The 113,997-nt window shown below is 71.7% G+C and carries 102 protein-coding genes and 2 pseudogenes (2 of these 104 cut by a window edge); 26 read left to right on the top strand and 78 right to left on the bottom strand.

The window, feature by feature from the left end:
- A protein-coding gene (locus JSY14_RS10765; RefSeq protein ID WP_259559029.1) for a GNAT family N-acetyltransferase crosses the window boundary here: on the top strand, positions 1–286 show its end. The gene continues 413 nt to the left of window position 1, outside the view; the window shows 286 of its 699 coding nt (coding positions 414–699); the start codon falls outside the window, past its left edge; it ends in the stop codon at positions 284–286.
- On the opposite strand, the gene JSY14_RS12590 is transcribed toward JSY14_RS10765, so the two are convergent.
- On the bottom strand, positions 265–855 hold the full coding sequence (locus tag JSY14_RS12590) for a hypothetical protein (protein WP_432803635.1): 591 nt from the start codon (positions 853–855) through the stop codon (positions 265–267). The genes JSY14_RS10765 and JSY14_RS12590 overlap by 22 nt on opposite strands.
- Before the next feature lie 9 nt (positions 856–864).
- Here JSY14_RS12590 and JSY14_RS10760 point away from each other — a divergent pair.
- From JSY14_RS10760 to JSY14_RS10750, 3 genes are all read left to right on the top strand, one after another.
- Positions 865–1,750, top strand: a protein-coding gene (locus JSY14_RS10760) for an IS5 family transposase (protein ID WP_259558416.1) whose coding sequence is annotated in 2 segments (ribosomal slippage) — positions 865–1,212 and positions 1,214–1,750 — 885 coding nt in all. Because the reading frame shifts where the segments join, the coding sequence is not laid out codon by codon here.
- 95 nt (positions 1,751–1,845) lie between these two features.
- On the top strand, positions 1,846–3,327 hold the full coding sequence (locus JSY14_RS10755) for a zinc-dependent metalloprotease (RefSeq protein WP_259559028.1): 1,482 nt from the start codon (positions 1,846–1,848) through the stop codon (positions 3,325–3,327).
- The gene (locus JSY14_RS10750) at positions 3,324–3,911 is read left to right on the top strand and encodes an NUDIX hydrolase (RefSeq protein ID WP_259559027.1); all 588 of its coding nucleotides are present in this window, start codon (positions 3,324–3,326) and stop codon (positions 3,909–3,911) included. Before JSY14_RS10755 ends, JSY14_RS10750 begins: the two co-directional genes overlap by 4 nt.
- A gap of 12 nt (positions 3,912–3,923) precedes the next feature.
- On the opposite strand, the gene JSY14_RS10745 is transcribed toward JSY14_RS10750, so the two are convergent.
- Positions 3,924–4,589 carry a M48 metallopeptidase family protein gene (locus JSY14_RS10745; RefSeq protein ID WP_259559026.1) on the bottom strand — a complete coding sequence of 222 codons (666 nt, stop codon included), beginning with the start codon at positions 4,587–4,589 and terminating at the stop codon, positions 3,924–3,926.
- 428 nt (positions 4,590–5,017) lie between these two features.
- On the opposite strand from JSY14_RS10745, the gene JSY14_RS10740 reads away from it, so the two are divergent.
- Entirely contained in the window at positions 5,018–5,176 is a 159-nt protein-coding gene (locus JSY14_RS10740) for a DUF5679 domain-containing protein (protein ID WP_259559025.1), read from the top strand.
- Positions 5,177–5,284: 108 nt separating this feature from the next.
- Here JSY14_RS10740 and JSY14_RS10735 read toward each other — a convergent pair whose 3' ends face one another.
- From JSY14_RS10735 to nudC, 3 genes are all read right to left on the bottom strand, one after another.
- Positions 5,285–5,677 carry a WhiB family transcriptional regulator gene (locus tag JSY14_RS10735; protein WP_349773610.1) on the bottom strand — a complete coding sequence of 131 codons (393 nt, stop codon included), beginning with the start codon at positions 5,675–5,677 and terminating at the stop codon, positions 5,285–5,287.
- 368 nt (positions 5,678–6,045) lie between these two features.
- A complete protein-coding gene (locus tag JSY14_RS10730) occupies positions 6,046–8,109 on the bottom strand; it encodes an ATP-dependent DNA helicase UvrD2 (protein ID WP_259559023.1) in 2,064 nt (687 codons plus the stop codon).
- A 97-nt stretch (positions 8,110–8,206) separates the two neighbouring features.
- On the bottom strand, positions 8,207–9,229 hold the full coding sequence (nudC, locus tag JSY14_RS10725) for an NAD(+) diphosphatase (protein ID WP_259559021.1): 1,023 nt from the start codon (positions 9,227–9,229) through the stop codon (positions 8,207–8,209).
- A gap of 44 nt (positions 9,230–9,273) precedes the next feature.
- Here nudC and JSY14_RS10720 point away from each other — a divergent pair, with 44 nt between their 5' ends.
- Positions 9,274–10,311: a phosphotransferase gene (locus tag JSY14_RS10720; protein ID WP_259559019.1), complete on the top strand. Its 1,038-nt coding sequence runs from the start codon at positions 9,274–9,276 to the stop codon at positions 10,309–10,311.
- Here the strand turns inward: JSY14_RS10720 and JSY14_RS10715 are convergent.
- Both JSY14_RS10715 and JSY14_RS10710 read right to left on the bottom strand, forming a co-directional pair.
- On the bottom strand, positions 10,256–13,507 hold the full coding sequence (locus tag JSY14_RS10715; protein WP_259559018.1) for an ATP-dependent helicase: 3,252 nt from the start codon (positions 13,505–13,507) through the stop codon (positions 10,256–10,258). The genes JSY14_RS10720 and JSY14_RS10715 overlap by 56 nt on opposite strands.
- On the bottom strand, positions 13,504–16,680 hold the full coding sequence (locus JSY14_RS10710; RefSeq protein ID WP_259559017.1) for a UrvD/REP family ATP-dependent DNA helicase: 3,177 nt from the start codon (positions 16,678–16,680) through the stop codon (positions 13,504–13,506). Before JSY14_RS10710 ends, JSY14_RS10715 begins: the two co-directional genes overlap by 4 nt.
- 112 nt (positions 16,681–16,792) lie before the next feature.
- Between JSY14_RS10710 and JSY14_RS10705 the strand changes: the two genes are divergently transcribed.
- From JSY14_RS10705 to JSY14_RS10690, 4 genes are all read left to right on the top strand, one after another.
- Positions 16,793–17,464, top strand: a complete 672-nt coding sequence (locus tag JSY14_RS10705; protein WP_259559016.1) for a TetR/AcrR family transcriptional regulator — start codon at positions 16,793–16,795, stop codon at positions 17,462–17,464.
- A gap of 71 nt (positions 17,465–17,535) precedes the next feature.
- On the top strand, positions 17,536–17,757 hold the full coding sequence (locus tag JSY14_RS10700; RefSeq protein ID WP_259559015.1) for a DUF3107 domain-containing protein: 222 nt from the start codon (positions 17,536–17,538) through the stop codon (positions 17,755–17,757).
- A 27-nt stretch (positions 17,758–17,784) separates the two neighbouring features.
- On the top strand, positions 17,785–19,383 hold the full coding sequence (locus JSY14_RS10695) for a metallophosphoesterase (RefSeq protein ID WP_259559012.1): 1,599 nt from the start codon (positions 17,785–17,787) through the stop codon (positions 19,381–19,383).
- A gap of 33 nt (positions 19,384–19,416) precedes the next feature.
- A complete protein-coding gene (locus tag JSY14_RS10690) occupies positions 19,417–21,150 on the top strand; it encodes a DEAD/DEAH box helicase (RefSeq protein WP_259559011.1) in 1,734 nt (577 codons plus the stop codon).
- Positions 21,151–21,255: 105 nt separating this feature from the next.
- Here the strand turns inward: JSY14_RS10690 and JSY14_RS10685 are convergent, their stop codons facing one another.
- Positions 21,256–21,885 carry a MarC family protein gene (locus tag JSY14_RS10685; RefSeq protein ID WP_259559010.1) on the bottom strand — a complete coding sequence of 210 codons (630 nt, stop codon included), beginning with the start codon at positions 21,883–21,885 and terminating at the stop codon, positions 21,256–21,258.
- A complete protein-coding gene (locus JSY14_RS10680) occupies positions 21,882–22,733 on the bottom strand; it encodes a PHP domain-containing protein (protein WP_259559009.1) in 852 nt (283 codons plus the stop codon). The genes JSY14_RS10685 and JSY14_RS10680 overlap by 4 nt, the downstream gene beginning before the upstream one ends.
- Before the next feature lie 32 nt (positions 22,734–22,765).
- Here JSY14_RS10680 and JSY14_RS10675 point away from each other — a divergent pair, with 32 nt between their 5' ends.
- The 4 genes and pseudogenes from JSY14_RS10675 to JSY14_RS10660 all read left to right on the top strand — a co-directional run bounded on the left by JSY14_RS10675 (position 22,766) and on the right by JSY14_RS10660 (position 27,405).
- Positions 22,766–24,340 carry an aminopeptidase P family protein gene (locus JSY14_RS10675; protein WP_259559008.1) on the top strand — a complete coding sequence of 525 codons (1,575 nt, stop codon included), beginning with the start codon at positions 22,766–22,768 and terminating at the stop codon, positions 24,338–24,340.
- Positions 24,337–25,652: pseudogene (locus JSY14_RS10670) on the top strand (magnesium transporter MgtE N-terminal domain-containing protein). Before JSY14_RS10675 ends, JSY14_RS10670 begins: the two are co-directional and overlap by 4 nt.
- Entirely contained in the window at positions 25,652–26,284 is a 633-nt protein-coding gene (locus JSY14_RS10665) for a DUF1003 domain-containing protein (protein WP_259559007.1), read from the top strand. Before JSY14_RS10670 ends, JSY14_RS10665 begins: the two are co-directional and overlap by 1 nt.
- The gene (locus JSY14_RS10660) at positions 26,281–27,405 is read left to right on the top strand and encodes an Mrp/NBP35 family ATP-binding protein (RefSeq protein WP_259559006.1); all 1,125 of its coding nucleotides are present in this window, start codon (positions 26,281–26,283) and stop codon (positions 27,403–27,405) included. Before JSY14_RS10665 ends, JSY14_RS10660 begins: the two co-directional genes overlap by 4 nt.
- Before the next feature lie 56 nt (positions 27,406–27,461).
- Here JSY14_RS10660 and JSY14_RS10655 read toward each other — a convergent pair whose 3' ends face one another.
- On the bottom strand, positions 27,462–27,884 hold the full coding sequence (locus JSY14_RS10655; protein WP_259559005.1) for a twin-arginine translocase TatA/TatE family subunit: 423 nt from the start codon (positions 27,882–27,884) through the stop codon (positions 27,462–27,464).
- A 109-nt stretch (positions 27,885–27,993) separates the two neighbouring features.
- Between JSY14_RS10655 and JSY14_RS10650 the strand changes: the two genes are divergently transcribed.
- The gene (locus tag JSY14_RS10650) at positions 27,994–28,647 is read left to right on the top strand and encodes an O-methyltransferase (protein WP_259559003.1); all 654 of its coding nucleotides are present in this window, start codon (positions 27,994–27,996) and stop codon (positions 28,645–28,647) included.
- A 107-nt stretch (positions 28,648–28,754) separates the two neighbouring features.
- Here the strand turns inward: JSY14_RS10650 and JSY14_RS10645 are convergent, their stop codons facing one another.
- The 4 genes from JSY14_RS10645 to dapE form a co-directional block, all read right to left on the bottom strand.
- Positions 28,755–28,925 carry a DUF3117 domain-containing protein gene (locus tag JSY14_RS10645; protein ID WP_259559002.1) on the bottom strand — a complete coding sequence of 57 codons (171 nt, stop codon included), beginning with the start codon at positions 28,923–28,925 and terminating at the stop codon, positions 28,755–28,757.
- Between the two features lie 59 nt (positions 28,926–28,984).
- Entirely contained in the window at positions 28,985–29,212 is a 228-nt protein-coding gene (locus tag JSY14_RS10640; protein WP_259559001.1) for a hypothetical protein, read from the bottom strand.
- Positions 29,209–29,946: an LOG family protein gene (locus JSY14_RS10635; protein ID WP_259559000.1), complete on the bottom strand. Its 738-nt coding sequence runs from the start codon at positions 29,944–29,946 to the stop codon at positions 29,209–29,211. Before JSY14_RS10635 ends, JSY14_RS10640 begins: the two co-directional genes overlap by 4 nt.
- 88 nt (positions 29,947–30,034) lie before the next feature.
- Entirely contained in the window at positions 30,035–31,123 is a 1,089-nt protein-coding gene (gene dapE, locus JSY14_RS10630; RefSeq protein WP_259558999.1) for a succinyl-diaminopimelate desuccinylase, read from the bottom strand.
- 61 nt (positions 31,124–31,184) lie between these two features.
- Between dapE and JSY14_RS10625 the strand changes: the two genes are divergently transcribed.
- Positions 31,185–31,673 (top strand): DUF3817 domain-containing protein, encoded by a 489-nt coding sequence (locus JSY14_RS10625; protein WP_259558998.1) that lies wholly within the window; start codon positions 31,185–31,187, stop codon positions 31,671–31,673.
- Here the strand turns inward: JSY14_RS10625 and JSY14_RS10620 are convergent.
- Positions 31,627–33,432 carry an FAD/NAD(P)-binding protein gene (locus JSY14_RS10620; RefSeq protein ID WP_259558997.1) on the bottom strand — a complete coding sequence of 602 codons (1,806 nt, stop codon included), beginning with the start codon at positions 33,430–33,432 and terminating at the stop codon, positions 31,627–31,629. The genes JSY14_RS10625 and JSY14_RS10620 overlap by 47 nt on opposite strands.
- 112 nt (positions 33,433–33,544) lie before the next feature.
- Between JSY14_RS10620 and dapD the strand changes: the two genes are divergently transcribed.
- Positions 33,545–34,504 carry a 2,3,4,5-tetrahydropyridine-2,6-dicarboxylate N-succinyltransferase gene (gene dapD, locus JSY14_RS10615; RefSeq protein WP_259558995.1) on the top strand — a complete coding sequence of 320 codons (960 nt, stop codon included), beginning with the start codon at positions 33,545–33,547 and terminating at the stop codon, positions 34,502–34,504.
- Positions 34,504–35,385, top strand: a complete 882-nt coding sequence (locus JSY14_RS10610; RefSeq protein WP_259558993.1) for a hypothetical protein — start codon at positions 34,504–34,506, stop codon at positions 35,383–35,385. The genes dapD and JSY14_RS10610 overlap by 1 nt, the downstream gene beginning before the upstream one ends.
- A 20-nt stretch (positions 35,386–35,405) precedes the next feature.
- On the opposite strand, the gene pflA is transcribed toward JSY14_RS10610, so the two are convergent.
- The 6 genes and pseudogenes from pflA to fdxA form a co-directional block, all read right to left on the bottom strand.
- Entirely contained in the window at positions 35,406–36,257 is an 852-nt protein-coding gene (gene pflA, locus JSY14_RS10605) for a pyruvate formate-lyase-activating protein (protein ID WP_259558991.1), read from the bottom strand.
- A gap of 2 nt (positions 36,258–36,259) precedes the next feature.
- Positions 36,260–36,445, bottom strand: a pseudogene (locus tag JSY14_RS10600) (glycine radical domain-containing protein); the annotation flags it as partial.
- A 112-nt stretch (positions 36,446–36,557) separates the two neighbouring features.
- Complete coding sequence (locus tag JSY14_RS10595; RefSeq protein ID WP_259558988.1) at positions 36,558–38,675, bottom strand: pyruvate formate lyase family protein; 2,118 nt, start codon at positions 38,673–38,675, stop codon at positions 36,558–36,560.
- A gap of 168 nt (positions 38,676–38,843) precedes the next feature.
- Positions 38,844–40,205, bottom strand: a complete 1,362-nt coding sequence (locus JSY14_RS10590; protein ID WP_259558986.1) for a citrate synthase — start codon at positions 40,203–40,205, stop codon at positions 38,844–38,846.
- A gap of 82 nt (positions 40,206–40,287) precedes the next feature.
- Positions 40,288–41,427, bottom strand: a complete 1,140-nt coding sequence (gene dapC / locus JSY14_RS10585) for a succinyldiaminopimelate transaminase (protein ID WP_259558984.1) — start codon at positions 41,425–41,427, stop codon at positions 40,288–40,290.
- 6 nt (positions 41,428–41,433) lie between these two features.
- The gene (gene fdxA, locus JSY14_RS10580; protein ID WP_259558982.1) at positions 41,434–41,763 is read right to left on the bottom strand and encodes a ferredoxin; all 330 of its coding nucleotides are present in this window, start codon (positions 41,761–41,763) and stop codon (positions 41,434–41,436) included.
- Between the two features lie 60 nt (positions 41,764–41,823).
- Here fdxA and JSY14_RS10575 point away from each other — a divergent pair, with 60 nt between their 5' ends.
- Positions 41,824–42,075, top strand: coding sequence for a putative acetyltransferase (locus JSY14_RS10575; protein ID WP_259558980.1), 252 nt, complete (start codon positions 41,824–41,826; stop codon positions 42,073–42,075).
- A 44-nt stretch (positions 42,076–42,119) separates the two neighbouring features.
- Here JSY14_RS10575 and JSY14_RS10570 read toward each other — a convergent pair whose 3' ends face one another.
- From JSY14_RS10570 to JSY14_RS10540, 7 genes are all read right to left on the bottom strand, one after another.
- A complete protein-coding gene (locus JSY14_RS10570; protein WP_259558977.1) occupies positions 42,120–42,725 on the bottom strand; it encodes a CDP-alcohol phosphatidyltransferase family protein in 606 nt (201 codons plus the stop codon).
- The gene (locus JSY14_RS10565; protein ID WP_259558975.1) at positions 42,722–43,135 is read right to left on the bottom strand and encodes a hypothetical protein; all 414 of its coding nucleotides are present in this window, start codon (positions 43,133–43,135) and stop codon (positions 42,722–42,724) included. The genes JSY14_RS10570 and JSY14_RS10565 overlap by 4 nt, the downstream gene beginning before the upstream one ends.
- A complete protein-coding gene (gene typA, locus JSY14_RS10560; RefSeq protein ID WP_259558974.1) occupies positions 43,132–45,054 on the bottom strand; it encodes a translational GTPase TypA in 1,923 nt (640 codons plus the stop codon). The genes JSY14_RS10565 and typA overlap by 4 nt, the downstream gene beginning before the upstream one ends.
- A gap of 132 nt (positions 45,055–45,186) precedes the next feature.
- The gene (locus tag JSY14_RS10555; RefSeq protein ID WP_259558972.1) at positions 45,187–46,989 is read right to left on the bottom strand and encodes an ABC transporter ATP-binding protein; all 1,803 of its coding nucleotides are present in this window, start codon (positions 46,987–46,989) and stop codon (positions 45,187–45,189) included.
- On the bottom strand, positions 46,986–47,951 hold the full coding sequence (locus tag JSY14_RS10550; protein ID WP_259558970.1) for an ABC transporter permease: 966 nt from the start codon (positions 47,949–47,951) through the stop codon (positions 46,986–46,988). The genes JSY14_RS10555 and JSY14_RS10550 overlap by 4 nt, the downstream gene beginning before the upstream one ends.
- Positions 47,941–48,870, bottom strand: coding sequence for an ABC transporter permease (locus JSY14_RS10545; protein ID WP_259558968.1), 930 nt, complete (start codon positions 48,868–48,870; stop codon positions 47,941–47,943). The genes JSY14_RS10550 and JSY14_RS10545 overlap by 11 nt, the downstream gene beginning before the upstream one ends.
- Positions 48,871–48,956: 86 nt before the next feature.
- A complete protein-coding gene (locus JSY14_RS10540; RefSeq protein ID WP_259558966.1) occupies positions 48,957–50,615 on the bottom strand; it encodes a peptide ABC transporter substrate-binding protein in 1,659 nt (552 codons plus the stop codon).
- Positions 50,616–50,791: 176 nt separating this feature from the next.
- Here JSY14_RS10540 and pgi point away from each other — a divergent pair, with 176 nt between their 5' ends.
- Positions 50,792–52,471: a glucose-6-phosphate isomerase gene (gene pgi, locus JSY14_RS10535; protein WP_259558964.1), complete on the top strand. Its 1,680-nt coding sequence runs from the start codon at positions 50,792–50,794 to the stop codon at positions 52,469–52,471.
- A gap of 119 nt (positions 52,472–52,590) precedes the next feature.
- Here pgi and JSY14_RS10530 read toward each other — a convergent pair whose 3' ends face one another.
- Positions 52,591–54,114 carry an amino acid permease gene (locus JSY14_RS10530; RefSeq protein ID WP_259558962.1) on the bottom strand — a complete coding sequence of 508 codons (1,524 nt, stop codon included), beginning with the start codon at positions 54,112–54,114 and terminating at the stop codon, positions 52,591–52,593.
- A gap of 283 nt (positions 54,115–54,397) precedes the next feature.
- On the opposite strand from JSY14_RS10530, the gene JSY14_RS10525 reads away from it, so the two are divergent.
- Positions 54,398–55,426: a 6-phosphofructokinase gene (locus JSY14_RS10525; protein ID WP_259558961.1), complete on the top strand. Its 1,029-nt coding sequence runs from the start codon at positions 54,398–54,400 to the stop codon at positions 55,424–55,426.
- Positions 55,427–55,476: 50 nt separating this feature from the next.
- Here the strand turns inward: JSY14_RS10525 and dnaE are convergent, their stop codons facing one another.
- The 25 genes from dnaE to JSY14_RS10400 all read right to left on the bottom strand — a co-directional run bounded on the left by dnaE (position 55,477) and on the right by JSY14_RS10400 (position 83,448).
- A complete protein-coding gene (gene dnaE, locus JSY14_RS10520; RefSeq protein WP_259558959.1) occupies positions 55,477–59,037 on the bottom strand; it encodes a DNA polymerase III subunit alpha in 3,561 nt (1,186 codons plus the stop codon).
- Between the two features lie 76 nt (positions 59,038–59,113).
- The gene (locus JSY14_RS10515; protein ID WP_259558957.1) at positions 59,114–59,404 is read right to left on the bottom strand and encodes a hypothetical protein; all 291 of its coding nucleotides are present in this window, start codon (positions 59,402–59,404) and stop codon (positions 59,114–59,116) included.
- Positions 59,405–59,556: 152 nt separating this feature from the next.
- A complete protein-coding gene (locus tag JSY14_RS10510) occupies positions 59,557–60,288 on the bottom strand; it encodes a hypothetical protein (protein WP_259558955.1) in 732 nt (243 codons plus the stop codon).
- Positions 60,289–60,335: 47 nt separating this feature from the next.
- Positions 60,336–61,268, bottom strand: a complete 933-nt coding sequence (locus JSY14_RS10505) for an RluA family pseudouridine synthase (RefSeq protein ID WP_259558953.1) — start codon at positions 61,266–61,268, stop codon at positions 60,336–60,338.
- Complete coding sequence (lspA, locus tag JSY14_RS10500; RefSeq protein WP_259558951.1) at positions 61,265–61,858, bottom strand: signal peptidase II; 594 nt, start codon at positions 61,856–61,858, stop codon at positions 61,265–61,267. The genes JSY14_RS10505 and lspA overlap by 4 nt, the downstream gene beginning before the upstream one ends.
- The gene (locus tag JSY14_RS10495; RefSeq protein ID WP_259558949.1) at positions 61,855–62,547 is read right to left on the bottom strand and encodes a DivIVA domain-containing protein; all 693 of its coding nucleotides are present in this window, start codon (positions 62,545–62,547) and stop codon (positions 61,855–61,857) included. Before JSY14_RS10495 ends, lspA begins: the two co-directional genes overlap by 4 nt.
- 108 nt (positions 62,548–62,655) lie before the next feature.
- Positions 62,656–62,943: a YggT family protein gene (locus JSY14_RS10490; protein WP_259558948.1), complete on the bottom strand. Its 288-nt coding sequence runs from the start codon at positions 62,941–62,943 to the stop codon at positions 62,656–62,658.
- A 6-nt stretch (positions 62,944–62,949) separates the two neighbouring features.
- Positions 62,950–63,441 (bottom strand): cell division protein SepF, encoded by a 492-nt coding sequence (locus JSY14_RS10485; protein ID WP_259558945.1) that lies wholly within the window; start codon positions 63,439–63,441, stop codon positions 62,950–62,952.
- A 172-nt stretch (positions 63,442–63,613) separates the two neighbouring features.
- On the bottom strand, positions 63,614–64,414 hold the full coding sequence (pgeF, locus tag JSY14_RS10480; protein WP_259558944.1) for a peptidoglycan editing factor PgeF: 801 nt from the start codon (positions 64,412–64,414) through the stop codon (positions 63,614–63,616).
- A 47-nt stretch (positions 64,415–64,461) separates the two neighbouring features.
- Complete coding sequence (gene ftsZ / locus JSY14_RS10475; protein WP_259558941.1) at positions 64,462–65,784, bottom strand: cell division protein FtsZ; 1,323 nt, start codon at positions 65,782–65,784, stop codon at positions 64,462–64,464.
- 202 nt (positions 65,785–65,986) lie between these two features.
- Positions 65,987–67,108, bottom strand: a complete 1,122-nt coding sequence (locus JSY14_RS10470) for a cell division protein FtsQ/DivIB (RefSeq protein ID WP_259558939.1) — start codon at positions 67,106–67,108, stop codon at positions 65,987–65,989.
- Positions 67,105–68,565, bottom strand: a complete 1,461-nt coding sequence (gene murC, locus JSY14_RS10465) for a UDP-N-acetylmuramate--L-alanine ligase (RefSeq protein WP_259558937.1) — start codon at positions 68,563–68,565, stop codon at positions 67,105–67,107. The genes JSY14_RS10470 and murC overlap by 4 nt, the downstream gene beginning before the upstream one ends.
- A complete protein-coding gene (gene murG, locus JSY14_RS10460; RefSeq protein WP_259558935.1) occupies positions 68,562–69,704 on the bottom strand; it encodes an undecaprenyldiphospho-muramoylpentapeptide beta-N-acetylglucosaminyltransferase in 1,143 nt (380 codons plus the stop codon). The genes murC and murG overlap by 4 nt, the downstream gene beginning before the upstream one ends.
- Positions 69,701–71,128 (bottom strand): putative lipid II flippase FtsW, encoded by a 1,428-nt coding sequence (gene ftsW, locus JSY14_RS10455; RefSeq protein WP_259558934.1) that lies wholly within the window; start codon positions 71,126–71,128, stop codon positions 69,701–69,703. Before ftsW ends, murG begins: the two co-directional genes overlap by 4 nt.
- Entirely contained in the window at positions 71,125–72,585 is a 1,461-nt protein-coding gene (gene murD / locus JSY14_RS10450) for a UDP-N-acetylmuramoyl-L-alanine--D-glutamate ligase (protein ID WP_259559666.1), read from the bottom strand. The genes ftsW and murD overlap by 4 nt, the downstream gene beginning before the upstream one ends.
- 38 nt (positions 72,586–72,623) lie before the next feature.
- A complete protein-coding gene (gene mraY, locus JSY14_RS10445; protein ID WP_259558931.1) occupies positions 72,624–73,715 on the bottom strand; it encodes a phospho-N-acetylmuramoyl-pentapeptide-transferase in 1,092 nt (363 codons plus the stop codon).
- On the bottom strand, positions 73,712–75,190 hold the full coding sequence (locus JSY14_RS10440) for a UDP-N-acetylmuramoyl-tripeptide--D-alanyl-D-alanine ligase (RefSeq protein WP_259558929.1): 1,479 nt from the start codon (positions 75,188–75,190) through the stop codon (positions 73,712–73,714). Before JSY14_RS10440 ends, mraY begins: the two co-directional genes overlap by 4 nt.
- On the bottom strand, positions 75,184–76,803 hold the full coding sequence (locus JSY14_RS10435; protein ID WP_259558927.1) for a UDP-N-acetylmuramoyl-L-alanyl-D-glutamate--2,6-diaminopimelate ligase: 1,620 nt from the start codon (positions 76,801–76,803) through the stop codon (positions 75,184–75,186). Before JSY14_RS10435 ends, JSY14_RS10440 begins: the two co-directional genes overlap by 7 nt.
- Positions 76,800–78,560 (bottom strand): peptidoglycan D,D-transpeptidase FtsI family protein, encoded by a 1,761-nt coding sequence (locus JSY14_RS10430; protein ID WP_259558925.1) that lies wholly within the window; start codon positions 78,558–78,560, stop codon positions 76,800–76,802. The genes JSY14_RS10435 and JSY14_RS10430 overlap by 4 nt, the downstream gene beginning before the upstream one ends.
- A gap of 6 nt (positions 78,561–78,566) precedes the next feature.
- Positions 78,567–79,061 carry a cell division protein FtsL gene (ftsL, locus tag JSY14_RS10425; protein WP_259558923.1) on the bottom strand — a complete coding sequence of 165 codons (495 nt, stop codon included), beginning with the start codon at positions 79,059–79,061 and terminating at the stop codon, positions 78,567–78,569.
- 10 nt (positions 79,062–79,071) lie between these two features.
- Positions 79,072–80,049, bottom strand: coding sequence for a 16S rRNA (cytosine(1402)-N(4))-methyltransferase RsmH (rsmH, locus tag JSY14_RS10420; protein WP_259558921.1), 978 nt, complete (start codon positions 80,047–80,049; stop codon positions 79,072–79,074).
- Positions 80,050–80,209: 160 nt separating this feature from the next.
- The gene (mraZ, locus tag JSY14_RS10415) at positions 80,210–80,641 is read right to left on the bottom strand and encodes a division/cell wall cluster transcriptional repressor MraZ (protein ID WP_259558920.1); all 432 of its coding nucleotides are present in this window, start codon (positions 80,639–80,641) and stop codon (positions 80,210–80,212) included.
- Between the two features lie 473 nt (positions 80,642–81,114).
- Positions 81,115–81,525 (bottom strand): SCO2097 family morphological protein, encoded by a 411-nt coding sequence (locus JSY14_RS10410; protein ID WP_259558918.1) that lies wholly within the window; start codon positions 81,523–81,525, stop codon positions 81,115–81,117.
- Positions 81,526–81,572: 47 nt separating this feature from the next.
- Positions 81,573–82,871, bottom strand: a complete 1,299-nt coding sequence (dinB, locus tag JSY14_RS10405) for a DNA polymerase IV (RefSeq protein WP_259558917.1) — start codon at positions 82,869–82,871, stop codon at positions 81,573–81,575.
- 151 nt (positions 82,872–83,022) lie between these two features.
- Positions 83,023–83,448 (bottom strand): SAV_6107 family HEPN domain-containing protein, encoded by a 426-nt coding sequence (locus JSY14_RS10400; protein WP_259558912.1) that lies wholly within the window; start codon positions 83,446–83,448, stop codon positions 83,023–83,025.
- A gap of 179 nt (positions 83,449–83,627) precedes the next feature.
- Here JSY14_RS10400 and JSY14_RS10395 point away from each other — a divergent pair, with 179 nt between their 5' ends.
- Positions 83,628–84,473: a spermidine synthase gene (locus JSY14_RS10395; RefSeq protein ID WP_259558910.1), complete on the top strand. Its 846-nt coding sequence runs from the start codon at positions 83,628–83,630 to the stop codon at positions 84,471–84,473.
- A gap of 106 nt (positions 84,474–84,579) precedes the next feature.
- Here the strand turns inward: JSY14_RS10395 and JSY14_RS10390 are convergent, their stop codons facing one another.
- Positions 84,580–84,786 carry a cold-shock protein gene (locus tag JSY14_RS10390; RefSeq protein WP_259558908.1) on the bottom strand — a complete coding sequence of 69 codons (207 nt, stop codon included), beginning with the start codon at positions 84,784–84,786 and terminating at the stop codon, positions 84,580–84,582.
- A gap of 277 nt (positions 84,787–85,063) precedes the next feature.
- Positions 85,064–86,017, bottom strand: coding sequence for a proteasome assembly chaperone family protein (locus JSY14_RS10385; protein ID WP_259558906.1), 954 nt, complete (start codon positions 86,015–86,017; stop codon positions 85,064–85,066).
- A 154-nt stretch (positions 86,018–86,171) separates the two neighbouring features.
- Here JSY14_RS10385 and JSY14_RS10380 point away from each other — a divergent pair, with 154 nt between their 5' ends.
- Positions 86,172–88,415: a HelD family protein gene (locus JSY14_RS10380; RefSeq protein WP_259558904.1), complete on the top strand. Its 2,244-nt coding sequence runs from the start codon at positions 86,172–86,174 to the stop codon at positions 88,413–88,415.
- Positions 88,416–88,624: 209 nt separating this feature from the next.
- Here the strand turns inward: JSY14_RS10380 and nrdR are convergent, their stop codons facing one another.
- Together nrdR and JSY14_RS10370 are read right to left on the bottom strand one after the other, a co-directional pair.
- Positions 88,625–89,092, bottom strand: a complete 468-nt coding sequence (nrdR, locus tag JSY14_RS10375) for a transcriptional regulator NrdR (RefSeq protein ID WP_259558902.1) — start codon at positions 89,090–89,092, stop codon at positions 88,625–88,627.
- A 56-nt stretch (positions 89,093–89,148) separates the two neighbouring features.
- The gene (locus JSY14_RS10370; protein ID WP_259558901.1) at positions 89,149–89,532 is read right to left on the bottom strand and encodes a LysM peptidoglycan-binding domain-containing protein; all 384 of its coding nucleotides are present in this window, start codon (positions 89,530–89,532) and stop codon (positions 89,149–89,151) included.
- A 186-nt stretch (positions 89,533–89,718) separates the two neighbouring features.
- Between JSY14_RS10370 and lexA the strand changes: the two genes are divergently transcribed.
- Positions 89,719–90,390: a transcriptional repressor LexA gene (gene lexA, locus JSY14_RS10365; protein WP_259558898.1), complete on the top strand. Its 672-nt coding sequence runs from the start codon at positions 89,719–89,721 to the stop codon at positions 90,388–90,390.
- Positions 90,391–90,450: 60 nt separating this feature from the next.
- On the opposite strand, the gene JSY14_RS10360 is transcribed toward lexA, so the two are convergent.
- From JSY14_RS10360 to hflX, 3 genes are all read right to left on the bottom strand, one after another.
- Positions 90,451–91,716, bottom strand: a complete 1,266-nt coding sequence (locus JSY14_RS10360) for an anhydro-N-acetylmuramic acid kinase (protein WP_259558897.1) — start codon at positions 91,714–91,716, stop codon at positions 90,451–90,453.
- A gap of 96 nt (positions 91,717–91,812) precedes the next feature.
- Positions 91,813–93,798, bottom strand: coding sequence for an ATP-dependent DNA helicase (locus JSY14_RS10355; protein WP_259559664.1), 1,986 nt, complete (start codon positions 93,796–93,798; stop codon positions 91,813–91,815).
- A 68-nt stretch (positions 93,799–93,866) separates the two neighbouring features.
- Complete coding sequence (gene hflX / locus JSY14_RS10350; RefSeq protein WP_259558889.1) at positions 93,867–95,393, bottom strand: GTPase HflX; 1,527 nt, start codon at positions 95,391–95,393, stop codon at positions 93,867–93,869.
- Positions 95,394–95,537: 144 nt separating this feature from the next.
- Here hflX and JSY14_RS10345 point away from each other — a divergent pair, with 144 nt between their 5' ends.
- Positions 95,538–96,179: a class I SAM-dependent methyltransferase gene (locus JSY14_RS10345; RefSeq protein WP_259558888.1), complete on the top strand. Its 642-nt coding sequence runs from the start codon at positions 95,538–95,540 to the stop codon at positions 96,177–96,179.
- Here JSY14_RS10345 and dapF read toward each other — a convergent pair.
- Genes dapF through miaA form a run of 5 tightly spaced genes read right to left on the bottom strand, consistent with a single transcriptional unit; the run spans position 96,172 to position 100,632 of the window.
- Entirely contained in the window at positions 96,172–97,119 is a 948-nt protein-coding gene (dapF, locus tag JSY14_RS10340; protein ID WP_259558887.1) for a diaminopimelate epimerase, read from the bottom strand. The two genes, JSY14_RS10345 and dapF, sit on opposite strands and share 8 nt — an antisense overlap.
- Positions 97,120–97,145: 26 nt before the next feature.
- Positions 97,146–97,415 (bottom strand): FeoC-like transcriptional regulator, encoded by a 270-nt coding sequence (locus tag JSY14_RS10335; RefSeq protein ID WP_259558886.1) that lies wholly within the window; start codon positions 97,413–97,415, stop codon positions 97,146–97,148.
- Positions 97,415–99,436 (bottom strand): ferrous iron transport protein B, encoded by a 2,022-nt coding sequence (feoB, locus tag JSY14_RS10330; RefSeq protein ID WP_259558885.1) that lies wholly within the window; start codon positions 99,434–99,436, stop codon positions 97,415–97,417. Before feoB ends, JSY14_RS10335 begins: the two co-directional genes overlap by 1 nt.
- Positions 99,406–99,642: a FeoA family protein gene (locus tag JSY14_RS10325; RefSeq protein ID WP_259558884.1), complete on the bottom strand. Its 237-nt coding sequence runs from the start codon at positions 99,640–99,642 to the stop codon at positions 99,406–99,408. Before JSY14_RS10325 ends, feoB begins: the two co-directional genes overlap by 31 nt.
- A gap of 21 nt (positions 99,643–99,663) precedes the next feature.
- Positions 99,664–100,632 carry a tRNA (adenosine(37)-N6)-dimethylallyltransferase MiaA gene (miaA, locus tag JSY14_RS10320; protein WP_259558883.1) on the bottom strand — a complete coding sequence of 323 codons (969 nt, stop codon included), beginning with the start codon at positions 100,630–100,632 and terminating at the stop codon, positions 99,664–99,666.
- Between the two features lie 164 nt (positions 100,633–100,796).
- Here miaA and JSY14_RS10315 point away from each other — a divergent pair, with 164 nt between their 5' ends.
- Entirely contained in the window at positions 100,797–101,291 is a 495-nt protein-coding gene (locus JSY14_RS10315) for a YbjN domain-containing protein (protein WP_259558882.1), read from the top strand.
- Positions 101,292–101,388: 97 nt separating this feature from the next.
- Here JSY14_RS10315 and miaB read toward each other — a convergent pair whose 3' ends face one another.
- The 12 genes from miaB to JSY14_RS10255 form a co-directional block, all read right to left on the bottom strand.
- Positions 101,389–102,945: a tRNA (N6-isopentenyl adenosine(37)-C2)-methylthiotransferase MiaB gene (gene miaB / locus JSY14_RS10310; protein ID WP_259558879.1), complete on the bottom strand. Its 1,557-nt coding sequence runs from the start codon at positions 102,943–102,945 to the stop codon at positions 101,389–101,391.
- 40 nt (positions 102,946–102,985) lie between these two features.
- Positions 102,986–103,624 carry a regulatory protein RecX gene (locus JSY14_RS10305; protein ID WP_259558875.1) on the bottom strand — a complete coding sequence of 213 codons (639 nt, stop codon included), beginning with the start codon at positions 103,622–103,624 and terminating at the stop codon, positions 102,986–102,988.
- A 2-nt stretch (positions 103,625–103,626) separates the two neighbouring features.
- Positions 103,627–104,736: a recombinase RecA gene (gene recA, locus JSY14_RS10300; RefSeq protein ID WP_259558873.1), complete on the bottom strand. Its 1,110-nt coding sequence runs from the start codon at positions 104,734–104,736 to the stop codon at positions 103,627–103,629.
- 294 nt (positions 104,737–105,030) lie between these two features.
- Positions 105,031–105,261 (bottom strand): DUF3046 domain-containing protein, encoded by a 231-nt coding sequence (locus JSY14_RS10295; RefSeq protein ID WP_259558871.1) that lies wholly within the window; start codon positions 105,259–105,261, stop codon positions 105,031–105,033.
- Positions 105,262–105,326: 65 nt separating this feature from the next.
- Positions 105,327–105,626, bottom strand: a complete 300-nt coding sequence (locus JSY14_RS10290) for a helix-turn-helix domain-containing protein (protein ID WP_259559662.1) — start codon at positions 105,624–105,626, stop codon at positions 105,327–105,329.
- Positions 105,627–105,932: 306 nt separating this feature from the next.
- Complete coding sequence (locus JSY14_RS10285) at positions 105,933–106,514, bottom strand: CinA family protein (protein ID WP_259558869.1); 582 nt, start codon at positions 106,512–106,514, stop codon at positions 105,933–105,935.
- The gene (gene pgsA, locus JSY14_RS10280) at positions 106,498–107,151 is read right to left on the bottom strand and encodes a CDP-diacylglycerol--glycerol-3-phosphate 3-phosphatidyltransferase (RefSeq protein WP_259558865.1); all 654 of its coding nucleotides are present in this window, start codon (positions 107,149–107,151) and stop codon (positions 106,498–106,500) included. Before pgsA ends, JSY14_RS10285 begins: the two co-directional genes overlap by 17 nt.
- Positions 107,152–107,216: 65 nt before the next feature.
- Positions 107,217–110,216 (bottom strand): FtsK/SpoIIIE family DNA translocase, encoded by a 3,000-nt coding sequence (locus tag JSY14_RS10275; protein ID WP_259558864.1) that lies wholly within the window; start codon positions 110,214–110,216, stop codon positions 107,217–107,219.
- Between the two features lie 59 nt (positions 110,217–110,275).
- Complete coding sequence (locus JSY14_RS10270) at positions 110,276–111,970, bottom strand: ribonuclease J (protein ID WP_259558863.1); 1,695 nt, start codon at positions 111,968–111,970, stop codon at positions 110,276–110,278.
- On the bottom strand, positions 111,967–112,896 hold the full coding sequence (gene dapA, locus JSY14_RS10265; RefSeq protein WP_259558862.1) for a 4-hydroxy-tetrahydrodipicolinate synthase: 930 nt from the start codon (positions 112,894–112,896) through the stop codon (positions 111,967–111,969). Before dapA ends, JSY14_RS10270 begins: the two co-directional genes overlap by 4 nt.
- 43 nt (positions 112,897–112,939) lie before the next feature.
- Positions 112,940–113,659 (bottom strand): FAD-dependent thymidylate synthase, encoded by a 720-nt coding sequence (gene thyX, locus JSY14_RS10260; protein WP_259558861.1) that lies wholly within the window; start codon positions 113,657–113,659, stop codon positions 112,940–112,942.
- A gap of 73 nt (positions 113,660–113,732) precedes the next feature.
- Positions 113,733–113,997: the end of an HAD-IA family hydrolase gene (locus JSY14_RS10255; protein ID WP_259558860.1), read on the bottom strand. It continues 428 nt past the right edge of the window; only the last 265 of its 693 coding nucleotides appear in the window; its start codon lies off the right edge, out of view — the gene reads right to left on this strand; its stop codon occupies positions 113,733–113,735.

Here is a 113,997-nt window from a genome sequence, read left to right as displayed (position 1 = left end):
GCCTGCCATGCCGATGTTCCTCGCCCCTCTGTCGGCCGCCAGTGACCGCCCGCGTAGCTCCCACGTTGAGGGCGAATGCACCCCGGACGGTCACTCATGGAAGGTGTCCGAGCTGCACTTGTCTCTCAAGGGCAATACCATGTTGGTCCAGCAGTGCCGGCTGTGTGGCGTTGAGGCCCTTTGGAGTCCCCCGGGCGTACGAAGGGATACGAAGAGCGAGAATAGACGCGTGGCGACCGGAAACTACCTTTCGGCAACCTCGGTTTACAGTGTTCTCGCATGCTGATCCGAGCCGCCGGAACGCACCCCAGCACTCTCCGCCGCAGCCCTCGTCCTTTGCCGGGATTTGAGGACCAAGTGTGCCACTGACAAACCCGCCACCCACAGCGGCCCAGCAATCACCGCAGTCCGATACCCGTCCGTCACTGCCATCAAGATCACCACCACACCCAGGACACCGAGGGCACCATACGTGGCCGCAGCGCCACCCGGCATCGGGTACCGAAGTGTTCGCACTTCTTGTGCAGAGAGCCGAGAGCGGAACCGGCGCTGAGTGATCAGGATGATTGTCCAGTTGATGAGCCCTGCTGCGAGAGCTACGGACATCAGGATCGGAAATGCCATGTCTGGCCACAGCAGAACCACAATGACCGCGATGCCGATGGCAGCGGCAGAGACGAGCACGGCACGCGCTGGAACACCCTGTCGAGACTTGGCAGCCAACCAGCGAGGCGCGTTTCCCTGCTCTGCGAGCGAGGAAAGAAGTCGACCATTGGCGTACAAGCCAGAGTTGAAGACAGAGAGCACCGCCGTTAGGGTGTGTTGTGAAAGGGTGTCCCGCCATCGGCGGGGCACCCTTTCGGTATGAGCGATCGAGATGTGATCACGGACGAGGTGTGGGCGCTGATCGGGCCGTGCTTCCCCGCGCCGAAGGCGACGGGTCGGCCGCCGATGGATCGGCGGCTGGTCGCGGAAGCGGTCGCGTGGAAGTTCCGGACCGGGTCGCCGTGGCGGGACGTGCCGGAACGGTTCGGGAACTGGAACACGATCTACCGCCACTTCGACCGGTGGGCCAAGACCGGCGTGTGGGCGTGCGCGCTCGAGCGCGCCCAGCAGGCCGCCGACGCGCAGGGCGAGCTGGACTGGGTGTGCTCGATCGACTCGACGATCGTGCGCGCCCACCAGCACGCCGCGACCCTTCCCCGCCACACAGGGGGGCCCATCGAACTACAAGAATCTCGGGCCTGAGCCGGGCGACCACGCGATCGGCCGCTCCCGAGGCGGCCTGACCTGCAAGATCCACGCCGTCTCGGACGGGAAGGGCCGCCTGCTCGCCTTCGTCCTCACCGGCGGCCAGGCCGCCGACACGAGCCTGCTCCCCGAGGTCCTGGACCAGATCCGGGTCCCCAGGCCAGGCCCTGGCCGGCCCCGCACCCGCCCGGACAGGGTCCTCGCGGACAAGGGGTATCCCTCCCGCGCGAACCGGGCCTGGCTCGCCGAGCGCGGCATCAAGGCCACCATCCCCGACCGGCAAGACCAGGCCGCGCACCGGCGCCGACGCGGCTCAGCCGGCGGACGCCCACCCGCTTTCGACCCCGAGGTCTACCGTGGACGCAACGTGATCGAGCGGTGCTTCGCCAAGCTCAAGCAATGGCGCGGCATCGCGATGCGCACCTGCAAGACCGCCCGCAGCTACGCCGCGGCCATCTCGCTCGCCGCGACCCTCCACTGGCTGACCAGCAAAGTTTGACAACACGCCCTAGGGGACCCGGCGGCCGCGTGCCCAGGCGGCGGTGAGACCGGCTCACTAGGGTGGACGACACCGACGAGCGAGGAGGAACGCCCGTGAGCCAGAACCCGCATGATCCGCAGGAGGAGAACCTGCGACGGTTCCTCGAGGAGGTCATGGGTGGGCAGCTGCCGCCCGGTGCCCTCGACGGCATGGATCTGTCGGAGCTGGCGCGGCAAGCGAATCTGCCCTCCGACCCGAATCAGCTGCGCGCGGCCGCCGCCCAGATGCAGCACCTGTTCTCCGGCGCCGGTGGTGAGGGGCCGGTGAACTGGACCCTCGGGGAGGATCTGGCGCGCCGCACCGCCGTCGGCGCGATGACACTGCCGGGAGCGGAGGCCCCCACCGGCACCCCGGGAGATCCGGGGCCCACCGATCAGGACGTCACCCGGATGCGGGAGGCCGCCCACGTCGCTGCGCTGTGGCTGGATCCGGTGCTCGCGATCGACGTGCCCTCCGCCCCGATCGAGGTGTGGGGCCGCGGCACCTGGGTGCAGCGGACCCTGCCGCGGTGGCGCAGCATCGTCGAACCCGTCGCGGCGCATATGGCGGGGGCCATCGGGGACGCGATCGCCGCGCGGCTCGGCCAGGAGGGGTCCCTGCCCCCGGGCATGCCCGGTGACCCCACCGCCATGATGGAGCGGATGGGCGGCACCCTGTTCGGGGTGCAGTTCGGCCACGCCATCGGCTCGCTGGCCCGCGAATGCACCGGCACCGTCGACCTCGGTCTGCCGCTCGCCCCCGACGGGGTCGCGGCCCTGGTGCCCGCGAACGTGGAGGACCTCCTGCGCGAGCACTCGCTGGACCCGGCGGCCGGGCGGATCTTCCTGGCGGCCCGGGAGCTCGCCCATGCGGCCCTGTTCACGGCCGCGCCGTGGCTGCCTCGGCAGCTGCTGGGCGCGGTGGAGGACTACGCGCGCGGCATCACCCTGGACCTCGACGCGCTGGATGACATGGTGCAGGGGCTGGATCTGTCCGACCCGGAGGCGATGGGCCGGGCCAGCACCACCGAGCCGATGTTCGTCTTCACCCGCCGCCCCTCCCAGGAGCGTGCCCTGGAGGAGCTCGCCACCACGTTGGCGCTGGTCGAGGGTTGGGTGGACCATGTCGTGACGCAGGCGCTGGAAGGGAAGCTCCCGGCGCTGGACGCCATGCGCGAGGTGATCCGTCGCCGCCGCGTGTCGGGCTCCCCCGCCGAGCAGATGCTCGCGCAGGTGGTCGGTATCGAGCTGCGGGCGCGTCGTGCACGTGAGGCCCTCGCCTGGTGGGAGTCGGTCACGGCCACCGAGGGCACCGCGGGGCGCGAGAAGCACTGGGAGCACCCGGATCTGTTGCCGGGCACGGACGTGCTTTCCGGGGAGCCGCAGGCCCCCGCCGCCGCAGGCGAGGACGCTGAGGAGGTCGCCGAGGAGCTCCCGGCCGATTTCGACGAGGAGCTTCGCCGCCTGCTCGACGGGGAGGACCCCCGTGGGGGTGAGGACCACGGTGATGACCCCCGCGAGGGTGGCCCCACCGACGGCGATTCACCGCGCGCGTGAGCCGTCCGACGCTCCCGCCGGATGAGGCGACCGCCGAGCTGCGCGCACGAGCCCGCGAGGAGCTCGCGCAGGCGGATTCCCCGGCCGTCGACCCGGTGCTGCGCACCCGGTACCGGGATCTCGTGGACAGTGGCCCGGCGGCGGTGGATCGACGCCTCGGGGGCGTGCATCTGACGGCCAGCGCCCACGTCGTCGACGCGGCCGGGTGCCATGTGGCGCTGGTGTGGCATCGCAAGGGCGGGTTCTGGGTGCAGCCCGGAGGCCACCTGGATCCGGTGGATGCCAGTCTCGAGGATGCGGCGCGGCGGGAGGTGGCCGAGGAGCTCGGCCTGCGGGACCTCCAGCGGGTCGGGGCGGGACCGGCGATGTTGCATGTCCACGGCCTGGGTGCCGCCTTCGGTTCCTGTGCTGAGCACTGGGACGTGCAGTTCCTGCTGCGCGCTCCCGGGGAGCAGCCGCCGCTGCACCCCAGCGCGGAGACCCCCGAGGTGCGGTGGGTGCCGTGTGACGCCCTCCCCGAGGGGACGGTGCCCGATCTGCGGCCGACGCTCGCGGCGCTCGCGCCCCTGCTGCTGCCGGGCTGACGGGCGTCCCGGTCAGTCGACGTCCGGGGCCGCGTCCTCGGGCGCGGTGATCTCCTGCTCGTCGCCCTCCGGGCCGTCCAGGGGCGGGTCCTCATCGGGGTCGTCGGCCTCGCTGAGCCGTCCCTGTGCCCAGGCGACGCCGTGGAGGAAGGCCTCTGCCCGGACCGTGCGAGGGTAGCGCTCCACGAGGCGGTGGAAGGCGGGGCCGTGGTTCGCCTCCAGCAGGTGTGCGAGTTCGTGGATGAGCACCGAGTCGATCACCCAGGTGGGCATGCCCTGCAGCTGCGTGGAGAGGCGGATGTCGCCCGTGGACGGGGTGCAGGACCCCCAGCGGGTGCGCTGCCGCGTGCTCCAGCGGACGCTGCGCGGGCGCGCCGCCCCGTCGAAGTAGGTGCGCGACAGCTGCTGTGCCCGGGCCTCGAGATCGTCGTCCCCGGTGGGGCGGCGGTGTGCTCGGCGAGCCAGGCGCTGCTGCATCCGCCTCACCCACTGCTGCTCCTCGCGAGCGCTCAGCCCCGCGGGCACCATCACCACCAGCACTCCGTCCCGCACCTGCGCGGAGATCGTCCGCCGGCGGCGTGCGGACCGGCGGATCTCCACGGGCAGGTCCTCGACGGCGGGGTGGGCGGCGTCGACCGCTCCCGCTGCCGCGCCCGGACTGCGGCGTGCTGCGCTCATCCGTTCTCCTCCCCCAGCCCCTCCGGGACCGGCCTGCCCGGCGCGCCGGACGATCTGTGTGACATGAATTCTGTGTCCCCAGCTGTGCACAGTTCACCTGCACGTCAGGGGCCTGCACCGACCGCGCGTTCGGCGTGTCGTCAACAGGTCGTGCACCCCCATCCTCACCCTGTCCACACCCCGGGGCGGGTTGTCCACAGCGTGTCCCCGATCTCGCGTTGACCCTGGACAACGGCGTGGATATGTTGCTGCGGACGCGGGGCCCCGGGATAACAGGCAGCGCGCGCACGGGGAAGGTGCGCGGGATGCTGAGCGTCCCCGGGGCCCCGCCCTCACATCCGGGTGTGTCTACGATGGACTGTCCGTCGTCCCGTGGGGCGGCCCTCGACCGGAGGGTGGCTCCGCCGGACCCGTCGAAGGAGTGAAGCATGGCTGACGAGAAGTACAGCGGCGAGTTCTACTGCGTGAAGTGCCGCGAGAAGCGGACCACCGAGGGCGACGTCGTCGTCTCGAACGATCGTCGGATGGCCAAGGCCGTCTGCCCTGTCTGCGGCACCAAGCTGAACCGCATCCTCGGCAAGGCCTGATCCCAGGCCTGCGTCGAGCCCTCAACGCACAGGGGCGGGGCACCGATCACGGTGCCCCGCCCCTGCTGTGTCCGGAGTGCTGCGACCGTCATACGGGGTCGCGTCCCCTCAGGCAGCCCGGCGGCTCGGCGAGCCGGCCCGCCGTGCGTCGGGGGGCGCGACACCATCGCCGGCCGACGGTGCGGGGCACGGTGTCTGTACCGGCGGCTCCGTCGACGGTGCGGCCGCGGCGGTGCCGGTCTTGCGGGGCCGTCCGCGGCCGCGTTTCACGGCGACGATCTGCCCGTCGACGAGGATCGCGCCGCCCCACACGCCCCACGGTTCGGCGCGGTGCAGGGCGCCCTCGAGGCATTCGACCCGCAGCGGGCAGGGGCCGCACAGAGCCTTGGCGGCCTCGAGATCGGCGGGGCGTTCGGAGAAGAACAGCTCGGTGGCGGCGTGATCCTGGCAGGGCAGGTCGACCTGGCGGGTCGGCGCCGGGGTGCAGTACAAGTCAGTCATCGTCACGGTCCTGGTGATCCACGGGAGTCGGCGAGCGGCCCCCGGATCGACGATCAGGGCCGCGTGGTGGTGGTGGCGGCGCGAGCACGCAGACGGGTGGCGCCGCCGTGGTTCCCGCCTCCACTGAGGTGGTTGATTCCGATCACTGCGACACCTCCTTCCCGGACTCGCACGGCCGGTCTCCCGTTCCGTGACATCTGACGATGGACACCCTGAGCGTATCCCAGGGTGACGAGTGCCCGAAACTTATTTTTGACCTGCGGCGATGCCGGGTCTGCGACGAAGTTCCGACCATCGTGGTCGCCACCGGGCCGCCACGGGCACGGCGACGCGTCGTCGCGCGATGGTGCCCAGGTGCGTGGTGGAGGTCAGGAGCGGTGGCGGGCAAGGATCGCAAGGATGTCCTCGCCATAGCGGTCCCGTTTCGCGGTGCCGACGCCGGGCACCGCCAGCAGCTGCTCGTCGGTGGACGGGTCGCGCTCGGCGATCGCCTCCAGCGTCGCGTCGGTCAGCACGGTGTAGGCCGGGGCGGCGTTCTCCCGGGACCGCTCCCGCCGCCATGCTCGCAGGCCTTCCAGCAGCGCCGGGTCAGCCGGGGACGGGCACCCGGCGTGACGGCCGCGGCGCTGGTCACGCGGTTCGGCGAGCATCTCGCCGCACACCCGGCAGGTGTCGAGCAGTGTGGCACCACGACGTCCGGAACGGCGAGGCTGCGGGGACCGCGGCTCGGGCCGCTCGATCACACCGTCGAGGAACCGGGAGGGTTTGCGGGAGGACCGTGCCCCGGGGGTGCGCGCGGCAGCCCAGCTGACCGTGAGCACGTCCTTCGCACGGGTCAGGGCCACATAGAACAGGCGCCGCTCCTCCTCGACCTCCGCGGGGGTCTGCGCCATGGAGATCGGCATCAGGCCCTCGCTGGCGCCGATCACGAACACGACCGGCCACTCCAGGCCCTTCGCGGCATGCACGGAGGCGAGGGTCACGCCGTCGACGGTCGGCGCGGACTGCGCCTCGGCCCGTTCCTCGAGCTCTCGCACCAGGTCGGTGAGGGTCGCGCCGGGCCGGGCGAGCACCGTGTCGGACAGGTTCACCAGGGCGTTCAGGGAATCCCAGCGTTCCCGCTGGGCGCCGGTTCCGGCGGGCGGTTCGGCCGACCATCCCAGCTGCCCAAGGGTGTCGCGGACGGTGTGGGACGGATCCTCCGACTCCACCGCCGTGGCGGCCCGCAGCGTCAGCAGGGCCCGTCGGACCTCCTGCCGTTCGAAGAACCGGTCCCCGCCGCGCACCAGATACCCGATGCCGCGGCCGGTGAGGGCCTCCTCGACGGCCTCCGACTGGGCATTGGTGCGGAACAGCACCGCCACGTCCGCTGCGGATCGACCCTCCTGCAGGAGCTCATGGATGCGCTCGGCCACCCCCTGCGCCTCGGCGAGGTCATCCGGGTACGACTCGATGAGGGGGGCGGGGCCGTCGTCCCGCTGTGAGACGAGGGTCAACCGCGTCTCGCGGGTGCGTCCGCGGGCCCCATCGAGCACGGTGTTCGCCAGCCGCACGATCTGCGGTGTGGACCGGTAGTTGCGTTCCAGCCGGATCACGGTGGCGCCGCGCATCTCCCGCGGGAAGTCCAGCAGGTAGGAGGCGCGGGCCCCCGCGAAGGTGTAGATGGTCTGGGCAGCGTCCCCCACGACACACAGGTCGCGCCGCTCCCCCACCCACAGCCGCAGCAGGTCATGCTGCAGCGGGGAGACGTCCTGGTACTCGTCGACGACGAAGTGGCGGTACTGCTCGCGGACCTCCCGGGCGACGTCGGGCCTCTCGGCGAGGAACCCGACCATGTGCAGCAGCACATCCTCGAAATCCAGCAGCGACCGTTCCCGTTTGACCTCTTCGTAGCTGGTCATGATCCGGGCGATGGAGCGGGATTCGAATCCGGCCACCCCGGGGCGGCGGGTGCGGGCGGCCGCCTCCGGGTACGACTCCGGAGTCAGCATCGAGACGCGGGCCCATTCGATCTCCGAGAGGATGTCGCGCAGGGCGGCCCGGTCGACCGACAGGTGCAGGCGGGAGCAGGCCTCCGCCACCGCCGGGTACTTCTGCGGCAGCAGCTGCGGCAGCGGCCCGCCGACGACGCGCGGCCAGAAATGCCGCAGCTGCCGCAGCGCCGCCGCGTGGAAGGTGCGCGCCTGCACCGCGGGGACACCGAGGTCCCGCAGGCGGGAGCGCATCTCCGCCGCGGCCTTCGCGGTGAAGGTCACGGCCAGCACATGCCGGGGGTTGAGGCGGCCGGTGGCCACCCCGTAGGCGATGCGGTGGGTGATCGCGCGGGTCTTCCCGGTGCCGGCTCCGGCCAGCACACAGACGGGGCCGTCCAGGGAGAGGGCGACCTCCCGCTGCTCGGGGTCCAGGGCCTCCAGGATGTTCTCTGCGCTCACCCGTCCAGTCTGCCAGCGGGCCCCGACAGGCGACGGAGCACTGTGAGCGAGGGGATTCCGACCCCGGGGGCAGGCCCCGGGAGTGCGGAGAACGAGGTCACTCCAGTGGTGCGCCGAGCCAGTCGGCGATCAGGGCGTGCCCGAGGGAGGAGCGGCCCGGCAGCTGCACCTCCCCGGCGGCCAGGGCCCGCCGCAGCTCCTCCCGCTCCCACCAGCGGGCCGTCGCGAGCTCCCCGTCCAGCAGTCGCGGCCGGAGGCGCGAGGCGGAGGTCCACGCCCGATACCCGACCATGAGGGAACGCGGGAACGGCCACGTCTGGGAGCCGATGTATTCGACCTCCTCCACGACCACCCCGGTCTCCTCCCACGCCTCCCGCACGACGGCCGCCTCCAGGGTCTCCCCCGGTTCGACGAAGCCGGCGAGCACGGAGGTGAGGCGACCGCGGCGGTTCTGCGCCAACAGCAGGTGGTCGTCACGGTCCCTGACGGCCATGATCACGGCGGGGTCGACCCGCGGGAACTGCAGGGAGCCGTCGGCGGGACAGCGTCGCACCCAGCCGCTGGAGGTGACGTCCAGGGCGGAGCCGCACCCGGGGCAGAACCGGGTCGCCGTGGCCCAGGCGATGAGGGCGACCGCTGTGAGGACCAGTCCGGCGTCCTCCGTGCCGAGGCCGAGGGCGAGACGCCGAGCATCGGTCAGGTCGAGACCCTCTGCGGCCGGATCCTCCTCGCAGACCGGCCGGGCGGCCAGTCGTGCACCGTCGCGGATCCCCAACATCACCGCGTCCTCGGGCAGCTGCGCCACCGGGTCGCTCCAGGCGAGCGCACCGTCACGGGTGGCGATGCGGGAACCGTCCACGCCCAGCAGACGCACCGGGGCATCAGCACCGGCGGGGTGGATCAGAGCATGGTCCTCGACGTGGGGACCGCCGTGGGTCTCGGGCGCGGTCTGCCGTGCGAGCACCGCGCGGTCATGGTGAGCCTGTTCCAGCGGGGTTCCCAGGTGGGCGCCGCGCACCCGCGGCGGCTGCGGAGACTGCGGCTGCGGGCACTGCGGGCGCGCACTCGGCGGTCCCGCGGGCTCCAGCGGACACGGTGGGGTGGTCTGTGCCGACGTCATGCCTCCCAGAGTACGGAGGGGATGCGCCCGGGTACCGTGGTGGGGTGCATCGCAACCCCTACGCCCTCGCTGCCCTCGCCACGGCGGCCGTGCCCGGACTGCGTCCGACGCGCACGGCTGCTCTGCCGTCCCCGATGGAGGACGTGTCCGTCGCCGGGGTGGTCGGGCAGGACGGCACCCGGGTGATGGTCACCGCACCGGAGACGGCCGCGGCGGGCGCACTCCTGGAGCGCGACGTGCGACTGGTCGATGCCCTGCAGGGCACGCATCTGGCACCGCTGGTGCCGGCGGTGCTCGGCACCGCGCGGCTGCCGGAGGGTGGGCGCGCGGTCATCACCGAGACCCCCTCCGGGCGGCCGCTGACCTGGGACGACCTCGCGGACGATGTGCCGCTGGCGCGGTCCCTGGGGGCGGCGCTGGCGCGGATCCACGCGGTGCCGGTGTATGCGGTGGAGGCCGGCGGGGTGGAGACGTACTCCGCCCAGGCGCTGCGGGCGCGGCATCACGACCATGTGCGGCGCGCCCACGAGGCCGGGGAGATCCCCGCGGCGGTGCATCAGCGCTGGGAGGCCCTGCTGGAGGACGACGGTCTGTGGGATTTCGTCCCGGCGTTCGTGCACGGCGCCCTGGCGGAGGAGTCGGTGCTGGTGGAACAGGGCCGCGTCAGCGGGATCCTCGCGTGGTGGGATGCGACCGTCGGTGACCCGGCGCAGGATCTCGCCTGGCTGGTGCCGTCGCTGACCCCGGAGCGTTTCGACGATCTGGTGAGCGCCTACCGTGACGCCCTGCCGACGCCGCCGCATCCGCGTCTGCTGGAACGGGCGCAGGCCGTCGGGGAACTCGCGGTGGTGGACTGGCTGCTGCACGGCCTGGACCAGGACGACCCGGAGGTGATCGAGGACGCCCGCGGCATGCTCGCGGACCTCGACGCCGATATCGCCGCCCTGGCCCGCGAGGATGCCGAGGCGGAGTTCGCCTCCCTCGATCAGGAGGTGGACTCCCAGCGGGACCAGGACGGCGAGCCGATCAGTCGCCCTCGCCCAGGAGCCGCTCCAGCTCCTGACGCGACGGATGCTCTGTGACCTCATCGGTGATGTTCTCCGCGACGTGGTGGAACACGGTGCGGATGTGGGACAGCGGGATGCCGGTGCGCTCGTGCCAGGCGAGACGGTAGACCGTCAGCTGCAACGCCCGGGCGCGACGCCTCTCCCCGGTGGAGGGGCGGCCGGTCTTCCAGTCGACGATCACCACCCGCGGGTGGCCGCCTGAGGTGTCCGCGTCGCGGGCCGGTGCCTCGGGGTCGGGGTAGACCGCGTCGATGACACCGCGGACGCTGTGCTCCCCCAGGCGCATGAGCACCGGCTGTTCCACGGCGATCGGGGTGAGACCCGCCCACGGTGAGGCCGCGAAGGATTCCTGGAGGGCGTCGAGATCCGCGGCCGCGAGGTCATCCTCGTCGGCGAGGTCCTCGATCTCGTCGAGATCCAGCAGCGCCTGCCCGCTGAGACTCTGCTCCAGCCAGGCGTGGAAGCGGGTGCCGCGACGGGCACTGGCCGAGGGCCGCCGCGGCAGCGGCCGCAGCAGGTCCAGGGCGGCGCGCTGCGGATCCTGGGCCCGCGCCACCAGCTGTGAGGCCGACAACCGCACCGGGGCGGAGACCACGGCCGCAGCCCGCCGCTCCTCGAGATCCGCGAGCACCCGGCGGGCGGCCTGCGACAGCTGCTCCGGCCCGGCCGCTTCCGCAGCGGCCCGCGCCACCTGGTCCTCCGCTCTGCGCCGTGCCTCCTCGGCGGGTCCCGGGGCGGGTGGCCACACGGCCCGGCGCGGCGCCGTCACCAGCGGGTTCTCCTCGGGGACGGGCTGAATCAGGTGTCGTTCCCCGGGGACGTCGGGGGCGGCCTCCCGCAGGTACCGGGAGCGTTCACGCGGGTGCGCGGCGTCGCCCCGCCACGCGGCGGAGCTCAGCAGCAGCTCGCGACGGGCGCGGGTCATCGCCACGTACACCAGGCGCCGGTCCTCCCGGAGGGACTCCTCCCCTGCCGCGGCGCGGTAGTCCTCGAGCACGTCCAACGCCTCGACCTGTGTGTCGGCCTGTGCCCATGCGAGCTGCGGGAGGATGTCGGCGTCGCCCCGCAGGGAGCTCGGCACGGTCGCCTCGGCGAGTTTCCCCAACCAGCCGGCGGCCCGCACCTGGACCCGGCCGTCGTCGAGAGTCACGGCGGAGCGCAGGTCGTAGGACGGCACCGACCCCTCGGTGAGACCCACCACCGCCACCAGGTCCCATTCCAGGCCCTTCGCCGCGTGCATCGTCAGGACGGTGACGGCGTGGGGGTCGGCGGCATGCGGCGGCGGGGGTGCGGGCAGCGCCCGTTCGGTCTCCTCGGCGATGTCGAGCAGCGCCAGGTAGGCCCCCAGGTCCGGGTGCTCGGCGCTGCGTTCGAAGTCGTCGGCGTGGCGACGCAGTGCCTCCAGGGCGCTCAGGTCCCGACCGGCGGCCAGCAGTTCGGTGTCCAGGGCGAGGGCGCGCACCACGTCGGTGATGAGGTCCGGCAGCGGCAGGGCGAGGCTGCGCCGCAGGGAGCGCAGCAGGTCGCGCAGCTCCTCGAGGCGGCGGCGACCCTCCGTGCCGAGATCCCGCCCCTCCGGGTCCGTCCATCCGCGCGGCGGCAGATCATCCAGGGCATCGACCAGGGACACCTCCGCGGCGGTATCGGGGACCACGGGGGCGGACCCACCGGCGGGGCGTGCGCGCCGGTCACGCCAGCGCCCCAGCACGGCCAGGTCCCGTGCGCCGAGCCGCACCCCCGGCCCGGTGAGGAGCCGCATGAGGGCATCCCCGCGGGTCGGGTCGTGCAGCAGGTCGAGCACCGCCCGCACGTCGCCCACCTCGGGGCGGTGCAGCAGACCGCCGAGACCCACCACCTCCACGGGCAGACCGGCGCCCTCCAGGCCCTCCACGACGGCGGGGATCTGGCGGCGTGAGCGCACCAGCACCGCGGCCGTCGCGTCGGGGTCCTCGGCGCGACGGCCGAGGATCCACCGGGCCACCTCCTCGGCCTCCCGCTGTTCATCGGCGGCTTCGATCATCCACAGCGCACCGGGCCCGGCACCGGGACGCGCCCGCAACTGCGGGATGGTCACGCCACCGCCGTCGGCCCGCAGCGGTGCGGCCACCCGGTTGGCGGCCCGCAGCGGTGCCTCGTCGTTGCGCCAGGAGATGGATAGGGTCCGCTGCAGCACCTCCCCTCCCGGGGGAGCGAACTCCCGGGCGAACCCGGCGAGACTCGCGGCGGAGGCCCCCCGCCACCCATAGATCGCCTGCTGCGGGTCGCCGACGGCGATCACCGGGTGCCCGGCGCCGAACAGTGCCGCGAGCATCTGCAGCTGCGCCACGGAGGTGTCTTGGAACTCGTCGAGCAGCACCACCCGGTGCATGCTGCGCGCGAGGTCACGGGCCCCGGGGACCGTCCGGGCGACCTGCGCGGCGAGCGTCACCTGGTCGGAGAAGTCCAGCCGTGCTCGTTCGCGGCGTTCCCGGGCGAACCGCTCCAGGAGCGGTACCAGGGCGATGCGGGCGTCGAGGGCGGCGACCGCGTCGCGGACCTTCTGCGGGGTGGCGCGGCGGCGCCCCTCATGCTGCAGGGGGATGCCCTCGAGGTGGTCGCGGATGGCCCGCAGTTCGGTCTCCAGCTCGGCGGGTGTCAGCAGATGGTCGGCGAGGGCCCCGGTGAGGGACACCAGGGCCGCGGTGAGGGTGGCCGGGGAGGCGTCGATCCCGAGTTCGTCGCCGGAGCTCTCGACGATCTCGTAGGCGTGCTGCCACGAGGCGGAGGGCGACATCATCGTCACGCGCGGGTCGACGCCGACGGCGAGGGCGTTCTCCAGCACCAGGTCGAGTGCGAATCCGTTGTAGGTGCGCACCGCGGGCCGCTGGCCGACGAGGTCGTCGGTGCCGGCGGCGAGGCCCGGTGGCAGCGGCAGTCCCTCCGCCTGCAGGGCCGTGGCGAGGGTGCCCAGTCGCGTGGCGATACGTTCGGACAGCTCGTGGGCGGCCTTGCGGGTGAAGGTCAGGCCCAGCACCTCGCGGGGCTCGACGATGCCGTTGGCGATGAGCCACACCACCCGCGCAGCCATCGTCTCGGTCTTCCCGCTGCCGGCCCCGGCGACGACGAGCATCGGCACGGTCGGTGCCTCGATCACGGCGCGCTGTTCGTCCGTGGGGGCGGGCTGACCCAGCAGTTGGGCCAGGCGGACGGCATCCAACAGGGTGGTGGTCACAGCTGTCTCCCTTCGGGCTGAAGCGCGCAGCTGCGGCGGGCGGGGCAGGTGCTGCAGCGCGCGGAGGGGCGGGCTTCAACGGTGTCGCCGGACAGGTCCGCGGCGACATCGCGGACGATCCGGGGGAACCAGTCCTCGCCGGAATCCGGGGCGGCCTGGCTGCGCAGTGTCGCTGTGCGGGTGCCGGTGCCGACGTACACGAGGTCGGCACCGACCAGGCGGCTGGCGGTGTCCTCCCCCAGCAGTCCCTCCCGCACGGCCCGCTGATAGGCGGCCAGTTGCAGGTCCTTCTCCGCCTGGGCGGCGGTGAGGGCGGAGCGTCCGGTCTTGAGGTCGATGACGCGGACCCCGCCGTCGCCGTCGGGGTCGCCCTCGACCCGGTCGATCGCGCCGCGCAGTTCGACGGCCCCGACCTCGAGACGGAACGGCACCTCGACGGCGAGCGCCGGGGGCGCCTGAGCGAGATACTCCCGGGTGCGTTCGAGCATCTCCTCGGCGCGGTGCAACTGCCGGCGGCCCGACCAGCTGCCGTCCAGGTGGAGGGGCGCCAGGTCGTGGTGCAGACGGGTGAGGAGGTCCGGGTCGGTGCCGGCCGGGTCCTCCTGGGCGAGACGGTGGAGGGCGGTGCCGATACGCTGTGCGGCCCCGGGGGCGGGCTGTCCTCCGGCACGGCTGAGCAGCCATGCCTGGGGGCAGTCGGCGGCGAGGCCGAGGGCGCTCGGGCCCATCCTCAGCGGGGCGTCCGGGCCCGGCAGAGGCTCGCTGCTGCTGGGGTCGAGGTGATACCAGGAGTGGGGGCTGGCGGCGCGCAGACCGGCGGCGGCGAGCGCGGCAAGATCCCGTGCCGCCTGGTCACTGTCGGCCGGGGAGTCCTGCTGCTGCAGGTGCCGGCGCAGGGCGCCGATGAGCCGGTGGGCGTCCGGTGCCGGTCCGGGATCGGCGAGCCACGGAAGCTGCGCGGTCCCGGACGGTCCCTCCTCTGCGCCAGTGTCCTCCCCCGCGCTCTCGCCCCTGCCCCTGCGGGCGGTGCCGATAGCCCGGGCGATGGTTCGATGCAGGGCGGAGGGTGTCGAGTCGTCATCCTCGACAGCGGTCACGAGCAGGCGGTGGCGGGCCCGGCCGAGAGCACTGACGGCCAGCCGCAGTTCGTCCTCCAGCACGTTCTGCCGTTGGAGAGCGCGCAACCTGGCGGGTTGGTCCTCGACGGCGCCGTCGGCGAGGACGTCGAGGTCGGCGGCGCCGAGCAGGGTCGAGCGCAGCCGCAGATCCGGCCACACGCCCTCCTGGACGCGGGCGAGGACGACGGTATCGACCTCGGTTCCGGCGAGCTCGGCGGGGGTGGCGACGCGCACGCGGCCACGGAGTTGTGCCGCCGGCGCGAGGGTGTCCTCGGGGACGGCCTGCGTCATGACCTGGGCGGCGAAGTCCTCCACGGAGGCGTCGGGGCGCCTGTCGACGAACCGCTCCGCGGCGGCGAACAGCGCGGTGACCGCGTCGAGGCGCCGCCCGGCGAGGCGGCCGCGGGCACCGGCGGGGTCGGTGTCATCAGGCGTGACGGCCGCCTCCTGCCAGCGGTCGGCGACACGGGCGGCGTCCCAGGCCTCCCACAGCACCAGGTCGGCGGTGGCGTCCTGCGGCTGGGCCCGGACGGCGCGGACCATCCGCCGCAGGCGGTGGACGCCCGCGGCGGCGCGACCGGGGGCATCGGGCCCGGGCAGACCGGGAAGGTCCTCCCCCAACACCGCCCGGGCGAGCAGCTGCGCGGAGTCGGCAACCGGATCCCCGCAGGCCTCGAGCAGGCCGCGCCGCAGTCGACGCAGACGCAGCGGGTCACTGCCGCCATAGGGTCCGCGCAACAGATCGAGCACGTCCTGCGGCGGGGTGTCGGACCCGGCCCGGGCGATCTGCACCAGGGTGAGGAGGTCCGCCACGGCCCGTTCCTCCCGCAGGGGTCGGGGCCGGGTCGCGGTGGTGACGGGAAGGCCCTCCCGCTGCAGTCGGTCGGCGAGGTCCTCCGCCACGGCGCGGGAGCGCACCACCACGGCGAGATCGTCGTAGGGCACCTGCTGCTCGTGGTGCACGGCCCGCAGCGCCCCCGCGATCACCCGGGCCTCCTCCAGCACATCCGCCAGCACGACGGCGTCGGCCCGCCCGTCGACCGGCGGGCCGACGAGGGGGCGCCGCAGATCGGTGGGGGCTCCCTCGAGGGGCAGGCGCGGCGCGAGGGCGTCGTGGACGATGCCCAGCTCCCGCGGGGTGCGGTGGCTGACCGGCAGCAGGTGCTGCTCGACACCCCGGGACACGCCGTCGAGGATCCGGCGGGCTGCGTCGGGGTGGGCACCGCGGAAGGTCTCCACGGCCTGGTCGGCGGCGCTCAGCAGGACCAGGCGGGATCCGGCCTCGGCGTGGGCCCGCACCAGGGCGATGCCCGCACCGGTGAGGTCCTGCACGTCATCCACCACCAGCAGCGGGGCCGCGGCGACCTCACCACGTTCCACACAGTCGGCGGCGCGGCGCACCATCGCGGCGCTGTCCAGGCGCAGGGTGGCATCGAGCGAGTCGGTGGATTCGAGGTCGAGGACGTCGAGGTAGGTGCGCAGCACGAGGGCGCCGTCGGCCCAACCGGGCCGGGCGTGGCGGGCGGCGAGCTGCGTGAGGCGCTCGGGGCCGATGCCCCGTTCGATGCAGCGGGAGATCAGGTCCCGCAGCTCGTGGCGGAACCCGGGCAGCAACCGGGAAGCGGGATCCAGCGGCAGCTGCCAGTCGACCTCGGGGATCGCCTCGATGATCTGGGCGAGCAGCGTATCCTGATCAGCGCCGGTGACGAGGGTGGGGCGGCGGCCCGTGGCCCGCGCCACCAGGTCGAGACCCGCGGCCGCGGGCGTGGCGACCTGTACATGCTCGGCGCCACCGGCGTGGGCCACCGCGTCGCGGAGGATCCCGGCGGAGGTGCGGCGCGGCGCCAGCACCAGCACCGGCTCGTCGGCCTGGAGAGCGCAGCTGAGGGCGAGTCGGGTGCGGCCGGCCCCGGGCGGACCGTCGACGCGCAGGTGCTTCTCGTGCCGGGTCAGGGCGCGCAACACTCCGGCCTGGGCGGCCGTGGCGTGCTGCCCCAGTGGAGCGGGCAGCGCGGCGGTGCGGGGCGGTTCCAGACGGACGGTGGCGACGGGCATGTCGGCATTCGATCACAGGGGCCCGACAGATGAACCCGCCGCACGGGTGGTCGGGGTCCGGGGGGCTGCCCGTACGATGTCGGGGACCCACCCGCAGGCCAGAGGAGACCCGATGGCGCCCACCCCGCGCATGCCCAAGGCCCAGCGCCGCGCCCAGCTCCTCGCCACCGCACTGGAGCAGTTCACCCACAGCGGCTATCAGACCGTCTCCATGGACGACATCGCCCTGGCCGCCGGCGTCACGAAGCCCGTGCTGTATCAGCACTTCGAGTCGAAGGAGGCGCTGTACCGCGCGGTGGTGCAGGAGATCGGTGAGCGCATGGTCGCCACCGTTAGCGACCTCGGTGCCCGGGCCGGCACCACCGAGGAGCGCGTCCGGGCCGGGGTGCAGCACTTCCATGACCTCACCGGCGCCTCCGACGCCCTGCGTCTGTTCGCCGGTGCGGACCAGCCTTCCGATGAAGCGAGGGATCTGATTCGGGAGGTCCTCGACCGCACCGCCCTGGCGCTGGCCGATGTCCTGGGTCGCTCGCGGGAGATGACCGACCAGGAGGCCCTGGTGATCGGTCACGCCGCTCTAGCGAACGCGCAGACCGCCGCCCTGTTGATGCGACGCACCGAGTCTGCCGAGCAGCAGGAGCAGATCCTCAGCACCGTGACCCGTCTGATCGTCGGGGGCCTGCAGAGCTTCGCCCCGCGTGACGAGCCGCTGGTGGGTGGAGAGGTCACCGCCGCCGACGGCACCGCTCGCCGGGGCACCCTGCGGCAGGATGGGATGGCCTGACCACCCCCGTGGGGGATCGAGCCGACCCGGCTAGACTCGGGGCGCCCGCCCACCGACCTGAGGAGTTGACCGTGGAGATCCGCATCGGCATCCAGCACGCCGCCCGGGAGATCGTCATCGAGCCCTCCGAGAGCGCCGAGACCGTGCTCGCCCAGCTGGCCGACGCCGTCAGCTCCGATTCGGCGGTCACGCTCAGCGACGCGAAGGGCCGCACCGTGCTGATCCCAGGTGCCAAGCTCGCCTACGCCGAGGTGTCGACCGAGGAGCCGCGCCGCGTCGGCTTCCTCGGCTAAGGGTCCCGACCCTCCCCTCCCACACCCGTGCGTCGTCCCTCGCTGCACCCCCGGAACCTGAGCGCCGCCGTGCGCTCACGATGGGTCACCGGCCCCCTGCTGGCACTGGCCGGGGGTGCGGTCGGTCTCGCCCTCGCACCTGCCACGCCGGTGGACGTCGGCCCGTTGCAGGCGACGGTGCGGATGCGGCCCGCCGTGCAGGCGGAGACCGCGATCCTGCTGCCACCGGCAGGTCAGGTCTCCTTCGACACCCACCGCACACCGGTGCGGATCGAAGCGCGGGTCACCGGAGTGGACATCGGCAAGGCAGAGGCGCTGATCTACGACGACGGGGCGCTGGCCGATCTGGAACGGACGGCCTCCGAGAGCATCACCGACGCCGCCATCCGCAACGCCCTCACCACCGCCCTGTGCACCGCCGTGGGGGCCACCGTCGCGACCGGGCTGGGGCACCGCAGAGTGCGTGATGCCCTGGTGGCGGGCGGTTCCGCAGCCGCCTTGGCCGTGACCGGAGCCGGGCTGACCGGCGTGACGTTCCAGGCGGAGGCCCTGGCACAGCCCCGCTTCGAGGGCCTGTTGTCACAGGCCGCCTACGTCGCGGACCTCGGCTCCGGCACCCTCGCCGACTACGCCTCGTATCGCGGCCTCCTGGCGGAGTTCGTCGGGCAGGTCTCCGCGCTGTATGTCGCGGCGGATTCCCTGCCGACGGCGTCCGGGGTCGACACCATGACGGTGCTGCATGTCTCCGACATCCACGACAACCCGCAGGCCTTCGACGTGATCCGACAGCTGAACCAGCAGTTCGGCCTGGACCTCGTGATCGACACCGGCGACATCGTCTCCTGGGGAACCCCGATGGAGCACCAGCTGCTGTCGGAGATCGGCACCCTGGGCGTGCCCTACGTCTTCGTCACGGGCAACCATGACGGCGCCGCGACCGCCGCCGCCGTCGCCGCGAACTCCAACGCCACGGTGCTGGAGAACCAGGTGGTGACCGTCGGCGGGCTGGAGATCGCGGGCATCGGTGACCCGCGGTTCGCCGCCGACGACGACTCCGACGCAGGCGGGAAGGCCGCCGCCGGGGTGGCGGTGGAGAACGCCGGGTTCCAGCTGGGCGACACCGTCGAGGAGTACGACGCCGCGCACCCGGACGACCCCGTCGACATCGTCCTGTTCCACGATCCCACCCATCCGGCGGGCCTGCTCGGGCGTGCCCCGCTGGTGCTGTCGGGTCACATGCACACCCCGAAGGTCGAGCTGGATCGCGAGGGTTCCGGCACCGACTGGCTGACGAACGGTTCCACCGGTGGGGCGCTCGCCTCCGGCGGGGTGCGCCCGGTGCTCGATGGCGGGGACCCGTTGAATCTGTCGGCGCGGTTGCTGCACATCGACCCCGAGACGGGGCGGCTGCTGGCGTACGACGACATCACCATGGGTGGGCTGGGCCTGGTGTCGGTGTCCATCTCCCGCCACCAGATGCCCGCGGAGGCTCCGCCCCTGGAGGTGCCCGAGGGTGCCGAGTCGCCGGACGCTCCGATCCCCGAGCAGCAGCGGGTGCGACCCGGTGAGGGACTGCCCGACGCGGACCGCGTCACAGCCCCGGGCGGGTCGAGTGACGGCGGCTAGGATGGGTCGGTCACCCCAGCAGAGAGCAGAACTGTGCCCGAGACCAGCTCACAGACCTTCGCCGACTTCGGCATCCGCCCTGACATCGTCGACGCCCTCGCGGCGAAGGGCATCGTCCATCCGTTCCCGATCCAGGCGATGACCCTGCCCCTGGCCCTGAAGGGCCGGGACATCATCGGGCAGGCGAAGACGGGCACCGGCAAGACCCTCGGCTTCGGCATCCCGATGCTGGAGAGCGTCATCGCGCCGGGTGAGCCGAACCCGCAGGACCGGCGGATCGGCCCCCCGCAGGGCCTGGTGGTGCTGCCGACGCGTGAGCTCGCGATCCAGGTGGCGCAGGACCTCACCAACGCGTCCGTGAACCGACCGGTGCGGATCCTCACCGTGTACGGCGGCCGCGCCTACGAGCCGCAGATCGAGGCCCTCGCCCAGGGGGTCGAGATCGTGGTCGGCACCCCCGGGCGTCTGATCGATCTGATGCGCCAGGGTCACCTGGATCTGTCACAGGTCCGGGTGGCGGTGCTGGATGAGGCCGACGAGATGCTCGACCTCGGCTTCCTCGAGGACATCGAGAGGATCCTCAAGGCGGTCCCGGCGAAGCGCCAGACCATGCTGTTCTCCGCGACGATGCCGGGGCCGATCCTGGCCCTGGCCCGCCGGTTCATGGCGCAGCCCACCCACATCCGCGCCCACGACCCGGGCGATGAGTCCCGCACCAAGGCCGACATCACGCAGGTGGTGTACCGCGCGCATTCCCTCGACAAGATCGAAGTGCTGGCGCGGATCCTGCAGGCGGAGGGCCGCGGCCTCACGATCGTGTTCGCCCGCACCAAGCGCGCCGCCGATCGCATCGCCAGTGATCTGCAGGAACGCGGATTCGCAGCGGCGCCGCTGCACGGCGACCTGTCGCAGGGCGCCCGCGAGCAGGCGCTGCGGGCCTTCCGCCACGGCAAGGTGGACGTGCTCATCGCCACCGACGTCGCCGCCCGCGGCATCGACGTCGAGGACGTCACCCACGTCATCAACTGGCACATGCCCGATGACGACAAGACCTACCTCCACCGCACCGGCCGCACCGGCCGCGCGGGCAAGAAGGGCACCGCGGTGACCTTCGTGGACTGGGAGGATCTCGCCCGCTGGGCCCTGATCGCCCGGCAGCTGGGACTGGAGTCCACCGAGGCGGTGGAGACGTACTCCACGTCCCCGCACCTGTACACCGACCTGAACATCCCGCAGGGCACCACCGGTGTGCTCCCGCGGGAGAAGCGCACCCGGGAGGGCCTCGACGCGGAGGAGATCGAGGACCTCGGCGGTCCCGACAGTGGCCGCCGCGGAGGTTCGAGGGACCGGCGTCGGACGGAGGAGCGGGGGCGCTCCGGCGGTCGCCGCTCCGGTGGCCGGGACGGTCGCGATGGCGAGTCCGGTCATGACGGCCAGGAGGCGACCGGGGAGGACGGGGCCGGCCAGGAGGCCCGGGCGGAGCGTCCGCGACGCCGGCGGCGCCGCACCCGCCGGGTGAACGGTGAGGTCGTCACCGGCGGCGCCGAGGGGACGTCGCGCGAGAACACCGGGGGAGGTGCCGACACGGCACGCACCGACGGGCCCGAGGCAGCCGAGGGCGAGTCCGCACACGCTGCGGGGGGTCGCCCGCGCCGCCGTCGCTCCCGAGGCGGTCGCGGCCGCGGCCGGGGAGGCTCCGGGGCGCGCACTGGCGAGACCTCGTCGTCGGAGGGCGCCTCGTCCGACGGGTCCCCGGCGCAGGACTGACCGCGACCGCGCGATCCACTGACCGCGCCGACCCACCCCGCACAATCCGCCGGGGGCGGGTCGGCGCGGTTCCGCTGCCGGGGGATCCCGCCGGGGCGTCGGATCTCAGCCGGGCAGCACTCCCCAGCCGATGAGGAACGACTGCACCGCGTCGAAGATCATCTGGGTGGAGATCGCGGCCAGCAGCACCCCGGAGATGCGGGTCACGAGAGTCACCCCACCGGCGCCGAGGAGACGGGCGATCACCCCCGAGAACCGCATGAACAGGTACATCATCAGCGCCATCCCCACCAGTGCCAGCAGCAGGGCGCTGATGCGGGAGGGGCGCCCGTCGATCTGCTGCACGAACAGCATCACCGCGACGATCGAGCCGGGCCCGCCCAGCAGCGGCGTGCCCAGCGGCACCAGGGCCACGTTCACGCCCTCGCTGGCACTCATCTCATCCTCCTTGCCGGCCAGCAGCTGCAGGGCGATGAGCAGCAGCAGCAGGCCGCCGGAGAACTGCAGTGCCGGCAAGGAGATGTGCATGTAGTTGAGGATGAACTGACCGAAGACGGCGAAGATCCCGATGATCAGCACCGCCACCCCGACGGCCACCAGCGCGGCGCGGTTGCGCTGCTTCTGGGTCATCGTGCCCGTGAGCGCCATGAACACCGGGATCACCCCCGGCGGGTCGATGATGACGAACAGCGTCACGAAGACGCTCGCCAGGAAGGGCAGATCGACCGCGTTCACGGGGTGAGGACCTCGGTTCCACTCGTGGAGCGCGAGACGATCGCCTCCAGGACGTCCGGCTGCGTCAGGTTCTCCCCGAGCCGGTTGATTTTGCCGGAGCCATGGTAGTCACTGCCCCCCGTCACCAGCAGTCCGTGGCGTCGCGAGAGCCGCCGCAGCTGCACCCGGGTGGCGTCGTCATGCTCCCGGTGATCGACCTCCAGCCCGGCGAGCCCCGCCTCCACCAGTTCCTCGACAAGCTCCTCGGCCAGACCGGTGGTGGAGCGCGCCGAGGGATGCGCCAGCACCGCCACTCCCCCGGCGGCGGTGATCGCCCGCACCGCATCGGCGGCCCGCGGCGCGGCATGCGGCACGTAGTAGGGGCCGCCCGCCGCGAGGGGGCCCGCGAAGGCGGCGTCCCGGCTCGGCACCACCCCGGCGGCGACGAGGGCGTCGGCGATGTGCGGGCGGCCGACGGTGGTGTCATGGGTGGCGCGCTGCGCCTGCACATCGTCCCAGGTGATGGGGAAGTCGACGGCGAGACGCTCGACCATGCGCCGGGCGCGGGTGTCGCGAGAGCTGCGGGACCCGGAGAGCATCTGCGCGAGCGGGGTGTCAGGTGAGGGATCCACCAGCAGCGCCAGCACGTGCAGGCTGTGCCGCGGGCCGAGGGTGGTGACCTCGATCCCGGGGACGACCCGGACCCCGGTGCGCTCCACGGCGCGGGCTGCGTCGGCCCATCCTGCGGTGGTGTCGTGGTCGGTGAGGCCGACGACGTCGACCCCCTCCTCCCGGGCACGCATCAGCAGACCCTCCACCGGATCGGTGCCGTCGGACCACGAGCTGTGAGTGTGCAGATCCACGCGCATGACGGCCACCCTAGCCGTGAGACGATGAGCCGATGAGCACGCACAGCAGCACCGAGAGCACGGAGAACACCGCCCCCACCAGCACCCCGGTCACCACCGCGCAGGCCGCGCAGGATCTCGCCTCCCGAGGGGAGAACCGCTCGCAGCGTCCCAGCAGTGACGCGTTCCGCGAGTTCATCGCCTCCGGCTGGGACGAGACGGTGCCCGACGCCTCCCCGCGCCCCGCGACCGCTGTGACTCCCGCCCGTCGTGACGCCCTGGTGCGGCGCCTGCCCGGCACCCGGATCGTGCTCCCGGCCGGCCCCCTGAAGGTGCGCTCCAACGACACCGACTTCCCCTACCGGCCCGACACCTCCTTCGTGTACTACAGCGGGCTGGGCACCGACGAGGAACCGGACAGCGTGCTCGTCGTCGAGCCTGACCCGCAGCGCGACGGCGGCTCGAAGGCCGTGTGGTTCTTCCGGCCGCGCGCCGGTTTCGACACCCCCGAGTTCTACGCCGACTCCCGCTACGGCGAGATGTGGGTGGGCCGTCGCCTCACCCTCACGGAGGCCGAGCAGGCCCTGGGGATCGAATGCCGCCACATCGATGAGCTGCGTGACGCCCTCGCGAAGAACCTCGGGGACCAGCTGACCCTGTCGGTGATGCCGGGGGTCGACGCCGCCGTGGAGGAGATGGTGCAGCAGGTGCGCACCGAGAACCACGTGCAGGCCGACGACTCCGCCCTGGCGGAGGCCGCCTCCGAGCAGCGTCTGGTCAAGGACGAGTACGAGATCTCGCAGATGCGGGAGGCCGTCGATGCGACCATCCGCGGCTTCGAGGACGTGGTGCGGAGGCTGCCGGAGGCCATCGGCCACCGCCGCGGGGAACGCGTGATCGAGGGTGTGTTCGCGCGGACCGCCCGGGCCGACGGCAACGGCGTCGGCTACGGCACCATCGCCGCCGCCGGCGACCACGCCTGCACCCTCCACTGGGTGCGCAACGACGGTGCCGTGCGCGAGGGCGATCTGGTGCTGATCGACGCCGGGGTCGAGGTCGACTCCCTGTACACCGCGGACGTCACCCGCACCCTCCCCGTCGGCGGCCGTTTCTCCCCCGCACAGCGGCGGGTGTACGAGGCGGTGCTGGAGGCCGCCGACGCGGCGTTCGCCGTGGCCCGCCCCGGGGTGCTGTTCCGGGACATCCACGCCACCGCCATGCAGGTCATCGCCCGTCATCTGGAGGAGTGGGGTCTGCTGCCCGGCACCGCCGAGGAGTCCCTGGCGCCGGAGGGCCAGCACCACCGCCGCTGGATGGTGCACGGCACCAGTCACCACCTGGGGCTGGACGTGCACGACTGCGCACAGGCGCGGCGGGAGATGTACCTCGACGCCGAGCTGCGGCCCGGCATGGTGTTCACCATCGAACCCGGCCTGTACTTCAAGGAGAACGATCTGCTGGTGCCCGAGGAGCTGCGCGGCATCGGGGTGCGCATCGAGGATGACGTGCTCGTCACCGCCGACGGGGTGGAGAACCTCAGTGCCGCCCTGCCGCGCCGCGTCGAGGAGATCGAGGCGTGGATGGCCGCTCTGCGAGGCCCGTCCACCCCGACTACCCTGGCGCCGTGACCAGCACTCCGAACCGTTTCTTCGCCGCACGTCTGGCGGGCACCACCGTCTTCGACCCCATCGGTGACGCCGTGGGGAAGGTCCGTGACGTGGTGGTGACCCCGCAGGTGCGGGGGGCCGCACGCGCCGTCGGCCTGGTGATCGAGGTCCCCGGGAAACGGCGGGTGTTCCTGCCGATCACCCGCGTGACGTCGATCTCCCCGGGCAGGTCATCACCTCCGGGGTGCTCAACATGCGCCGCTTCGAGAAGCGCACCGCGGAACTCCTGGTCGTCGGGGATCTGCTGGACCGCGTGGTGCAGCTGGTCGACGGCTCCGGGGAGGCGACCGTGCAGGACGTGGCCCTGGAGGAGAACCGGCACCGGGACTGGGAGATCTCCCGCCTGCACCTGCGGCGGCGGGTGCGCGGTGGCTCCCTCACCAAGCTCGTCACCCGCGGGGAGACCCTCACGGTGGCCTGGAACGAGGTCACCGGCCTGTACGGCTCCCAGGCGGAGCAGTCGGCGGCGCTGCTGCTGGCCTCCTATGAGGACCTCAAGCCCGCGGACCTCGGCGAGATCATCCAGGAGCTCGACTCCAAGCGCCGCATCGAACTGGCGGAGGAGCTGACCGACGAGCGTCTGGCGGATGTGCTGGAGGAGCTGCCGGAGGACACCCGCGTGGAGGTGGTGACGGGGCTGGAGTCCACCCGTGCCGCCGATGTGCTCGAGGTGATGGACCCGGACGACGCCGCCGACATCGTGCAGGAGCTTCCCGAGGGGGTGGCCCAGCAGCTGCTGGCGCTGATGGAACCGGAGGAGGCGGAGGATGTCCGCCGCCTGCTGGCCTACGACGAATACACCGCCGGCGGCATGATGACCACGGAACCGCTGATCGTCGCCCCGGAGACGCCCGTCGCGCACTGCCTGGCGATGATCAGCCGCGAGGAGCTCTCCCCCGCCCTGGCCTCCACCATCCACGTGTGCCGTTCCCCGCTGGAGACCCCGACGGGGCGGCTGCTGGGGATCGCCCACTTCCAGCATCTGCTGCGGGAGCGCCCGGACCGGGCCGTCGGGGAGATCCTCGACGCCGACCGGCACACCCTGGAGCCGACCGCCTCGCTCTCGGAGGTGACCCGCGAGATGGCCACCTACAACCTGGTGTCGATCCCGGTGGTCGACGAGGAGGGCCGCCTGCTGGGCGCCGTCACCGTCGACGACGTGCTCGACCACGTTCTGCCCGATGACTGGCGTGAACAGGACGAGCAGGTCACCACCTCCACCGGTCAGATCGACCTGTCCCAGATCGCCCGGGGTCTGCGAGGACAGCGCTGATGGCCGCCGAGGACAAGCGCCCCACCCTGGACGATCCGGCGACCCGTGGTCCGCGCCTGCGGCTGCCGCGGATCTCCGGTGACGGGTTCGGCCGCGGCGCCGAGGCCTTCGCCCGTTTCATGGGCACCCCCGCCTTCCTGGTGGGGATGACGGTGTTCTGCGCCGTGTGGCTGAGTTGGAACACCTTCATGCCGGAGGCGGCGCAGTTCGACCCGCGGGCCCTGAACTACACCCTGCTCACCCTGATCCTGTCGCTGCAGGCCTCCTACGCGGCGCCGCTGCTGCTGCTCGCACAAAACCGTCAGGACGACCGTGACCGCGTGCAGGCCGAACAGGACCGGCAAAGCAATGAGCGCAACCACGCCACCACCGACTTCATCACCCGCGAGATTGCCTCGCTGCGCATTGCCCTGAACGACGTCGCCACCCGTGACTTCGTGCGCGGGGAGATCCGCGACCTGCTGGAGGATCGCGACTCCCGAGCCGACGAGGCCCTGCGGGCGCTGCTGCGGGAAGAGATCCGCACGGTGCTTGCTGAGCAGGCGCAGCAGGACGCGGCCGATGCGGCCGCCGGCGCGGCCGACCCCACGACCACTCCCGTGTCCCACCGTCCCGAGGAGGATCAGGCGTGAGCGACGCCGTCGCCGCCATCCATGACGCACTCGCCGGGGTCATCGACCCGGAGATCCGCCGACCGATCACCGAACTCGGCATGGTCGACGAGGTCACCGTCGACCCCCAGGGCCGTGCCCTGATCCGGGTGCTCACCACCATCGAGGCCTGCCCGATGCGCGACCGCATCGAACAGGAGGCCGCCGAGGCCGCCGCCACCGTGCCGGGCCTGAGCGAGGTGCGGGTCGAATCGGCCACCATGACCGATGAGCAGCGGCGGGCCCTCACCGATCGACTGCGGCAGGGGCGGCGACAGATCCCGTTCAACCAGCCCGGCTCCCTCACCCGCATCTACGCCATCGCCTCCGGCAAGGGCGGGGTGGGCAAGAGCTCCGTCACGGCGAACCTGGCCGCGGCCATGGCCGCCGATGGCCTGCATGTCGGCGTGATCGACGCCGACATCCACGGGTTCTCGCAGCCGGGCATGTTCGGCATCACCGACCAGCCGACCAAGGTCGGTGACCTGCTGATGCCGCCGGAGTCCCACGGCGTGCGGGTGATGAGCATCGGCGTGTTCGTGCCGGAGGGCCAGGCTGTGGTGTGGCGCGGGCCGAAGATGCATCGGGCGATCGAGCAGTTCGCCGCGGATGTCCACTGGGGTGACCTCGATGTGCTGCTGCTGGATCTGCCACCCGGCACCGGTGACGTGGCGATCTCCGTCGCCCAGTTGCTGCCCCAGGCGCAGATGGTGGTGGTCACCACCCCGCAGCCGTCGGCCGCGTCCGTCGCGGAGAGGGTGGGGTCGCTGGCCCGCGCCACCGGCCAGGAGGTCGCCGGGGTGGTGGAGAACATGAGTTGGCTGGAGCTGCCCGGTGGGGAGCGGCAGGAGCTGTTCGGGCGCGGTGGCGGTCACCGCGTGGCCGCCACCCTCGCCGGTGCGGTGGGGCATCCGGTGCCGCTGCTGGGGCAGGTGCCCTTGGATCCGCAGCTGCGGGAGGGGGCCGACGGCGGTGTGCCGATCGTGGTGTCGGCGCCGGAATCCCCCGCGGCGCAGGAGCTGCAGCGGATCGCGCGGGCTCTGGTCGCGCGGCCGCGTGGACTGGCGGGGAAGAAGCTGCCGCTGAGCGTCCAGCGGTCCTGACCGGATGCCGGGTCGCGGCCCGGTGTGCGGGAACCCCGGCGCGGGCGTCGTCCGGGTCAGGTGGCCTCGGGATCGAAGGGGGCGCGACGCGGCCCCTCGTCGACGGCGCGGGACCCCGTGCGGGAGGTCCGCTCACGCCGGTCGTCGGCGGCCCCGGACGAGGAGACGGTGGCGCCGGTGGCAGCGGCGGCGAGGGCCCGGGTCTCCTCCAGGGACTCCTCGAAACCGGTGCCGTCCCAGGCCTCGCGGATGATGCGCCGCGGATCGTACTGGCGCGGGTCGTACTTCTTCAGGTCCTCGACCGCGATGCCCATCTCGTTCTCGACGGTGGCGCGGGACTCGTCGACCCAGCGGCGCAGCCGGCGCACGTTCTGCATGATGCTCCGGGTGTACTGCGGCAGCCGCTGCGGGCCGATGACGACCAGGAAGATGAGCAGCAGGACGACCGGCTCCCAGCCGTTCAGTCCGAAGAGTTCCACTGCGCCGCTGCTCCCCACGTGCCGATGACGCCCGCCATTATGGCAGAGAGACATGCTTGGGACCGCGTACGCTTTCGGGGTCGGATCGTTGAGGAGGAGGACGCACCGCATGCCGTCGGGGAAGGTGGCCAGTTGGGCCTGGGCCGAGGAGTTCGTCGACGAATCGACCCTCTTCGAGGACACAGAGGTGCTGGCGCGGGCGCGCGAACGCGGCAGTGAGCTCGGCGTGGCGCCGGTGCTGCCCGGCGCCGGAGCCGCGATGCGTCTGCTCGCGGCGGCGGTCGGTGCCCGCAGCGTGGTCGAGGTCGGCACCGGCGCGGGTGTCGGATCCCTGTACCTGCTGGCGGGCATGGCTCCCGAGGGTGTCCTGACCACGATCGACACCGAGGTCGAGAACCAGCGGGCGGCGCGGGAGGCGTTCACGGAGGCGGGGATCCGACCGGCGCGGGTGCGGGCCATCGCCGGGGTGGCGCACGAGGTCGTCGGGCGCCTCACGGACCACGCATACGACCTGGTGGCGTTCCCCGCCGAAGCGCAGCATGCGCCGGAGCTGCTGCAGCATGCGGAGCGACTCCTGCGACCCGGGGGCGCGCTGGTGATCACGAACGCCCTGCACCACGACCGGGTGGCGGATCCGGCCGATCGCGACCCGGCGACCGTGCGGGTGCGGACCCTGCTGCGCTCCGTCGCGGACTCCCCCGCCCTGCTGCCGGCGCTCCTGCCGACCGCAGACGGGGTGCTGGCGGCAGTCCGCCGCGCCTGACCACGCGGGTACCCGTCACGGCGCGCCCAAGACGCACGGCGGGGGTGCTCACCCTGGGTGAGCACCCCCGCCGTGCGCTGCGGTCGCGGCGTGGGTCCGCGATTGCGTCAGTCCTTGATGACGCCCTCCAGGGCGTCGCGGAGGGCCTTGGCCTCGTCCGCGGTGATCTCGACGACCAGGCGGCCGCCGCCCTCGAGCGGAACACGCATGATGATGCTGCGGGTCTCCTCGACGACCTCGAGCGGTCCGTCCCCGGTGCGGGGCTTCATAGCGGCCATGCCTGCCTCCTGTGAATGAGTCGTTCGCGTCCCAGTATCTCAGGTTCTCGTCAGCCGGGTCACATGGCGGGATCGTCCGCTGTCTGCCGTGCCGGAGTGGACGTGTCGTCCCGGCCGCGCGCGGCGATCTCGTCACCGTCGCTCGGAGCCTTCTCCTGGCGCTCCCGCTGCCGCGGCAGCTCCGGCAATCCCACCGTGAGCAGCCCTGTGGCCCGCAGTCCCGCGAGCACCGCCACCAGCAGGGCCACCGCCAACAGCAGCAGCACCATCGGGCTGGCGGCGCTCATCGGACGCAGAACTCCCGCAGCACGGTGAGTGCCTCCTCGGCACAATCCACCACATGCAGCAGGTCGAGGTCACCCGGGGAGATCGCCCCGTACTCCCCCACGGTGTCGCGGATCCAGTGGAGCAGACCCGCCCAGTAGTCGGAACCCACCAGGATCAGCGGGAACTTGCGGATCTTGTGCGTCTGGATCAGGCACAGCGCCTCGAACAGCTCGTCGAAGGTGCCGAACCCGCCGGGCATCACCACGAACCCGCTGGAGTACTTCACGAACACGGTCTTGCGGGCGAAGAAGTACCGGAAGTCGACCCCGAGGTCCACGTACTCGTTCATCCCCTGCTCGAACGGCAGCTCGATGCCGAGGCCCACGGACACACCGCCGGACTCCTTCGCCCCCTTGTTGCCGGCCTCCATGATGCCGGGGCCGCCGCCGGTGATCACCGCGTGGTCGAGCCCGACGATGCCGCGGGCGATCTCCTCCGCCAGGAGGTAGTGCGGATGGTCGCGCGGGGTGCGGGCGGAGCCGAAGATCGACACCGCGGGGCCGAGCTCGGCGAGCGCCCCGAAGCCCTCGACGAACTCCGACTGGATGCGCAGCACCCGCCACGGGTCGGAGTGGACCCAGTCACCGGGGCCGTCCTCCTCCAGCAGACGCTGGTCGGTGGTGCGGGCCGGGCGCTGACGGCCACGGAGGGTGACGGGGCCCTTGCGGTAGGAGTCGCGTTCCTCAGGAGTCATGGAGCCGAGCCTAGGCGGTGCGGGGCGGGGGCGTCGCGCGGGACGTCCGACGCCGGGTGCAACGCCGCGGTCGCACGCACCCCGCGCTTCAGCCCAGCTGCAGCCACCGCCGCAGCGCCGCGAGGGCGGTGCGGAGGTCGTCGGTGGGCACGTGCTCGTCGTCGGTGTGGGCCAGCAGCGGATCACCGGGGCCGAAGTTCACGGCGGGCACACCGAGCGCGCTGAAGCGGGCCACGTCGGTCCAGCCCTGTTTCGCGTCGATCCGCACCCCTTCGCCGAGGGCCTCGAGGAACGCCCGGGCGGGGGCGGTGTCCAGGCCGGGCAGGGCCCCGGCGGCGGCGTCGGACACCTCGATCTCCAGGTCCAGTCCGCTGAGCACCTCGCGCACGTGGGCCTCCGCCTGGTCGAGGTCACGGTCGGGGGCGAAGCGGTAGTTGAGCTGCAGGTGCGCCCGGTCGGGGATCACGTTGCCGGCGATGCCACCGTCGATGAGGACGGCGTTGAGACCCTCGCGGTATTCGAGGCCGTCGATCACGACGCGTCGGGCCTCATACTCCGCGAGGCGCTGCAACACGGGGGCCAGGTGGTGGACGGCGTTGTCGCCCACCCAGTCGCGGGCGGAGTGTGCGGCCACACCCCGGGCGGTGACCTCGATCTTCATGGTGCCCTTGCAGCCGCCCTCGACCCCGGCGGACGTCGGCTCGCCGAGGATCGCGAAGTCGGCGGTGAACAGCTCCGGCCGCGTGGAGGCGAGGCGGGTGAGGGAGTTCTTCGAGGCCTCGACCTCCTCGTGGTCGTAGAACAGGAACGTGAGGTCCACCGGGGAGTCCTCACTCTGAGCCGCGAGCGCGAGGAACACCGCCACCCCGCCCTTCATGTCGCAAGCTCCGCGGCCGACAAGTTCCTCGCGTCCGTCCCGCTCCCGCAGCACGGAGGGCAGGTTGTCGGCCACGGGCACGGTGTCCAGGTGCCCGGCCAGCACCACCCGCTGGTCACGTCCCAGGTGGGTGCGGGCGATGACGGTGTCGCCGTCGCGCTCCACCTCCAGATGCGGCGCCTGGCGGCGCAGGGCCTCCTCGACGGCGTCGGCGAGGGCGGTCTCGTTCCCGGAGACGGATTCGATGTCCACCAGGGCTCGGGTGAGGTCGACGATGTCAGCGTGCAGATCCAAGGCCATGCCCCCATGGTTCCATCCTTCGATGGATGGCCGGACGCGGCGGGCACGGGAGGATGGGGGCATGCTGACCCCACGACGTCTCTACCGCACGCTGGCCCTCGCCGAGGTCGTCACCTGGACCCTGCTGCTGCTGGGCATGGTCGCGAAATATGTGCTGCACCTCGGGGAACTCGGGGTGCGCGTGGGCGGTGGGATCCACGGGGTCGTGTTCCTGGCGTACTGCCTGGCGACCGTCCTGGTGGGGGTGGATGCTCGCTGGGGTGCGGGGCGCGTTCTCCTGGGGCTGGTCAGCGCCGTGGTGCCGTACGCGACGGTGCCGTTCGAGCGGCATGTGGAGGGGCGCGGGCTGCTGCCGGACACGTGGCGCCTGCGCGGCACCCACAGCGCCGCCACTGACACCACCGCCCGCACCCCGCAGGGTGTCCTCGACCGCGCAGTGGCACTGTTCCTGCGCCGCCCGGTGCCGGCACTCATCGCCTCGGTGGTGGCGATCGCCGTGATGTTCAGTCTGCTGCTGCTCGCGGGCCCGCCGACCCAGTGGGGTCGCTGAGCGCCCCGGCGTGCTGCGCCAGGCGGATCGCGACGGTCTCCGCGTGGCGCAGCAGCTGCGCCCCGGTGCCGGGTTCCGCCGAGATCGCGCTGCCGGGCTGGGCGGTGGAGACGGGAACCCCCAGCAGGTAGCGCCGGGAGAACACGCGTCCGTCGGCGGCGACCGGCGCGTACAGGGCGTCCACGGCGATCGATCCGGTGGGAATACGAGTGCCGGCGCCGCGGGAGGCCCATTCGTCGCGCTGCACCTCGCCGCGGTCCCGCCACGCGGTCATGAGGCGGCTGGTGTAGGCCACGAGGTCGACCCCCGGCAGATGCGCCTCGAGCAGCCCGTCGCAGCGGTACTCCTCCGGGTCCACAGCCGTGCGCACCACGAAGGCACCGTCCTCGATGGCCAGACGCTGCCCGGGTCCGGTGAACCGCACCAGCCCGGCCTCCTCCAGCGCCAGCACCTGACGGGCGCGGATCACCGGCGGGCCCGATGCCCACGACGCGAACGCGTTGCGCAGGTGGCCGTCGATATCGCGGCGCAGGGATTCGGTGGTGTACGCCCCGAGGTCCTGCAGCCGATTGACCTGGATCCGCAGGGCCGTGAGCACCCGGAAGATCAGCACCCAGGCAGGGTCGGGCATGGTCGCCGCCACCAGGGAGCGACGCAGCACATCACGGGTGCGGCGGTGCGCATCGTCCACCCCGGCGGAGCGGCGGCCCAGCGGGAACAGGATCCGCTCCAGGGCGTCACCCTCGGCGAGGGCCTCGAACCCGTGGGCGCGCAGGGCGGTGCGCAGCTCGGCGTACATCAGCGGCATCACGTCGCGTTCGTGATCCACGCCGGAGGGCCGCACCGCCAGCGACAGCACCCGCTCGGAGGTCAGCACGGTCGGCTCGTACGGGGCGGGCAGATCGGGGCGCAGGTCGGGTTTGGGCCGGTACACCATGCCGGAGCGGGAGCCGACGACGAGCTGCGGCTCCCCACCACCGGGCAGGTAGCGCAGTCCGCTGGGGGCGTCGGGCGCCTCCTCGAAGCGTCCCCCGGCGGCGGTGACCAGACCGCCGATGGCGTCGTAGAAGTTCAGACCCATCCCCTGCACGGCCACCCGCCGGCGCCCCAGCAGGCTGCCGTAGTCGACGTCGAGGGGGTTCGCGGGGCCGATGTGCAGCAGACCGTGGGCGGTCGCGGCCTCCGCGTACTGCAGGGAACGGGGGCCGAGGGCGGTGGCCAGGTGGCCCAGACACAGGGCGACGGCGTCGACGGCGAGACGGCGACCGTCCTCCAGGTGCACCAGCTGGGTGCCGTCGGGCTCCCCGGTGACGTCGACGGCGGTGGCTCGGTGGCGGTGGATCCGCAGTCGCTGGGGGTCGGCATCGGCCTCGGCCTGCTCGAGCACATGCGCCAGGTAGGTGCCGTAGCGGGCGCGGGGGGCGATGTCGGCGGGGGCGAACCCGTCAGCGGCCAGGTGGTCGGCGAGGGTGTCGGTGTGCAGCACCGGCAGCTGGGGGGTCACCGACTCGTCGGGGTAGTTGGTGGTCTGCTGGGTGGCGGTGTTCATCAGCAGCACATCGCCCTGGTCGGCGCGCCACACGGCCCCGCCGAGCCCCACCTGCGGGTCGATCACATGGAGGTCGACGCTCCCCTGCCAGGTGGGCAGGGTGGAGGCGGCGACCAGCCGCTCGACCACGCTGGTGCCGCGCGGCCCCATGCCGACCACGGCGAGGGCGCGTCGCGGACCGTCGGTGTGGGAGTGGGCGGAAGGGGTCATCGTGCCATCATCGCACCGGCTATCCGCGCGGACGGCAGCGTCGGGTGTCGATCGGGCCACGCCCTCGCGCCTCCCCCAGGGCCCGCGGGGTTCGGATCCGTAGACTCGGCCCATGACTTCTGCGACCTCCACCACCGCCTGGGGCATCGGCCTGGCCACCCTCGCCGCCGACGGCACCGTCCTGGACGTGCGCTACCCGGCGCCGCAGCTGGGTGAGGCCCCCGCCGATCCGACCTCCGACCCCCTGCATGCGCAGCTCGAGTCGGCGGCCCGCGCCGACGAGGAGCGCGGCACCCGCCAGGAGGTCGTGGTGCGGTCGGTCTCCCTGGAGGAGCCCCCGGCCGACACAGCTGACGCCTACCTGCGTCTGCATCTGCTCTCCCACCGCCTGGTGGCGCCGAACACCCAGAACCTCGACGGCCTGTTCGGGAAGCTCGCGAACGTGGTGTGGACCAACGAGGGTCCGTGCGCGGTGGAGGGCTTCGAGCAGACCCGCCTGCGACTGATCGCCGCGGGCCGCACCCCCACGGTGCTGTCGGTCGACAAGTTCCCCCGCATGGTCGACTACGTGATCCCCTCCGGTGTGCGGATCGGTGACGCCGACCGGGTGCGCCTGGGTGCTCACCTGGCCGACGGCACCACGGTGATGCACGAGGGCTTCGTGAACTTCAACGCCGGGACCCTCGGCACCTCCATGGTCGAGGGCCGCATCTCCCAGGGTGTCGTGGTCGAGGACGGCTCCGACATCGGCGGTGGCGCCTCCACCATGGGCACGCTGTCCGGCGGCGGCACCGAGCGTGTGCGCATCGGCCGCCGGTCCCTGGTCGGGGCGGAGGCCGGCGTCGGCATCGCCCTGGGGGATGACTGCATCGTCGAGGCCGGCCTGTACATCACCGCCGGCACGAAGGTGACGGTGGTCGGCGGGGACGACGACGGCACCGTGGTGAAGGCCCGTGACCTGTCGGGCGTGTCGAATCTGTTGTTCCGCCGCAACTCGGTGACGGGGACCGTGGAGGTCGTCGCCCGCGAGGGGAAGGCCGTGGAGCTGAACGCCGCGCTCCACGCGAACTGATGGCTCGTCGCGGGGCGGGGCGCGCCCTGGTGCTGCCGCTGGTGCTGGTGCTGCTGCTGGGCGCCATCGCCGGGGGCAGCTATCTGGCGCTGCAGCGGTTCGGCGCGCCGCTGGGGCAGGGCACCTGCACCGCGACCGGTCTGGGCACCAGCCGCAGCTACGACCCCGAACAGACCGCCAACGCCGCCCTGATCAGTGCGATCGCGGTGGATCGCGGGCTTCCCGCGCGGGCCGCGTCGATCGCTCTGGCGACGGCGTTCCAGGAGTCGAAGCTGCGCAACATCGATTACGGGGATCGGGACTCGCTGGGGCTGTTCCAGCAGAGGCCCAGCCAGGGCTGGGGCACGGAGCAGGAGATCCTCGACCCGGTGTACTCCACGAACGCGTTCTACGACGCACTGGTGAAGATCCCCGACTACGAGAACGGCGATATCAATGACGTCGCCCAGCGGGTGCAGCGCAGCGGATTCCCGGAGGCGTACCGGGACCATGAGACGGAGGGGCGTCTGTTCGCCTCGGCCCTCACCGGCCGCTCCGGCCCGAATCTGGTGTGCTCCCTGGCGGCTCCGTCGGGCGCCGGTGATCCGCAGGGACTGACCCAGCGACTGGAACGCGACTATGCACGTCTGACGGCCGACGGTCGTCTCCGGGCCACGCCGCGGGGCGACGGGACCGTGGAGATCAGCGTCGGCGGGGATGAGCGTCTGGGCTGGTCCGTGGCCAACTGGGCCGTCGCCCAGGCCGCCGACCTCGGCATCACCGACGTGAGCTTCGCCGGGCGGCAGTGGGACCGCAGCGCCCGCGGCGACGCCTCACGACAGTGGGGCACGGCCGACGGCGCCGACACGACGACCGTGGTGGTGCGCCTGGCGGCAGGCTGACCCGCTCGACCCCGCCGACCTCAGAACGTCGGCAGGCCACGGCGGCGGAACTGGTCCCGCACCCGCTCGACGACCTCACGGCTGGGCGGCTCGGCATCCCGCAGTTTGTAGTCCAGGCCGAGGGCGTCCCACTTGTCCTGCCCCATGTTGTGGAAGGGCAGCACCTCGACCCGTTCGACCACCTCGCGCCACCGCTCGACGATGTCGGCGACGGCCTCCACGTTCTCCACGGCGTCGGTCCAGCCCGGCACCACCACGAAACGGATCCACGTGGTCACACCGAGTGCCGCCAAGCGGTCTCCGAAGTCGATGGTCGGCTGCAGCTCGCGGCCGGTGAGGGCCTTGTAGGTGTCCGGCAGGCCGCTCTTGACGTCCAGCAGGACGAGATCGACGTCCGACAGGAAGTCGTCGGTCGCGGCGACCCCGAGGAAACCGCTGGTGTCGATGGCGGTGTGGATGCCCATCGCCTTCGCCTCCCGCAGCACATTGCGGGCGAAGCGGGCCTGCATCAGCACCTCACCGCCGGAGAGCGTCACTCCTCCGCCGCTGGCGCGGAACACGGCCCGGTAGCGGCGCAACCGGTTGACGACCTCCTCGAGGGTGACGTCCTGGCCGCGGCGCATCTCCATGGTGTCCGGGTTGTGGCAGTACACGCACCGCAGGGGGCACCCGGAGAGGAACACCGTCAGACGGGTGCCGGGGCCGTCGACCGCCGTGACGAGCTCCCAGGAGTGCACGGAGGCGAGACGGCCCTCGCGGATCGCGGCGAGCCGCTCGGGGCGGTCGACCTCCGCGGCCGCGAGACCCTCAACCCCCGCACCGGCGCGACGCTCGGTGCGGGGGCTGCAGGACAGCTGAAGCGCAGTCGTCATCCTCAGGCGCTGTGGTGGAAGGTGCGCTCGAGGACGTCCTTCTGCTGCTCACGGGTGAGCTTCACGAAGTTCACGGCGTAACCGGAGACACGCACCGTCAGGTTCGGGTACTTCTCCGGGTTCTCCATCGCGTCCTCGAGGGTCTCCCGGTTCAGCACGTTGATGTTGGCGTGGTACAGGCCGGACTCCATGCGGTTCTGGGCGCGGTTGGCGCGCATGGAGGCGAGGCGCTCATCGAAGGTCTTGGTGGCCATGATTCTCTCCTGGATGGGTGCGGGTGGGTGGTCCGGGGGTGGTCGGTCAGTCCTGCTCCATGACGAACCCGGCGTCGAGGATGCCGACGAGGTTCGCCACCTGCTCGTCCTTGGTGCGGCCGAGGCCGGACGGGGTGATGGTGTTCGTCAGGGAGATGCCGTCGAGGGCGTCGTTGTAGTCGAGCTTGCCGACCGACAGCATCGAGGCGACCATCCCGTGCGTGTCCATGCCGTTCTCCGGGTTCGCGCCCGGCGCGAACGGCGTGCCGGCCCGATGGCCGGAGGGGAACGACCCGGTGGCCTTGCCGTACACCACGTTCGAGGTGATCGTCAGCACCGACTGCGTCGGGATCGCGTCGCGGTACAGCGGGATCGCCTTGATCTTCTCCATCACGGTGTGGACGATCGTCGCGGCGATGTCGTCGGCGCGGTCGTCGTCGTTGCCGTACACCGGGAAGTCACCCTCGGTGATGTAGTCGACCACCAGGCCGGACTCGTCGCGCACCGGCGTGACCTTGGCGTACTTGATGGCGGACAGGGAGTCCGCGACGATCGACAGGCCCGCGATGCCGCAGCCCATGGTGCGGATGATGTCGCTGTCGTGCAGCGCCATCTCGATGGACTCGTAGGCGTACCGGTCGTGGCAGTAGTGGATGATGTTCAGCGCCTCGACGTAGGTGCCGACGACCCAGTCCAGCATGTCCTCGTACTTGTCCCAGACCTCGTCGAAGTCCAGCGGGCCGTCGCCGGCGATCGGCTGGTGCAGACCGGCGTCCGTGACCTGCTTGCCGGTCACCTCGTCGCGGCCGCCGTTGATGGCGTACAGCAGCGCCTTCGCGGCGTTGACGCGCGCACCGAAGAACTGCATCTGCTTGCCGACCTTCATCGGGGAGACGCAGCAGGCGATCGCGGCGTCATCACCCCAGCGGTCGCGGATCTGCTTGTCGGACTCGTACTGCACGGAGCTGGTCTCGATGGAGATGGCCGAGCAGAAGTCCTTGTAGCCCTGCGGCAGCTGCGGATCCCAGAAGATCGTGATGTTCGGCTCCGGGGCGGGGCCGAGGTTGCGCAGGGTCTGCAGCAGACGGAACGAGGTCTTCGTGACCTGCGAGCGACCGTCCTCGGAGAACCCGGCATCGGACCAGGTGGCCCAGTACGGGTCGCCGGAGAAGATCTGGTCGTAGTCGATGGTGCGCAGGAAGCGGACGATGCGCAGCTTGATCACCAGCGCGTCGATCATCTCCTGGGCGTCACTCTCGGTGATCGCACCGGAGGCGAGATCCCGCTCGAAGTAGACGTCGAGGAACGGCGACAGCCGGCCGATGGACATGGCCGCGCCGTCCTGGCTCTTCACCGAGGCGAGGTAGGCCATGTAGGTCCACTGCACGGCCTCCTGGGCGGTGGCAGCGGGACGCCGCAGGTCCAGGCCGTACATGTCACCCAGGTGGATGAGCTTCTTCAGGGCCTTGATCTGCTCGGAGTGCTCCTCGCGGTACCGGGCCCAGTGCTCACTGAAGCCCTGCGCCAGGGAGGCGTCCTTGGCGCGCTCCTTGTCCGCGATGAGCTTCTCCACGCCGTACAGCGCCACGCGGCGGTAGTCGCCGATGATGCGGCCACGGCCGTAGGCATCGGGCAGACCGGTGATGATGTGGGAGCTGCGGGCCGCGCGGATCCGCGGGGTGTAGATGTCGAAGACGGCGTCGTTGTGGGTCTTCCGGTACTGCGTGAAGATCTTCTTGACGTCGGCGTTCGGCTCCTTGCCGGCCTCCTTGATGGCCGTCTCCACCATGCGCCAGCCGCCGTTGGGCATCATGGCGCGCTTAAGCGGGACGTCGGTCTGCAGGCCGACGATCACATCGTCGTCCTCACTGATGTAGCCGGCCGGGAAGGCGTCGATGTCGGCAGGGGTCTCGGTGTCCACGTCGAACACGCGGCGGCGACGCTCCTCGGAGAGGAAGTTCTTCTCCAGGTGATCCCACACCCGCAGGGTCTTCTCGGTGGGGCCGGCGAGGAACGAGGCGTCGCCGTCGTACGGGGTGTAGTTGCGCTGGATGAAATCGCGCACATCCACGGAGTCCATCCACGGGCCCGGGGCGAAGCCCTCCCAGGCACTGCGCTCGGGATCCTGCTCCGTGCGGGGTCGGTCGGTGGTGGTGGACGTCATGGTGGGGTCCTCCTCAGCCCTTCGGTGATGACCCCAGCCTACGGACCCGGGCCGACGCAGGAACGGGCCGATGGTCCCTGACGGACTGTGGCCCCGGTCTCGCCGGGCCCCGACCGCTTCCTCCCGCGCGTCCCGTGAGCACCCGCAGCGCTCGACCGCGCCGCGCGCTCAGTCCTCGCCGCCGCGGCGGCGCAGCTCCTCCTGCAGCTCCGCCAGGCGCAGCTCACTGGTGCCGGTGCGCTCCCCCGTCGGGACATACGCACGCTCCGGGGAGCCGGTGTAGATCTGCCGGGGACGACCGATCTTGGTCTCCGGGTCGGTGATCATCTCCTGCCACTGCGCGATCCACCCGGGCATGCGGCCGATCGCGAACAGCACCGTGAACATTTTCGTGGGGAAGCCGATGGCCTTGTAGATGAGGCCGGTGTAGAAGTCGACGTTCGGGTACAGCTTGCGCTCGATGAAGTAGTCGTCCTCAAGGGCGATCTCCTCCAGCTGCATCGCCAGCTCCAGCCGCGGATCATTCACCCCGAGGCGGTCGAGGACCTCGTCGGCGATCTGCTTCACGATGCGCGCCCGCGGGTCGTAGTTCTTGTACACGCGGTGGCCGAAGCCCATCAGGCGGACGCCGCCCTCCTTGTTCTTCACCTTCTCCATGAAGTCGCGCGGGTCGATCTTCTCGTCGCGGATGTGGTCGAGCATCTCCATCACGGCGGCATTGGCGCCGCCGTGCGCGGGACCGGACAGGGCCCCGATGCCCGCGGAGACGGAGGTGAAGAGGTTCGCCTGGGCGCTGCCGACGAGTCGCACCGCGGAGGTCGAGCAGTTCTGCTCATGGTCGGCGTGGAGGATCAGCAGGCGGTCCATCGCCCGCACCACGACCGGGTCGGCGATGTAGTCCTCGACCGGGAAGCCGAAGGTCAGCCGCAGGAAGTTCTCGATCAGGGAGAGACGGTTGTCGGGGTACAGCAGCGCGTGGCCCTGGGTGGTGCGGTGGGCGTACGCCGCCATGGTCGGCACCTTCGCCAGCAGGCGGTAGGTCGACAGCCGCACCTCATCGTCGTCGTACGGGTTCAGGGAGTCCTGGTAGAAGGTCGACAGGGCCGACACCCCGGCCTGCATGACCGCCATCGGGTGGGCGTCCCGGGGGAAACCGTCGAACAGACGCTTGAAGCGCTCATCCAGCAGGGTGCGCCGCTCCACGGAGGAGACGAAATTGTCGAGCTGACCGCGGGTGGGCAGTTCCCCGTTGATCAACAGGTAGGCCACCTCGAGGTAGGTCGACTGCTGGGCGAGCTGCTCGATCGGGTAGCCGCGGTAGCGGAGGATGCCCTCGTCACCGTCGATGTAGGTGATCGCCGACTTCGTGTTCGCGGTGTTCATGAACCCGGGGTCGTAGGTGACGTCGCCGGTCTTGGCCCGCAGCGGCCCCACGCTGATGCCGTGGTTGCCCTCGACGGCCTCCACCACGGGCAGGTCGAGCTCGATGTCGCGGTGGGTCAGGTGGGCGGTCTGGGCGGCGGTGTCCATGGGTCTCCCTGCGATGCCGGCGCGCCGGCGGTCTGTGCTTCTCGTGTCTCGTCGGTCTCGGGCGGTCGGGCCGGCTCTGTGCTCAGTCGATGAGACGCTCGACGGCGGCGTCGATGCGCTCATCGGTGGCGGTCAGTGCCACGCGGACGAAGCCCTCTCCCGCCTCACCATAGAACAGTCCGGGGGCGCAGAGGATGCCGTGCTCGGCCAGCAGACGCACGGAGTCCTCGGTGCTGCGTCCGAAGGAGGTCCACAGGTACAGGCCCGCCGGGGAGGACGGCACCTCACCCCCGGCCGCGCGCAGCGCCGGCAGCAACCGCTCACGGCGGGCCCGGTACAGCTCCCGCTGGGCGGCGGAGGCCTGGTCGTCGGCGAGAGCGACGGTCATGGCGTCCTGCACCGGCCCGGGGACGATGAAGCCTCCGTGGCGGCGGATCAACGTGAGCTCCCCGATCAGGTCCGTATCGCCCGCGACGAATGCTGCGCGGTACCCGGCGAGGTTCGCCTGCTTCGACAGGGAGTACACGCATAGCAGTCCGCTCAGGTCCCCGCCGTGGACGCGCGGATCGAGGATCGAGGGGACGTCATCGACCTCCCACGGCAGCAGCGCGTAGCACTCGTCGGAGGCGACGATCACGTCGCGCTCACGGGCCCAGGTGACGATCCGTGCCATCTGCTGGGCGGTGAGCACCGCCCCGGTCGGATTCGACGGGGAGTTCAGCCACAGCAGCCGGACGCGTCCGGCGGCGCCGTCGGGCAGGGCGCCGTCGCCCTCGGCCGCCAGCCGCTCGGTGTCCACCGGCACGGCGTCAGCCCCGGCCAGCTGCGCGCCGATGCCGTAGGTCGGATAGGCGATGTGCGGGAACGCGACGGCATCGCCCTGGCCGAGCCCCAGCTGGGCCGGCAGGTTCGCCACCAGCTCCTTGGACCCGACGACCGGCAGCACGTGGGCGGGGCCGATCTCCGTCGGGGCGCCGCGCCGACGCTGCAGGAAGTCGACGATCGCCGCGCGCAGCGCCGGGGTGCCGAGGGTGGTCGGGTACCCGTGCCAGTCGGCAGCCTCGGCCAGGGCCCGCTGCACCGCCTCCGGGGTGGGGTTGACGGGCGTGCCGACGGACAGGTCGACGATCCCGCCGGGGTGGGACTCGGCCAGGGTGCGGGCCTGCGCCAGGGAATCCCAGGGGAAGGCGGGAAGCCGGTCGGCGAGGGGACGACGCGCCACGGCGGCTCAGTCCTCGGGGGCGGCCTGCGGGGGCAGGGCCTCGATGAGCGGATGATCCTTGTCGATCACGCCCATCTTCGCGGCACCCCCGGGGGCGCCAAGGTCATCGAAGAACTCGACGTTCGCCTTGTAGTAGTCGGCCCACTGATCCGGGAGATCGTCCTCGTAGAAGATCGCCTCGACCGGGCACACCGGCTCGCAGGCGCCGCAGTCGACGCACTCGTCAGGCTGGATGTAGAGCATCCGATTGCCCTCGTAGATGCAGTCCACCGGACATTCGTCCACGCACGCCCGGTCCTTCACATCCACGCAGGGCAGGGCGATGACGTAGGTCATGAGGGGTTCCTTCCGGGGGTGGTCGACGACGCCGAACGGCGTCCATCCTACGCTGGGGGGATGGATCGCATCCCACCCGGCCGCTCCTCCTTCCTCACGCCCGGTCGGCGCGTCGTCCTGCGGTACGCCATCGACCGGGCGACGGAGGGCGCGGGCGCGACCGACGCCCTCGGTGAGGTACTGGAGGTCGACGACGAGAGCGTCACCGTCGGCACCCGCCGCGGTCCGGTGCGGGTGCCGCGGCAGCGGGTGATCGCCGCGAAACCGGTGCCGCCACCGCCGGTGCGCCGCGTCTCCCGACCGGCCGACTGAGCATCGCCGCCGGGTCCGACGTCCTCAGGAGACCCGAGGCATCTTCAGGGGGCCGCGGGCGCTGAGCGACCCGCGCGGTCCTCCCGGTTCGCGCGCAGGGCTCGCACCACGTAGCCGGCGCCCGCCACCAGGTGCAGTGCCACCCCGATCCACAACAGGGTGGTGGCCCACGGCAGCAGACCGGGGGCGAGGGCGGCCGCAGCGGCCAGCAGGAACACGCTGGTCATCAGCACCGCCGTGCGGATCTTCCCCATCCAGGACACCCCGAGGCGTCCACGCCGCGCCGCCCCGGTGGCCAGCAGCGCGACGACCAGGTCCGCCGCCACCACGACCCCCAGCGCCGTCCACGGCACCAGACCGGCGAGCGCCAGGGAGAGCACGATGCCCACCAGGCCGATGCGGTCGGCGATCGGGTCGAGGGTCTCCCCCACACTGCTGCGCTGGTCCAGGGCGCGGGCGAGGACGCCGTCGACCCAGTCGGTGAGCGCCCACACCAGAAGCAGCGCCACAGCCAGCGGGTCGGGACCGCCCTGCACCAGCTGCACGCCCACCGGCACCAGCAGCAGCAGGCGCAGCACGGTGACGGCATTGGGGATGGTCGCCCAACCGCGGTCGTGACCGGGGTCGGGGTGGGACTGCGGACTCCTCATCGCTCGGTCCCCGCACGGCCGGCCTGCAGCCGGCTCAGCCGTCGGATCGACGCGGCGGCGATGACCGCGGCCGGGATCACCACTCCGAGGACCTGGACGACCCAGCCCGCGTACTGCGGGCGTCCGGCCAGCTGTGCGGGCACGAGCACTCCCCCGCCGGCGCCCTCCCCGAGGAGGGCCATGGCGGCCGCCACCCAGGTGAGCAGCATCATCAGCACGGGCAGGCGGGACCCCGTCGCGGCCAGCAGGAACAGGCTCGCGGCGAGCTGGAAGGCAGCACCCAGCACCAGACCCACGGGCCACCGCACGCCACCGAGCTCCACCCCGGCACGGTGCACCACGATCATCAACGCAGCCGAGACCACGCCGACCACGACGGCCAGCAGCACCTGTCCGAGGCGGCGGCTCACCGCTCCGAACGGGCGCGGGACCGCGCCTTCGCGCGCTCCTGGGCGTCGAGGATCACCTTGCGGATGCGCACGATCTCCGGCGTCACCTCGACGCATTCGTCCTCCCCGGCGAACTCGAGCGACTCCTCCAGGGTGAGCTTGCGCGGCGGCACCAGGTTCTCGAAGGCATCCGCCGTGGAGGAGCGCATGTTGGTGAGCTTCTTCTCCTTGGTGATGTTCACGTCCATGTCCTCGGCGCGGGAGTTCTCCCCCACGACCTGGCCCTCGTAGACCTCACTGGTCGGCTCCACGAAGAAGGAGCCGCGCTCCTGCAGGTTGATCATGGCGTACGGGGTGACGGCACCGGCACGGTCCGCGACCAGGGAACCGGTGGTGCGGAACTCGATCGGCCCCATCCACGGCTCATACCCGTCGGAGTACGAGGAGGCGATGCCGTTGCCGCGGGTCTCGGTGAGGAAGCGGGTGCGGAACCCGATGAGGCCACGGGAGGGCACCAGGAACTCCATGCGCACCCAGCCGGAGCCGTGGTTGCTCATGGTCTCCATACGGCCCTTGCGGGACGCCATCAACTGGGTGACGGTGCCGAGGTACTCCTCGGGCACGTCGATGGTCATACGCTCCACCGGTTCCTGCCGCACCCCGTCGATCTCCCGGGTCAGCACCTGCGGCTTGCCGACGGTCAGCTCGAAGCCCTCTCGACGCATCTGCTCCACCAGGATCGCCAGCGCCAGCTCACCCCGGCCCTGCACCTCCCACGCATCGGGGCGGTCGGTGGGCAGCACCCGCAGCGACACATTGCCCACCAGCTCGGCGTCCAGACGGTCCTTCACCTGGCGGGCGGTGAGCTTGTGGCCCTTGCCGTTCTTGCCGGCGAGCGGCGAGGTGTTGATGCCGATGGTCATGGAGATCGCCGGGTCATCCACGGTGATCAGCGGCAGCGGGCGCGGGTCCTCGAGGTCGGCGAGGGTCTCACCGATCATGATCTCGGGGATGCCGGCGACCGCGACGATGTCCCCGGGCCGGGCGGTGCGGGTCATGGGTTCGCGCTGCAGGCCCTTGGTCTCCAGCAGCTCGGTGATCTTCATCGTCTTCACGTCACCGTCGACGGTGCACCAGGCCACCTGCTGGCCCTTGCGCAGCTCACCGTTGACGACACGCAGCAGCGCCAGACGCCCCAGGAACGGCGAGGCATCGAGGTTGGTGACGTGCGCCTGCAATGGCATCTCGTCGTCATAGGACGGCGCCGGGATCGACTCCAGGATGGTGCGGAACAGCGGCTCCACGGTCTCGGAATCCGGCAGGGAACCGTCGGCGGGCTGCGTGAGGCTGGCGCGACCGGCCTTGCCGGAGGCGTACACCACGGGGACCTCCAGCAGGGCGTCGAGATCGAGGTCCTCGACCTCCTCGGCGAGATCCGAGGCCAGACCCAGCAGCAGGTCGGTGGTCTCCGAGACGACATCGTCGATGCGGGCGTCGGGCCGGTCCGTCTTGTTGACCACCAGGATCACCGGCAGCTTCGCGGCGAGAGCCTTGCGCAGCACGAACCGGGTCTGCGGCAGCGGGCCCTCGGAGGCGTCGACCAGCAGCACCACGCCGTCGACCATCGACAGGCCGCGCTCCACCTCGCCGCCGAAGTCGGCGTGGCCGGGGGTGTCGATGACGTTGATGGTGACGCCGTCGGGCTCCCCGAACTCCGCGGCCGACGGGCCGTGGTACCGGATGGCGGTGTTCTTCGCGAGGATGGTGATGCCCTTCTCGCGCTCCAGCTCACCGGAGTCCATGGCCCGCTCGTCGACCTTCTCGCCCTCCCCCAGGGCGCCACCCTGGGAGAGCATGGCGTCCACCAGGGTCGTCTTGCCGTGGTCCACATGGGCCACGATCGCCACATTGCGCAGGTCGGTGCGGTGCTTCAGAGCCATACGGGGGTGCTCGTTTCGTCGGCGGTTCTCTGCTCGGAGACGGCCGACGTGGATGCGCGCGCGGCCCCGGCGATTCTAGCGGGGCCGCGCGCGCAGCAGCAGGTGGGGGCGGGGCGACTCACACCCCGGCTGTCACACCCGGTTCGCCCCGGCGAACGGATCCTCCGGCTCGGCACCGAGCGGCGAGTGCGCGCCGTCGATCTCCTCCACGGTCTCCGTCTCCTCGTCGGCGACGACGGGGGCCGCGTCGATGGTCTCCGACCCCGCCAGGGGGATCGACCCGCCCGGGATCGCCGCCAGCAGCCGGCGGGTGTAGTCCTGCTGCGGGTGGTGGAAGACCTCGTCGGTCGAACCCTGCTCCACCACCTTGCCCTTCTCCATCACCAGGGTCTGGTCGGCGATCTGCCGCACCACCGCGAGATCGTGGGTGATGAAGATGTACGAGAGCCCCAGCTGCGCCTGCAGGTCGTTGAGCAGCTCCAGCACCTGCGCCTGCACCAGCACGTCCAGGGCGGAGACCGCCTCGTCGGCGACGATCACCTCCGGGTCGAGGGCGAGCGCGCGGGCGATGGCGATGCGCTGACGCTGACCGCCGGAGAGCTCGTTCGGGTAACGCTGCATCATCGAGGCCGGCAGCGCGACCTTGTCGAGTAGGTCCCGGACCTTCGCCTCCCGCTCCTTGGCGGTCCCGATGCCGTGCAGCCGCAGCGGCTCCTCGATCGTGCGGTAGATCGAGTACATCGGATCGAGGGTGCCGTAGGGGTTCTGGAAGATCGGCTGCACCCGGCGGCGCAGCGTCTTCAGGTCCCGGCCCCGGTAGTGGGTGACGTCCTTGCCCTCGAAGAGCACTCGGCCGCTGGTGGGCTCCAGCAGGCGCAGGATCATCTGCGCCACTGTGGATTTGCCGGAGCCGGACTCCCCCACGATCGCCGTGGTGGTGCCGCGGCGAAGGGTGAAGGAGACGTCGTCGACCGCCGTGAAGGGGGTGGACTTCCACGGCACACTACCGCGGATCGGGAACACCTTGGTGAGGTTCTCCACCTGGATCACGGTGTCGTCGGACCCGGCGACGGCATGCGCCTGCTCGGCCTTCTCCTGACGCTCCTGCACCGAGACCAGACGCCGGGAGGCCAGCGACGGGGCCGCGGAGATGAGCCGCTGGGTGTAGGGGTGCTGCGGCCGCTGCAGGATCTCCAGAGCCGGGCCGGACTCCACCACCTGCCCCTTGTACATCACCACCAGGTGCTGGGCCCGCTCCGCGGCCAGCCCCAGGTCGTGGGTGATCAGCAGCACCGCCACGCCGAGCTCCCCGGTGAGGGTGTCGAGGTGGTCGAGGATCTGCTGCTGCACGGTGACGTCGAGGGCGCTGGTGGGCTCGTCGGCGATGAGCAGCTTCGGCCGGGCCGCGAGACCCATGGCGATCAGCGCGCGCTGCTTCATGCCACCGGAGTACTCGTGCGGGTACTGGCCGGCGCGGCGCTCCGCGTCGGGCAGACCGGCCTCCTCCAGCAGTTCCACGGACCGCCTCCTGGCGGCGGCGCCCTTGGCCACGCCGTTGGCGGCGAGGGCCTCGCGGATCTGCGCCCCCACCTTCCACAGCGGGTTGAGGTTGCTCATCGGGTCCTGCGGCACCAGACCCACCTGGTCACCGCGCAGGGCACGGATCTCACGCTCCGAGGCGTGGGTGATGTCGCGGCCGTCGAAGATCACCTGCCCACCGGTGATGCGGCCGTTGCGCGGCAGCAGGTGGGCGATGCTCATGGCGGTGGTGGACTTGCCGGACCCGGACTCGCCGACGATCGCGACGGTCTCACCCGGGTACACCTCGAGGTCGGCCTTGCGCACGCCCTTCACCGGGCCCGAGCCGGTGGTGAAGGTGATCTCGAGGTCGCGGATCTCCAGCAGGGGCCGCGCGGTGGTGGGGGTCTCGCTCATCGCTTCCTCGCCTTCGGGTCCAGGGCGTCACGCACCGCGTCGCCGAGCATGATGAAGCTCAGCACGGTCAGCGCCAGCGCCGCAGACGGGTAGAACAGCATCATCGGCTGGGTGCGCAGCGCCGGTCGCGCGGCGGAGATGTCCCCGCCCCAGGAGATCGAGGACGACGGCAGGCCCACACCGAGGAACGACAGCGTCGCCTCGGCCACGATGAACACACCGAGGTTCACCGTGGCGGTGACGATCACGGGGGCGATGGCGTTGGGGATCACGTGCTTGAGCAGGTTGGTGGAGCTGCTCGCACCCAGGGCGGTGGAGGCGTTGACGAAATCCTGGTTCTTCACGGAGATCACGGCGCCGCGCATGATGCGGGCGACGTTCGTCCAACCGAACAGGGCCAGCACCACCACGACCACCGGCACGGTGACGTTGTCGAAGCGGTTGCCGATGACGATGGCCCCCAGGATCATCGGCAGCGCGAAGAAGATGTCGGTGATGCGGGAGAGGACCGCGTCGAGGATCCCGCCGACGTAGCCGGAGATCGCCCCGATCACCACACCGATCACGGTGGACAGCAGCATCGCCAGGAAGCCCACCGTCACGGAGGTGCGGGCGCCGTACACCACGCGGGAGTACACGTCGTATCCCTGCACGCTGGTGCCGAAGATGTGCTCACGGCTGGGGGCCTCGCGGGAGTTGGCGAGGTCCCCAGCGGTCGGATCCTGCCCGGTGAACAGTGAGGGGAACGCCGCCACCAGAAGCACCAACAGGATCAGCAGCGCCGAGATGATGAACACGGGGTTGCGGCGCAGGTTGCGCCAGGCCTCGGCCCAGAAGGAACGGGGCGCGGCGGTCTCGTCGACGGCGTCGACCTCCCGCAGGGGGGTCTCGTCCAGAGGCGCGACGAAGTGCTCGGTCGCGGGGCGCACGGCGGTGCGCAGGTTTCGGTCGTCACTTCGCATAGCGGATCCTCGGGTCGAGCACGGCGTAGAGCAGGTCCACGACCAGGTTGGCGAGCAGGAAGATGATCACCAGCAGCGTCACCAGCGACACGATCATCGGGCTCTCACCGTCGTTGATCGCGCGGAACAGCAGCGATCCGATGCCGTTGATGTTGAAGATGCCCTCGGTGACGATGGCGCCGCCCATCAGTGCGCCGAGGTCGGCGCCGATGAAGGTGACGACCGGGATCAGGGAGTTGCGCAGCACGTGCTTGCTGACGACACCGCCGCGGGAGAGGCCCTTGGCGGTGGCGGTGCGGACGTGGTCGGCGGTGGCGACGTCCGCGACGGCGGTGCGGGTGAGTCGCAGCACGTAGGCGAAGGACACCGCACCAAGCACGAATCCGGGGGCGATGAGGTTGCCCCACGACGGGTCGCGCCCGACGTTGATCGGCACCAGACCGAGCTTCACCCCGAAGACGAACTGCACCAGGAAGCCGATCACGAAGGTCGGCGCCGCGATGAGGATCAGCGAGACCATCAGCAGGGTCGAATCGATGAGGGTGCCCTTGCGCAGACCGCTGATCACACCCGCGGTCACGCCGAAGATCGTCTCGATGATCACGGCGATCACGGCCAGGCGGAAGGTCACCGGCAGGGCAGCGGCGATCTGATCCCAGATGGGACGGCCGTTGAAGCCGACGCCGAAGTCGCCACGGATCACATTGCCGAGGTACAGCAGCCACTGCACCAGGACGGGTTTGTCGAAGTTGTACTGGGCGCGGAGCTTCGCCTGGACGGCCTCGGAGATCGGCTTGTCACCGGCGATCGCCGCGATGGGATCACCCAGCGAGGTGAACGCCATGAGGTAGACGATGAGCGTCGCACCCAGGAAGACGGGGATCATCTGCAGCAGTCGCCGCCCGATGTACCAGATCACAGGAACCGCCTCGGGGTGGAAGGGATGGGGGCACGGCACGGCGGGGACCGGCATGTGCCGGCCCCCGCCGTGATGACCTCAGGAGGTCACTTGGTGATGTTGTAGTACAGCGGAACGGTGTCCCAGCCGTACTGCACGTCGGAGACGTTCTCGGAGTACCCGCCGAAGGTGTTCTGGTACCACAGCGGGATCGCCGGGAGGTCGGTCATGAGGATCGCCTGGGCGGCCTTGAACTTCTCCAGCGCGGCCGCGGAGTCGGGGGCCGACAGGCCCTCCTGCAGCAGCTTGTCGAACTCGGGGTTCTTGTAGTCGCCGTCGTTGCTGCCCTTGCCGTCGGCCGCTGCGGACGAGTAGAGCGGGCCGAGGAAGTTGAACACCGACGGGTAGTCCGCCTGCCAGCCGGAGCGGAAGGCCCCCTTGAGCTTGCGGTCGGTGATCTGCCGGCGGAACTCGCCGAAGGCCGGGTGCGGCTGCGGCGTGGCGGTGATGCCCAGGGTGTCCTTGATGGAGTTGCAGACCGCCTCGACCCAGTCCTTGTGGGGACCGTCAGCGTTGTAGGAGAGGGTGAACTCACCGTTGAACGGCTGCATGCCCTCGGCCTGCTGCCACAGCTCCTTCGCCTTCGCGGCGTCGAAGGTGAGCACCTCGGCACCGGGGATGTCGGTGGCGCCGCCGCCGTCGATCACCGGGGCCACGAAGTCGGTCGCCGGGGTGCGGGTGCCGAAGAACAGCTTGTCGCAGATCGTCTTGCGGTCGATCGAGTAGGAGATCGCCTGGCGACGCAGCTTGCCGGCCTCGCCGGAGAAGTTCGGATCGTTCTGCGGGATGGTGATCGACTGGAACACCGCGCCGGGGGCGTTGACCGCCCGCTCCCCGAGCTCATCCTCGTAGGTGGGCAGCGCGGAGGTCGGGATCTGGTCGACGACGTCCACGTTGCCGGAGGTGAGGTCGTTGTACAGGGTCTCCTCGTCGGCGTAGACGACGAAGGTGAGGCCGCCGTTCTTGGCCTTGCGCGGGCCGTCGTACTCGGGGTTCGGCACCAGACGGATCTCGGTGTCGTGCTCCCAGGCGTCCAGCATGTAGGGGCCGTTGGAGACCGGCTTCTCCCCGAAGGCGTTCATGTCCTCGAAGGCGGCGGGCGGCATCGGCATGTACGCGGCGTAGCCCAGGCGGTTCGGGAAGTCGGACTGCGCGGAGACGAGCTTCACCTCGAGGGTGGTGTCGTCGACGGCCTTGAGGCCGGAGAGGGTGGTCTCGGCGGTGGCGTTCTCCGCGCTCACCTCGGCGAAGCCCTCGATCGGCTCGAAGAAGGACTGGGCCTTCTGGGCGTTGGCGGTGTTGGCGCCGTAGTTCCAGGCGGCGACGAAGTCGGAGGCCTTGAGGTCGGAGCCGTCGGACCACTTCTGGCCCGGCTTGATCTTGATGGTCCAGGTGACATTGTCCTCGGACTCGATGGACTCCGCCAGCTCGTTCTCGGCCTTGCCCTCGGCGGTGTAGTACACCAGGCCGGAGAAGATCGACTGGATGACGCGGCCGCCGCCGACCTCGGTGGTGTTGGTGGGGACGAGCGGGTTCTCGGGCTCCGTGGTGTTCGCGAGGACCGGGTCGCCGCCGCCCTGGCCGCCGGCGGAGCCGCCGTCGCTGCCGGAGCCACCACCGTTGCTGTTCCCGCCGCAGGCGGCGAGGGTCGCCACCGCGCCGGAGGCGGCGGTGGCCAGGATCATGGAGCGTCGCGAGATCGCCATGGAGGTCTCCTGTATGTCAGGGGTCAAGGGTGCCCGCCCCACGTCGTTGCGGGACGGACGTCCCCATAGTGTGCCCCAGGCCACGTCAAGCTGTGCCCGGAATACGGTCACAGTTCTATTGCGCTCTGGTCCCTCCCGGGCTTCATCGCGCCGCCGCGGCGGAGGACAATGGGGGCATGACTGCTCACGACACCCCCGTGGACCCGACGACCACTGCGGCCTGGGCCGCCCTCGACGCCCATGAGGAGGAGCTCGCCGACGGTTCCCTGCGCGAGTGGTTCGCGCAGGACCCGGACCGCGGCCGGACCCTCAGCCGCCAGGCAGCGGATCTCCTGGTGGACCTCTCCAAGAACCTGATCCAGCCGCACACCCTGGAGCTGCTGCTGCAGCTGGCGCAGGAGACGCGGGTGCTGGAGCGCCGTGACGCCATGTTCGCGGGCGAGCACATCAACACCACCGAGGACCGGGCCGTGCTCCACACCGCCCTGCGCCGCCCGCAGGGTTCAGCCCCGAGCCTGCAGGTCGACGGCCAGGACGTGGACGCCGACGTGCAGGAAGTGCTGGAGCGCATCACCGCCTTCGCACAGAACGTGCGTTCGGGCGAGTGGACCGGTGCCACCGGCAAGCGCATCGAGACGGTCGTGAACATCGGCATCGGCGGCAGCGACCTGGGCCCGGTGATGATCTACGAGGCGCTGAAGCCGCTGCGGGCCGACGGCCTCGAGGCCCGCTTCATCTCCAACATCGACCCGACCGACGCCTACACCACCACGGCCGATCTCGATCCCGAGACCACCCTGGTGATCGTGGCGTCGAAGACCTTCACCACCCTGGAGACCATCACCAACGCCCGCCTGGTGCGCACCTGGCTGCTGGACGGGCTCCGCGCCCGCGGTGTGGAGGTCGATGAGCGGGAGGCCGTGGCCAAGCATTTCGTGGCCGTCTCCACAGCCCTGGACAAGGTGGAGGAGTTCGGCATCGACCCCGCCAACGCCTTCGGCTTCTGGAACTGGGTCGGTGGCCGCTACAGCGTGGGCTCCGCCATCGGAACCGTGCTGGCAGTGGTGCTGGGGCCGGAGGTGTTCCGGGAGCTGCTGTCCGGGTTCCACGCCATGGACGAGCACTTCCGCACTGCGGAGCCCGACCAGAACGTGCCGCTGCTGATGGGCCTGCTCAACGTGTGGAACGTGAACTTCCTGGGGGCCGAGACCCACGCCGTGCTCCCCTACTCGCAGTACCTGCACCGCTTCCCGGCGTACCTGCAGCAGCTGACGATGGAGTCCAACGGCAAGTCGGTGCGGTGGGACGGCACCCCCGTCACCACCGACACCGGCGAGGTGTTCTGGGGCGAACCCGGCACCAACGGCCAGCACGCCTTCTACCAGCTGATCCACCAGGGCACCCGGGTGATCCCCGCCGACTTCATCGCCTTCGCCACCCCCACGCATCCACTGCGTGACGGCAAGGTGGACGTGCACGAGCTGTTCCTGGCGAACTTCTTCGCGCAGACCAAGGCTCTGGCCTTCGGGAAGACCGCCGAGGAGGTCGAGGCCGAGGGCACCACGGGGGCACTGGTCGCGGCGCGGACCTTCTCCGGTGACCGCCCGACCACCTCGATCATGGCGCCGGCGCTCACGCCGGCGGTGCTCGGCCAGCTGATCGCCCTGTACGAGCACATCACCTTCGTCCAGGGAGCCGTGTGGGGCATCGACTCCTTCGACCAGTGGGGCGTGGAACTGGGCAAGAAGCTCGCCAACGAACTGGCCCCGGCCGTGGCCGGTGACGAGCAGGCGATCGCGGCCGAGGACTCCTCCACCGCAGGTCTCATCCGCTACTACCGCGAGCACCGCGCCTGAGCGGCCCAGACCCGGTGGACCGCGGCTGACCGGTCACCGGGTCACGACGACGGCGGCGACACCCCGCAGGGGGTGCCGCCGCCGTCGTGTGTCGATGGGGTCTCCAGCCTCCGAGCGTCTCAGGCGTCGGGGCCGAGTCCCTTGGCGGCGCGCTCCCGCACCGCACGGTCCTCCTCGCGGGCCTGCTCCAGGTAGAACTCGCGGGTCTGCCGCTCGGGGTGGACGCGCTTGACCAGGAACCAGCCGGCCACCAGCAGCACGGTGAACACGGGGATGGAGGCGAGGGTCGCCAGCCCCATCGGGAACTCGCTGCCGTCCTCGAGGGATGCGGTGTTGAAGCCGATGAGCACCAGGATGCCGGCGAGGGCGATCAGGCAGATCACGCTGGCGACGATCCCGCCGGGCATGGGGAACTTGCTGGCGTGCTTGCCGTGCTTCACCCGCAGGGCGATGTGGGAGGCGAAGATCGCCGCCCAGGTGCCGATCACGCCCACCGCTGCCGTCTCCAGGGCGAGGTCGAACGCGAGGGAGCCGGATCCGCGTCCGCCGGTGGCGAGGAACGCGATCACCAGGCCGACGGCGTAGAACACGGCGATCGCCAGGATCGACGCGTACGGCACGTGACGTGAGTTCATGCGGGTGAGCCACTGCGGGGCGTGACCGTTGTGGGCCATCGTGCGGAAGATACGGCCGATCGAGTACAGGCCGGAGTTCGCGGAGGAGATCGCGGCGGTGGTGACCACGAAGGTCATCGCCACACCGACCCAGTCCAGACCCATCCGCTCGAACACCGTGACGAAGGGGCTGACCCCGGCCTGGTAGCGGTCCGAGGGGAGCAGCAGCGCGAGCAGCAGCACCGATCCCAGGTAGAACACGATGATGCGGAGCACCACGGTACGGATGGCCTTGGGGACCTCCTCCTCGGCGTTCTGCATCTCCCCGGCGGTGATGCCGATCATCTCGATGGCGTTGAAGGCGAACACCACGCCGGAGAGCACCAGGATCATCTGCAGCACACCGTGCGGGAAGAACGACCCGTTCACCGCGGTGAGGTTCTGGAAGCCGGCGCGGTCGCCGCCGATGTCGGCACCCATCGCCACCAGCACGGTGCCGACGATGAGGAACAGCACGATGGCGGAGACCTTGATGATCGAGGCCCAGAACTCGAGCTCACCGAACATCTTCACGGAGATCAGGTTCGCCGCCACCAGCAGCACCAGGGCGATCAGCGCGCTGATGAACCACGACAGCGACGGCAGCAGGTTCTGGATGTACAGGCCGATCGCGATCAGTTCGGCCACACCGGTGAGGCCCCAGTTGATGAGGTATGCCCAGCCGGCGATGTAAGCGCCCTTCGCGCCGAAGAACTCCCCGGCGTAGCTCACGAAGGAGCCGGAGGTGCGCCGGTACATGATGAGCTCGCCGATCGCGCGCATGATGAAGAACGCGAGGATGCCGGCGATGAGGTAGGAGCCGAAGAGGGCGGGGCCGGTGGAGACCAGGCGTCCGCCGGTGCCCATGAACAGGCCGACGCCGATGGCGCCGCCGATGGCGATCATGGTGACGTGACGGTGGGAGAGCGTCTTGGCGTAGCCCTCGGAGGAGAGCTCCACGTCGTCGTGGGCCGCAGTGCTGCCTGTCATGGGCCGGGAGTGTAAACCCGTCGGTATCGTGCGCGCGACCCCGGCCCGCCCCACCCTCCGGCGGGGACCCATCCCCCGCGATCACCCTGTTCCCGCAGGTCAGAGCGCCATCCTCCCGGAGGTCCCGGGGGCCTCTCACTGCACGGCAAGCGTGACACGCCTCCATGGCGTTGTTCACACCGCGCCTCCGGACGATCCCGTGCCCACAGGTCCTGGGGTGTGACGCGATCGGGCCCGTAGGGTGGATGTGACATCGGACGCACGCCACCTCAGGAGCGGCAGCATGAAGATCGGCATCCTCACCAGCGGCGGCGACTGCCCCGGATTGAACGCGGTGATCCGCGGAGCGGTGCTCACCGGGGACCGGTTGTACGAGGACGAGTTCGTCGGCTTCCGGGACGGCTGGCGGGGAGTGTTCGACGGGGACGTGAAGAACCTCCCCCGGCGGGCCGTGCGCGGCATCGGGCGGATGGGCGGCACGATCCTCGGCACGTCCCGCGCGAATCCCTTCCACGATGGTCAGGACGGCGCCGCCCTGGTGGCGCAGCGCCTGGAGGAGATGGAGATCGACGCGATCATCGCGATCGGCGGCGACGGCACCCTGTACACCGCGAACCGGCTGGTGGAGGCCGGGGTGCCGGTGGTGGGAGTGCCGAAGACGGTCGACAACGACCTCGATGCCACTGACTACACCTTCGGGTTCGACACCGCCGTGCAGATCGCCACGGAATCCCTGGACCGGTTGCGGATGACCGGCGATTCGCACCACCGGTGCATGATCGCCGAGGTGATGGGCCGCAGTGTCGGCTGGATCGCCCTGCACTCGGGCATGGCCTCCGGTGCGCACGTCATCTGCCTGCCGGAGTTCCCGCTCTCCCTGGAGGAGATCGCCGACCATGTCCGGTCGGCCCGGGACCGCGGCCGAGCCCCGCTGGTGGTGGTGGCGGAGGGGTTCGTGCCGCGCGGGGTGGATGAGCACTTCGCGGACTACGAGCTCGACGAGTTCGGACGGCCGCGGCTGGGCGGCATCGCGCAGACCCTCGCACCGATCCTGGAGGAGATGGCCGGCATCGAGACCCGAGCGACGGTGCTGGGACACATCCAGCGCGGTGGGGAGCCGACAGGCTTCGACCGGGTGCTCGCCACCCGGCTCGGTTCGGCTGTGGTGCATCTGCTGCACCGCGACGGGCTCGGCCGGATGGTGGCGCTGCGCGGCACCGACATCGTCGACGTCCCCCTCAGCGACGCCATCGGTCGCACCAAGCGGGTGCCGCAGCACCGCTGGGACGAAGTGCGGGTGCTGTTCGGCTGAGGGATAGGCGGCGGGGAGTCCCCGGCGGCCGACGGATCAGCGCACGCGCCTCAGTGCAGGCAGCCGGGACCGAGCAGCGCTTTCAGGCTCGCGTACAGCGCGGCGCTGGGGGTCACCGACAGACGCCGGTCGAGCTGCATGAGGGTGGTGCGCCCCGGCTCCGTCAGCCGCAACCGCACCTCACTTGCGCCGGGGTTGTCACTGAGCACATCCCGCAGCTGGTCGGCGACCCTCTCCGTCGCGCGGTGCGCCGGCAGGGTGATCACCAGCGGACCGTCGGAGCCGGCGGTGCTGACATCCGGGATCGTCATCTCCATGACCCGCAGCTCCGGCATGCCCTTTGAGGTGTCGACGCGTCCCTTCATCGACACCACGAGGTCCTCCCCCAGTTCCGTCGCGACGGTCTGATACGTGGAGGGGAACAACAGGCAGTCGATGGAGCCCTCGAGGTCCTCGACCGTGGCGATGGCCCACAGATCGCCCTTCTTCGTGGTCTTCCGCGCCAGTGACGTGATCAGTCCGGCGATCGTCACCATGGCGCCGTCCTCGACGGCCCCGTCGTCGGCGAGCGCGCTGATCGTCGTGGTGGAGTTCTGGGCGATCACATGCTCCAGCCCCTGCAGCGGATGGTCCGAGACGTAGAGCCCGAGCATGTCGCGTTCGAAGGCGAGCTTTTCCTTGCGGTCCCACTCCGGCAGGTCCGGGATGGTGAGGGTGGCGCTGGACCCGGAGGCGGCGCCGTCCTCGGTGGAGCCGCCGAACATGTCGGAGAACAGGTCGTACTGGCCCTGGGCCTCCTTGCGCTTGACGTCCACCACGGCATCGACGGCGTCCTCATGCACCAGCATCAGGGAGCGGCGGTTCGCACCGAGGGAGTCGAAGGCCCCGCCCTTGATGAGGGATTCGATGGTGCGCTTGTTGCACACCGTCAGCGGCACCTTGTCGAGGAAGTCGGTGAAGCTGGTGAACGGCCCCTTCTCCCGGCGGGTCTCGAGGATCGCCTCGACCACGTTCGCCCCGACGTTGCGGATCGCCGAGAGGCCGAAGCGGATGTCATCCCCGACGGCGGAGAAGAACATGTCGGATTCGTTGACATCGGGTGGCAGCACCGTGATGCCGCGGTGGCGGCAGTCCCCCAGGTACAGACCCAGACGATCGCGGTTCTCCTGAGTGGAGGTCAGCAGCGCCGCCATGTACTCGGTGGGGAAGTTCGCCTTGAGGTACGCCGTCCAGTACGACACCACCCCGTACGCCGCGGAGTGGGACTTGTTGAAGGCGTAGTCCGCGAACGGCAGCAGCGTCTCCCACAGGGCCCTGACGGCGCCGTCGGAGAACCCACGCTCCTTCATGCCGCCCTCGAAGGAGACGTACTGCTTGTCCAGCTCCGCCTTCTTCTTCTTGCCCATCGCGCGGCGGAGGATGTCGGCCTCACCGAGGCTGTACCCGGCGACCTTCTGCGCGATCTGCATGACCTGCTCCTGATACACGATCAGGCCGTAGGTCTCCGCCAGGATGTCCTGCAGCGGCTCCTCGAGCTCCGGGTGCAGGGGCGTGATGTCCTGCAGCCCGTTCTTGCGCAGGGCGTAGTTGGTGTGGGAGTTCATGCCCATCGGGCCCGGCCGGTACAGCGCGGAGACCGCGGAGATGTCGCCGAACTTGTCGGGCTTCATCTGCCGCAGCAGGGTGCGCATGCCGGAGCCGTCGAGCTGGAACACGCCGAGGGTGTCCCCCTTCGACAGCAGGGCGTAGGTGGCCGGGTCGTCGAACCCGATCTGTTCCAGATCCGGTGCCTGCTTGCCGTTCTTGGTGATGTTCTCCAGGGCGTCGGAGATGACCGTGAGGTTCCGCAGCCCCAGGAAGTCCATCTTCAGCAGGCCGAGGGTCTCGCAGGTCGGGTACTCGAACTGGGTGATGATCTGGCCGTCGGAGGGGCGTCGCATCATCGGGATGATGTCGACCAGGGGATGGCTGGACATGATCACCGCGCAGGCGTGCACGCCCCACCCGCGGGTGAGGCCCTCGACGCCCTGGGCGATCTCCACGACCTTCTGCACGTCGGGGTTGTCTTCGTGGAGACGGCGGAACTCCCCCGCCTCCGCGTACCGCTTGTGCTCCGGGTCGAAGATGCCGGAGATGGGGATGTCCTTACCCATCACCGCCGGCGGCAGCGCCTTGGTGAGCTGGTCCCCCATCGAGTACGGGTAGCCGAGCACACGGGCGGCGTCCTTCAGCGAGTTCTTCGTCTTCATCACGCCGTAGGTGACCACCTGGGCCACCCGGTCGTCGCCGTACTTCTCGGTGACGTACTGGATCACCTCACCGCGGCGGCGATCGTCGAAGTCGACGTCGAAGTCGGGCATCGACACACGATCGGGGTTGAGGAACCGCTCGAACAGCAGGCCGTGCTCCAGAGGGTTCAGGTCGGTGATCCGCATCGCGTACGCGACCATCGACCCGGCACCGGAGCCTCGGCCGGGCCCCACCCGGATGCCGTTCTCCTTCGCCCAGCGGATGAAGTCGGACACCACCAGGAAGTATCCCGGGAAGCCCATCTGGTTGATGATCCCGACCTCGTAGTCGGCCCGCTTCTGCACCTCGTCGGGGATGCCGTCCGGGAAGCGGTAGTCGAGGCCGCGCTGCACCTCCTTGACGAACCACGAGTGCTCGTCCTCCCCCGGCGGGGTGGGGAAGACGGGCATGAAGTTCGCGCCCTCCGCGGTGGTGGTGAAGGAGACATCGCACATCTCGGCGATCCGCAGGGTGTTGTCGCAGGCCTCCGGGAGCTCTCGGAACAGTTCGCGCATCTCCCGGGCGGACTTCAAGTAGTACCCGGAGCCGTCGAACTTGAAGCGGCCGGGGGTGTCGAAGGTGGAGCCGGAGTTGATGCACAGCAAGGCGTCCTGGATGGCGGCGTCCTGCTCGGTGACGTAGTGGAGGTCGTTGGTGGCGACGATCGGGGCGCCGATGTGCCGGGACAGCTCCAGCAGCTGCTGGGTCACGCGCCGTTCGAGCTCGAGACCGTGGTCCATGAGCTCGATGAAGTAGTTCTCCTTGCCGAACATGTCCTGGTAGTCGGCGGCGGCCTGTACGGCCTCGTCCCACTGGCCCAGACGCAGCCGGGTCTGCACCTCGCCCGAGGGGCAGCCGGAGGTGGCGATCAGGCCGTCGGCGTACCGCGCGAGGATCTCGCGATCCATCCGCGGCCACTTGCCCATCTGCCCGTCGAGGCTGGCGTACGAGGCCAGCCGGAACAGGTTGTGCATGCCCTCGGTGCTGCGCGACAGCAGGGTGAGGTGGGTGTAGGCGCCGCGGGCGGAGACATCGTCCCCGGCGTCCTGCTGGGCCTTGGTCCCCCACTGCACGCGGGTGTGGTCATGACGGCTGGTCCCCGGGGTGACGTAGGCCTCCACGCCGATGATGGGCTTGATCCCGGCGGCCGTCGTGGCGTTGTAGAACTCGTACGCCCCGAACAGGTAGCCGTGGTCCGTGATCGCGATGGCCCGCTGCCCCTGGTTCTGGGCTTCCTCGACCAGCTTCGAGATCTTCGCGGCACCGTCCAGCAGCGAGTAATCGGTGTGGACGTGGAGGTGCACGAAGTCGTCGGAAGCCATGTCCGAGAGACTATCGGCGCGGGCCGACGAACGGCGGCTCAGCAGATGGTCGATGCATCACCCTGCACCGGGGCGCTCAGCCCTTCGCCGGGCGACGCGCGGAGATCAGCAGCAGGGTGGACAGCACCGCCAGCAGCAGCATCCCCGCGATGCCCCACAGGGTGAGCATCGACCCGGCGCGCAGCACCTGGATCTCCGGCTCCGTGCGCTCCCACGCGCTGAACCAGGCGAACGCCCCGGGGTTGCTCTCGGCGACACGCGATCCCAGGACCAGGAAGGTCCCCGCCAGGGTGATGCCCATCGCGGCCCCCACCGACGAGCACATCGTGAACAGGCCCGACGCGACACCGACCTGCTCCTTCGGCACCGAGGAGCCCCGACGTCGCCGATCGGGGGATGCTTCATGTCCGCATGCTTCCAGGTGCGGGCCCGCAACGCCAGGCCTTTGGTCCCGCGGGAGTGATGGGCGCCCCCGGCGCCGCGGGTCGTGCATCCCGGCGATCGACCCGACCACCCGGATCAGCGCGGCGGGTCCTCGTCCGCCTGTATCTCGCGCAGCGTGTCCGACAACAGCACCCGCAGGTGCTCCTGGGCGTCCTCCACCGACAGCGCCCGGCCATCCGTGCGCGGCGGCATCCCCTCCACCAGCGCCCCGCCGGTCCAGGCGAGGGTGTCATCCGGCAGGGAGGGGTCACGGCGCTGGTCGAGATCCAAGGGGGCGCCGTGGGCGACGAGGTCGCGGGCCAGGGCATCGGCCTGCGCGGGCGAACCGGAGCGCTGGTGCAGGCGCATCAGCAGGGACTGTGCGGTCCAGGCCTCGGCATCATGGCGGCCCGGCACGGCGAGATCCCGCACCAGCTGGGCGTACCCCGCGGCGAGGCCGTCCTCCCCGTCCTCGGCGAGGTCCTGGGCAACGCGCAGCGCCAGGCCGGGCAGCGGTTCGAGCACCCCCCACAGGGTCGCCGCACCCACCAGAGCCATGCCCAGCCGCGTCGGGAAATCCGGGTGCCGGGCGATCTCCTGCGGCCCCTCACCGGCAGCCGCGGTCATCTGACCGGTGTCGAGGGCACGACAGGCCTCCAGGTAGTCGCGGACCCGCCGGGTGACGGCCTCCCGCGCCGTCTCAGGGTCACCGAGGATCGCCTCGGCCCCCACGGGGTCGAGTCCGAGTCGGTCGGCCAGACGCGGCCACGGCATCTGCCACGGGGTGGGGACGGCGCCGACGAGTGCGGCTCGGATCACCTCGGTCATGCGCCGCGCACCCTCGGGCGGCAGGGGCTCGGGACTCGGTGTGGGGGTCATCGATCGCCGCGCAGCACCTCGAGGGCGTGCTGCAGATCCTCGGGATAGGTGGTGGTGTAGGTGACGCGTTCGTGCCGGGTCGGATGCTCGAAACTCAGCTCCATGGCGTGCAGCCACTGGCGAACGAGCCCCAGCCGCTGTGCGAGCGTCGGGTCTGCCCCGTAGAGCGGGTCACCGACCAGCGGGTGGTGCAGGGCGGAGAAGTGCACCCGGATCTGGTGGGTGCGGCCGGTTTCCAGCTTGACCCGCAGCAGCGTGGCGCCGGGCAGCTCCTCGAGCGTCGTGTAGTGGGTGACGGAGTGTTTGCCGTCGCGGCGGACCGCGAACTTGTAGTCGTGGTGCGGGGACCGCCCGATCGGTGCCTCGATGGTTCCGGCCGGGTCCTCCGGGCGGCCCTGGCACAGCGCGTGGTACACCTTGTCGACCGCGCGGGCGCGGAAGGCGTCCTTCAGCCGGGTGTACGCGGTCTCCGTGCGGGCGACGACCATCAGCCCGCTGGTGCCGACGTCGAGCCGTGAGACGATGCCCTGTCGCTCGGGATCGCCGCTGGTGCGCACGGCGATGCCGGCGGCCGCGAGGTGCCCGACCACCGTCGGCCCCGACCAACCGGCGCTCGGATGGGCGGCGACGCCGACGGGCTTGTCGACCACCACGAGGTCGTCGTCGACATGCACCAGGCTCATGCCGTCGGCGATCTGCGGCCGCACGGGAGCGGCGGGCCGTTCCTCGGGAAGTTCCACGTCCAGCATCGCCCCGCCCTCGAGACGGTGCGAGCGGGACTCCACGGCCCGGCCGTCGAGCAGCACCCGACCCTGGTCGACAAGGTCCGCAGCCTTCGAGCGGGACAGTCCGAGCATCCGCGACAGGCCCACGTCGATCCGTTCCCCCGCCAGACCGTCGGGGACCATCAGCAGTCGCGACCCGCTCACCGCTGCCCCTCCGGCCCGTCGTCGGTCGCCTGTCGCGCGGCGGGCTCCTCGTCCGCGCTCCCTTCCGCGGGGACGCCGAGCACGCTCAGCAGCACCACGAGCACCGCCCCTGTCACCACGGCCATGTCGGCGACGTTGAACACCGGCCAGTTCGGCAGCTCGAGGAAGTCGACGACCTCACCGCGGAACGGGCCGGGTGGGCGCAGCAGCCGATCGTGGATGTTGCCGAGGGCGCCACCGAGCACCAGCCCCAGCGCCACGGTCCACCCCAGCGACCGGACGGTGCGCCACATGTACACGATGACGGCGGCGGAGATGAGGATCTGCACGGCGGTCACCACGGGGGTGATGCCGGCGCCCATTCCGAACGCCGCACCGGAGTTGTACAGCAGTCGCAGGTGCAGCAGCGGCCCGAGCAGCGGCCTCTGCTCCAGCAGCGGCAGCGTCGCCTCGGCCCATGCCTTGGACCACTGGTCGGCGACCAGGACGACGGCCGCGGTGGCGGCGAACACCAGGGGCACGACGAGACGGCGGACAGCCGGGCGCTCGGAGCGCGCGGTGTCCGCCGTCGTCGGGGAGTGGGGGGTCACAGGCCGAAGTTCGCCTGCTTGTCCTGCGTCTCGTCGGTGTCGAGCTCGCGCAGCTGGCCCTCCAGGTAGTTGCGCAGTCGGTTGCGGTAGTCACGCTCGAAGGTGCGCAGACCCTCGATGGTGCGCTCCAGCTCCGCCTTCTCGGCCTCGAGGGCCTCCAGGGTGGTGCGGGACTTCTCCTCGGCCTCACCGACGATACGGCGATGCTCCTCGTTGGCCTCCGCGATGAGACGGTCGCGCTCGTCCTCACCGTTCTTCACGTACTCGTCGTGCAGACGGTTCGCCAGGGCGATGATGCCAGCAGCGGCCTGATCGGGGGTCTCGGCGACCGGAGCGGCCACGGGGGCCGCCTGGGTGGAGGTGTCGACGGAGGCGTCGTACGCGGGGGCCTGGTCGGCGACGACATGCTCGGAGCGGTCGTGGTCCTCCACGACGACCTCGTCATGGTCGGAGGCGACGAACGGAGCGGAACCACCGACGGACGGCTGCGCACCGGCCTCGAGCTCGGCGATGCGCTGGTGCGCCTCCTCGAGTTCCATGGTCAGACGAGCGTTCTCGTCGATGAGCTCCTTCAGGCGCGGCAAGACCTCGTTGTCGAGGTAGTCGTCCACCTCGTCCATGTCGTAGCCTTCGGAGAACCGCACGGGAGTGAACCGCTTGTCCTCCAGGTCCTCGGGCATCAGAGCCATGGGTCACCTTCTCGTCGTCGGGTCGTAGGTCGGGCCACAAGGGATCCCGAACGGGAACAGCGTAACCGATCCGGGCGGGGCATCAGTCCCGGCCAGAGCAGGGACGTCTCACAGAAGCGGCGCGATGAGCCGCATCAGCAGGGAGCAGATCAGCAACAGGACCAGCAGGCTGAGGTCCAATGCCACCGCCCCCAGACGCACCGGCGGCACCACCCGGCGGACCGCTCGTACCAGGGGGTCGGTCACGGTGTAGACGAGTTCGAAGATCACCGCGACGATTCCCTGCGGGCGCGGGTCACGGGACAGTGCCCGCACCCAGTCGACGATCAGCCGGGCGATCAGCAGGATCTGCAGCAGGAACAGGGCGAGGTACAGGATCCCCGCGATCACCGACACAGCGGCTCAGCTCTGGTTGTAGAAGCTGCTGTCGTCCCCGGTGCCGTCACCGTCCACCTCGATGAACTCGGGGGAGAGCAGGAACACCTTGCTGGTCACACGCTCGATGGTGCCGCGCAGTCCGAAGACGAGACCGGCGGAGAAGTCGACCATCCGCTTGGCGTCGCCGTCCTGCATATCGGAGAGGTTCACGATCACCGGCACGCCGTCGCGGAAGGACTCGCCGATGGCCTTCGCGTCGTTGTACGAACGCGGGTGGATCGTGGTGATGCGATGCATGGAGTCCTCTCCCGGGTGCGCGGGGAGAACGCTCGGCCGCTGCCGGATCGGCGTCGCCGCCGCCTCGCTGCGCTCCGGGACCGCGACGGATCCGCCCTCGACGCGGCGGGGCGCCGACTGCTGATGCTCCCGACGGGTCTCATGCTCGTCCTCGTAGTAGTCGTCCTCGACCTCATTGGCGAGGCCGAGCGCGACCATCGCGTTGTGCCAGGTGCCCATGGCGCGGTGTCTCCCTGAGTCGTGTGCGGTGTCGTGGTGGTGCGGTGTCGTGGTGACCCTGGGCGGATCGTGATGACGCTGTCGGCCCCGGGGAAGCACGGGGAGTGCGCGGGAGCCGGTCACTGCGAACGTACCGGAGCGGGCGGCCGATTGTCCGCAAGCGCGCCGCGTGTCACGCGCTCCGCACATCTCCTCTGCTCGCCCCGGCATCGCCCTGCGCGCGTGACGATCCGCTGCGGCGGATCACTCCGGCGAAGCGTCCTGTGCGGGAGGCGCGCCGGTACGAGAAGAATTCCCCGTCCTCCAGGGTGCAGGGGGCGTCGGACCGGATGTTCACCGCGGGGATCCCCTGCCCGCGGAGCACCTCGACGGCGCCCGCGCGCAGGTCCAGGCCCGGGGTGCCCCAGCGGGTGGTGGCGGCGGTCGCGGGGTGAGTGCGGGCGGCATCCTCTCGCATCCGGTCGGGCACCTCGTAACAGGCACCGCAGATGGCGGGACCGATCGCCACCTCGAGGCGCTCGGGGCGGGCCCCCTCCTGCTGCATCACGGCGACGGTGTTCTCCAGCACCCCGTCGAGCAGTCCGCGCCGGCCCGCGTGCGCGACGGCGATCACCCCGGCGTCACCGTCGGCCAGCAGCACGGGCAGACAGTCCGCGACCATCACCGCCAAGGCCACGTCGGTCCGGCGGGTCACCTGGGCGTCGGCGGTGCGGACGGCCCGCGGGTCGTCACCGCTGCGCACCACCACCACGTCAGCGGAATGCACCTGGTCGAGGTACGTCACCGGGACCCCGACCTCGGCCTCCAGGGCGAGGCGGTGGCGATGCACGACCGCCGGGTCGTCCCCCACGTGCAGGGCGAGGTTGAGCCCGTCGAAGGGGGCGGGCCCCTCTCCCCCGGCGCGAGAGGTGAAGAGGGCACGGGCCCCACGCATGCGTGGGGCCCGTGCCACCAGGGACTCGTATCGGGTCACGTCCGGTCCATCGGTTCGATCACGTCCGGTGCGTCAGATCCGGCGCGTCACTTCAGGAAGGACGGCAGATCCAGGTCGTCATCGTCGGCCGGGGGCTCCTCGATGCGCGGCGGACGCACCGGCTGCGCGGCCGGGGTGGTCGGGGCCGGCTGCGGGGACGGCGCCGACTGCTGGCTCGGGGCCTCCTCCTCGTCCTCATGCCATTCGTTGTGCTCGACCTGGGCGGGTGCCGGGGACGGGGCCGAGGGGGCGGGGCGGGACGGGGTGAAGGTCTGCACCGGGGCCCCCCATGCACCCTGGGAGGCTCCGCGGTCCTCCTCGGTGGAGCGCTGCACCACGGCGGGGCGCGGCTGCTGCTGGAACGCGGGACGCGGGGACTCCGAGCGGCCGCCCAGCGCCGGCATGTCGGTACGCGGGGTGGGGCCGCCGCCCTCGAAGCCGGCGGCGATCACAGTCACGCGCACCTCGTCGCCGAGGGCGTCGTCGATGACCGAGCCGAAGATGATGTTCGCGTCGGGGTGCGCTGCCTCCTGCACCAGGCGGGCGGCCTCGGAGACCTCATGCAGACCGAGGTCGCTGCCGCCCTGGATGGACAGCAGCACGCCGAAGGCACCGTCGATGGACGCCTCCAGCAGCGGGCTGGAGACGGCGAGCTCGGCGGCCTGCAGCGCCCGGTCCTCGCCGCGGGCGGAGCCGATGCCCATGAGGGCGCTTCCCGCACCCTGCATCACGGACTTCACATCGGCGAAGTCGAGGTTGATCAGGCCGGGGGTGGTGATCAGGTCGGTGATGCCCTGCACGCCGGAGAGCAGCACCTGGTCGGCCGACTTGAACGCATCGAGCATCGACACCTGCTTGTCGGCGATGGAGAGCAGGCGGTCGTTGGGGATCACGATGAGGGTGTCCACCTCGGCCTGCAGCGCTGCGATGCCGGACTCGGCCTGGGTGGAGCGACGGCGGCCCTCGAAGGTGAACGGACGGGTGACGACACCGATGGTCAGGGCGCCGAGGCTGCGGGCGATCTTCGCCACGACCGGCGCACCGCCGGTGCCGGTCCCGCCGCCCTCACCGGCGGTCACGAAGACCATGTCGGCCCCGCGCAGGACCTCCTCGATCTCCTCCTGGTGGTCCTCCGCGGCGCGACGGCCGACCTCGGGGTCCGCGCCTGCGCCGAGGCCGCGCGTGATCTCCTTGCCCACGTCGAGCTTCACGTCGGCGTCGGACATGAGCAGCGCCTGGGCGTCGGTGTTGATGGCGATGAACTCGACGCCCTTCAAACCGGATTCGATCATCCGGTTGACGGCGTTCACGCCGCCGCCGCCGATGCCGACGACCTTGATGACAGCGAGGTAGTTCTGGGATCCGGCCACGGAGTTGTCCTTGCTCTTCGATGCGTTCGACTGGGCGGGGCTCCGGCCTCGACCCTGAACCCTCGACCTCAGGTCGAGGTTCACAGTCCGGAGCCCTGGTCCCGTTCTTCGACGCTATGGGCGGTCCGACCCCCGCGCAAATACCGTCCGCCGCGTGTCGCCGCGGATCGTCCTGCCGGGTGGGTCATCCTGCGCCCCGACCTCAGCGGGTGACGGGTGCGATGGGCGAGGACACGTCGACGACGGTGCCGGGCTGCTCCAACAGGGCCATCACCACCCGGGCCTTGAGCTCGGCGTCGGCGGCGGTGCCCCACACCACGGTGCGGGTGCCTCCCTGGCCGCCGGATTCCCCACCGTCCGTGCCGTCGCCCGCCCCGGTGCCGTCCGCGGGGGCCGGGCCCACGGTGAGGGTGACGTCACTGGGAGTGCCGGCGGTGATGCCGGTGACCCGGGTCCGCAGCTCCTCGGGCAGGCCGGAGGCGACCTCCAGCATCGCGGCGGTCGTGGCCTCGGGGTCGCGAGTGCCGGGACGGACGGTGAGCGGGATCAGTTCGGTCCCCTCACCCGCTGCCGCCGGGAGCGCAGTGCCGGTGGCATCGAGGATGGCGGGGGCGCCTCCCGGACGGGTCACGCGCGCCACCGGTGTGCGTTCGGTGACGCGGATCCGCATGCCGTCGGGCCAGCTGCGATCCACCTCGGCGGAGGCGACACCGGGGACCTGTTCGACCGCCCTCTCGATCCGACCCGAGGGCAGAAGCACCACACTGCGGCCGAACCCGGGGGCCGCAGCCTCCTCGATGACGGCGGGATCGGTGTACCCGACCCCCGCCACCTCGGCGTCGCGGACCTCGAAGTACGGGGCCCACAGCAGGATCGCGAGGGCGACGAGCAGCAGCGCGGCCACGCCGATCGCGGCTCCGATCACGCGTCGGCGACGGCGGCGCCAGGGCACTCCGGTGATCAGCCGGGCGAGGCGCTCACCGTTGCGGCTCTCACCACCGCGCCCCTCGCTCCCTGCGCCGGCCGCCGCCGCGTCCGGGCGCTCCGGCGGGGGCACGCTGGCCCGCGCGGCGAGCGACCGGCGGTGTGCCGGCAGGGAACGGGGAACCGGACCCCCCGGCACGCGATCCTCCGCGGTATCGCTGCGGCCCGTCCCGTGCTCCGTCGGGACGGTGTCGGGTCGCGAGGTCGTGGAGCCGGGCCGGGTGTCGGCGGTGCCACCCGGGGAGGTCGTGGGGGCGGAGCCGGAGGGCCGCTGCGGGGCCGACGGCGCGCGCAGATGCTGCGCGGGCCGTCGCGGGGCCGCGGGGCGTCGGGGCCTCATCGCTGCTGCAGCGCCTCGAGCACCAGCGGGGTCGTCTCCACCACGTCCCCGGCGCCGAGCATCAGCACCAGATCCCCCGGGCGGGCGGTGTCCGCGACGAGCCCGGGCACCTCGGCCCGGTCATCGAGGGGCCGCAGGGCGGCTCCCGCGGGGGCGCGGTCGGTGATGGTGCGGGCGGTGACGGTGGGATCGGGGTCCTCACGCGCCGGGTAGATCGGCATCACCACCGCCTCGTCGGCGGCGGCGAGCGCCTGCGCGAACTCGGCGGCGAAGTCCCGGGTGCGGGAGAACAGGTGCGGCTGGAACACGGCGATCACCCGCGCGCCCTCCGGCAGGAGCCCGCGGGCCGCCTCGACGGTGGCGGCGACCTCCCGCGGATGGTGGGCGTAGTCGTCGACGACGGTGACACCGTCCACGGTGCCGGCGCGGTCGAAGCGCCGGGAGGCGCCGTGGAAATCCGCCAGCCCGTCCAACAGCGACTGGACGGTGGCGTCGGGGCGCAGGGCGTGGGCACCGGCGAGGGCGCCGAGGGCGTTCAGGGCGTTGTGGTGCCCGGCCACGAGCAGGGTGCCGGTGGCCTCCCCGGTGGGCGTCGCGATCCGCAGGCGGGTGCCCTCGGGGCTCCCCTGCTCCTCGAGGATCCGCCAGTCGGCGTCGGGGGCGGTGCCGTAGGTGTGGACGTCGAGACCGCGCTGCACGGCGCGGCGGCCGAGCTCGGCGGAGCCGGGGTCATCGGCGCAGACGATGAGGCGTCCCGCGGGGCCCTCCCCCGTCTGCAACCGGTCCACCAGGGCGTCGAAGGCCGCCACGACGTTCTGCGGGGTGCCGTGGAAGTCGAGGTGGTCGGCCTCCTGGTTCGTCACCACCACGGCCCGGGGGGTGAAGGCGAGGAAGGAGCCGTCGGATTCGTCGGCCTCGACCACCGCGGTGTCCGAACCACCGAGCCCGGCGTTGTGGCGCAGGTCGGGGACGGCGGCGCCGAGCGCCCAGGCGGGATCCTCCCCCGCTCCGCGCAGGGCCAGGGTGGCCATGGCGGTGGTGCTGGTCTTGCCGTGGGTGCCGGCGATGGCGAGGAGGTCGCGGCCGCGCAGCAGGCCCGCGAGAGCGGCGGCGCGGTGCACCACGGGCAGGCCGCGGCGATGGGCCTCGATCACCTCGGGGTTGTCGGGCCGCACGGCGGTGGAGACCACGACCACGTCGCAGTCCTCGGCGATCAGGGCCGCGTCGAAACCGATGCCGATCTGCGCACCCATCTCCCGCAGCGGGCCGATGAACTGGCCGTCCTGGGAGTCGGAGCCGCTCACCCGCAGGCCGGCACCGAGGGCGAGACGCGCGACCGCGCTCATGCCCGCGCCGCCGATGCGGATGACGTGGGCGGAGCCCACCGGGTCCTGGGGCCAGGCCTCCTGGGTGACGACGGGGCCGGGGCGGAGGATCGTGCGGACCTGGCTGCTCATGACGCCACGCTAGCGCGGTCGCCCTGGGCGGCCGCCAGGATGATCCGTGCCAGGCGCTCGGCGGCATCGGGCACCCCGAAGGTCCGGGAAGCCCGTGACATGGCCTCGCGGCGCTCGGCGTCCAGCAGCAGCGGCAGCACCAGATCACGCACGGTGTCGGCGGTGAACTCACCGTCGGGCACCATCAGGGCGCCCCCGGCGGCGACCACCTCGGCCCCGTTGAGGGCCTGCTCGCCGTTGCCGATCGGCAACGGCACCAGCACCGCGGGCAGGCCGACGACGGTGAGCTCGCTGACGGTGCCGGCACCGGAGCGGGTCACGGCGAGATCGGCAGCGGCGTAGACGTCCTCCATGGCGCGCACGTACTCCAGCACCCGGTAGCCGGGGCGTTCGGTGATGTCGGCTTTGCCGCGACCGGTCACGTGCACCACCTGGGCGCCGACGGCGAGGAGATCGTCGGCGGCCTGGGCGACGGCGGCGTTGAGCCGCTGGGCGCCGAGGCTGCCACCGGTGACCAGCAGCACCGGGCGGGAGGGGTCGAGGCCGAGCTCCCGCACGGCGTCGTCGCGGCGGGTGGCGCGATCCAGGTGGGCGATGCCCTCGCGCATCGGCATCCCCAGACGCTGGGCGCGCGGCAGCGGGGTGCCGGGCAGGGCGGTGAGGACGGCGCGGGCGCGGCGGGCGCCGAGGCGGTTGGCGAGCCCGGGGCGCCGGTTGGCCTCGTGGACGATCAGCGGGATGCCGGTGCGGGCGGCCGCGAGGTATGCGGGCGGGCACACGTAGCCGCCGAACCCGGCGACGGCATCGATCCGGCGCTCCCGCATCAACCGGGCGGTGCGGGTGATGGTGCGGGTGAAGCGGGAGGGGAAACGCAGGGCGGCGGTGTTCGGACGACGCGGGAACGGCACCTTCTCGATGGTCTCGAGCGCGAACCCGGCGGCGGGCACCAGATCGGCCTCGAGGCCCTCGGCGGTGCCGAGCACGGTGATCTCGGTGTCGGGGGCCTCGGCGCGCAGGGCGCGGGCGGTGGCCAGCAGCGGGTTCACGTGACCGGCGGTGCCGCCCCCGGCCAGCAGCACCCGAACCGGCGCGGTGCCGGTGGTGAGCGGGGTGGGTCCGGAGGCGGAGGGGACGGTCATCGACGGCTCCTTCGAGAGGTGCGGGACGCGGTCCGGGAGTCCGTCCGGGCGACGGGTGTGCTCCGCGAGGGACGACCGGATGCGCGACCCGACGTGCGACCCGCCGTGCGGCCCGCGGCGCGACCGGAGACCCGGGGGGCGGTGCGGGAGGTCCGCGGCGCGGGGGCGGCGTGGACGGCGGAGGTGCGCTTGACGGTGCCCAGGCGGGCCCCGATGGCCTCTTTCGCCCCGGGCTCGTGCCGCGCGAAGGACAGCAGCATGCCCAGCGCCAGCATCGAGGCGAGCAGCGCGGAGCCGCCGGAGGAGATGAACGGCAGCGGCACCCCCAGCACCGGCAGCAGGCCCGTCACCACCATCATGTTGACGAAGGCCTGGCCCAGCAGCCAGGCGCACACCCCGCCCACGGTGATCTGGACGAAGGGGTCCCGCACCCGGGAGATCATCCGGAGCATCACCAGGGCGAGCAGGACGAACAGCGTCAGCAGACCGAGGGTGCCGACCAGTCCCAGCTCTTCCCCGATGATCGCGAAGATGAAATCGTCCTGTGCAGCGGGCAGCAGACCCCACTTCTGGCGGGACTCCCCGAGACCCACGCCCCACCAGCCTCCCTCGGCGAGGGCCTGGAGGCCACGGTCGGTCTGCAGGCAGGAGTCCCCCTCGCAGGTGCCGTGGAGCCAGTTGCCGATGCGGGCCATGCGGTTGCCGGAGACCAGCACAAGCGCGGCGACGGCGAGCCCTCCGAGGCCGCCGCCGACGACGAACCAGCGGCGCGGCACACCGGCCACCCACAGAGCACCCGCCACCAGCATGCACATGACCATGGTGGTGCCGAGGTCGTTGCCGAGCACCACCAGGCCGAGGGCGAGCATGACCACCGGAACCACGGGAAGCAGCACCTCGAGGGTGCGGTGCAGTCGGTGCCGCTTCCCCGCGAGGATCGCCCCCAGCCACACCGCCAGGGCGAGCTTCAGCACCTCCGACGGCTGGAAGGTCATGCCGCCGATGAGGATCCAGTTGCGGTTGCCGTACGCACCGGTGCCCAGCGGGGTGTGCACGAGCATCTGCAGCGCGAGACCGATGCCGAGCAGTACCCAGGCACTGCGGCGGTACCACGCAGGCGGGGTCATCGCCGCGACAGCCAGCAGCGGCAGGCCGATCAGGGCGAAGCGCCCCTGGGAGATCAGCCCGGTGTAGGGCGACTCCCCCTTGGCGATGCTGATCACGGCGGCACTGGAGAAGACCATCACCACGCCGATGCTGATCAGGAGGGTGCCGATCACCAGCAGGGCGGCGAAGTCCAGCGCCGGGGAGCGCAGCCAGCCGGCGAGTCCCGACCGCACCCGGGCGGGGACATCGGCCAACGCTCCGGTGTCGTGCGGACGCAGCACGCGGGTGCTGCCCCGCGCCGGCTGGTGCGTGGTCATGGCCCGTCTCCCCCTGCGAGCTCCCGGACCGCGGCGGCGAAGAGATCGCCGCGCTGCCCGTAATCCGTGAACTGGTCCATCGACGCGGCCGCAGGGGCCAGCAGCACGACATCACCCTCGCTGGCCAGCGACCGGGCCAGGGTGACCGTCTCACGCATGTAGGTGGCGCGGTCCGCGTCCCGGTCAGTCTCGCCTCCCGAGGGGCGCAGGACGGGGACGTCGGGCGCGTGTCGGGCGAGGGCCTCGCGGAAGGGACCGGGATCACGGCCGATGAGCACCACGGCGCGCAGGCGGTCGGCGCAGAGAGCGACGAGCTCGTCGACGTCGGCGTCCTTGGTGAGCCCCCCGGCGATCCATACGGCGCTCTGCACTCCCCGGAGGGAGGCGAGCGCGGAATCGGGGTTGGTGGCCTTGGAGTCGTCGACGTAGGCGACCCCGTCGATCCGGGCGACCACCTCGGCGCGGTGGCGGCCGGGGCGGTAGGCGCGCAGGCCGGCCTGGACGGCGGCGGGTTCGACCCCGTGGGAGCGGGCGAGGGCGGCGGCGGCGAGGGCATCGAGCACCACGTGCGGCGGGGCACCGTGGGCGCCCAGATGCGCGAGGTCCTCCAGGCGGGCGAGTTCCGCGGCGGTGCGTCGGCGGTCCTCGACGAACGCCCGGTCGACGAGGAGGTCCTCGACCACACCGAGCTCCGACAACCCGGGGGCACCGAGGGTGAGGCCGATGGCGCGGGCACCCTCACGCACGTCGGCCTCCTCCACCAGACGGCGGGTGCGTTCATCGGCGACGGTGTACACGCAGGCGCGTTCGACGCCCTCGTAGATCCGACCCTTCGCGGCGGCGTACTCCTCGAGCCCGCCATGCCAGTCGAGGTGGTCCTCGGAGATGTTCAGCACCGCGGCGGACTGCGCGAGGACGTGGTCGGTCCAGTGCAGCTGGAAGCTGGACAGCTCCACCGCGAGGACCTCGTAACCGATCGGGTCGAGAGCCGCCTCGATCAGCGGCAGACCGACGTTGCCGCACGCCACGGCGCGCAACCCGGCAGCCCGGAGGATCGACTCGAGCATGGTGACGGTGGTGGTCTTGCCGTTGGTGCCGGTGACGGCGAGCCAGGCGGGGCCGTCCGCCGGCTGCATGCGCCGGGCCAGCTCGATCTCACTCCACACGGGGATACCGCGGTGCGCGGCCTGCGCCAGCAACGGCTGGTCGGGCCGCCACCCGGGGGAGGTCACGACGAGATCCGGCTGCACGTCGGGGGGCAGGCACTGTGTGTGCTCCAGCCCCAGACGGACGTCCACGCCGAGGTTCTCCAGGATCCGGGCGCGCTCGCGGGTGGCGTCGGTGGTGCTGGAATCGACGACGACCACGTGGGCCCCGCGCTGCATGGTCTGGTCGGCGACCGCGTACCCGGAGACCCCGAACCCGGTCACCAGGATCGTCAGCCCGGAGACATCCATCCCGGGCCAGGGCCGCTGCTCGAGGGGCAGGCCGTGCGTCACCGCACCACCTGCGCCAGCGCGTCGAGGTAGAACAGGCCCAGACCGAGACCGGCGAGGATGCCGGCGACGATCCAGAACCGCACCACGATGGTGACCTCGTTCCAGCCGAGCAGTTCGAAGTGGTGCTGCAGCGGTGCCATGCGGAACACGCGCTTCCCGGTGGTCTTGAAGCTCGCGACCTGGATGATCACGGACAGCGAGATGATCACGAACAGTCCGCCGATGATCGCGCCGAGCAGCTCGGTGCGCGAGACGATGGTGATCCCGGCGAGGGCGCCCCCCAGGGCGAGGGAACCGGTGTCCCCCATGAAGATCTTCGCCGGGGAGGTGTTCCACCACAGGAACCCGATGCAGGCGCCCGCCACGGCCGCGCAGATCACGGCGATGTCCAGCGGGTCGCGCACGGTGTAGCAGCCGGGGGCGCCGCCGACGGTGTCGCAGCTCTGGCGCCACTGCCAGAAGCAGATCAGCACGTAGGTGGTGGTGAAGATGATGGTGGCGCCGGAGGCGAGGCCGTCGAGTCCGTCAGTGAGGTTCACACCGTTGGACCAGGCGGCGACCAGGAAGTTCGCCCACATGGCGAACAGCAGCACACCCAGCACGGTGCCGGCGGCGGCGAGGTCGAGCCACGGGATGTCCCGCACGAAGGAGATCCGGGTGGAGGCGGACGTGTGGCCCTGGGCGTCGGGCGCGAGCAGTGCCAGCACAGCGAACAGCGTGGCGACGAGGAACTGGCCGATCAGCTTGGCCCGGGGGCGCAGCCCGAGACTGCGCTGATGGGAGATCTTCAGGTAGTCGTCGAGGAATCCGACCAGCCCCAACCCGGCCATGAGGAACAGCACCAGTGCCCCGGAGATGGTGGGGGCGCTCCAGGTGACGAGGTGGGTAATCGCGTAGGCGAGCAGGGTCGCGAGGATGATCGCGACACCGCCCATGGTGGGGGTGCCCCGCTTGGTGGCGTGGCTGGTGGGGCCGTCGTCCCGGATGAACTGCCCGTACCCCTTGTGCACCAGCAGACGGATGTATGCCGGGGTACCGAGGATGGACAGGACGAGGGCAACGCCCCCCGCCACCATGATCGCGATCATGCGGTGCGGTCCTCCGTCTCCTCCGTGGTATCGCGCGTCGTGTCGGCCTGCAGTGCCTGCACGAGCCGGTCGCCCAGCTCGCGCAGACCGGAGTCGCGGGACGACTTCAGCAGCACCACGTCGCCGGGCCGCACGAACCGTTGTAGCACAGCGAGGGCCTCCTCCACGGTCGCCACATACTCGGACTCTCCGCCGAAACTGCCCTCCAGGCCGGCACCCTGGTGGATCGGCCGGGCACCCTCACCCACGGCGATCAGATGGTCGATGTTCAGCCGCACGACCAGACGGCCGGTCTCGTCGTGCAGGCGGATCGAGTCCGCTCCGAGCTCACGCATCTCTCCCAGCACCGCGATGGTGCGGCGATGGCGGCCCAGGTGCGCGAGGGTGCGCAGGGCCAGTCGCATCGATTCGGGGTTGGCGTTGTAGGCGTCGTTGACGACGGTGATGCCACCGGGGAGCTCATGGGTCTCCATCCGCTGCCCGGAGAGCGGCTCGGCGGTGCGCAGCACCTCGGCGACGTCCTCGGGGCCGACCCCCGCGAGCAGCGCGGCAGTGGCAGCGGCCACGGCGTTGAACGCCTGGTGCTCCCCCAGCAGGCGCAGGGTGATGGGGAGCTCCCCGGCGGGGATCGCGCCGCCGTCGAGGCGGGTGAGTCCCTCGGGGATCACGAGGGTGAAGCGGGCTCGGGCGGCCTCATCGAGGGTGAGGTCGTGCACCCGCACATCCGCCGGCCCCTGGCCCCAGGTGACCACGGGCGCGGAGGTGCGGGGGGCCATCGCCGCGACCCGCGGATCGTCGGCGTTCAGCACCGCCCGGCCCTGCGACGTGAGGGCCTCGATGATCTCGCCCTTGGCCTGGGCGATCGCCTCGGGGCTGCCGAACTCCCCCAGGTGGGCGGAGCCGACGTTCAGCACCAGGGCGATGTCCGGCCGGGCGATGTCCGTCAGGTAGCGGATGTGGCCGATGCCGCGGGCACCCATCTCGAGCACCAGGCAGCGGGTCTCCTCGGTGAGCCCGAGCACCGTCAGTGGCAGACCGAGTTCGTTGTTGTGACTTCCCGGCGGGGCGATGGTCGGCCTGAGACGCTCGAACAGCTGCCCCAGAAGGTCCTTGGTGCCGGTCTTGCCGGCGGACCCGGTGACGGCGACGACGACCAGCTCGGGGCAGCTGGCGCGGGCCCGCTCCAGCTGCCCGCGGGCGAGGTCGGCGAGGGCGACCTCGGCATCCTCCACCAGCACTCCCGGCACGCCGACATCGCGGGTGAGCAGCACCAGGGCGGCACCGGCATCGACGGCCCGCTGGGCGTAGTCATGACCGTCGACGTGCTCCCCGTCGAAGGCGGCGAACAGATCCCCGGTCGCGACCTGCCGGGAGTCGACCACGGCCCGACCGGTGACGCGCTCCTGCCCGGTGGCTCCGCCGACGAGGCGCCCCCCGGTCGTCGCGGCCACCTCCTGCGCGGTCATCGTCAGCATTCCTCGGCCTCCTGAGGGGTGGTGTCGTCCTGGGCGGGATGGCGGGCCGCGAGTGCACGCCGCAGTTCGACGCGGTCGTCGAAGGGCAGCACCTGTCCGCCGATGTCCTGGCCGGTCTCGGCGCCCTTCCCGGCGACCAGCACCAGGTCCCCGGGGCGGGCGAGATGCGCGGCCCGGTCGATGGCCTCGCGTCGGCCACCGACGTCCAGCACCTCGGCACCGGTGTCGGCGGGGATCCCGCCGAGGACCTCGGCGCGGATCCGGGCCGGGTCCTCGCTGCGGGGATTGTCGTCGGTGACGATCACGACGTCGGCCCCGGCGGCGGCGACGGCCCCCATGTGCGGCCGCTTGGTGCGGTCGCGGTCACCCCCCGCGCCCATCACCACCAGGATCCGCTGCACGTCCGGCAGTGACCGCAGCGTCGACAGGGCCTGCTGCAGGGAGTCCTCGGTGTGGGAGTAGTCGACGACGCCGCGCACCGGGGCCCGGGAGACCAGTTCCATCCGCCCGGGGACGGTCGCGGCGCGGCCCAGTGCGTCGGCCGCCTCGGACGGCGCGATCCCCACGGCGTCGAGCAGCAGCGCCACGGCGATCGTGTTGGCGACGTAGTGGCGCCCGGGCAGGGCGCTGCGCAGCTCGGGGCGCGCGCCGGCCGGACCGGCGAGCACGAAGCGGGACCCGAAGCCGTCGAAGGTGATCGCCTCCGCGCGATGGTCGGCCGGGCGCCCCGGCAGGGTCGCGTAGGTGACGGTGGGGATGCCGCGTTCCTGCGCCATGGCGGCCAGGCGGGTGCCGTAGTCGTCGTCGGTGCAGATCACGGCATGGCGGCAGCGGCCCGGCAGGAACAGGGAGGCCTTGGCCTGGAAGTAGTCCTCCATCGAGGGATGGAAGTCCAGGTGGTCCTGGGTGAGGTTGGTGAAGGCGGCGGCCTCGAACACCACCTCGTCGGCGCGGTGCAGCACCAGGGCGTGGCTGGAGACCTCCATCGCGCAGGTGTCGACCCCGTCCTCGGCCATGCGGGCGAGCAGGCCGTGCAACTCCGGTGATTCCGGAGTGGTGCGCACGGTCGCGATGCGGTGGTCGTGACCGTCGGTGTCACGGAAGAAGGTGCCGCTGGTGCCGATCACACCGCTGGGGCGACCGAGCTCCAGCAGGGTGCGGTGGAGCATCGTGGTGACGGACGTCTTGCCGTTGGTCCCGGTGACGCCGATCATCCGCAGGCGCTCGGCGGGACGACCCAGGATGAGAGCGGCGGCGGTGGCCATCACCGCCCGGGGGTCCTCCACCACCAGGGTGGCCAGCCCGGCGCGCTCGCAGTCCTCCTGGCCGGCCGGATCGGTGAGGGCGGCGACCGCTCCCCCGTCGGCGGCCTGCTGGGCGAATCGGGCCCCGTGCGTGCGGGCGCCGGGCAGGGCGCACCACAGGTCCCCGGCGCGTGCGGCACGGGAGTCGAGGGTGATCCCCTGCAGCTGCACGGCATCCAGGCTGCGACCCTGCCCCGCCGCGGCAGCGCTCACCCGCACGGCGGGACCGAGCTGCGCGAGCAGATCGGCGAGGGGCAGCCCGGAGACGACCTCGGGGCGGGCGGGGTCCTCGATCACGACGCCGGTCACCACTCATCCTCCAGGTCGCGACCGGGCCGGCCCGTCGGGGCCACCCCCTGGTTCTGCAGGGCGTAGCCCATGACCTCGGAGAACGCCGGGGCAGCGGCGGTGGTGCCGGAGATGAAGCTGGTCAGGCCGTAGATGAACACCCCGGTCACCAGTTCGGGGTCGTCGGCCGGAGCGATCCCGATGAAGGACGCGGTGTAGGTGCCGTCGGGCACCTGGGCGGTGCCGGACTTCCCACCGACGGCGTAGTGCGGGATGTTCCCGTTGTGCTTGCCGTCGTCGACGATGTTGTTGTCCATCAGCTGCACCATCGTGGCGGCGGTCTGGGAGGACACCACCCGGGTGCGCGTCGGCTCCCCGAGCGGCCGCAGGGTGCCGCTCTCATCCATCACGCCACGCACCAGGGAGGGCTGCACCCGCACCCCGTCGTTGGCGAAGGTGCTCACGGCGGAGACCATCTGCAGCGCGTTGACGGAGTAGCCCTGCCCGAAGCTGGTGGTGAACCGCATGCGCGGGTCCCAGTCCTCGGGCGCGTGGAGGATGCCGGCGGATTCACCGGGCAGACCCACCCCGGTGCGCTGGCCGAGACCGAACCGGCGCAGGTACTCGTAGCGGGTGCGGTCGTCGAGAGTCTGCGAGACCTGCACCGTGCCCACGTTGGAGCTCTGCGCCAACACTCCAGCGAGGGTCAGCTTCTGCACCTCGTGGGCGTGGGAGTCCTTGATCCGCTGCCCGTCGAAGGTCATCGTGGACGGAATCGTGTACTGGGAGGTGGGGCTGACCGTGCCCTCCTCGATCGCCGCGGCCATGGTGAACAGCTTGCCGGTGGAACCGGGCTCGAAGACGTTCGACAGTGACTGGTTGCCGCGGTACTTCGCGTCCGTGCGCCCCGGGGCGTTGGGATCGTAGGTGGGGTAGTCGGCGAGAGCCAGCACCTCGCCGGTGCGGGCGTTCATCACCACGGCGCTGCCCCCGCTGCCGCCCCACCTGTCGACGGTCTGCGCCAGGATCTGCTGGGTGCGCCACTGCAGGTCCTGGTCAATCGTCAGCTCGACGGTGCGACCGTCGACGGCACGCTGGGTGGCCTGGGGGGCAGTGGGGATGATCTGGCCGCCCGCGCCGCGCTCGTAGCTGATCCGGCCGTTCTCACCGCGCAGGACGTCGTCGTAGGCGATCTCAGTGCCGGCCAGGGGCTCCCCGTCGCCGCTGACGAAGCCGAGGACGTTTCCGGCGACCTCCCCGGAGGGATAGGTGCGCTGGGCGACACGGTCGGAGCCGACCCCGGGGATGCGCAGAGCCATGGTGGCGTCGCGGACGGCGGGGTCGACGCCCTTGGACAGGTACACGAAGCCCCGCGTACCGGAGAGTTTCTTCTCCGCTTCGGCGGGAGTCATGCCGAGAACGGGGGCGAGGGTGCGCGCAGCACCCTTGACGCCCTTCTCCTCGGGCCGGGCGTCCTCGTCCTTCGCACGGTACTCGTCGACCTGCCGCTGGTCGACCCACAGGTCATACCGTTCGACGGAGGCGGCGAGGACCTTCCCATCACGGTCGAGGATGTCCCCGCGCAGCGCGGGGATGGTCCGCTCGACGGTGCGGGATTCCCGCGCCTCTGCGGCGAGAGCACGGGAATTGAGCCCCTGGACCCAGAGCAGACGTGTGCTCAGCGCCAGCGAGGCCAGCAGGATGACGACCACCAGGAAGCGGTGGCGCACGGTGGGCTCCCCGACGCGGGGTGGGGGGATGCGCGATGAGCTCGCCATGGGTGATCAGAGTCCTTCGCCGCCGAGACCTCGGTAGGGCGTGCCGGGGCCGGGGACCGCCGGCATCGGCGCCGGGGGCGCCTGGACGCCCGCCGGGTCGGTGGCCGCGGCGCCCTCACCGCCGACGACCTCACCGGTCGCCAGATCGATGTAGGCGGGCTCGCCCACGGGCACCATACCGAGGGCGCGGGCGCGCTTCTCGAGCTCCTGCGGCGTGTCGAGATGGCGGTTCTGTTCCACCAGTGCCTGCTCCTCCTCGGCCAGACGCTGGGACTGGGCCTGCAGGCGAGTGATGCGGTAGCTGGTGTCGGACATCTGGACGTTCAGCACCAGCACCGACAGCAGGGAGGCCAGCAGGATCGCGGTGCACAGGATCGCGAACGGCACGGTCGACAGACGCGGCCGAGGGCGGCTGACGACGGTGAGCCGAGGGCGCGTGGACGCCGGACTGGCCGGGCGGGGTGAGCGCAGCGGCCGAGCGGTGGCGGTGATGCTGACCATTCAGGGCACCTCAGGACGGGATCGACAGACGTTCGACGGCGCGCAGCCGGACGGAGGCGGCGCGGGGATTGCGGGCGAGTTCGGCGTCATCGGCCTTCTCGGCGCCACGGGTGAGGGCGGCGAACCGGGGGCGATGCTCCTCGAGTTCGACCGGCAGACCCGGCGGGGCGCTCGAGGTGGTGCGGCGATGGAACGCCGTCTTCACCAACCGGTCCTCCCCCGAGTGGTAGGACTCGACGGCCAGTCGCCCACCCGGCAGCAGGGCGTCGAGGGCGCCCTCCAGCGCGTCGACGAGGATCTCCAGCTCCCGGTTCACCGCGATCCGCAGCGCCTGGAAGCTGCGCTTGGCGGGGTGGCCGCCGCGGTGACGGGCGACGGCGGGCACGGCCTGCTCGATGAGGTCGACGAGCTGGGCGCTGCGGGTCAGCGGTGCGGCCTGCCGGGTGCGGACCACGGCACGGGCGATGCGTCGGGCGTGGCGCTCATCCCCCAGGTCATGCAGGATCCGCGCGATCTCCTCCTCCGGCAGGTCGGCCAGGAGGTCGGCGGCGGTGGGGCCGCCGGAGTCGGGGTCCATGCGCATGTCGAGCGGAGCGTCGACGGCGTAGGAGAACCCGCGCTCGTCCGTGTCGATCTGGAAGCTGGACAGTCCCAGGTCCAGCAGGATCGCGGCGGCGCCGGGCAGGCCGAGGTCGTCGAGGACCTCGGGGATGCGGTCATAGGTGGCGTGCACCAGGGTGATGCGATCGCCGTGGCCGGCGCGCTGGAGGCGCTCGCGGGCGAGGTCCAGAGCCTGGGCGTCGCGGTCGATACCGACCAGGCGGGCCTGCGGTGCCGCGTCCAGGATGGCGGTGGCATGGCCACCCATGCCGAGGGTCCCGTCGACGTAGACCGCGCCGTCGTGCTGGAGGGCGGGCAGGAGCAGCTCGACGCACCGGTCCCGCAGGACGGGGAGGTGGCGCTGCTCGGCCGGCAGGCTGTGCGGCATGCATCCTCCTCGCGGTCGTCGGGTCGGCTGGGGGCGGGGCCGGGAGGTACCCGGGTGGGTTCGAGGGGTCGTGCCGCGGGACTCCCCGTCGCTCCCGTCCCGCCACCGGGGAAGTTGCGTCGGGGCGCGAGCGAGAGGGTGTCGCGCGGCACGAAGGACCTCAGAACAGCCCGGGCACCACCTCCTCGGCGGTCTGGGCGAAGCCCTCCTCCTTCTGCTCGAGGTAGGTCTCCCACGCGGGGAGTGACCAGATCTCGAGCCGGTCGAGTGCGCCGATGACGGCGCACTCCCGGTCCAGCCCCGCGTAGGTGCGGAGATGACCCGGAATGGTGATGCGCCCCTGCTTGTCGGGGATGACGTCCTCGGCTCCGGAGAGGAGCACGCGGAGGTAGTCGCGGGTGCGCTGGTCGGTCGTCGGGGCCCGGCGGGCCTCGTCGAGCTTCTGTTTGAACTCCGCGAGCGGGTACACCGCGATGCAGTGCTCCTGGCCACGGGTCATGACCAGACCGCTCGCGAGTTCGTCACGGAACTTCGCGGGGAAGATCAGCCGACCTTTCTCATCGAGCTTGGGCGTGAACGTTCCGAGGAACATCCGGCACCCCCTCCCGATCGGATCGGCGGGACTGCTCTCCCCGCGCCCTCCACTTTACCCCACCACCCCCCACTGAGCGCCAGAGAGAGGGCGGTTTCCGCACCGATGACGTGCATCACTGCAGGTCATTCGGGATGGTGCGGGGTGGAGGGAAACGAGGCTCCGCACGACCCGGGGAGGCGCCGACTCAGGGTTCCTCCAGGCTGCGGCGGCAGCTCCACACGGGCCCGTCCGACAGACGCGCAGGTCAGCGCCCTACGGCCCGTGGAGCCGCCGTGGCAGTCGCTCCTGCCGACGGACTGGTGGAGCGAAGTGGAGGAGCCGGGGGGAGGGAAGGGGAGGGTGCGCGATGGGTGCCGTGGAACCGTCGCGGGGACAGCGGGTGAAGGATGCAGGACGAGGAGGACCCCTGCCCCGGCGGGCAGGGGTCCTCGGACGGGTGGGGAGGGCCGGAGAGGTGCGGGGCCGCGATCTCAGAGACCGCGGTCGTCCTCGGTGCGCCGCTCCCAGCGCTGTTCCATGCGCTGGACGAACCCCCGGTTCGTCGGTCGCTGCGCACCACCGGCGGGATGGGGGGCGCGCGGGCCCGCGGTCTGCGGGGCGGTGCGATGGTGGTCCGGATCCATCTCCGGGGCGGTGACGGCGATCAGCCCACCCCCGAGCATGAGCACGAAGGCGAGCACGCCGAGCCAGACGGCCGACAGTTCGACCGCCAGGATCAGCAGGGCGAGGCCCGCCAGCAGGGCGATCAGGCCGAGCAGCTGGCGTCGGCGGTCTCGGGTGGGTCGGGGGCCCTCGAAGCCACGCGCGAAGGTGGGATCGTCCGCGTGAAGGCGTCGTTCGAGGTCGTCGAGCATTCTCTGCTCATGCTCGGACAGCGGCATCCTCGGCACCTCCTGCTCGTACGATGCGGCGCGCGTGCGCGCGGGCCTCAGGATAAGCCGCCGTCCTGAGCGCGAGGAACCGCTCGGTCACCCCGCGGATCGGAGAATCGGGTCGAGTCGGCGGGCCCGCCCGCATCGATGGGTCGGGCCGGACCGGCGGGTCGGATCTGGGAGCCACGGTGCACGCTGCCCTGCCCGAAGCGGTCACCGATCCGGTCCCACGCGGCTTCGAGATCGGACCACCCGGTGGTGCGCCCGGTGAGCTCCAAGGGTTCGGCCCCCTCGTCGCGACGGCGGAGGTTCTCGGCCCGCACCCCGGCCAGGCGCACCCGCGGCACCTCCTCGCGGCTGCGTTCCCACAGGGCGATCACGTGTTCCCGGAGGCGCTCACTGCTCGCGGTGGGCTGGTCGAGGGTGACGGAGCGGGTGATCGTGCGGGAGTCGTGCCGACGCAGCTTGATGCTCACGGTGCGGGTGAGCATGTCGTGGCGGCGCAGGGAGCGGGCGACCTCATCGGCCATGGCCGTCAGGCGGGCGCGGATCTCCAGCGGGTCGGTGAGGTCGATGTCGAAGGTGCGCTCGGTCCCGAGGGAGCGGTCGCGGACCCGGCGGGTCTCCAGACCGGTGCGGTCCTCCCCCGCCGCGAGCCGCCGCAGGGCCTCGGCCTGCGGACCGACGGCGCGGCGCAACGCCGAGGGTGGCACCGCGAGGAGGTCCCCGACGGTGCGCACCCCGAGCCGGCCGAGCTCTGTCACGGCCCGGGGGCCGACGCCGCTGATGGTGCCGACGGGCAGGGGGGCGAGGAAACGCGCGGTGTCCTCGACGGGGACGACCAGCAGCCCGTCGGGCTTCGCCCGGGCGGAGGCGATCTTGGCGACCGCCCGCGAGGCACCCACACCGACGCTGCTGGGCAGGCCCACCTGCTGGCGGATGCGTCCGCGCAGCAGTTCGGCGATGTGGGCGGGCTCCCCCAACAGGCGCCGGGCACCGCGCACGTCGAGGAAGGCCTCGTCGATGCTCACCTGGTCAACCTCCGGCGTGACGGTGTGCAGCACCTCCATCACCTCCCGGGAGACGGCCCGGTAGTGGGCACCGCGCGGCGGGACGATCACCAGATCAGGGGCGAGACGCCGCGCCGTGGCCATCGGCATGGCGGAGTGGATGCCGCGCGCCCGGGCGGGGTAGCTCGCGGCGGCGACGACACCGCGGGGCCCCGCCCCGCCGACCACCACCGGCAGCCCTACGAGAGACGGGTCGTCGCGGATCTCCACGGAGGCGAAGAAGGCGTCCATGTCGACGTGCAGGATGGTCGCCATGTCGTCGCTCGGGCGGGGGTCCGGGGTCACCTCGGCACCTCCTTGCGCACGTCGGGTTCTGCCTGCATCGGGCACGGCTCTGCTCCCGCGCCGTCTCCGGGACGGGACCGGCCCATCGTAGGTCGCGGGGCAGCGGGAGGATGCCCCGTGCGGCCGGGACCCTGTCCACGGCGAGCGGGTCTCACCCGGCGAGCGGAAGGCTCGCCCCCTCCGCTCCGAGCAGTTCCTGTTCGATGCGGGCGAGGGCCGCTGCGGTCAGCTCCAGATGCTGCGCCAGCAGCCGCGGATCGGGGTGATGGCGCTCGCTGCGCTCCAGCCTCTCCCCCTCCCGCACCAGGGGCTCCATCTGTTGTGCCCAGGCGGCGTCCTCCCCGCCGACGCGGTGCAATGCCTGCCACACGTTCAGCGGCAGTCTCCGCCTGCGGGTGGCAGCAGCGCGCCGCACGAGGATGCCCGCACCCCGCAGTGCCGCCAGGTGGCTGAGCGCGAAGGCGTCGCGCGGGGCCTCGGCCCGCGCCCCACGGGCCCGCGCCAGCAGCCGCTGGGCCTGTGCCAGCCGATCGAGTTCGGCGTCCAGACGCCGCGCCCGTGCCGTCACCGCTGTCATGTCCCCACCCCTTTCCGGTCGGTACTGCGCAACCTACGGACCACCCCCGACAGACGAAGCCCGCTGGGGACGACCCGCCCCTGGGGAGGAAGCAGACGCAGAGGCGTGACACGGTGCGGACACGGGGCCGGGACCGGGGTCCGGAGCGCTGCCACCGGCCCCGGACCTACCCTGGGTCGGTGGCCTCCCGTTCCCGTCGCGCACGCACCGCGTCCTCCTCCGGCTCCCCTGCCGACCCGCCCCTGGGCACCGCCGTCCCCATCGCGTCCGGGACCGCCCGCCTGGTGCCGGAGGCCGATGGCGGGGTGCTGCTGGAGGTGAACGGGGTGCAGAGCTCCTATCACCACCCCGATCCCGAACACCTGGTCTTCGAGTACATGCGCTGGATGGACACGGTGGCCAGGCAGCTGCTGCCCACGCCGCAGGACGGCGACGGCCTGGAGATGGGACACCTCGGCGGCGGGGCATGTACCCTCGCGCGCGCCTTCGCCGCCCACTGGCCCGGGGCGAAACAGACCGTGGTGGAGATCGACGGGCCGCTGGTGGACCTCGTCCGCTCGGGTCTCGACCTGCCCCGCCCGCCACGGATGAAGGTCCGGGTGGGTGATGCCGCGGAGGTGCTGCGCAGCTGGCGCGACGACCGCTTCACCCTGCTGGTGCGAGACGTCTTCTCCGGGGACACCACCCCGCAGGAACTGCGCACCTCCGCGGCGGCGGCCGAGGCCCGACGTGTCGTGCGCCCCGGCGGCACCTACCTGCTGAACGTGGCCTCCGCGCCGGGGACGTCGGTGATCGCGGCGGAACTCGGGGCGCTGTCGGAGGCCTTCGAGCACCTGGCGGTGATCGCCGAGCCGGCGCAGTTGCAGGGCAAACGCCGCGGGAACGTGGTGATCGCCGCCGGTGATGACCCCCTGCCGGCGGGCCTGGATCGGGCGCTGCGCGCCGACGCCGTCACCGTGCGCCTGGCCGACCAGGCGGTGGTGGCGGAGCTGACCCGCCGTGGTCGCGCGACGCTCGGCCTATGAGCGCCCCGCGCTCCCGGGGGACGGCCCCCGAGCGCACCCCGGAGATGCGCGGAGGGGGTGCGGACCGATCGGTCCGCACCCCCTCCGAGATGCACGGGAGGCCTGCTCAGGCGAGCGGGCGCACCTTCTCCGCCTGCGGGCCCTTATCGCCCTGCGAGACCTCGAACTCCACGCGCTGACCCTCATCGAGGGTGCGGTAACCGTCCATGTCGATCTTGCTGTGGTGGACGAACACGTCCGCACCGCCACCGTCGATCTCGATGAAGCCGTAGCCCTTCTCGGCGTTAAACCACTTGACCGAGCCCTGCGCCATAACCTGTCACTTTCCGTTGGGAGGGAGAACCGGATCCGGGATCCGGCTCGGGAGCCGCCTGTGACGCCTCCTACCGTGACGGGTCACGGGATCGGGCTGCCGCCGGCGGGATCGTCGACGGTCATCACGGGAACCACCACATCATGGCACGGACAGGCTGTGCACGGCACACCGGTTCGTCGCGGCACCCTGCCGCGGGGCACTCCGCCATCGGGGCCGCCCCGTCGGAGCCGCCCGAGGCGGCACCGCTCACCCGGTTCCGGGTCGGGGGCGATGCTCAGGACCCGGCAGGGGTGGAGGACCCGCCCTCCGGCGGCTCCTGCCGGGCGGCGAGGAACCGCTCGAAATGGTCGCCGAGCTCGTCGGCGGTCGGCAGATCCGCGGTGGTCGCCAACCCTGCCGATCCGGTCTCCTGCGTGACCGCGTCGTACTGCTCCTCCAGGGCATCGACGATGCCCCGGGCGTCGTCGTTGTCGGAGATGGTGCCGTCCAGTGCTGCCATCGCGGCATCCGACAGGTCTCCGAGGTCCACCAGCGGGATCTCGAGGCCGGCGGCGTCGCTGATGCGTCGCAGCAGAGCGAGGGAACCCGCCGGGAAATCCGTGCGGGAGAGGTAGTGCGGGACCTGTGCCGCATACCCCATGGCGGGGTGCCCGGCCCGCTCCAGTTCCTTCTCCAGGAAGGTGCCGAAGGCGGCGGGGATCACGATCTCGCCGGAATCCTGCGCCGTGCGGCGCTGCTCCCCCGCCAGCAGGGACGGGTCGTTCGCATGGGCGATGAGCCCGATCGGGCGGGTGTGCGGCACCGCCATCGGGATCGCCTTCATGCTGAGCACCCGATCGACCTCGAAGTACTCCACCAGGTCGATCAGGGCCTCGGCGAAACGTCGCCACTGCAGATCCGGCTCCGGCCCATCGAGCAACAGGAACGGGGTGTCCCGCTCGTCGTACACCAGGTAGAGCGCGATCTCCGGCATCTCCACCTCGGTGTAGGCAGAACCGTTGAAGACCGCCTGAGGGCGCGACCCGCGGTAGTCGATGAGCTCGTCGGTGTCGAAGGTGACCACGCGGACGTTGCGCAGGCTGTCGCGCAGGTACCGCACGGCGATGCGGCAGGCGTTCCCGGCATCCACGATGCCCGGCAGCGCATGCACCAGCGGCAGAGGTCCACGGGGGATCGCCCCGATCACCTCGGGCGAGGCGAAGCTGTAGAGGTCTCGGGGATCGCGCACGGCGCCTCCTTCCCCGATCATGCGTCTCTTCTGCTTGCCGCCGCGGCTCCTCGGCCGGGCGCGTTCCACCATAATGGACCACTGCGCGTCGCGGCGGCGGCGCGTCACCCTCGCCGCACGGGCGAAACCAGATGCAGTCGCTGAGGAGGTTCGCGTGGACGCGTCCCCACCGCAGATCGCCGAGGAGCAGGCCTACGTCGACGTGCTGTATGCGCGGCTCGACGACCTCACCGCCCAGGTCGGTGAGAAGCTACGGTCGGCGCAGGCGGCGCAGGACGCCTCCACCCATCAGAACCGCTCCGAACGCGACGCCTTCGTGGCGCTGTACGAGGACCGGCTGGCCTTGCTGCACTCGGTGGCCGACGGGGTGGTGTTCGGCCGGCTCGACACCGACGCCGGGGACAGCCACCACATCGGCCGGATCGGACTGTTCACCCGCGACCGCGACCAGCTGCTGGTGGACTGGCGGGCCCCCGCCGCCGCCGCGTTCTACCAGGCCACCGCCGCGGAACGCCAGGGGGTGCGACTGCGCCGCCACCTCATCACCCGCGGCCGGACGGTCGTCGGGCTCGAGGACGATGTGCTCGACCAGAGCCTGTTGACCGAGGGCGGTTCCGAGGAGACCCTGCAGGGCGAAGGGGCCCTCCTGGCGGCCGTGACCGCTCAGCGCACCGGCCGGATGGGTGACATCGTCGCGACCATCCAGGCCGAACAGGACCGCATCATCCGCTCCGACCATCGCGGAGTGATGGTGGTGCAGGGCGGCCCCGGCACCGGCAAGACCGCCGTGGCCCTGCATCGAGCCGCCTACCTGCTGTACACGCACCGACGTCGTCTGGAACACACGGGTGTGCTGATCGTGGCCCCCACCCACGGGTTCCTGCACTACATCGAGCGGGTGCTGCCGAGCCTCGGTGAGTCCGGTGTGGTGATGCTGACGCCCGGTGAGCTGTATCCCGGAATCCACGCCACGCGTCGTGACCGGGATGAGGTGGCGGTGATCAAGGGTGACCGCGGTATGGCCGATCTGCTGGCCCGCGCCGTGAAGGACCGCCAGCGGGCCCCGGAGGAGGACGTCCCACTGCGCATCGACGGCACCGAGCTGCTGCTGCGCCGGGAGGATGTGCGCGCGGCGATCCGGGAGGCCCGGGCGAGCCACCGCCCCCATAACGCCGCCCGGGCGGTGTTCGTGCGGGCGGCGCTGGACCGCCTGGTGGTCCAGTACGAACAGGCGCTGCAGGCCGCCGGTCACACCGTGGTGCCCGAGGACCGCCCTCAGCTTCTCCAGGACCTGCGCACCGAGCGGGAGGTACGGGTCGCGCTGAATCTGGCGTGGATGCCGTACACCCCGGAGTCGTTCCTGCGGATCCTGTTGGCCCATCCGGAGCGTCTGCGCGCTGCCGCGCCCCGCCACCTCCAGGGGGTGATCGCGCGCATCGCCCGACCGAAGGACTCCCCGTGGACCGTGGAGGATGCGCCCCTGCTGGACGAACTGGCGGAGCTGCTGGGTGAGGACGAGACCGCGCAGAAGGCCGAGGCCGACCGGGCCGCCGCCCGACGCGCCGCCGACGTCGCCTACGCCCGCACCGTGCTGGAGAACATCGACACCTCGGGGATCGTCCGGGCGGAGGACCTGGCCGATCGCATGACCACCGTGCGCGATGGCCGCACCCTGGCCGAGCGCGCCGCTGCCGACAGGTCCTGGACGTACGGCCACGTGGTGGTCGATGAGGCACAGGAGCACTCGGCGATGATGTGGCGCGCCCTCATGCGCCGCTGCCCGACGAAGTCCTTCACCGTGGTGGGTGATGTGGCGCAGACGAGTTCGGCGGCGGGCACCTCCTCCTGGCAGCGGGTGCTCGACCCGTACGTGGAGGATCGCCTGCACGTGGAGCGGTTGACGGTCAACTACCGCACCCCGCGCCGGCTGATGGACCGGGCGGTGGCGGTGGCCGAGGAGCTGGATCTGCCGGTCACCCCGGTGACCTCGGTGCGCGAGGGTGAGCATGAGCTGGAGAGCATCGCCTGTGCAGCGTCGGACCTGGCGGGGCGCACCGCCGACCGGGTGCGGCAGCTGCTCAGGCAGGATGCGGGCCGGATCGCGGTGATCGCCGACGAGGAGGCGGTGCCCACCCTGGCGGACGCGATCCGGGCGGCCGCTCCCACGGCCCGGGTGGGTCTGGGAAGCGCCGGTGTGGACGATGTGGTGGCGGTGATGACGCCGCACGAGGCGAAGGGCCTCGAGTTCGATGCGGTGCTGGTGGTGGAGCCGGCGGCTCTGCTGGAGCATCGCGGCGGGGCCGGTGACCTGTACGTGGCCCTGACCCGTGCGACCTCGCAGCTGGTGGTGTTGCACAGCCGGGAGATCCCGACCGCCCTGCGCTCCGACGCGCAGTGATCAGCCCTGGCCGATCGTCGGCGGGTCGCCACCGGGGCCGGCCGATCGCGGGGCGCACCCCCGCCCCGGAATGAGGAGAGCGGCGGCCGTGGCTTCCCCTCCACGACCGCCGCTCGCGGTGTGCGCGCGAGGCGCACGCGTCACATCATAAGGGCTCGGCGGGGCTGCTCCGACCACCTGCCAGACCTCACCCGGCGGGGCCTGTGGTGTCAGGCGTCGGCGGTGGGATCGGTGGCCTCGCGACGCAGGGCGTCGATGGCGCTCTCGAAGTCCTCCAGCGAGTCGAAATCCTGGTAGACGCTGGCGAATCGCAGGTACGCGACCTGGTCCAGGTCCTTCAGCGGCTGCAGGATCGCGAGGCCCACGTCATGGGCGTCGACCTCGGCCTGGCCGCTCTGTCGCACTGCCTCCTCCACGCGCTGCGCGAGCACGGCGAGCTGGTCATCGGTGACGGGGCGCCCCTGGCAGGCCTTGCGGACACCGCTGATGACCTTGGCGCGACTGAAGGGCTCGCTCACCCCGGAACGCTTGACCACGGACAGCGAGGCGGTCTCCACGGTGGAGAACCGGCGTTGGCAGGCGGGACACTGCCGACGTCGCCGGATGGACGCGCCATCGTCCGCGGTGCGGGAGTCGATGACGCGCGAATCAGGGTTGCGGCAGAAAGGGCAGTGCACCTCACCAGATTACCGGCGCCCCCGGACCCCCACCTCGTGGATCCGATTCTTCCCGATCAGTGACCGGCGTCCTCGGCCACGGGCAGCTCCAGGGTCTGCCCGGCGGTGAGACGGGCGGTGGGCAGGTTGTTCAGCTGCTGGACCTCGTGGACGAACTGCGAGGCGGTCATGCCCTCCGGGGCGTACTCCTCGGCGTAGGCCCACAGAGTGTCCCCGGCCTCGACCTGCACGACAAGGGTGTCGGCACCCCCGCCGGCGATCGCCGCGCCCGGGCCGACGCCCAGCACCAGGGCCGCGATGGCGAGGACCATCGCCGCGACGGCCGGCAGAGTCATGAGCAGGCGGGCACGCCGCGTGGGCACCAGGTGCGTCGGGGCGGCGGGGCCGCGGCCCCCACGCAGAGCGGGGACGATCGCGGGCTGGGCGGCAAGAGTGCTCATGGTCCGAACTCCTGTTCGATCGAATACGTGTACGACTGTAGGCCCGCGACCCGCGACACGCAAGAGAATCCTCGAACAGATGTTTGGATGCTCGGTCCGGGCCGCCTATGGTGGCCATGTCCGCATCCGATCAGCACCCCCCGACAAACGAACGGCGCGCCCCTGCCGGGCCGCAGGAGGACAGCGATGACCCCGCACGAGGACACCGAGACCCCGGCCGCCGGGCTGACCCCGAGGCAGCAGCGCGTGCTGGAGACGATCCGGGAGGCGGTCGCCCAGCGTGGTTACCCCCCGACGATCCGGGAGATCGGTGACGCCGTCGGCCTCACCTCCCCGTCGTCGGTGGCGCATCAGCTGGCGGCACTGGAGCGCAAGGGGTATCTGCGGCGCGATCCGAAGCGCCCCCGGGCCCTGGAGCTGGTCCCCACCGATGAGGGCGGCGATCCGCAGGGCCCGGCCCCGGAGGAGACCTGGCCCTCCTCCCCGTCGGTGTCCGTCCCGCTGGTGGGTCGCATCGCCGCGGGGGTGCCGATCATCGCCCAGGAGCAGGTGGAGGACGTCTTCACCCTGCCGGAGGCGATCGTCGGCGGAGGCGATCTGTTCCTGTTGCGCGTGGTGGGTGATTCGATGGTCGACGCCGCGATCTGCGATGGGGACTGGGTGGTCGTACGCCAGCAGAAGGTCGCGGAGAAGGGTGAGATCGTCGCCGCGATGATCGACGGCGAGGCGACCGTGAAGACCTATGTGCGCCGCGACGGTCACGTGTGGCTGATGCCGCACAACCCGGCCTTCGCTCCGATCCTCGGTGATGAGGCGGAGATCCTGGGCAAGGTCGTGGCGGTGCTGCGCGCCATCTGACCTCTCGCAGGAGCGGTCGCGCCCACCCCCTCGTCAGAGGCGCGGCCGACAGCCCGAGGTTCAGGCGCCGCCCGTGAGCACCAGTCGGCGGGGCATCAGAGGGGTCCTGCTGACCGGCCAGGCAGCGGGAGGACGAGCGGGCGTGAGGGAGCCCAGGATCTGCGTGCTCCGTGCTCCCGTCAGCGCCCCGGTTCCGTCGGCACCGGGCAGGACGCCGGGCAGACCGTGGGCGGTGCACCAGCCGATGACGGCCATCAGCACAGCCTCTTTCGCGTCTGCGGGCACCCCGAGGTCGGAGGCGTCGCGCAGGGTGATGCCGCGCTCCCCCAGCAGCTGCGCCAGTCGCGCGCGCAGCACCGGATTGCGCATACCCCCACCGGATCCGACCACCCGCTCCACGGGGTATGCACTCACCGCGTCACGGACGGTCCGGGCGGTGAGCTCCACCAGCGTGGCGAGCAGGTCCGGCAGGTCGACGTCGGCGAGCGCCCCGGCCCGCTGTGCCACATAGTCCCCCGTGAAATACTCCCGCCCGGTCGACCGGGGGAACGGGCGGCGGTAGAACGGATCGGCCAGCAGTGCCTGCAGCAGGTCGTCATGGATCCTGCCGCGGGCTGCGAGACGACCGTCCACGTCGCAGGTGTCGCGACCGGTGGTTGCCTCGGCGACGGCCGCATCCATCAGGGCGTTCGCCGGGCCGACGTCCCCACCGGTGATCCCACCCGCGACCCCGACGATCGTGATGTTCGAGATGCCCCCGAGGTTGAGCGCCGCCGTGGGGCAGTCCCCGAACAGCAGGGAGTCCAGCAGCGGCGCCAGCGGCGCGCCCTGACCCCCGGCGGCGATATCGGCGGAGCGCAGATCGGACAGCACCGGGACGCCGGTGGCGGCGTGGATGCGGTGCGGGTCGCCGATCTGCAGGGATCCGCCGACGGTGCCGTCCTCCCGCACCCAGTGGTGCAGCGTCTGCCCGTGGGAGACGACGAGCTGCACGTCCAGCCCCGGCCGCGCGCCGTGATGCGCGAGGAAGCCGGCGGCCGCACGACCGAGACCCTCCCCCACGGCGGCATGCAGCCGGTTCCATTCGGCAACGCCGCTGCGTCGTGGCGGGAGCATCTGCAGCATGTCCCGTCGAATGCCGGGATCCCAGGCGGTCTCCCCGGTGGCGAGCAGCTCGCCATGCAGCAGTGATGGGTCGTCGGTGTCGGGCCGGAAGCGGACCAGAGCCAGATCGATCGCATCCACACTGGTCCCGGACATCAGCCCGAGGACGGTGAACGGCGTCGGGGCGGCCGCCGGTCCCTCGGGAGCGAATCCTCCGCCCACAGCCACCTCCGCATACCGTCTGCGCACCGTCAGGGAAGTTTACTTCCCTCACCGATGTCGCCGGGGAATCCTTTTCCCTCCGGGCGGCTCGGCGACTCAGCGGTCTGCGGCCCCGGTCTGGGCGGCCAGGCGTCGCAGGGCGGCGAGGGCCACCTCGGGGTCGGCGGTGGGCCACAGCGGCGGCATGGCCGCGCGCAGGAACCCGCCGTAGCGGGCCGTCGCCAGGCGCGGATCCAGCACCGCGACCATCCCCCGGTCGCCGGCCGAGCGGATCAATCGTCCGGAGCCCTGCGCCAACAGCAGGGCCGCATGCTGCGCGGAGACGCTCATGAACCCGTTGCCACCGCGCTGCGCGATGCGTTCCTGGCGGGCGGCGGTCAGCGGGTCGTCAGGTCGGGGGAACGGGATCCGGTCGATCACCACCAGACGGCTGGTCATACCCTGCACGTCCACGCCCTGCCACAGGGTGAGGGTCCCAAACAGGGAGCTGCGGGCATCGGCCTGGAACTCCCGCACCAGGTTCGACATCGAGTCCTCCCCCTGCACCCCCAGCGGCAGGTCGAGGCGGGCGCGGACATGATCAGCAGCGACCTCCGCGGCCCGGCGGGAGGAGAACAGACACAGGGCGCCTCCCTCAGAGGCGTCGATCAGCTCGGTCAGGTGGTCGAGCATCGCCGGGGAGGGCCCCTCGCGTCCGGGCTGCGGCAGATGCCGGGCGATGTACAGGATGCCCTGGCGTCGGTAGTCGAAGGGGCTGCCCACGTCGAGCCCGGCCCAGGCGGACCGGTCGACCCGACGCTGCGGCGCCTCGGGGTCGACCCGGTCGGCGGCCCGCAGGCCGACGGCACCGGCGGGCAGTTCGAACCGGCCGCCGACGGCGAGGGTCGCGCTGGTCATGACCACGGTGCGGGCCTCGAGGATGCGCGAGCGCATGGCGAGGGCCACCGACAGCGGCGCCACCAGCAGCATGCTGCGGCCGGTCTGCTCCGCATGGCTGATCGAAACAACGTCGTCCTCGTCGGGCCGGGAGATGCGCTCGCACACATCGATGATCTCCTGCAGGTTCGCCCGGACGGCCTTGCGGGCGCCGGCGGTGGCGCCCGCGGCATGGTCGCCGGCGTCCTTGGCATCGGTGTGGGCGGTGCGGGCGGCGGTGCGGGCCAGTTCGACGGCATCGCGCAGCCGCGGCCCGATCTCCCCGATCACGCGGCCGTCGGGAAGTTCCTCGAGGGCCCCGCGCAGCGCATCCTCGGCATCGTCCAGGCCGGTGGCCACGACCCCGAGGGCCCGCAGGTCCCGCACGGCGGTGCGCAGCATCCCCGGGGACAGCATCTCGGTGACCGCGCCGGTGACCCGGTCGGTGAGGTCATGGGCCTCGTCGAACACCACAGCATCGTGCTCGGGAAGGATGCCGTGCCCGTCGAAGGCGTCGATGGCCAGCAGGGCGTGGTTGGTGACGATGAGGTCCGCCTGGCGGGCGAGGGCGCGGTTGCGCTCGGCGAAGCAGGATTCGACCATCGGGCAGGTCTGCCCCAGGCAGTGGGCACCGGAGACGGACACCTGCCGCCACGCTCGGTCGGAGACCGGGGAGGTGAGGTCATCGCGGTCGCCGGTGTCGGTGGTCTCGGCCCACTCGCGCAGACGGCGCACCTGGTCACCGAGGCGTTCGGAGCTCTCTCCCCGGGGGTCCACGGAGGCCTCGGCGAACAGAGCGCCCGGGGCCAGATCCTCCGGGTAGCCGCCGTCCAGTTTGTGACGGCACACGTAGTTGGCGCGGCCCTTCAGCAGCATGTAGGTGGGAGTCCGCGGAAGCAGTGGCGCGAGAGCCGCAACGATCCGCGGCAGGTCCTTCGTCACGATCTGCGACTGCAGGGCGATGGTGGCGGTGGACACGACCACCGGGCGGCCACTGGTGACGGCCCGGCGCAGCGCCGGCACCAGGTAGGCAAGGGACTTGCCGGTGCCGGTCCCGGCCTGCACCAGAAGGTGCCGTTCCTCCTCCATCGCGGTGCCGACGGCATGCGCCATCGCGCTCTGCCCCTCACGGGGGCTCCCGCCGACGGCCCGCACCGCCGCCTCCATGAGGACGGTCAGGTCGGGCGGGTCCTGGGCAGCGGGCACCGATCCAGGGTAGTCGCGGGCGGTGCTGTTCAGGCGGCGGCGCGCAGTTCCGCGGCGAGGGCCTCGTCGACGCGGGCGTGCAGGCGGGTGCCCTCCTCCAGGTGCTCCTCGGCGAGGACCTCGCCGGTGGAGTGGGCTCGGGAGATGAGGTCCCCGCGGGTGTAGGGCACCACCAGGTCGACCTCGACCGCCGGCCGGGGCAGACGCTCGGCGATCAGCTGCCGCAGCTCCTCGATGCCCTCGCCGGTGCGCGCGGAGACCACCACGGAATCGCCCACCTGGCTACGGACCCGGGCGATGGTCTCGGGCTCGGCGATGTCGGCCTTGTTGAGCACGACGATCTCCGGCACGTCGAAGCCGTCGATGTCGGCCAGGACGGTGCGGACCGCGCGGATCTGGCCCTCCGGGTCGGGGTGCGAGGCGTCGACCACGTGCAGCAGCAGGTCGGCGTCTCCCACCTCCTCGAGGGTGGAACGGAACGCTTCCACCAGCTCCGTCGGCAGGGAGCGGACGAAGCCGACGGTGTCGGCGTAGGTGAATTCGCGACCGTCGGGTGTCTGCGCGCGGCGCACCGTCGGATCCAGGGTGGCGAACAGGGCGTTCTCCACCAGCACCCCGGCACCGGTGAGACGGTTCAGCAGGGAGGACTTCCCGGCGTTGGTGTACCCGGCGATGGCCACGGCGGGAACCTCCCGACGCTTGCGGTCGGCACGCTTCGCCTCCCGGGCGGGCTTCATCTCCGCGATCTCGCGGCGCAGCTTCGCCATGCGGGTGCGGATCCGGCGACGATCCAGCTCGATCTTCGTCTCACCGGGACCGCGGGAGCCCATGCCGGCGCCACCGGCGGCCACGCGACCACCGGCCTGGCGGGACATCGACTCACCCCAGCCGCGCAGACGCGGCAGCAGGTACTCCAGCTGGGCCAGCTCCACCTGCGCCTTGCCCTCACGGGACTTCGCGTGCTGCGCGAAGATATCGAGGATCAGGGCGGTGCGGTCGATGACCTTCACCTTCACCACGTCCTCGAGGGCGCGGCGCTGGCTGGGGGCGAGCTCACCGTCGGCGATGACGGTGTCCGCGCCGACCTCCGCCACGATCTCCGCGAGCTCCTGCGCCTTGCCGCGGCCCAGGAAGGTGGAGGGATCCGGATGGTTGCGGCGCTGCATGACCCCATCGAGCACCTGCGATCCGGCGGTCTCGGCCAGCGCCGCCAGCTCCCGCAGGGAGTTCTCGGCGTCCTCGACATTGCCGCTGGTGAACAGGCCCGCCAGCACCACACGTTCGAGCCGCAGCTGCCGGTACTCGACCTCGGTGATGTCCTCGAGTTCGGTGGACAGACCGGCGACGCGCCGCAGGGCGTGACGGTCGGCGAGGTCCAGCTGGTCACCGTCGGTGTCAGACGTGTACGTCACGGAGGAGACGGACGCGTCACCGCGGGAGAGGATCCGTTCGGTCAGCGGGTCGCGCCGACGGGTGGTGCTGCCCTCCGTCTCCTGTGCAGCGGTCCCGTCGACGTCGGTGTCGGGTTCGGGATCAGGATGGAAGGCGATCGGCACGCGGGGCTCTCCTGGGGTCGGGTGACAGGGCTCCGGCGGAGGGGGTCCGGCGGATGCGTGCTCCCGAGTCTCCCACGCGGCCGCCCGCGGCACACCGGTTTTATCGCCAACAGCACCCCGCCGGGCCGCCCGTATCCTGAGCCGGTGACCGAGCACTACTTCTCCCCCACCCCCTCCACCGACGACGCGCGGCGACCGTTGCGGGTGGTGCTCGCGGGGCAGGAGCGGGAGCTCGTCTCGGCCCGTTCGGTGTTCAGCGGCGACCGGCTGGACAAGGCCACCGCGGTGCTGCTGGACCGACTGGATCTGCTGCCGTCCCTGCCACCGGGGGCGACGGTGCTGGACCTCGGCTGCGGGTGGGGGCCGATCGCTCTGACGGCGGCGCTGCGTCACCCCGCCGCGCAGGTGTGGGCGGTGGATGTCTCCGAGCGCGCTCGCGAGCTCACCAGGGAGAACGCCCGCCGGCTGGGACTGCCGAACCTCCACGTCGCCTCCCCGCAGGAGGTGCCGGGGGATCTGCGCCTGGACGCGATCTGGTCGAACCCCCCGATCCGCATCGGGAAGGATGCCCTGCACGCCCTGCTGCTGGAGTGGATCGGGCGACTGCATCCGTCAGGCTGGGCCGCGCTGGTGGTGGGGCGGAATCTCGGCGCCGACCCGCTGGCGGCCTGGTTGGACGGGCAGCTGCCGCAGCGGACGGTCACGAAGCTCGCCAGCGCCAAGGGGTTTCGCGTGCTGCAGGTGGGGCCCGTCACGCAGTCGGCGCCGGGCGGAGACCTCAGATGAGCTCGCCGTCGGCGACGAGCGCCGCGGGCCCGGTGAGGGTGAGTTCCCCCTGAGGGGTCCACCCGACGGTGAGCGTTCCGCCGGGCACGTCGACCCGCCAGTCGGCGCCGCTGGTGTCCCCGGCGCGGCGGGCCGCGGCGGCGGCCACCGCCGCGACACCGGTGCCGCAGGACCGGGTCTCCCCCACACCCCGCTCCACGACCCGCATCGCCACATGTCTCGGGCCGCGCTCGCTGACGACCTCGATGTTGGTGCCGCCCTCGGGAGCGGGGGTCAGGTCCAGGCGGCGGCTCAGGTCCAATCGCTCCAGCGGCACCGGCTCCGGCAGGAACGCGACGGCGTGCGGGTTGCCCATGTCGACGTCGACGGTCTCGACGGCGATCGCCGGGACGCCGTCCCCGTCGAGGGCGACCTCCCGCGGGGTGTCCCCGAACCGGGCGGGCCCCATGCCGACCCGCACGATCCACTCGGCGTGCCCGCTCCTGGGACGCTGCAGGATCTCGATGGTGCGCACCCCGGCGCGGGTCCAGATCGGGAAGGCGCCCTCCGGGGCGAGGCCGGCCCGGTCCAGGTAGGCGGCGAACACCCGCACGCCGTTGCCGCACATCTGGGCGAGGGAGCCGTCGGCGTTGCGGTAGTCCATGAACCACTCGGGGGCGTCGGCGGGAGCGTCGATCCCGGCGGCGCGGGTGCGGACCACCCGGATCACGCCGTCGCCGCCGATGCCGGCGCGCCGATCGGCAAGGGTCCGCACGGTCTGCTCGTCGAGATCCAGCTGCCCGTCGACGTCCTCGACCAGCACGAAGTCGTTCTCGGTGCCGTGGCCCTTGGTGAAGCGCCGCAGAGGCGACGTCCTCCCGGTCCGGTCGGTGGGCAGTGGGGTGGTGCCACGCTGGTCGGTGCGGGCGGTGGGGGTGCTGTGCTCGACGGGGATGCTCATGGGCGCGAGCCTACGCGGCGCGGTGCTCAGTGGCGGGTGCCGCAGGCGGGGCCGCCGTCGGCACCCAGGGTGCACGAGCCGCACCCGCCGGTGGGGCAGGCGGAGGCCATGACGGCCCGGTCGATGCGGCCCATCCGCTCGAGGTGATCGAGCGAGGCCTCCACCGTGGACAACGACAGTCCGCTGGTGCGGGCGATCGCCGCCGGGGTGGTGGACCCGTGCCGCAGGGCGTCGGTGACCTTCGCGAGCGGGCCGGTGGGGCGACGGGTGGGGATTCCGAGAGTCACGGTCTGCATCACAGCACCACCTTCAGCGTCTGGAAGACGAGCACCGCGAGCAGCCAGGCGGTGCTCAGCTGGATCGCGACACCGGCGGCCGTCCACCGCAGGCCGATCTCGCGTTTCTGCGCGGCCAGGGTCGCCACGCACGGGGTGTAGGCGAGGAGGAAGACCATGAACGCCCACACGGCGGCAGTGGGATGCCCGCCGGAGCTCTGCTCGAACGTGGCGCGCAGAGCCTGCCCCAGGGCACTGCGGCCCTGGTCGGCGGCGGCCAGGCCGCTGGGGTCCTCGAGGGAGTAGGTCTGCGCCCAGGAGGAGATCACCGCCTCCTTGGCGACGAACCCGGTGACCAGGGCACCGGTGGTGCGCCAGTCGGCGAAGCCCGCGAGGGTGAACACCGGGGCGATCACCCCGGCGAGGGCGCCGTACAGCGACAGTTCCGGCGGCACCTGCCCGATGGCATACCCGGGGGCGGCGGGGATCGCCTGCAGCAGGAACACCACCGTGACGGTCGCGACGATGATGCCGCTGGCAGTGCGGAGGAACGCCCGCACCCGCACCCACGTGGCCTGCAGGATCAGCCGCGGCACCGGCACCTGGTAGGCGGGTAGGTCCAGCACCAGCGGTGAGGCGCCCATGCGCCGCCACAGAGTGCGCCGCATCAGCAGGCCCACCAGCACCACCAGCGCCACGGAGATCACGTACATCGCGAACACCACGGTGCCGGCGTTGCGGGGGAAGAAGACGCTGGCGATCATCACGTACACCGTAAGGCGGGCGCTGCACGAGGTGAAGGGGATCAGCAGGGCGGTCATCAGCCGCTGCCGGGCGTCGCCGAGCACGCGGGTCGCGGCGATCGCCGGCACGTTGCAGCCGAATCCGACGATCAGCGGCAGGAACGCCTTGCCCGGCAGGCCGAGGGCGCGCATCAGCCGGTCGGCGACGACGGCGGCACGGGCCATGTATCCGGAGTCCTCCAGCAGAGACAGCAGCAGGAACATGATCGCCATCAGCGGCACGAAGGTCAGCAGCATGCCGACACCACCGATGAGGCCGACGACGATCAGGCCGCTCACCAGGGGATGGTCCAGGTGCAGGACCGACAGCAGCCGGCTCGCTCCCGCGGAGACTGGGCCGGCGACCAGGACATCCAGGCCGTCCTGCAGGGGCGCGGCGACGGTGGTGGTGATCTGGAAGACCAGCCACATCGTCGCCAGGAAGATCAGCGGACCGGCGACGGGGTGCAGCAGCACGGCATCGGCCCGGTCGGAGGCGGAGCGACCGGTCGGGGCGGCGTAGGTGACGGCGGGCTCCAGGGCGGCGTCGATCATCGCGAAGCGCTCATCGGCGCGGGCGAAGTCGTCGGCGTCGGCGGGGAGGTCGACCGGCCGCGGCACGTGCGCGCAGTGATCCTCGAGGGCGGCGTCCACCGCGGCGGCGAGCTCGCCGATGCCGGTGCGGCGGCGCGGGTCGACGACGACCACGCGGCACCCGAGGCCCTCGGCGAGGCGCGCGGGGTCGACGGTGGTGCCGCGGCGTGCCGCGACATCGGTCATGGTCAGCGCGACGACGACGGGGGTGGGCAGTTCCCGCACCTGGGCGGCGAGGTAGAGGCTGCGGGCGAGGTTCGCGGCGTCGGCGGTGACGACCACCGCATCGGGCCGCTCCGCGAGGGGTTTGTCGACGAGCAGCTCGCGGGTGAGGGCCTCATCCGGGGTTTGCGGGTCCAGGGAGTAGGCGCCGGGGAAGTCGATGATGTCGAAGGTGCGGTGGGTGCCGTCACCCAGGTCCGCGTTCCAGGTGCCGCGGCCGATCTCCACGCTGGTGCCGGGCCAGTTCCCGACGGTGCGGCGGGCACCGGTGAGGGCGTTGAACAGGGTGGACTTGCCCACGTTCGGAGCACCGACGAAGGCGATGACGGGCGAGCCCTCCGGGGCGGAGCGCCCGGTGGCATCCCCGTGGCAGGACGGGGCGTCGAGGGTCTTGGGCATGGCGGCGCGGCCGGTCAGGCCAGTCGCTGCTGGAGCAGCAGGCATGCGCAGGTGCTGCGGTCCAGAGCGATGCGGCTGCCGCGCACGTCGACGATCATGCCGCCACCGGGGGTGCGCTGCAGGGGCCGCACACAGGAGCCGCAGCGCAGGCCGAGCTCGGCCAGGCGGCGGCGCAGAGCGTCATCGGCGGCGGGGGCATCGAGGACGACCTCGTCGCGGAGAGGTGCACTGAGCAGGGTGTCCGCGGTCATGCGGACACAGTAAGGCATGCCTCACCTCACCGGGAAGACTGATGAACTCCAGGTGTTGCGAAATACCGGGGTGGCGCGGACCTGGGTGAGCAGGTCGTCGGTGGCCGTCGGACCCTCCCCGTGGGCGGTGAGCCAGTGGATGCGGCGGTCGCGACGGAACCAGGTGTCCTGGCGGCGCACCAGCCGGCGGGTGCCGGTGATGGTGGAGGTGACCGCGTCCTCGAGGGTGAGGCGGTCGTCGAGGACATCGATCATCTGGGCGTACCCGATGGCACGGCGGGCGGTCAGTCCCCGATCGAGTCCCTGCTCGCGCAGCGCCCGCACCTCGTCGAGCAGGCCCTGGTCGATCATCCGGTGGACACGGCGTTCCACCCGCTCGTGGAGGTCTTCGCGGGGGCGGGTGACCCCCAGACGCACCGTGCCGGGCCAGTGGTCGGCGGGCTCCGGCAGCGATGCGGCGAAGGGCCGGCCGGTGATCTCTCCGACCTCGAGGGCGCGGACGATGCGGCGGGCGTCATGCACTCCGATCCGGGCGGCGGCTTCGGGGTCGCGGCGGGTGAGCTCCCGGTGCACGGCGGCGGGGCCGAGGTCGGCCACCTGCTGTTCCCACCGGGCGCGGATCTGCGGATCCGTGGGCGGGAACGCCAGGGCGTCGAGCACCGCCTGCAGGTAGAGCCCCGACCCGCCGACGAGGATCGGCACCCGCCCGGTCGAGCGGAGCTCGTCGATCAGGGCCCGGGCCCGCTGCTGATAGGCGGAGACACTGGCCTCCTCGGTGACATCGAGCACGTCGAGCAGATGGTGCGGCACCCCGTGACGTTCGGCCGGTGGGACCTTCGCGGTGCCGATGTCCATCCCCCGGTACAGCTGCAGGGCGTCAGCGTTGATCACCTCGCCGCCGAGTTCACGGGCCAGGGCGATGCCGAGGTCGGACTTGCCGGTGGCGGTGGCCCCCACCACGGCGACGACAGGCGGCGGGGAAGCGGGCATGGCCTGCACTGTACCGGCGCGGGTCGCCGGTCCCGGCGGATGCCCCGACGGGCGGGACGGCAGGTGTGGGGAGCCGGGTCTGCCCGCAGGTGAGCGTGCCGCGTCTCGCAGACACCCCCGACGCCGTCGCCGAGGGGTAGTGTTGCCCGGGCCGGTGACCACCGGTGGACCCATCCCTCGCCGTCTCATTTCTCGGAGGCACCGCCGTGCACGAGCAGGAACTCGCCGCTCCCGTCACGCTCCAGCGCGTGGCCGATTGTCTGCGGCAGCACGGTTTCGCGTTCGTGGAGGACGCCGACCACCCCGACGTCCTGCGGGCCCGTTTCGATGACTACCGCTTCCAGTTCGCGGTGGTGGGCGAGGGGGCAGCGTTGCAGACCCGGGGCCGTTGGAACCACTCTCTGGACATCTCCCGGAAGGTCGAGATGCTCAAGGTCTGCAACGAGTGGAACATGAACCGCATCTGGCCGAAGGTGTACGTCCGCCGGGAGAGTGAATCCAGCGTCGGGCTGTACGGCGAGGTCGCGGCCGACATGCAGGCCGGGGTGACCGACAAGCAGCTGGATCGCGCCATCGAATGCGGCCTGACCACGGTGATCGCGTTCTTCCACGAGGTGGAGGAGCGCCTGGGCGCCGAGGTCGCCGAGCTCGGCGACTGAGACCGACCTCGCCCGCCGGCCGACCCGCAGGCGGACCGCGCCACCGATCAGGGCCCCGCTCGGCACGAGCCGACCGGCCCCTCGCTCGAGCGGCGGTTCAGCCGCGACGCAGCGTCGGGATCCCCAGCGTGACCGGTCCGCCCGCCCCGGCACCGCCATGCCCGGTACCGCAGGCTGCGAGCTCCTCGGCCCCGTAGGGCTCCCCCGCTTCGCGAGCCGCCCAGGCGTCCCCGGATCGGGTGCGGCGCACGGCGAAACGACCACCGGGCTGCAGGGCGCTGTCGGCCAGCAGGTAGTGCGGGGCCGAGCGCGTGACCCGCACGGTCACCATGTCCCCCGGGCGGGGTCGGTCGTCGGCCCCCAGGCCCGCAGGCAGGGAGAAGTGCACCAGGCGGTTGTCGCGGGCGCGGCCGGAGAGCCGGTGGGTCTCGGCGTCCCGGTCCCCCTCGCCCTCGGCGACGAGCACCTCGACCTCCGTGCCCTCGAGTTTCTGATTCTCCTCCAGGGTGATGCGCTCCTGCAGGGCGATCAGACGCTCGTAGCGCTCCTGCACGACCTCCTTGGGCACCTGGTCCTCCATGGTCGCGGCGGGCGTGCCGGGACGGATGGAGTACTGGAAGGTGAAGGCGCTGGAGAAGCGGGAGGCCTCGACGACCTCGAGGGTGCGACGGAAATCGTCCTCGGTCTCCCCGGGGAAGCCGACGATGATGTCGGTGGTGATCGCCGCCTCGGGGATGCGGGCACGCACCCGGTCGAGGATGCCGAGGAACTTCGCCGACCGGTAGGAGCGGCGCATGCGGCGCAGCACCTCGTCGGAGCCGGACTGCAGGGGCATGTGCAGCTGCGGCATGACGTTCCAGGTCTCGGCCATCGCGTCGATCACGTCGTCGGTGAACATCGCCGGGTGCGGGCTGGTGAACCGCACCCGCTCGAGACCCTCGACGTCACCGCAGGCGCGCAGCAGCTTCGCGAAGGCCCCGCGGTCACCGAACTCCACACCGTAGGAGTTGACGTTCTGCCCGAGCAGGGTGACCTCCAGGGCGCCGGCGTCGACCACGTCGCGCACCTCGGCGAGGATCTCCCCGGGCCGGCGGTCGCGCTCTTTCCCGCGCAGCGATGGCACGATGCAGAAGGTGCAGGTGTTGTTGCAGCCGACGCTGATCGATACCCACGCCGCGTACACGGATTCGCGGCGGGTGGGCAGGGTGGAGGGGAACACCTCGAGGGATTCGAGGATCTCCACCTGGGCCTCGGCGTTATGCCGGGCACGGTCCAGGAGGGTCGGCAGGGAGCCGATGTTGTGGGTGCCGAAGACGACATCCACCCAGGGGGCGCGGTCGACGATGGTGGCGCGATCCTTCTGCGCCAGGCAGCCGCCGACGGCGATCTGCATGCCCGGGTTCGCGGTCTTGCCGGGGCGCAGCGCGCCCAGGTGCCCGTAGAGCTTGTTCGCGGCGTTCTCCCGCACCGCGCAGGTGTTGAACACGACCACGTCGACCTCTCCGGTGCGGGGGTCGGCGTCGGCGGGGGCGGCGACGAAACCGGCGTCCTCCAGCAGACCTGTGAGGCGCTCGGAGTCGTGGACGTTCATCTGGCAGCCGAAGGTGCGCACCTGGTAGGTGCCACGGGCGGCGTCGGGGGCAGCTGTGGTCATGGTGCTCCCAGGGTAGTCAGCGCGGCGGCGTCGCGGGGGCTCACTGCCCTGTGGCGGAGAGCATCTCCCCGGCGACGACGTGCTGCACGAGATCCGCGGGGTACCCGCGGCGACGCAGGTAGTCCGCGAGGCGGCGGGACACACGGGCCCGTTCGATGCAATCGCCGGCCGCGGCGCTGGCGGGGGTGATGCCCTGCCGGCGCAGCCGCTGCTGGGCGAGCTCCCGGCAGCGGGCCTCCTCCTGCACCGCGGCGGGACCGCCGCCCGCGGGGGCGAGGGCCTCGTCGATCAGGTCGGACGCCACGCCCCGGGCGCTGAGCTCCTGACGCAGGGCGTCGTCGGCCAGGCCCCGCAGTTCCCGTCGCTGCGTCACCCAGGCGCGGACGAAGGCGAGGTCGTCCACCAGCCCGGCCCGCTGCAGGCGGGCCATGACCTCGTGCTGGACATCGGCGGGCACCTCGCGGGCGGTGAGGCGCTCGCGCATCTCCCCCGCGCTGCGCGCCCGGGTGGACAGCAACCGCAGCAGGTAGCGACACTGGGCCACGACGTCTTTCTCCCGGGCCGCAGCCTCGGGGTCCGCAGGTGTCGCGGGGCGTTCCAGGATCTCGCGGGTGCGGGCGGCCAGGTCCTCCCTGACCGCCCGCTGCCGCGGGGTGTCGGCGGGTCGCCGGGACGCCACGGTCAGATGGTCGCCGGGACGTCCTCGTCGAGGAACTCGTCCTCTCCGAGGGCGTCGGCCGCATCACCCTGCGCGGGTGCCTTCTCCGCGAACTGGCCGACCCCGAGGGTGCTGAGGATCTTGTGCTCGATCTCGACAGCGAGGTCCGGGTTGTCCTTCAGGAACTGTCGGGCGTTCTCCTTGCCCTGACCCAGCTGGTCACCCTCGTAGGTGAACCACGCCCCGGACTTGCGGACGATGCCGTGCTCGACCCCGAGGTCGATCAGACCGCCCTCACGCGAGATGCCCTCGCCGTAGAGGATGTCGAACTCGGCCTGCTTGAAGGGCGGGGACATCTTGTTCTTGACGACCTTGACGCGGGTGCGGTTGCCCACGGAGTCCTGCCCCTGCTTGAGGGTCTCGATGCGGCGGATGTCCATGCGCACGGAGGCGTAGAACTTCAGGGCCTTGCCGCCGGTGGTGGTCTCCGGGCTGCCGAAGAACACGCCGATCTTCTCGCGCAGCTGGTTGATGAAGATGGCGGTGGTGCCGGAGGCCGACAGCGCGCCGGTGAGCTTGCGCAGCGCCTGCGACATGAGGCGGGCCTGCAGACCGACGTGGGAATCACCCATCTCGCCCTCGATCTCCGCCTTCGGCACCAGCGCAGCGACGGAGTCGATGACGATGACGTCGAGTGCACCGGAGCGCACCAGCATGTCGGCGATCTCGAGGGCCTGCTCACCGGTGTCGGGCTGGGAGACCAGCAGGGCGTCGGTGTCCACCCCGAGCTTCTTCGCGTACTCCGGGTCGAGCGCGTGCTCGGCGTCGATGAACGCGGCGATACCGCCGTTGCGCTGGGCGTTGGCGACCGCGTGCAGGGCGACGGTCGTCTTGCCGGAGGACTCCGGGCCGTAGATCTCCACGATGCGGCCGCGGGGCAGCCCGCCGATGCCGAGGGCGACATCCAGGGCGACCGAACCGGTGGGGATGACCTCGACCGGCGGGCGGGTGTCGTCGCCCAGACGCATGATCGAACCCTTGCCGAACTGGCGGTCGATCTGGGCGAGGGCGTTGTCGAGCGCGGCGGAGCGGTCGCCGCCGCCGGCGGGCGAGGAGTTCTTCGAGACGGGCATGTCCACTTCCTTCCGAGGGGCCGGGTCGACCGGCGCTGTGACGGTGCGGCCACACTAGGGGGAGGCCCCGACAGACGAACGAGCAACCGTGGCGGACTGTGCATGACCCTCCCCTGGGGAGGAACCACGGGCCGCCGCGGGCACCGACACGGCGATGCTAGCCGAACACGCGTTCGAACGACACCCTGTGTCGCGGCGTGTCGTGGCAGAGGCTGCGGGCAGGTCGCGCGCGGCGCAGCCGGAAGTGCGGATCCTCGAGTGCGGGGCCGACGAGCCGAGCAGCACCGGACCCCGTCAGAGGCGGCGGCCCCGCAGGTGCGGCGGGATCTCCCAGCGTCGGGACTCCGGCACGTCCAGTTCGTCGCACAGGGCGGTCCAGACCGCGCGGACGTCCTGGCCCTCGCTGAGGGCCTCCTGGGCGGTGCGGCCGCCGCAGGCGGTCAGCACGAGATCCTGCGCGTAGGTGCGCGCCAGGGACGGCCCGAACACGTGGTCGGCCAGGGTGCGGAACTCACTCAGACGCACCGGTGGGACTCCTCGTGGACGATGGATGGGCAGGGGCTCGGCGGTCCGATGTCCCCCGCCCGGCGTCAGTGCAGGCCGGCGAGCTCACCCTCGGTGAGGCTGTCGGGCACGGTGTCGGGGATGCTCACACCCTCGGCGACGGCGATGCGGTCGGCGACCTCCCGCAGGACGAAGGACAGCGGCAGGCCCAGCGCCTCGGTGACGCTGGCGAGCAGTTCGCTGGAGGCCTCCTTCTGGCCGCGCTCGATCTCACTGAGGTAGCCCAGCGAGACGCGCGCGTCCGCCGAGACCTGCCGGAGGGTGCGGCCCTGGGCCTGACGGGCGGTGCGCAGCACGTCGCCGAGCTCCTGACGCAGCAGGATCATGTGCGTGCCTCCCTTCGGGGACGTCGGGGCGGTGGTCGGGACCGCCGGGCTGCGGCGGCCGGTGCTCTGGTGCGCCGCCGGGGTGACGGGCCGGGCCGGTCGCGGCCAGGTCGTGGTCGCGCGCGGCGCGGCGCCGGGGCGGCGGCTGACAGCGGAGCGCCCGAGGGCACGGGACGCTGCCGCGGCGCGGGCGGTCGCCATCCGGTCGGTGGTCGCCGCCTCGGTTCGAGGCGTACGGGAGGAGGGCGTCGTCATCACAGTCACGCTCCCCTCAACGCCTCGGTCCGGCGGAATGTTCCCGACATCCTACGGGGACGCGTCTGAACCCTCGGGACGACCCGGCCCCGGGGAGGAACCACGCGGGGACTCCGGCGCGGCCCCGGGAGCGAGGCCGAGGCCCACGGCGAGCAGTTCGAGGGCGGCACGGACAGTGCCGGCGCGGACCGCGGATCGCTCCCCCGCCAGATGCAGCACGCGCTCGTCCCGCACCCCGTCGCGGTCGGCGAGCGCCAGGTGCACGGTCCCGGCGGGTACTGCGCGCTCGTCCGGTCCGGGTCCGGCCACCCCGGTGGTGGAGACGACCAGGTCGGCGTCGTACAGCCGCTGCGCCCCGAGGGCCATCTGGCGTGCGACGGAGGCGGTGACCGCGCCCGTGCGGTCGAGCTCCGCGGCGTCGACCCCCAGGATCCGGGCCTTCGCCGTGGACGCGTAACAGGCGGCGCCGCCGAGCACGCAGGCGCTGGCACCGGGCACATCGACCAGCCGCGCCACCACCGCCCCGGCGGTGAGGGACTCGGCGGTGGCGAGGGTCACCCCCCGGGCGATGGCCGACGTGATCACGGCCGTCGCGAGCGGGTCGACCCCGCCGGGTTCAGGCGCGGGGTGCATCGGTGCCGCGCGCGGCCAGTGCCTCGCGGCGCATCCGCAGGCCGTCCTGGACGTTCACCAGGCCCGACCACACGGTGAGGATCACCGCGATGAGCACCAGGGTCCAGCCGATCCAGCGGGCCGGGCCCCAGAGCAGCTCGAAGGGCAGCAGACAGAAGGTGATCGCCACGGACTGGAAAGCCGTCTTGAGCTTCCCGGCCCAGTTCGCCGGCAGTGCCCCGTACTTCAGGATCCCCATCCGCATCAGGGTGATGCCGAGCTCCCGCGCCAGGATCAGCACCGTCATCCACCAGGGGATGTACTCCCACACCGACAGCATGATGAAGGCGGCACCGGTGATGGCCTTGTCGGCGATCGAATCGACGATCTTCCCGAAGTCGGTGATCAGCCCGTACTTGCGGGCCAGACGGCCGTCGAGGAAGTCGGTGATCATCGCGGCGACGAACACCCCGGTGATCAGCAGGCGGCCGGGGACGGACCCCGCATACATCACCGCCAGCACCACGAACACCGGCACCATCACCAGGCGCAGCATGGTGAGGATGTTCGCGATGTTCCACAGCGGGACGGGCGCGGCCGCGTCCCCGGCGGGGGTCGGTCGCGCGGTGGCGCCGGACCCGTCATGCTCGATGCTCATGGCCTCTCCTCCGGCCCCGTGTCGGGCCTGTCATCCGGGTCGCCCGGGGTGACGGTCGCTGCGGGTCAGCGGCCGGTCAACTGCCAGGCGTCCTCGCTGTCCTCGTCGACATCATCCTGGTCGTAATAGTCGGTGGCGGGCTCGACGTCGTCGTGCGCCAGCGGATCGTCACCGTACCGGTCCGCATCCTCCGGGGCGACACCCTCCTCCGCGTCGGCGGCGGGTTCGGGCTCCTCCCCGCGCAGGCGGGCCAGGGCGGTGCCGAGGTCATCCGGATGCACCAGCACGTCACGCGCCTTCGACCCCTCGGAGGGCCCGACGATCTCGCGGGACTCCAGCAGGTCCATCAGGCGGCCGGCCTTGGCGAAGCCCACGCGCAGTTTGCGCTGCAACATCGAGGTGGATCCGAACTGCGTGGTGATCACCAGCTCCGCCGCCTGCAGCAGGACGTCGAGATCGTCGCCGATGTCGTCGTCGATGTGCTTCTGGGTGGCGGGGGCGGTGACGTCCTCGCGGTAGTTCGGACGCATCTGCGTCTTCACGTGGTCGACGACCTTGTGGATCTCCGACTCGTTGACCCAGGCGCCCTGGATGCGCATCGGCTTGGCCTTGCCCATCGGGTGGAAGAGGGCATCACCCTGGCCGATGAGCTTCTCCGCCCCGGGCGAGTCGAGGATCACGCGGGAATCCTGCAGCGAGGAGGTGGCGAAGGCGAGGCGACTGGGAACGTTCGCCTTGATGATGCCGGTGACGACATCCACCGACGGCCGCTGCGTGGCGAGGACCAGGTGGATGCCGGCGGCACGCGCCAGCTGGGTGATGCGCTGGATCGACGCCTCGACATCCCGCGGGGCGACCATCATGAGGTCGGCGAGCTCGTCGACCACGACCAGCAGGTACGGGTAGGGGGCGATCTTCCGCTCGCTGCCCGGCGGAGGCGTCACCTCGCCGGCGCGCACGGCCTTGTTGAAGTCGTCGATGTGCTTGAACCCGAAGGCGGCGAGGTCGTCGTATCGGGCGTCCATCTCCTTGACCACCCATTCGAGGGCCTCGGCGGCCTTCTTCGGGTTGGTGATGATCGGGGTGATCAGGTGCGGGATGCCCTCGTAGATGGTGAGCTCCACCCGCTTCGGATCCACCAGCACCATGCGCACCTCCTCCGGGGTGGCACGCATGAGGATGGAGGTGATCATCGAGTTCACGAAGCTCGACTTGCCGGCGCCGGTGGCACCGGCGACCAGCAGGTGCGGCATCTTCGCGAGGTTCGCGATCACGTAACCGCCCTCGACGTCCTTGCCCACGCCCATCACCATCGGGTGCTCATTGCCGCGGGCCACGGAGCTGCGCAGCACGTCGCCCAGGGCCACGGTCTCGCGGTCGGTGTTGGGGATCTCGATGCCGATGGCCTTCTTGCCGGGGATCGGCGAGAGGATCCGGACGTCGGCGCTGGCTACCGCGTAGGCGATGTTCTTGTCGAGGGCGGTGACCTTCTCGACCTTGGTACCCGGCGCGAGCTCCACCTCGTAGCGGGTGACGGTCGGGCCGCGGGTGAATCCGACGATCTCCGCGTTCACCCCGAACTGCTCGAACACCTCCCCCAGTGCCTCGACGACCCGATCATTGGCCTCCGACCGGGTGCGGTGCGGCGGCCCCTCCAGCAGGAACGACGAATCCGGCAGGGTGTAGACGATGTCCCCGGCGAGCTCCAGCTGTTCCCCGGCGCGGGGCAGGTCGCCCATCGGCGGGGCCACCAGCTCGGTCTCCGGGGTGCTCTCCCGCTCGGTCCCGCGCTGCGGGGCCGACTCCCCCGGAGCCACGGCCCGCGATCCGGTGCCGCGAGCGTCCCCGGAGCCCGTGCTCCGGGAAACCCCGGTGCGACCGGCACCGAGGGCGGTGGCGGCGGGCTCCCCGGCGGGCAGGGCCTCGGTGGCGGCGGGGAAGGTCTTGGCGCGGCCGTTCTCCTCGGCGACGACGTCGAACACCTCGGTGGGGTCGTGCGGGGTCCCGCGCTGCGGCCCCTCGTCCTGCCCATGCGGGGCGGCCGGACGGCGAGAGCCCTCGGAGCGGGCGGCGCCACCGCGGCGGCCTCGACCCCGGCCCGTGCGGCCGTGCCCGCCGTCCTCGTCATCCTCGACGACGGCACCGTCGAAGGCCCCGTCACCGGCGTATCCGAAACTGTCGTGATCACGGGAGGTGTCGTCCTGCGGGTCCTCCTCGCGGCGGCGCTTGCGCGGACGCGGGGTCCGCAGCGGCCGGGTGGCCTGCTCCTCGGCGGAGCCCTCGGCGTCGCCGGAGCGTCCCGCGGGTCGGCGTCGCGGTGTCAGGCCGAACTGCTCTCGCTCGGCGTTCTCCTCCTCCCCGTCACCGACGAGCCGGTCGTACACCTCCCGCAGACGCCGCGGCAGCTGCTGCACCGGCGTGGCGGTGAGCACCAGCACCGCGAACAACGCCACCAGCGCGTACACGGCGATCACCAGCGGTCCGGGGATCAGCGCCACCAGCGGCGCCGCCGCCAGATAACCGAGCACCCCGCCGCCGCGGGCGAGGGCGTCGACACCGTCGGCGGGGGCGGGCAGGCGGGCGATCACGGAGGCGATCGCGGCGAGCGCCGTCACCAGCAGGGCGATGCCGGCGGCGATCCGCACGTTCGCGCGTTCCAGGTCGGGGCGGCGGAACATCCGCAGGCTCCACCCGAACAGCAGCAGCGGCAGCACCACGGAGACCACTCCGAAGGTGCCGGCGGCGACCGTGTGGACAGCACCGAACATCCGGCCGCCCACATGCCACCACTCCGGGATCGCCACCAGCACCGCCAGCAGCAGCAGGAACAGGGCGTAGCCGTCGCGGCGGTGCTCATCGGCGACCGTCCAGCGGGTCACGCCGACGCCGCGCACGAACCCGCCGACGGCGCGCGCCAGGCCCAGGTAGACCGAGCGCACCGCGCGCACAGGCAGGGGCAGCGTCGACGGATCGTGCGCCCCGTCACCGATCCGCGTGGATCCGGAGGCGGAGGTGCGGGACGAGCCCTTCGACGCACGAACGGGGGAAGACGTACGTGTCGCCATGATCCCAATCTATCCCGCGTCCTCCCCTCGTCGGCGGAGGCGCGGGGCGCGGGACCGGCTCAGACCTCGACGACCACCGGCATGATCATCGGGCGGCGGCGCAGGCGCTGCGAGGCATAGCGACCGACGACGCGCCGCATGACCTGCTGCAACTGGTAGGTGTCGCGTCGATCGGCCTGGTCGGCGACGGCCTTCTCCAACGCGGCGACGATATCCGGGCGGAGCTTCTCGAACACGGAGTCGTCCTCGGCGACACCGCGGGCGTGGATCTCCGGCCCGGCGATGAGGGCGCCGGTCTCGGAGTTCACCACCGCGAAGATCGAGATGAAGCCCTCGTCCCCGAGCACACGCCGGTCCTTGAGGTCGGCCTCGGAGATCTCCCCGACGCTGGAGCCGTCCACGTACACGTATCCGTTGGGGATCTCCCCCACCACGCGGGCCTCACCGTCGCGCAGGTCGACGACCTGGCCGTCGCGGGCCAGGACGATCCGCTCGGCGGGGATGCCGGTGGACTGCGCCACGCGACCGTTGGCGATGAGGTGGCGGATCTCGCCGTGCACCGGCATGACGTTCTTCGGCCGCACGATGTTGTAGCAGTACAGCAGCTCCCCGGCGCTCGCATGACCGGAGGTGTGGACCTTCGCGTTGCCCTTGTGGATCACCTCGGCGCCGAGCGCCATCAGCCCGTTGACCACCCGGAACACGGCGTTCTCGTTGCCGGGGATGAGGGAGCTGGCGAGGATCACGACGTCCCCGGGGCCGACGCTGACGCGGTGGTCGCGGTTGGCGATGCGGCCGAGGGCGGCCATCGGCTCCCCCTGGCTGCCGGTGCACATGAGCACCATGCGGTCGTCGGGGATGTCGTTGATCTGCTTGACGTCGATGAGCACGCCGTCGGGCACGTGCAGGTACCCCATCTCCGCGGCGATGCCCATGTTGCGGACCATGGAACGGCCGACGAAGGCGACCTTCCGGTCGTGGCGCGCGGCGGCGTCGAGCACCTGCTGCACGCGGTGGACGTGGCTGGAGAACGACGCCACCACGATCTTCTGCCGTGCACGGCCGAAGATCGCATCGATCACCGGGCCGATCTCCTGCTCACCGGTGGTGAAACCGGGGACCTCCGCGTTGGTGGAGTCGACCATGAACAGGTCGACGCCCTTCTCGCCGAGGCGGGCGAAGGCGCGCAGGTCGGTGATGCGGCCGTCCAGCGGCAGCTGGTCCATCTTGAAGTCGCCGGTGTGCAGCACGCTGCCGGCGGGAGTCTCCACGTACACCGCGAGGGCGTCGGGGATGGAGTGGTTCACGGCGACGAACTCGCAGGCGAAGGGGCCGAACTGCTCGGTCTGCCCCTCTTTCACCGCCAGGGTGTAGGGGGTGATGCGGTGCTCTCGCAGCTTCGCCTCGACCAGAGCGAGGGTCAGCTGGCTGCCGACCAGCGGGATGTCGGGCTTGAGACGCAGCAGGTACGGCACGGCGCCGATGTGGTCCTCATGGCCGTGGGTCAGCACGATGGCGGCGACATCGCCCAGACGCTCGGCGATGTGGTCGAAATCCGGGAGGATCAGATCGACACCGGGCTGCGACTCCTCGGGGAACAGCACGCCGCAGTCGATGACGAGCAGCCGCCCGCCGTATTCGAGCACGGACATGTTGCGGCCGACGTCGCCGAGGCCGCCCAGCGGGATGACCCGCAGGGCGTCCTTCTTGAGTTTCGGCGGCTGGTTCAGGCGGTCGGTGAAGACAGTGGTCAACGGGTCCCCTCAGTGGGATGGGTGGGATCGATGTCGGCCTCGGCGGCCAGGGCGCGCTCCAGGCGCTCCAGGACGTCGCGCTCGGCGGGCACCAGCGGCAGGCGGACCGCGGCATGCGAGAGCACCCCGCGCTGGACCAGGGCATGCTTGGCGACGACCGCGCCGGGCGCGTGCGCCATGATCGCGTCGACCACCGGGGCCAGACGACGGTGCAGGTCACGGGCGGTGTCGAGGTCCCCGGCGGCGACGGCGTCGATCAAGCGACGGTGCAGACGCCCGGTGACGTGACCGACGACCGACACCACACCGCAGGCGCCGATCGCGAGCCACGGCAGGTTCAGGGCGTCCTCCCCGGAGTAGTACGCCAGGCCGGTCGCGGCCATCACGGCGGTAGCCTCGGCGAGGTCCGCCTTGGCGTCCTTCACGGCGACGATGCGGGGGTGCTCGGCGAGCCGCTGCAGGGTGTCGGCGGTCAGCGGCATCCCGGAGCGGCCCGGGATGTCGTACAGCATGAGCGGCAGATCGGTGGCGTCGGCGACAGCGGTCGTGTGCGCGATGACACCGGCCTGCCCGGGCTTGGAGTAGTACGGGGTGACGACCAGCAGTCCGTCGATGCCGAGGCCGGCGTGGGCGCGCGCCAGATCGATGCTGTGGCGGGTGTCGTTGGTGCCCACCCCGGCGACGATCCGGGCACGGCCCCCGATGGCCTCGACCACGGCCCGCACCGTCGCGAGCTTCTCCTCGTCGGAGGTGGTCGGCGACTCCCCGGTGGTGCCGTTGACGACGACCAGGTCGTGCCCGTTGTCCACCAGGTGCTCGGCGACCCGCGCGGCGGCCTCGAGGTCCACGGCGGAGCCGTCGGGGGTGAAGGGGGTGACCATGGCGGTGCCGACGGTGCCGAAGGGCGCGGTGGCGGGAAGACTCATGCGGGCTCCTGGGGGTGGAGGTGTGGGGCGGATGAGGAGCGGCTCACGGGGCGACGCGGCCGCCGTCCTCGAAGGCCTGGTGGGTCAGCGGCATCGCCTCCGCGAAGAGGGCCTCCATCTTCTCGGCGACCATCTCGATCTCCCGCTGCGGGAACGACGGGAAGCGGGACGACTCCCGGCTGGTGCGCAGGGAGAGGAAGTTCATCAGGGAACGGGCGTTGACCGTGACGTACATCGAGGAGAACAGGTTCAGCGGCAGCACGGACCGGGCGACCTCCCGGGCGACCCCCGCCTCGAGCATCCGCCGATAGGCGGCGTAGGCGCTCGCGGACTGCTCGCGCACCTGCTGGTCGACCAGTTCGTATTGCTCGTCGCTGCCGGGCTGGAACTGGTAGGCGCCGGGCTTGCCGACCTGCACCAGGTTCCGCTCGCGCGCCGGCACGAAGAACACCGGCCGCATCTCGCGGTACCGGCCGGACTCCTCGTTGTAGGAGGCGATGCGGTGGCGCATGAACTCACGGAAGACGAAGATCGGCGCCTCGACGTAGAAGGTGAACGAGTTGTGCTCGAAGGGGCTGCCGTGGCGGTCCCGCATGAGGTACCGGATGAGCCCGGCGTCGCGCTCGGAGGCGTCCTGCCCCGCGGCCGCGAGGGACTGCTCTCCGACGGTGGAGACACGCGCGGCGAAGACGACGTCGCCGTCCCGGGCGGCGGACCGGACCAGTTCCACGGTCACGTCGGACCGGAACACGATGTCGTTCATGCACCCAGACTAGTGCAGGCGATCGTCCCCGGACCGGTGCGACCGGCCGGGATCCACGACCTGTCGGTGCTCCTCACCGAAGCAGTCGTAGGTGGTCGTCCTCGACGCTCACGCGCAGGCCCACGAGGGAGTCGATCACCGCATCGGCCCCCGGCGCGAGGGCCTCGGCCGGGGTGGTGGTGGTGATGGCGAGGGTGCGGCAGCCGGCACCGCGGCCCGCCTCGAGCCCGCCGACGGAGTCCTCCACCACCAGGCAGTGCTCGGGAGCGATGCCGACCGCGGCGGCACCGCGCAGGTACGGCTCCGGGTCGGGTTTGCCGCGGTGCACCTCGTCGGCG

Origin of the sequence: Brachybacterium sillae, assembly GCF_025028335.1 — a bacterium.
Taxonomy (GTDB): domain Bacteria; phylum Actinomycetota; class Actinomycetes; order Actinomycetales; family Dermabacteraceae; genus Brachybacterium; species Brachybacterium sillae.
The sequence above is the reverse complement of the archived record's forward strand: the minus strand, read 5'-3'. Positions and strand labels throughout refer to the sequence as shown.

Excerpts from the sequence above, each read along its gene's own strand:
- recA (WP_259558873.1), bottom strand. The coding sequence starts at position 104,736 with ATGCCCGTCTCGAAGAACTCCTCGCCCGCCGGCGGCGGCGACCGCTCC.
- JSY14_RS10370 (WP_259558901.1), bottom strand. The coding sequence starts at position 89,532 with ATGAGCACTCTTGCCGCCCAGCCCGCGATCGTCCCCGCTCTGCGTGGG.
- typA (WP_259558974.1), bottom strand. The coding sequence starts at position 45,054 with ATGGCTCTGAAGCACCGCACCGACCTGCGCAATGTGGCGATCGTGGCC.
- ftsW (WP_259558934.1), bottom strand. The coding sequence starts at position 71,128 with ATGACCACGCACCAGCCGGCGCGGGGCAGCACCCGCGTGCTGCGTCCG.
- mraZ (WP_259558920.1), bottom strand. The coding sequence starts at position 80,641 with ATGTTCCTCGGAACGTTCACGCCCAAGCTCGATGAGAAAGGTCGGCTG.
- JSY14_RS10665 (WP_259559007.1), top strand. The coding sequence starts at position 25,652 with ATGGCCGCCGAGGACAAGCGCCCCACCCTGGACGATCCGGCGACCCGT.
- JSY14_RS10525 (WP_259558961.1), top strand. The coding sequence starts at position 54,398 with ATGAAGATCGGCATCCTCACCAGCGGCGGCGACTGCCCCGGATTGAAC.
- feoB (WP_259558885.1), bottom strand. The coding sequence starts at position 99,436 with ATGCCTGCTGCTCCAGCAGCGACTGGCCTGACCGGCCGCGCCGCCATG.
- JSY14_RS10485 (WP_259558945.1), bottom strand. The coding sequence starts at position 63,441 with ATGGGCACCTGGCACAACGCGATGGTCGCGCTCGGCCTCGCCAATGAG.
- JSY14_RS10745 (WP_259559026.1), bottom strand. The coding sequence starts at position 4,589 with ATGAGCGCAGCACGCCGCAGTCCGGGCGCGGCAGCGGGAGCGGTCGAC.
- JSY14_RS10635 (WP_259559000.1), bottom strand. The coding sequence starts at position 29,946 with ATGACTCCTGAGGAACGCGACTCCTACCGCAAGGGCCCCGTCACCCTC.
- JSY14_RS10650 (WP_259559003.1), top strand. The coding sequence starts at position 27,994 with ATGCCGTCGGGGAAGGTGGCCAGTTGGGCCTGGGCCGAGGAGTTCGTC.
- JSY14_RS10740 (WP_259559025.1), top strand. The coding sequence starts at position 5,018 with ATGGCTGACGAGAAGTACAGCGGCGAGTTCTACTGCGTGAAGTGCCGC.
- JSY14_RS10590 (WP_259558986.1), bottom strand. The coding sequence starts at position 40,205 with ATGGACACCGCCGCCCAGACCGCCCACCTGACCCACCGCGACATCGAG.
- JSY14_RS10440 (WP_259558929.1), bottom strand. The coding sequence starts at position 75,190 with ATGCTGACGATGACCGCGCAGGAGGTGGCCGCGACGACCGGGGGGCGC.
- JSY14_RS10735 (WP_349773610.1), bottom strand. The coding sequence starts at position 5,677 with ATGACTGACTTGTACTGCACCCCGGCGCCGACCCGCCAGGTCGACCTG.
- dnaE (WP_259558959.1), bottom strand. The coding sequence starts at position 59,037 with ATGGCTTCCGACGACTTCGTGCACCTCCACGTCCACACCGATTACTCG.
- JSY14_RS10680 (WP_259559009.1), bottom strand. The coding sequence starts at position 22,733 with ATGCGCGTGGATCTGCACACTCACAGCTCGTGGTCCGACGGCACCGAT.
- JSY14_RS10675 (WP_259559008.1), top strand. The coding sequence starts at position 22,766 with ATGAGCACGCACAGCAGCACCGAGAGCACGGAGAACACCGCCCCCACC.
- JSY14_RS10335 (WP_259558886.1), bottom strand. The coding sequence starts at position 97,415 with ATGCAGACCGTGACTCTCGGAATCCCCACCCGTCGCCCCACCGGCCCG.
- JSY14_RS10430 (WP_259558925.1), bottom strand. The coding sequence starts at position 78,560 with ATGGCGAGCTCATCGCGCATCCCCCCACCCCGCGTCGGGGAGCCCACC.
- dapE (WP_259558999.1), bottom strand. The coding sequence starts at position 31,123 with ATGGCCTTGGATCTGCACGCTGACATCGTCGACCTCACCCGAGCCCTG.
- JSY14_RS10610 (WP_259558993.1), top strand. The coding sequence starts at position 34,504 with ATGGCTCGTCGCGGGGCGGGGCGCGCCCTGGTGCTGCCGCTGGTGCTG.
- JSY14_RS10550 (WP_259558970.1), bottom strand. The coding sequence starts at position 47,951 with ATGCGAAGTGACGACCGAAACCTGCGCACCGCCGTGCGCCCCGCGACC.
- thyX (WP_259558861.1), bottom strand. The coding sequence starts at position 113,659 with ATGAACGACATCGTGTTCCGGTCCGACGTGACCGTGGAACTGGTCCGG.
- JSY14_RS10595 (WP_259558988.1), bottom strand. The coding sequence starts at position 38,675 with ATGACGTCCACCACCACCGACCGACCCCGCACGGAGCAGGATCCCGAG.
- JSY14_RS10640 (WP_259559001.1), bottom strand. The coding sequence starts at position 29,212 with ATGAGCGCCGCCAGCCCGATGGTGCTGCTGCTGTTGGCGGTGGCCCTG.
- JSY14_RS10570 (WP_259558977.1), bottom strand. The coding sequence starts at position 42,725 with ATGAGGAGTCCGCAGTCCCACCCCGACCCCGGTCACGACCGCGGTTGG.
- murG (WP_259558935.1), bottom strand. The coding sequence starts at position 69,704 with ATGACCGTCCCCTCCGCCTCCGGACCCACCCCGCTCACCACCGGCACC.
- JSY14_RS10530 (WP_259558962.1), bottom strand. The coding sequence starts at position 54,114 with ATGACAGGCAGCACTGCGGCCCACGACGACGTGGAGCTCTCCTCCGAG.
- JSY14_RS10290 (WP_259559662.1), bottom strand. The coding sequence starts at position 105,626 with ATGATCCTGCTGCGTCAGGAGCTCGGCGACGTGCTGCGCACCGCCCGT.
- JSY14_RS10645 (WP_259559002.1), bottom strand. The coding sequence starts at position 28,925 with ATGGCCGCTATGAAGCCCCGCACCGGGGACGGACCGCTCGAGGTCGTC.
- JSY14_RS10510 (WP_259558955.1), bottom strand. The coding sequence starts at position 60,288 with ATGACCGAGGTGATCCGAGCCGCACTCGTCGGCGCCGTCCCCACCCCG.
- JSY14_RS10400 (WP_259558912.1), bottom strand. The coding sequence starts at position 83,448 with ATGACAGCGGTGACGGCACGGGCGCGGCGTCTGGACGCCGAACTCGAT.
- murC (WP_259558937.1), bottom strand. The coding sequence starts at position 68,565 with ATGAGCAGCCAGGTCCGCACGATCCTCCGCCCCGGCCCCGTCGTCACC.
- miaA (WP_259558883.1), bottom strand. The coding sequence starts at position 100,632 with ATGCCCGCTTCCCCGCCGCCTGTCGTCGCCGTGGTGGGGGCCACCGCC.
- dapD (WP_259558995.1), top strand. The coding sequence starts at position 33,545 with ATGACTTCTGCGACCTCCACCACCGCCTGGGGCATCGGCCTGGCCACC.
- ftsL (WP_259558923.1), bottom strand. The coding sequence starts at position 79,061 with ATGGTCAGCATCACCGCCACCGCTCGGCCGCTGCGCTCACCCCGCCCG.
- lexA (WP_259558898.1), top strand. The coding sequence starts at position 89,719 with ATGACCCCGCACGAGGACACCGAGACCCCGGCCGCCGGGCTGACCCCG.
- mraY (WP_259558931.1), bottom strand. The coding sequence starts at position 73,715 with ATGATCGCGATCATGGTGGCGGGGGGCGTTGCCCTCGTCCTGTCCATC.
- dapF (WP_259558887.1), bottom strand. The coding sequence starts at position 97,119 with ATGAGCATCCCCGTCGAGCACAGCACCCCCACCGCCCGCACCGACCAG.
- JSY14_RS10620 (WP_259558997.1), bottom strand. The coding sequence starts at position 33,432 with ATGACCCCTTCCGCCCACTCCCACACCGACGGTCCGCGACGCGCCCTC.
- JSY14_RS10325 (WP_259558884.1), bottom strand. The coding sequence starts at position 99,642 with ATGACCGCGGACACCCTGCTCAGTGCACCTCTCCGCGACGAGGTCGTC.
- pgi (WP_259558964.1), top strand. The coding sequence starts at position 50,792 with ATGACTGCTCACGACACCCCCGTGGACCCGACGACCACTGCGGCCTGG.
- nudC (WP_259559021.1), bottom strand. The coding sequence starts at position 9,229 with ATGACGTCGGCACAGACCACCCCACCGTGTCCGCTGGAGCCCGCGGGA.
- JSY14_RS10355 (WP_259559664.1), bottom strand. The coding sequence starts at position 93,798 with ATGGAGGCGGCGGTGCGGGCCGTCGGCGGGAGCCCCCGTGAGGGGCAG.
- JSY14_RS10710 (WP_259559017.1), bottom strand. The coding sequence starts at position 16,680 with ATGCCCGTCGCCACCGTCCGTCTGGAACCGCCCCGCACCGCCGCGCTG.
- dapA (WP_259558862.1), bottom strand. The coding sequence starts at position 112,896 with ATGAGTCTTCCCGCCACCGCGCCCTTCGGCACCGTCGGCACCGCCATG.
- JSY14_RS10285 (WP_259558869.1), bottom strand. The coding sequence starts at position 106,514 with ATGCACCCCGCGCCTGAACCCGGCGGGGTCGACCCGCTCGCGACGGCC.
- JSY14_RS10495 (WP_259558949.1), bottom strand. The coding sequence starts at position 62,547 with ATGGCTCTGATGCCCGAGGACCTGGAGGACAAGCGGTTCACTCCCGTG.
- JSY14_RS10410 (WP_259558918.1), bottom strand. The coding sequence starts at position 81,525 with ATGCCGCTGTCCGAGCATGAGCAGAGAATGCTCGACGACCTCGAACGA.
- miaB (WP_259558879.1), bottom strand. The coding sequence starts at position 102,945 with ATGACCACAGCTGCCCCCGACGCCGCCCGTGGCACCTACCAGGTGCGC.
- JSY14_RS10540 (WP_259558966.1), bottom strand. The coding sequence starts at position 50,615 with ATGGCGATCTCGCGACGCTCCATGATCCTGGCCACCGCCGCCTCCGGC.
- JSY14_RS10555 (WP_259558972.1), bottom strand. The coding sequence starts at position 46,989 with ATGAGCGAGACCCCCACCACCGCGCGGCCCCTGCTGGAGATCCGCGAC.
- JSY14_RS10470 (WP_259558939.1), bottom strand. The coding sequence starts at position 67,108 with ATGAGGCCCCGACGCCCCGCGGCCCCGCGACGGCCCGCGCAGCATCTG.
- fdxA (WP_259558982.1), bottom strand. The coding sequence starts at position 41,763 with ATGACCTACGTCATCGCCCTGCCCTGCGTGGATGTGAAGGACCGGGCG.
- JSY14_RS10275 (WP_259558864.1), bottom strand. The coding sequence starts at position 110,216 with ATGGCGACACGTACGTCTTCCCCCGTTCGTGCGTCGAAGGGCTCGTCC.
- rsmH (WP_259558921.1), bottom strand. The coding sequence starts at position 80,049 with ATGCCGCACAGCCTGCCGGCCGAGCAGCGCCACCTCCCCGTCCTGCGG.
- pflA (WP_259558991.1), bottom strand. The coding sequence starts at position 36,257 with ATGACGACTGCGCTTCAGCTGTCCTGCAGCCCCCGCACCGAGCGTCGC.
- murD (WP_259559666.1), bottom strand. The coding sequence starts at position 72,585 with ATGGATGTCTCCGGGCTGACGATCCTGGTGACCGGGTTCGGGGTCTCC.
- pgsA (WP_259558865.1), bottom strand. The coding sequence starts at position 107,151 with ATGAGCATCGAGCATGACGGGTCCGGCGCCACCGCGCGACCGACCCCC.
- JSY14_RS10390 (WP_259558908.1), bottom strand. The coding sequence starts at position 84,786 with ATGGCGCAGGGCTCGGTCAAGTGGTTTAACGCCGAGAAGGGCTACGGC.
- JSY14_RS10705 (WP_259559016.1), top strand. The coding sequence starts at position 16,793 with ATGGCGCCCACCCCGCGCATGCCCAAGGCCCAGCGCCGCGCCCAGCTC.
- JSY14_RS10625 (WP_259558998.1), top strand. The coding sequence starts at position 31,185 with ATGCTGACCCCACGACGTCTCTACCGCACGCTGGCCCTCGCCGAGGTC.
- JSY14_RS10575 (WP_259558980.1), top strand. The coding sequence starts at position 41,824 with ATGGATCGCATCCCACCCGGCCGCTCCTCCTTCCTCACGCCCGGTCGG.